The organism is Paraburkholderia sp. GAS38, assembly GCF_050434965.1.
In the GTDB taxonomy this organism is placed as follows: domain Bacteria; phylum Pseudomonadota; class Gammaproteobacteria; order Burkholderiales; family Burkholderiaceae; genus Paraburkholderia; species Paraburkholderia phenazinium_A.
Genome location: NZ_JBNDJO010000001.1, coordinates 171,654 through 286,996 on the forward strand (window position 1 = coordinate 171,654; position 115,343 = coordinate 286,996).

The following is a 115,343-nucleotide window of genomic DNA, read 5'->3' on the forward strand; positions in this document are numbered from 1 at the left end:
GCCGGCTGCGCGGCTCTGTCCTGAACAACCCGTCGATCAATGCGCGACGTAGACCGGCGGCGAGTACGTGCTGAGCGTCGTTTCAGCGCGCTGACCCGACTGCGACGTGCCGCTCGTGCCCGGACCGTAGCCGGTCGTCTCCGCTTGCGCGGTACCGTTTTGCGCAGCGACACGGGCTTCGGCAGCCTGGATATCCGACGGGTAATACGGATCGCGGCCACGGGCGGGCGAGTAGCCGGCCTTTTCGAGTTGCACCAGTTCCGCACGCACCTGGGCGCGGGTCACGGGTTGGTTCGACTGGGCGAACGACACCACCGGGGTAGCGAGCACAGCGGCGATAGCAACAGCTTGAATAAGGGACTTCATGATGATTGACCTCCGAAAATTATTTTGTCGACTGCCTGAAGCAAACTTCTAAAGCCGGTGAGGCCGAATCAATGGCCGAAGAACACCGAGCGCGGGCCCGTAACCGGTTCACGCACGCCGGATTGCGAAGCTTGTTCGCTTACGCCACCGTACGCGCTGTTGGTATTGGCGTTGGCATCCGCGTTGGCGCGTTCTGCCGCAACCGTTTGTGCGCTTTGGCCTTGTTGCGAGGCAGGGGCGCCGACAGCAGGGCGGTAGAACGGAGCCGGGCCGTAGCCGCTGGCAAATGCCGGGGCGGCGAGGGTGGCAGAAGCGGCAACCAGCAGGGCAGCAAGAATCTTGGTCTTCATGATGGACTCCATATACGTTTCGACTTCGGTTCAGGAAGGCGTCGCGACAGCGGCCTGAGCGGTGTGTCTGCAACGTCGATGGAGGCAGTGTATACCCCTACTATTGAATATTTGTATCGATAGGATGAAATGACTGTTTCGAATTGGCCGCCAATCCCGTCAGCCCCGTCGGATAAGGCTGAGCGGCGGGCGGCCAGGCGTGGTGGCGGCGAAAAAGGGCTCGCCCGCTATGCGACGACGATGTCCGTCCCCAGTTGATGCAGCAGGTCGCGCAACGCTTCGGCCTGGGCCATTCGCGCGTCGCCGCGCAGGTGAATCTGGACGGCGCGGCCGGCTATGCCGTCGACGGGATGCGCCAGCCATAACTCAACCGCGAGGCCGAGGCCCTCGGGCTGGTTGTCGGCCACCGGTTCGATGACACGCGGCTTGAAAGAGGCACGCTCGGACATGGCAAGTTTCCTTCTGATCGGATGTCGAGCCTCGATGCTAGTCAGCCCCGCGTGGGCCGACAAACGACAAATACGCGTTTGCAAATCATCCTGACGCTTAGCTGAAATCGCGCTTTCTACAGGAATATTTGTTGGTTCTGCGGGGCTGGCTGCGGCTGCTAAGGTAGCGTTCGTGCATCGTTGCAGCGATGCCGCTGCTTTAGCAACCTTGCCGGGGTTGCAACACAGGGTTGCAATACACGGCCGCCACACACAAGAAGGTCTCTATAAAAATGAAATCCAGCACTCTCGCCGCATGGCTCCTGGGGTTGATGGTCACGGTGTCGGGCGTCGCCCACGCCGATCGTCTCGACGACATCAAGAAAGCCGGCGTCCTGCGCGTCGCCACGTTCGACAGCAACCCGCCGTTCGGCTACGTCGATCCCGCCACGAACCACATCGTCGGACTGGATGTCGACTATGCGAAGGCGCTGGCCGACAAGCTCGGTGTGAAGCTCGAGCTGCAGCCGACCAATCCGGCCAACCGGATTCCGTTCCTCACGTCGGGCAAGGTCGATCTGGTGCTTGCCAACTTCACCATCACGGATGAACGCGCCAAGCAGGTCGATTTTAGTATTCCTTATTTTTCGTCGGGTCAGCAGTTTCTCGCCAAGAAGGGCGTGCTGAAGTCGCCGGACCAGATCAACAGCCTGCGCATCGGCGCGGACAAGGGCACCACCAACGAGATCGCGGTGCGCGAGAAATTCCCGCAGGCCACGGTCGTGGCGTATGACGACACGCCGTTCGCCTTTGCGGCCTTGCGCGCCGGCAATGTGCAGGCGATCACCCAGGACGGTCCGAAACTGGTCGGCCTGCTTGCCAACGTGCCGGACAAGCAGAACTACGAGATTCCGCCGTTCACGATCACGAACGACTACATGGGCGTCGGCATCCCGAAGGGCGAAGTGCGCCTGACGGCCTTCGTCAACGAGACCTTGAAGGGCCTCGAAGCAGACGGCTCGGCGGGCAAGATCTATAACCGCTGGTTCGGTCCGCAGACGAAGACGCCGCTCGTGCGCATCTTCAAGATCGGCGACAAGACCTGAACCCGAGGCGAGTTCGCTCGCGTCAAGAAAGTAGATGGGCACGCCACGGCGTGCCCATCGGTGTTTTAAAGCTCGATGAAATCCGGCAGGACAGACGATGCAGGCGTGGCTCGCTCCAAAATATCTGATGTGGTTATGGCAAGGCTTCGGCGTGACGCTCGGCCTCGCGTTGTCCGCGGCCGTCGCGGCGACGGCGCTGGGCTTCGTGCTGGCGCTGGCGCGCCATGCGCGCTATCGCGCGGCGCGGCACGCCGCGGGCGCGTATGTGGTCGCGTTTCGCAATACGCCTTTGCTGGTGCAGTTGCTGTTCTGGTATTTCGGCGTGGCGACCTTGCTGCCGGATGCCGTCATGCAATGGTTGAATACGGCGCACACGGTCCATGCGATGGGATGGGCCGTGCGTTGGCCGTCGTTCGAGTTCGTGGCCGGCTGGATCGGGCTCACGTGCTATACGGCGGCGTTTATCGCCGAGGAGTTTCAGGCGGGACTGCGCGGCGTGCGGGAGGGCCAGCACCACGCGGCCGCCGCGCTCGGACTCACGCCGTTGCAGGCGTTCCGCTACGTCGTCTTGCCGCAGGCGGTGCGTATCTCGCTGCCGCCGCTCTTTGGGCAATACATGAACCTCGTCAAGAACTCGTCGCTGACGATGGCAATCGGCCTCGCCGAACTGTCGTACGCGGCCCGTCAGGTGGAGACCGAAACCTTCCAGACCTTCGCGGCGTTTGGGGTGGCGACGCTGCTGTATATCGCGGCCGTGGCGGTGATCGAAGCGGTGTCTCTGGTTGTCGCGCATCGCCGTGACCTGTCGTTCGCGAGGCGCTGATATGCAATGGTCGCTGTTATTGAATAACTTGCCGTATCTGCTGGTCGGTGCGTTTCCCGACGGGCCGCTAGGCGGGGCCGCCTTGACGCTGGTGCTCGCGGTGACGTCGGCGCTCGCCTCGGCCGTGCTGGGCATGGCCGGCGGTATCGCGTTGGCCATGGCCGGCCGTATCGCGCGCGTGCCGCTCCTGCTCGTGATCGGTTTTTTCCGGGCCATCCCGGTGCTGATGCTGATTTTCTGGACCTTCTTCCTGTTGCCGGTGCTGTTCCACGTCAACGTGCCGGGGCTCGCGGCGGTGGTGTGCGCGCTGTCGCTGATCGGCGGTGCGTATCTCGCGCATTCGGTGCACGCGGGCATTCTGGCGGTCGGCGAGGGGCAATGGCAGGCCGGACTGTCGCTTGGGCTCACGCGCATGCAGGCCTTGCGCTACGTGCTGCTGCCGCAGGCGATCCGCATCATGACGCCGTCGTTCGTCAACCAGTGGGTCTCGCTGGTGAAAGACACCTCGCTGGCGTATATCGTGGGCGTCGGAGAACTGTCGTTCGTCGCCACCCAGGTGAATAACCGCCTGATGGTGTATCCGGTGCAGATCTTCCTGTTCGTGGGTTTCATCTACCTGGTGCTGTGCACGGCGCTCGACCGGGGCGCGACGTATTGGTTGACGCGCAGCGGACGCGACGCACGGGCTAGCGTGGCTCCTGTCGCACCGGCCGTTCCCTCTCGCGACTGATCGGCGTCACTTCACGACACCTCCTGCCGCTTCGTCGCAAATCGATGGTCCTTGACGGGCTGAGTCGCGAATATGAGCGTCACAGCAGCGAAACAGGAACAAAGATGAAACCGAAAGTCATCGTGGCTCTCCTTGTGACGGCGATACAGATTCAGGGTGCGCACGCGCAGAGCAGCGTCGGCAATTTCCTGACGGGTGGCGCGACGGTCGAAGTCGTCGAACACGATGGCGCGGCGCAGGTCGTGCCGAAGCCCGAGCGGGTCGTGATTCACGATTTCGCGGTTCGCATCGATGCCGTCACGCTGGATAACTCCATCGCCGGCCGCTTGCACCGGGACCGGTTGATGCGCCATGGAACCGACGAAGATTCGACGCCCGACGTGCTGGCTAAGCATGTTCGAAGCGTTTTCTCCAAGGCGCTCGCCGAACAGCTCGAGAAAGACCACGTTGCGTCGGCAAGTGCCGCTTCGGCCGCCGTGGCCGCGGCTGAAGGCGGCGGAGCGCGGCTGGTGGTGGACGGCGAGTTCACGGCAATCGACGAAGGCAGCAAGACCAAACGGAAGTTGATCGGCTTCGGCAGCGGTGCAAGCGACATCAAGACGCATGTCGCGGTGTCGTCGATGGTAGCGGGGCACTCAACCGTCGTACTGGCTATCGACCTGGATTCGAATAGCGGCAGGGCGCCCGGCAAGGTCGCGACCATGGGCATCAATTCGCAGGCAGTGGGCACGGCAGTCGGGGCGCTGGGAATGACGGGCACGACGGTGGACGCCGACGCCACCCGGATGGCGAAACTGGTCGCCATGCAGATCGAAAGCCTGATTAATGGTCCGAAGGCTGCGGCGAGTCCTGCTGGAAGTCCGGCTGCCGAAACGGGTGGGGCGCCGCAGGCAGGGCGTTCGGCGGGTTGAATGGCGGTCACTCGCGCGGCTTCGCGCCGCACGTCTGCGCATGCGACGCCACGCACGAGCCTCGAGCCTCCCCGGACGAGTCATGTCCCGAGGGGCCGCTGCATTTAACGACCTCAACTGACTGATGGCTCGCCTTCACCCGGCTTCTTGCCGGGCCGGTCGGCTGGCGACTGTTTGCGTGTTTCATCGTGGCGCTCGGGCAGTTTGCTCTTCTCGTTGTCGCTGTGCGTCACAGGCTGCGGATGCTCGAAATCCGGCGGCGTGGTGGGTTGGGGTTTGCTCATGACGGGCTCCTTGAGTGGATCTAAGGAAGGTGTAGCAACCGGCGGTCCCGCTGGCGGGATTGCCGATCTCGGCGCGTGGAACCACGTCGTGCCGGTAGAACGCGAAGCCTATTGAAGCGCCCTACGTTTGCACCCCCACGGTGCCACCACGCCTCGCCAACGTGCACACGCACCGCATAGCGGGGCGCGCCAGCCGCGCAACATCCGCACCCAAACCCCGCTTCCCCCCAATCCACCTGGCTTCCCCCCACCTGGCACGCAGTTCGCTTAGAACGCCTTCAGAGTAGAAGCGGCTAGCGACCGGCATATCTGTGCCGGCAACGTGGGGCATTGCTCTTGGGGCGCATCGTGCGCCCACGTCGACCTCGAGTCGGCGTTTGAACGGGACCGTCCGGTCCCGCCGACAAGGAGCGTGCGATGCAGTGGCCCCAGCTTTTCACACGAGCGATTAACCTCGGCGCATCGGCAATCTCGCCACGCGCTGCGCGTTCGTGCCCGCATCGCACGACTCCCATTGCTTCGCCATCCTCAGTTTCAAATCCACCCATATCCATCCCTCACACCTTGTGTGTTCTCACACGGAGCTTCGTCATGCGTGTTTTGCGCTTTCTTTCCCGCTTCGCCGCATCAGCCCCTTCGTTGCTCGCGCGTGCCGCATCCGCGTTCACGCTCGCCGGCAGTCTGTTTGCCGCATCGCTCGCTCACGCTGAAGATCACGTGACCTTGCTGACCAACTGGTACGCACAGGCCGAACACGGGGGCTTCTATCAGGCGGTGGCGACCGGCGTCTACAAGAAGTACGGTCTCGACGTCACGATCAAGATGGGCGGCCCGCAAGTCAACGGCATGCAGTTGCTCGCCGGCGGCCAGGCCGACTTCATGCTCGGCTACGACTTCCAGGTGCTCTCGGGCGTGGAGGCCGGCATTCCGGTGACGACCGTGGCCGCCTCGTTCCAGTACGACCCGCAGGGCATGCTCACGCATGCCGACGTGACCAGTCTTGCCGGACTCAAGGGCAAGACGATTCTGGTTGCCGGTTCGGGCCGCACGAGCTGGTGGCCGTGGCTGAAGGCCAGATACGGCTACACCGACGCGCAGTCGCGACCCTACACCTTCAACCTGCAACCGTTCTTCGCCGATCCGAACGTGGCGATGCAGGCCTATCCGTCATCGGAGACCTATCAGGCGGAGCAGGCCCATGCGAACGCGCACTTCTTCCTGTTCGCCGACGACGGTTATCCGCCGTACAACACGACAATCGTCACGATGCGCGACACGCTGAAGGACAAGCCGGATGTGGTGGCGCGCTTCGTGAAGGCGTCGATGGAAGGGTGGAAGAGCTATCTCAACGATCCCGCTCCCGGCAATGCGCTGATCAAGAAAGACAACCCGCAGATGAGCGATGCGCAACTCGCCTACGGCGTCGCGCAACTGAAGAAGCTGAAGCTTGTCACGGGCGGCGATGCAGCCACGCTCGGCATCGGCGCCATGACCGACGCACGCTGGAAGAAGACCTTCGATTACATGGTCGGCGCAAAGCTGCTCAAGCCCGCCACCGACTACCACAGCGCCTACACGCTGCAATACATCCAGGACGCCAAGGTGATGCCGTAACGAATGCACCGGCACTTGCCGTCACGCTTTCCCGCGCCGGCGCGCTTCGTCGCGCCGGCTGATACAGACATGTTGATTGAAGGAGGTTCACGATGCTGGTCACCCGTCAAAAGGTCTTGCGCCGCTTCTGGTACGCCATTATGCCGATGGCGCAACTCGATGCCGGTCCGCAGCCGTTCACGCTGCTCGGCGAGCCGATCGTCCTATGGAAGGGCGTGGGCGGCAAACCGCACGCCTTGCGCGATCGCTGCTGCCATCGCACCGCCAGGCTGTCCAAGGGCTTTGTCGACGGCGACGGCAACATCGCTTGCGGCTATCACGGCTGGACCTACGACTGCTCCGGCCAATGCGTGAAGATTCCGCAGAACGGCGGCAGTGCGATTCCCTCGCGGGCGGTGGTACAGGCCTATCGTTGCGAGGAGCGCTACGGCTACGCCTGGGTCGCGCTCGACGAGCCCTTGCAGCCCATCCCGACGTTTCCCGAGGAAGACGCAACGGGTTATCGCCGCATTCTTCAGTTCTACGAACGCTGGCAGACCAGCCCGCTGCGGATGATGGAAAACTCGTTCGACAACTCGCATTTCAGCTTCGTGCACAAATCGAACTTTGGCCTGTTCGATAACCCGAAGCCGTCGAAGTACGAATTCCGTCCCAACGACTGGGGCTTCGAGGCCGAAGCCCATGTGCCGGTGCGCAACCCGCCTGCCAGCTACCGCGTGACCGGCACGACCGAGGAGGTGACCGAGCGGCATCTCACCAACCGCTGGTTCATGCCGTTCGCGCGCCGCTTCGGCTGCGTGTATCCGGCGAGCGGCGTGCATCACATCATCTACAACTGCGCGACGCCCATCGACGATCGCACGCTGATGCTGTCGCAATGGCTCTATCGCAACGATACCGAGGAGGCGTGCTCGACTCAGGAGCTGATCGACTGGGACCGTCCGATCACCGACGAAGACCGCGACATTCTCGAAGCGACCGACTACGACGCCTGCATCGATGTGCGGCGCCAGCAGGAGTGCCACATGGAATCGGACCAGCCGGGCCTGCTGATGCGGCGGATGCTGCTGAAGCTGCTCGCGGATCACGGCGAAAGCGAGGTATTTCGCATCGAAACGGAGGTTTGAGCATGGACAGTACCACTCAGGTTTCTGCGCAGCCCGACACGCTGGCCGCCGCGCCGAGCCGCGACAACCCGCCGTTGCTGTCGGTGCAGCGCGTCGACAAGCGCTATCCGAACGGCACGATCGCACTCGAAGACGTACGCCTTGCGATTGCGCCCGGCGAGTTCGTTTCCTTGCTCGGGCCGTCGGGGTGCGGCAAGAGTACCTTGCTGAAGATGTTCGCCGGCATCGAGACACCCACCCATGGTCATGTGCGCTGGTGGGGTCAACCGTTCGAAACGGTGGGGTCGCCGGGCCGGCGCATGTCGATGGTGTTTCAGGAAGCCACGCTGATGCCATGGGCGACGGTGGCCGACAACGTGCGCCTGCCGCTCGATCTCGCTCGCGTGCCGCGCCGCGAGGCCGATGCGCGGGTGGCCGGGGCGCTTGCCGGCGTGGGGCTGGCAAAGTTCGCCAGGGTGTTGCCGCGCGAGTTGTCCGGCGGCATGCAGATGCGCGCGTCGCTGGCCCGCGCGCTCGTCACCGAACCCGACCTGCTGCTGCTCGACGAACCGTTCGGCGCGCTCGACGAGTTCACCCGCAACCGACTCGACAGCGATTTGCGCGCCTTATGGCAGCGGCGCGGCATGACGGTGGTGTTCGTCACGCACAGCATCTACGAAGCGGTGTATCTGTCGAGCCGGGTGGTGGTGATGCAGGCGCGGCCGGGGCGGATCATCACCGAGGTGCCGATCGACGGGCCGCTCGAGCGCGACGACGCCTATCGCGTATCCACGCCGTTTATACAGGATTGCAAAACGTTATCCGATCTGATCGTCGACGCGCATCGGGCATCCCATATGAACGAAGACGCGGAGGTGCAATCATGACAGGCGACGTGCTTCGGGCTCATTCCACGCGGCGCGCCAAAACCCTGCGCGATACCCAGCGCACGCCGCTGCTGCAACGGCCGGGCATGGCGAAAGCCATGGCTCCGTGGCTGGTCGGCGTTGTTTTTCTTGCGATCTGGCAGGGCTGGTGCGTGCTGTTCAAGGTGCCGTCGTACCTCGTGCCGGCGCCCAGTGCGATTCTAGGGCAGTTGATTCAGGACGCCCCGTTGTTATTCGGCAGCCTGCTGGAAACGTTGAAGATCACGCTGCTGGCGTTCGCGCTGGCCACGGTGCTGGGTGTGATCATTGCCTTGCTGTTCGTGCAGAGTCCGTTGATCGAGGCCAGCCTGTTTCCCTATGCGATCCTGTTGCAGGTGACGCCGGTTGTCGCCATTGCACCGCTGATCATCATCTGGGTGAAGGACATGACGGCTGCGCTGGTGCTGTGCGCCACACTGGTGGCGCTGTTTCCGATCATCTCGAACACGGCGCTCGGTTTGCGCAGCGTGAATCCGGGGCTCATCAACCTGTTCCGGATCAATCATGCGACGCGTTGGCAGACCCTCGTGCGACTGCGGATTCCCAGCGCGCTGCCGTATTTTTTCGGCGGCTTGCGGATTTCCAGCGGGCTCTCGCTGATCGGCGCGGTGGTGGCGGAGTTTGTCGCGGGCACCGGCGGCAGCGGCGCGGGCCTTGCCTATCAGATCCTGCAGGCGGGTTTCCAGTTGAACATTCCGCGGCTCTTTGCGGCCTTGCTGTTGATTACCGTCACCGGTGTCGTGCTGTTCGGCATCACCGTGTGGGTGTCGCGCATCGGCTTGCGCGGCTGGCATGACAGCCAGTTGTGATTGGCCGGCTGTGGTCTTCGTAGCAGGGCCGCGGCGGCGGAACGCAATCGGGTAGCCGCCCTCGTTTTCCGTGACTCAACTCAAGTCAACTCAAGCGCAATCTCAAGCTCAAGCATATGTCCATGCCGATCCAGACACACGAGACCCACGCAGACCGCACTACCGTTCTGATCCGCAACGCAGCCGCCATCATGACGGGCGGCCGCGGCGATGCGGACGACCCCGCACGCGTCAGCGGCCCCGATATCCGTCTTGCCGGCGACACCATCGAGGCGATTGGCGCCCTGAGCCCGCGTCCCGGAGAAACGATCGTCGACGCCACCGACTGCGTGATCTATCCGGCGTGGGTCAACACCCATCATCACCTGTTCCAGTCGCTGCTCAAAGGCGATACGGCGGGTCTCGACGCGTCGTTGACGCCGTGGCTCGCGGCGACACCGTATCGCTTTCGCGCGCTATTCGACGAGCAGCGCTTTCGCCTCGCCGCGCGCATTGGGCTGATCGAACTCGCGCGCTCGGGCTGCGCGACGGTCGCGGATCACAACTACGTCTACTACCCGAACATGCCGTTCGACAGTTCGGCGATCCTGTTCGAAGAGGCCGACAAACTTGGTCTGCGTTTCGTGCTGCTGCGCGGCGGCGCGACGCAAACGCGCCAGCTCGAAGCCGATTTGCCCACCGCGTTACGCCCGGAAACGCTGGAGGCTTTCGTGGCCGATATCGAACGTCTCGCTGCCGCTTATCACGACGCCGGGCCGCGTGCGATGCGGCGCGTGGTGATGGCGCCCACCACCGTGCTGTATTCGATCTCGCCGGCGCAGATGCGCGAAACCGCGGCGGTCGCGCGGCGTTTGGGATTGCGCCTGCACAGTCATTTGTCGGAGACGGTCGGCTATCAGGACAGCGCGCACGAGTTGTACCGCCGCTCGCCGGTGGCGTTCTGCGGCGAGCACGACTGGCTCGGCGACGATGTCTGGTACGCACATCTCGTGAAGGTCGACGCCGACGAAATCGCGCTGCTCGCCGAAACCGGCACCGGTGTCGCGCATTGCCCGCAAAGCAATGGACGTCTGGGAAGCGGCATCTGCCCGGTGCGCGAGATGGCGGAGGCGGGCGTGCCCATCTCGATCGGCGTCGACGGCGCGGCCTCCAACGAAGCCGCCGACATGATCTCCGAAGTGCACATGACCTGGCTCGCACAACGGGCGCGGCTCGGCATGGCGGCGACGCCGCGCTTTCGCGGCGGCAGCTTCGAAGGCGGCGCGCATGCGGCGAGCGTGGCCGACGTGATTCACTGGGGCACGGCAGGCGGAGCGCAGGTGCTGGGGCTGGCCGAAGTGGGGCGCCTCGCGCCGGGCTATTCCGCCGACCTCGCGATCTACCGGCTCGACGATCCGCGTTACTTCGGGCTGCACGATCCGGCCATCGGTCCGGTGGCCTCGGGCGGCAGGCCGAAGCTGGCGGCGCTGTTCTCGGCGGGACGGCGTGTCGTCAGCGACGATCGGATCGACGGCGTGGATCTCGCCGAACTGGGCCGCGAGGCGCGGGCAGCGGTGAAGGCCTTGCTTGCCGAGGTTGACGGCTGAGGCGCCCGAGCCGCTTCGCTTCAGGCAAACGCGGGGTGACGCTCAGACCCGTCAAACGCGCTTCGTTCGGGCTTGAGCGGATACGCAGGTGACAGCCCTCACGGGGAGCGCCCCTGGGTTCGCGCGAGCAGCCACGCGACGCCCGCCAGCAGCGTGGCGCTGACGAGTCCGGCGAGCAGCACGGTCATCGCGGCATAGTCGTTGCCGGCGGCCAGGTACCGCTCGCTGGTCGTGTATACCAGCGTGAGCGGTTCGCCGCCGAAGCGCAGCGTCTCGGCCCTGCGCACGACGGGGGACGAGTCGAAGGCCGCATCGCTGGCCGCCTCCGACGTATAGAGCGACGTAGAAGGGGCGCCCGCGAAGACCTGCAGGTCGACACCCCATTGATGGGCCATGCCGCGCTCGAACAGACGCCGCGGGTCTACCACGGCCACCAGCACGCCGGCGACCCGGGTTGGCGCGTCGTCGAGCGTGGCGGACGCGGGCGTGGTGGAGTCCGCGGGGGACGGGCCGCCTGATGGGCCGCCATACACCGGCAGATACAGCTCGAAATGCGGGTGAGCGGGCTGCTGCATGGTGCTCGCCTGCGCGGCGCGGGCATCGAGTGTCAGTTCACCGGTGTCGAGGGCACGCATCAGGGCCGCACGGCGCGTGGGGTCGCGGCCCAGATCGTAGCCGGCGGCCGGCGCGCCGGCCCGCACCGGCGTCATCAGCGTGACGGGGGCGAACGGCTGCGCTTGCTGCCCGGTGGCGATGGCTGCGCCGCCGGGCGCCGTCGCACCGGGTCCGAGTTCGGCATAGCCGAGCGCCCGCACGATGGACAGCGTGTCGTCCATATCGAGCCGTGTCACGTACTGTCGCCAGGCCTCCGGCGTCACCGTGGGCGACACCACGAACACGCCGCTGGCGCTGCGCAGCACATACTCGCAAGTCGCGAGTTCCTGTTGCAGATCGCTGGTGATATGGGCCGTGCGCTGCTCGAACTGGCTGCGCGCGGTTTGCAACGATTGTTCGCGCACCAGCCACCACGTGCCGAGCGCCGTCGCGAGAATGACGACAAAAGTGCCGGCGGCGGCAAAGGCGGGTTGCCGGATCAACGTGATGATACGCATACGCAGGGTCGACATGTCGTGGCCTGGCGTATCGCCGTTTCCGGTCGTACGCAGCTTGCTTGTTCGAAGACATGCACCCGCCCGAACTGCCGGGCGCGATGCGGATGGGAGGCGCGTGCGCCGTCGAAGCGCCGCTGACCGCGGTGATCGCGCGGACCGCAGCGGGGCACACCGGCGTGATTGTGCATGGGTCGCACGGATCGTGCCAGTCCGGTTCAACACCAGGCACGACACGCTGACGGCACGTTTGCGGCGGAGTCGTATAGAGTAATAAGGCAGCCGGATCTGAACGCCATGCCGTCCTCACCTTTTATGGGGCTGTCTTTCACATGAAATACAAGGACTATTACGCGACCCTCGGGTTGGAGCGCGGCGCAACCGAGGACGACATCAAGCGCGCCTATCGCAAGCTCGCCCGCAAGTATCACCCCGACGTCACCAAGGAAGCGGACGGCGAGGAGCGTTTCAAGGAAGTGGGCGAAGCGTACGAGGTGCTGAAAGACCCGGAGAAGCGGGCGGCCTACGACCGGATGGGCAGCGAGTGGCAGAACGGCCAGGAATTCCAGCCACCGCCGAACTGGGACGAGGGTTTCGAGTTCAGGGGCGCGGGCCACGAAGCGGCGGGCGAGGCCAATCTCGACGATTTCTTTGAAGCCATGTTCGGCCATGCGCGCGCAGCCCAGCAACGGCAGGCGGCGGCCGCGATGGCCGGCCAGGATCACCACGCCAAGGTGTTGATCGATCTGGAAGAGGCCTACCGCGGCGCGCAGCGCTCCATTTCGCTGCAGATGCCGGTACTCGACGCGCAGGGGCACGTGACGCTGCAATCGCGCACGCTGGACGTCGCCATCCCCAAGGGCATCCGCGCGGGCCAGCACCTGCGGCTCAACGGCCAGGGCGGTCCCGCGATGGGCGACGCGCCGCCCGGCGACCTGTATCTGGAGATCGCATTTCGCGAACATCCGCGTTTTCGCGTGGACGGCCGCGATGTCTCGCTCGACTTGCCGGTTGCCCCCTGGGAAGCCGCGCTCGGCGCCCAGATCAAGGTGCCCACGCCCGACGGTTCCGTCGAAATGACGGTGCCCAAGGGTTCGCAAGGCGGCCGGCGCTTGCGCCTCAAGGGCAAAGGCATTCCGGGAACGACTCCCGGCGATCTGTATGTAATCCTGACCATCGTCTTGCCGCCGGCCGATACCGAGCGCGCTGCCGCCGCATATGACGTGATGCGGCAAGCGTTCAACTTCGACCCACGTGCGCATTTTTATGGATGACCGCTCATCATGAAAGAGTCCGTGACGACTTATCTGGAAGGCCAGATTGTCAATGAAGAGATGGAGTTCACGCTTGTCGAGTTGTGCCAGGCAAGCGGCGCGTCGCAAGACGAGGTGACCTTGTGGGTTGCCGAAGGTGCCTTTACGCCGCGCGGGGAGGAACCGCAGGAGTGGCGTTTTAGTGGCGCATCGCTGCGCCGCGTGCGCACGGCGCGACGCCTCGCGCACGATCTCGAGATCAATCCGCCGGGCATTGCCCTGGTGCTCGATCTGCTGGACGAGATCGATGCGCTGCGCGCCCATCCGAGGCGCGCGCGGAGCACTTGAATCAGGCGCCGTCCGGATTTAACAATTGTCCCGCTCAGCCGCTCCAGGCAAGCCGCAGCGGGTGATCGGGCAAACCTGCAAATAGGCCCTTTCTCCCGCTCTTTTCTGCGGATCGAAATCCGCCCGTCCCCCCAATAATCCGTCCTGTGTGATGAGGTGAAGGTCGCTTCACGCTTCGTCACGCGACGAATCATACGGGGAGAATCAATGAGAACCAGCATGCTCTGCGCGGCAGCCGCCATGACGGCGCTTGTCGCCGGCATACCCGCGCACGCCGAACTCGGCGCTGCGCCGACCTGGCCGGCGAGCACGGCGGGCCGGGCGACGAGACTGGTCCAGCACGTCAGTTCGGCCGAGGTGCCGTACGTCGTCAACGAAACCACGCTGAATGGCGGCACCGTGGTGCGCGAATACCTTGCGCAGAGCGGAACGGTGTTCGCGGTGGTCTGGCGCGGCCCGCAGATGGCGCCGCTCAACACCTTGCTCGGCAGTTACTTTCCCGCCTATCTGCAGGGCGTGAGTGCCTTGCACGCGGCTCAGGGCGGCGGCCACGGGCCCGCTAACGTGCAGCAGCCCGGCTTGATCGTTCAGACGGGCGGCCATATGGGCAATTTCGCCGGCCGGGCGTATTTGCCGGCCTCGCTCCCGCAGGGCACCAGCCCCGACGACTTGCAATGAACAGGATCAACATGACCCGAACCATGGCCTGGGCGTTCGTCGCGGCGCTCATTACCGTTTTTGCCGCGTGCGGAGGCGGTGGCGGCGGTTCTTCGTCGGCCTCGCCGACGGGCAATTCGACCAACACGTCTACGTCTACCAGCAACACGCCTGTGACGACCAACACGCTCAGTTCGGCTAACCCCACCGCGAGCCCGACTTCGAGCACGGCGGCCAATACGGTGCCGGTGGTGGTCGCCGCCACCCAGTTCAACCGCGCCAATTCTCCGTTGACCAGCGTGACCGTGTGTGCGGCGGGCAGCCAGGCAAGCTCGCACTGCACGACCATCGACAATGTGCTGGTCGACACCGAATCGTTCGGCTTGCGCCTGTTTGCTTCGGCGATTCCGGCGTCCACACTCAACGCGTTGACGGCGCAAACGCAGACACCGGGCGGCGCCACGATTGCCGAATGCGCCATCTTCGGCAGCGGCTACGCGTGGGGCACCGTGCGCAACGCCGACATCAGGATGGCGGACGAAGTGGGGCAGAACGTACCGATCCAGGTGATGGCCGACACGGCGCTCACGGCGTCCGCGCCGGGCGACTGCCAGGTGCAGCCGGCCCTCGACACCCCGAGCGACCTGGGGGCGAACGGCATTCTCGGGGTGGGCGTGGCGCCGCAGGACTGCGGCAGCCAATGCGTGAGCAATAGCCCGGCAGGTTTTTACTATGCCTGCAGCGGCTCGACCTGCAGCGTCGCCAATCAGGCGCTCGCTGCACAGGTGGGCAATCCGGTCCAGTACTTCGCGACCGACAACAACGGCGTGGTGCTGGAGATGCAGCCGGTCGCCTCGACGGGGGCGTCGTCGGCGCTCGGCACACTGGTCTTCGGTATCGATACCCAGGCCAACAACGCGCTCGCGGGGAGCGGGGCGACCGTGCTGCAGACCAGTTCGAGCGGCGACTTCGACGCGACGTACAACGGCGTCACGTATAGCGGCAACTCCTACTTCGACTCGGGTTCGAGCGCGCTGTTTTTCGCGGACTCGACCATCGTGGCGAACGGCCTCAAGTACTACGTGCCCAGCACGACGCTGGCACGTTCCGTCTCGATTGCCATCAACAATCTGGCGACGGTGACCATCGATTTCAACGTGGCCAATGCGAACACGCTGTTTGCTTCGGGTAACTACGCGTTCAACGATATGGCGTCCTACATGACCGGCATCTTCGATATGGGCATGCCGTTCTTCTACGGGCGTCACGTGTATTACGGCATCTCGGGTGCGGCGTCGTCGGGCGGCGGCGCTGGGCCGTACGTCGCGTTCACGTCGAGCTGACGGGAGCGCAGGGTGGGGTGTGCGCGCCACGCAGGCGGCGCGCATCGCTCAACGCATTGCCAGCGCGTTCGCGAGCTTCGCTTGCGGCCGCGCCACGTGATAACCCTGCACGTAGACCTCCGGGCGTTGCCTGAGCCAGGTTAGCTGCGCCTCGCTTTCTACGCCCTCCACGACGACCCGCATATCCAGCTTGTCGAGCAGATCGAGCAGCCCTGTGATCACCACACAATCGCGCGCCGACCCCGGCACGCGAGCCATGAAGCCGCGCGCCAGCTTGACGGTATCGATCTGGGCCACGCCTAGCATCGCCAGCGGCGAATAACCCGACCCGAAGTCGTTGAGCGCGAGCCGCACGCCGAGCTGGCGCAGCGAGCGCGTGAACTCCTGCGTCGACAATAGCGTCGACGCATCTTCTGCTGCGACCAGTTCGAGTTCGAGCAGTAACGGGTCGACGCCGTGACGGCGCGTCGTGTCGCGAATGGTGGCGACGAGCGCTTCGTCGAGCAACTGCGACGGCTGGATATTGATCGCCGCGGCGGGCAAGCTCTGGCCGGCTCGCCGCATCTCGCCGAGTTGCAGGCAGACCGATTCCAGCATGAACGCCGTGACCTCGCGCGCGGTTTCCCGATCGTCGAAGGCGGACACGAAGCACTCGGGCAGCAGCAGACCGTACTCGGGATGCTGCCAGCGCAGCAGGCATTCCACGTTGAGCAGCTTGAGGGTTTGCGCGTGGACGACCGGCTGGAAGGCGACGCCGAATTCGCCCGCCTTCAAGCCTTTGCGAATCCGCTGCGCAAGCGTTTCGTCGCGGCTCGCCGACGCCGCCGCTTCGCGCATGGCGCCCGAGTTCGTCAGTTTTAATGCGGCATTTCCGATGCGATTCACGGCGCCTTCCTTTTCGATGTGAGCGATAAGCCTCCGACTTCACACTCGGCGGTCTGCGGGTCTGGCCGGTCGCGAGGACGACGCGGCGCTTTTACGGGTTTAAGGATAGAGCGGTGCGTTGCGGGAGACTGTCAAGAATAGACAGCTTGAAAGCCTGAATCTCTAAATACTGTCAGATCGAGCGATTTATATGGGGCGCATTGAGCGTGTCGTAGAGGGAATTTTACATGTTTAAAGAAAATTTGACGTCTCTTGAATATTTGCTGTTGTAACGGTTTTGGGTGGTCGGCAATGTGCGGAAGCGCACGCTACGCGTTTTGTCAGATTAATGTGATGATTATAAAATGACTGTAAATAAAACAACCGTATAAAACAGTATTCCGTTCGACAGCACGGCGACATATTCAGGTATCGCAATTTCTGGGATTGACTCATCCACCGCAGCGTTCTGTCCTCAGCCATGCTGCGGTGGGGTTCCAGGCGATCCATTTCATGCCGCTGCCGATGCGCTATAACCCACGAAAATCGGCTTTATTCTGCATCGGCTTAATCTTTATTATCCCGGAATTCGCCGTTTCTGCCTCGATTTGACAATTCCTGACAAACCCTGTCGGGTTAATTTGCATTGCTTGTCATTCTTTGAAAAGCGAAACCCATAGAATCCGGCCTATCCCATTTTTGCGCGTCGGGGTTCGGTTTTTAAAGGCCAGATAATTTCGTCTGCTAATGCCAGAAGGTCGGTTGGTGTCGCGCGTTACCTGAGAGGGCTTTGTCAATCATGAACAAGTCGTACAGAACCATTTGGAATGAGGCACTGGGTGCGTGGGTCGCCGCATCGGAAATTTCATCTGCGCGCGGCAAACCGAACAAATCTTCCGTGGCGAAGGCCATTGCCGTGGTCGTGCTGGCCGCGAGCGCGGGGGTGAATGTGGCCGAGGCGCAGTACGCCGTGGGGAACGGCACCGCGACGGGCGCGCAGGCGATCGCCATCGGCGGCTCGAGCGGCAGCACCACGACGGCCTCCGGGACGACGTCGATTGCGATCGGCGCCAATGCGAGCGCCTCGGGCAATTATTCGCAGGCCTTCGGGCAGGCGACGACGGCAACAGGCGCGAGCGCGATTGCGATGGGCTCGGGGGCCAAGGCGACCAGCCTGGGTTCGACCGCGGTCGGTAACGACACGACGGCGTCCGGCAGCAGCTCGGTCGCCATCGGCGGCGGCAACAGCAGCGGCACCGGCGGCTCGGCCGCGCTGGCGGCCAACTCGGTTGCGATCGGCCGCTTTTCGGTGGCGCAGAGCGCGGCGACTTCGGGCGTGGCGATCGGCTATGCCGCGACGGTTTCGTCAACGGGCGCCGTGGCATTGGGCCAGTCCGCGACGGCGGCCGGCGCTTCCTCGATCGCATTGGGGCAGAGCGCGATTGCTTCGGCGACCCAGGCGACCGCGCTTGGCTACAACTCGAACGCGGCGCAGCAGGCGGTAGCGGTCGGTAACGGCGCCAGCGCGACGGCGACTTTCTCCGCCGCCGTGGGCGGCAACGGCACGATCGCCAACGCTTCGGAGGCCTCAGCTTTCGGCGATGCGGCGACTGCCTCAGGCGTGGCCGCCACCGCACTCGGCACGTACGCGTCGGCTACCGGCGCGAGCGCGACGGCGATCGGCACGACTTCGACCGCGACGGGAACCGGGGCCACGGCGATCGGCACGTATGCCACGGCAAGCGCCAACAATTCAAGCGCGATCGGCGATGGCGCCACGGCAAGCGCGGTTTCGTCCGGCGCGATTGGCTATAACTCGATTGCTGCGGGCAACAACTCGCTCGCCCTCGGTGCTGGCAGCAGCGCCAGCTACGCCAATAGCGTGGCGCTTGGCGCCGGCAGCGTGACGGGTGCGGCTGCGCCGACGGGTACCGGCTACCTGACGGGCAGCGCGGCGCCGCTTTCGGAAGTGTCGGTGGGCAGCCCGACCGCGTTGCGGCGGATCACCAACGTCGCTGACGGTTCGGCGCCCCAGGACGCCGTCACGGTATCGCAGTTGAGCACCGGCATGAGCACCACGGCGAGCAACATCGCCAGTCTGTCGACTTCGACGTCGACGGGATTGAGCACGGTGACGAGCAGCGTGGCGTCGCTGTCGACTTCGACGTCCACCGGGATCAGTACCGCGCAGAGCGGCGTGAACTCGTTGTCGACGGGGTTGAATACGACCAATAGCAATGTGACGGCATTGTCGACTTCGACGTCGACCGGATTGAGCACGGCGGTGAGCCGTGACGCCAGTCTGTCGACCGGGTTGAATACGACCAACAGCACGGTGAGCGCATTGTCGACCTCCGCGTCGACCGGCATCAGCACGGCGCAAAGCGGTGTAGGTTCGCTGTCGACCGGGTTGAACGCGACCAACAGCAATGTGGCATCGTTGTCCACGGGCCTGAGCACGACGACCAGCAGCATCAGCTCGCTGTCGACCGGCCTCGGCACGACCAACAGCAGCCTCACTTCGCTGTCGACCTCGACCTCGACGGGCCTCGCGACGGCGAACAGCGGCATCGCCAGCCTGTCGACCGGCGTCAGCACGGTTCAAACCAATGTCAACGCACTGGGCACCAGCACGGCCTCGGCGTTGGGCGGCGGATCGACGTACAACGCGTCGACCGGCGCAATCAGCGCGCCGTCTTACACGACGTATAACGCGAACGGCACGACCAGCACGGTCAATAACGTGGGCGCGGCGCTGAACAACATCGACAGCCAGGGTATCAAGTACTTCCACGCCAACTCGACGCTGGCGGATTCGCGGGCGCTGGGAGCGAACAGCGTCGCGATCGGCCCGAACGCCGTCGCCAACAACGCAGGCGATGTCGCGCTGGGCAATGGTTCGGTGACGGCGAGCGCGAATCCGACCAGCAGCGCCACGGTCGGTTCGACGACCCTCAGCGGCTTCGCAGGCGCTACTCCGAGCAGCGTCGTGAGCGTGGGCGCAGTGGGCGCCGAGCGGCAAATCACGAACGTCGCTGCAGGGCGGATCACGGCCACCAGCACGGATGCGGTGAACGGCAGCGAGTTGTACGCCGTGGCGAGCCAGGTTAATTCCGTGGGCAATTCGGTGAGTTCGTTGTCGACGGGGTTGAGTTCGCTTTCGACGTCTACGTCGACGGGTATCAGTACGGCGCAGAGTGGTGTGGCTTCGTTGTCCACGGGTTTGAGCACAACGAACAGCAGCGTGGCTTCGTTGTCGACTTCGACGTCGACGGGTATCAGTACGGCGCAAAGCGGCGTGGGTTCGCTCTCGACCGGCTTGAGCACGACCAACAGCGGCCTGGCTTCGTTGTCGACTTCGACGTCGACCGGCATCAGCACAGCTCAAAGCGGCGTGACGTCGCTCTCGACGGGCTTGAGCACCACGAACAGCAACGTCGCCTCGCTGTCGTCGGGACTCAGCACGACCAACAGCAATGTGACCTCGCTGTCGACCTCGACCTCGACTGGCATCAGCACGGCGCAAAGCGGCGTGACGTCGCTGTCCACGGGGCTGAGCACGACGAACAGCAGCGTAGCTTCGCTGTCGACCTCAACCTCGACCGGCATCAGCACGGCCCAAAGCAGCGTTGCGTCGCTGTCCACCACGACATCGACGAGCGTCAGTTCCTTGTCGACCGGTGTGAGCACGGCGCAAAGCGGCGTTGCGTCGCTCTCGACGGGTCTGAGCACGACGAACAGCAATGTGACTTCGCTTTCGACTTCGACCTCGACAGGTATCAGCACGGCGCAAAGCGGCGTGACCTCACTGTCCACTGGCCTGAGCACGACCAACAGCGGCGTCGCTTCGCTGTCGACTTCGACCTCGACGGGTATCAGCACAGCTCAAAGCGGCGTGACGTCGCTGTCCACAGGCCTGAGCACGACGAACAGCAGCGTAGCCTCGCTGTCGACGTCAACCTCGACCGGCATCAGCACGGCCCAAAGCGGCGTGACCTCACTGTCGACTGGCCTCAGCACGACCAACAGCAGCGTAGCCTCGCTCTCGACCTCGACCTCGACGGGTATCAGCACAGCCCAAAGTGGCGTGACCTCACTGTCCACTGGCCTGAGCACCACGAACAGCAGCGTAGCCTCGCTTTCTACGTCAACCTCGACGGGCATCAGCACAGCGCAAAGCGGTGTGACCTCGCTGTCCACTGGCCTGAGCACGACCAACAGCAGCGTCGCCTCGCTCTCGACCTCAACCTCGACGGGCCTGAGTTCCTTGTCCACCGGCGTCAGCACGACCAACAGCACGGTAGCGAGCCTGTCCACCTCGACCTCGACCGGGCTGAACTCCCTGTCCACCGGCGTGAGCACGACGAACAGCACGGTAGCCAGCCTCTCCACCTCAACCTCGACGGGCATCGGCTCGCTGTCCACAGGCGTGAACTCGCTGTCGACGGGTCTCAGTACAACTAACAGCTCGGTAGCGAGTCTCTCGACGTCAACCTCGACAGGTATCAACTCGCTGTCGACAGGCCTCTCCACCACCAACAGCAATGTCGCCTCGCTGTCGACGGGGGTAGCCAACTCGGTCCAGTACGACGACGCGAGCCATACGAAGGTCACGCTGGGCGGAGCCGGTTCGACCACCCCGGTGACGCTGACCAACGTCGCCAACGGGGTGAACCCGACCGACGCCGTCAACTTCGGACAACTGACCTCGCTGTCCACCACAACGTCGACGAGCATCAGTTCGCTTTCGACCGGCGTGAGCACGGCGCAGAGCGGAGTAGCGTCACTGTCGACCGGTCTCACCACGACGAACAGCAACGTCGCGTCGCTGTCCACGGGGCTGAACACGACCAACAGTAACGTGACCTCGCTGTCGACGGGGCTGAACACAACGAACAGCAACGTCGCCTCGCTGTCGACCGGTTTGAACACGACGAACAGCAACGTCGCTTCGCTGTCGACAGGCCTGACCACGACCAACAGCAACGTCGCCTCGCTGTCCACCGGCCTCACGACGGCCACCAGCAGCGTGACCGCGTTGTCGACGGGCATTGCCAACGGCACCGTCGGCCTCGTGCAGCAGGTGGGCGGCGCGCCGGGCAACGGCGCGATTACGGTGGGGGCCAACACCGGCGGCACCAGCGTCGACTTTACCGGCACGGCGGGCGCACGCCAGCTCACCGGTGTCGCGGCCGGCACCGCGCCGACCGACGCCGTCAACGTCAGCCAGTTGCAGGCGGTGGCCTCGGTGGCCAGCGACGCGGTGCTGTACGACAACGCCTCGCACACCAGCGTGACGCTCGGCGGCGTCGGCGCCACCTCGGCGGTCGCGCTGACCAATATCGCGGCAGGCGCAATCACGGCGACCAGCACGGATGCGATCAACGGCAGCCAGTTGTTTGCGCTCGAAACGCAGATGGGGACGCTCGGCAGCCAGCTCACGCAGCTCTCGCAAACCACGACGACCAACACCGGCGCGTCGAACTCGAAGTACGTCGCAGTGAATTCGACCGGTAACGCCGCAAGCGCTACGGGCACGGAATCGGTAGCGGTGGGCGGCAATTCGACCGCGAGTTCGAGCAACACCGTAGCAGTGGGGTCGGGCGCGCAGGCAACCGGCTCCAGTTCGTCCGCGGTGGGCGCCAATGCGGTTGCGTCCGCACCGAACTCGGTGGCGATCGGCGCGGGCTCGGTGGCGAGCGAGGCGAACTCGGTGTCGGTGGGCTCGCCCGGCAATGAGCGGACCATCACCAACGTGGCGCCGGGCGTCAACCCGACCGATGCGGTAAACGTTGCGCAACTGCAGGGTGTTCAGCAGAATATCAACGACGTGGCCCGCGCGGCGTATTCGGGCGTGGCCATGGCCGGTGCGCTGGCCGGCTTGCCCCAGGTGGAACAGGGCAAGACCTTCCAGATCGCCGCTGGGGTGGGCAACTACGCGGGATACAGCGCAATCGCCATCGGCGCCAGTGCGCGGGTCACGCAAAACACCATTGTCAAGGTAGGGGCCAGCGCCACGGATGGGGCTCACGTGCTGGTCAACGCCGGTGTCGGGTATTCCTGGTAACGCAGTCTGGGGTCGATATGCGCATTGGCATCTCCGTCATCACCCATACCGGTCAGAACATCTGGCAGAACGGCCTGGGGCAGAACGTCGTCTTTCTGGCGGAGCTGTTTCAACGTCTGCCGTTTGTGGAGTCGGTGCTGCTGATCGACGTCGGCGACCAGGGCGCGATGCCCGCCCAGGTCGATCTGGCCTCGCGCAACCTGCGGCTGATGCGGGCGCACGAGGCCAGCGACGAGGTGGACGTGATCGTCGAAATGGGCGGTGCGCTCGACATCGAATGGCTCGACCTCATGCGCGCGCGCGGCAAAAAGGTGGTGTTCTATTGCTGCGGCCAGCCGTATGTCGGCCTCGCCGAACCGGCGATCTTCACGAAGCCCACGCATGCACCGCGGCCCGACCGCTGCGACGAGGTGTGGTACCTGCCGAAAGACGCCGCCTTCGCGCCGATGATGCGCCTGCTGCACCGCTGCGACGTGCACGAGGCGCCGTTCATCTGGCATCCTCAGTTTATCCAGCAGCGCATCCAGGAGGTCGAGGTGCTCGGCATGCGCTACGGTTTCGCGGTGCATGAGACGCCGGCCGACGGCGCCCGCCGCGGCCTGCGCGTGGCGATTTTCGAGCCGAACATTTCGGTCGTGAAGACCTCGAGCATTCCGATGCTGGTCTGCGACGAAGCCTACCGGGCCGACGCCGGCTCGGTGCACGCAATGCACGTGCTCAACACCTTGCACCTCAAAGATCACCCCACCATGCTGTACTTCGCCAATGCGCTGGACCTGGTGCGCCAGCATAAGGCCACCTTTCACGGCCGGCACGATATCGTCGGCTTCATGGTGCAGCATGCCGACGCCATCGTTTCGCATCAATGGCAGAACGAACAGAACTACAGCTACCTCGATGCGCTTTACGGTGACTATCCGCTGATCCACAACTCGCCGTGGCTCAAGGAAGCCGGCTACTACTATCACGGCTTCGACGCGCGTGAAGGGGCGGCGCAATTGCAGCGCGCAGCGGTGGATCATGCGAGCGGCCTCGACGATTACCGGACCCGCTCGCAACGCGTGTTCGCTGTGGTGGATCCGTTCAGTCAGCGCAATCTCGACGCTTATGCGGCCCGGCTCCTGCATCTGTGCCGCGACGCGCACTTCGCCAACACCGCGAGCCGCCCATGAACCTTGAACGAACCCCGCCATACCCGTCGGGCCAGCCGCGCAAGCTGCGCGTGGGTGTCTCGATCTACGTGCGCAAGGGCGAGCAATCGGTATGGGAGAACGGCATTTACCAGAACTGCATTTTCCTGGTGATGCTGCTAATGCGCTCGCCGCTCGTCGAAGCCACCTATCTGGTAGCGGGCGGCGGCGATGGGCGCCCGGAGGATGCGCGCAATTTTCTGGCCGATTCGCCGGTCCCGCTCATCGACATGGAAGCGGCGGCCACGACGCTCGACGTGATGATCGAGATGAGCGCGCAACTCGACCGCGAATGGGTGGTGGCGTTCCGCGAGCGCGGCGGCAAGATCGTCTCGATGCGGGTGGGCAACGATTACGTGATCGACATCGAGCGCATGATCTTCGATCAGTCGCATGGCCTGCTGATCACGGCCGCCCCGTATCACGAGGTCTGGACGCTGGCCGAGTACGAGCCTACCTGTGTGCCGTATTACGCGAGTACGTTCCGCTGTCCGGTGCGCGTGATGCCGCATCTGTGGAGCCCGCTGGTGCTCGAGCGCGAAGCGGCACGTTTGCCGGAAGGACTCAGCTTCGGCTACCGGCCGGGGCGGCGGCGCTGGCGCGCGGGCATCTTCGAACCCAATATCTGCATGGTGAAGACGAGCTTCGTGCCGTTGCTGTCCTGCGAGGCGGCGCATCGCGCCAATCCCGACCTGCTCGAACACGTGTGGGCGTACAACACCTTCCACCTGAAGGAACACGTGAGCTTCAACGGCTTCGCGCGCAGTCTGGACATCGTGAAGCACGGCCTGACCTCGTTCGAGGGACGCTTTCCGTTTTGCCGGGTGGTGGCTGGGGATGTCGACGCGGTCGTCAGCCATCATTGGGAAAACGCGCAGAACTATGTGTACTACGAAGCGCTATACGGCGGTTACCCGCTGATCCACAACTCGCATCTGATCGGCGAGTGCGGATATCGCTATCACGATTTCGATTGCGAGGAGGGCGGGCGTGCCCTGCAGCGGGCGTTCGCCGGGCACGACACGCATCTCGATGCCTACCGTCGCACCGCCAACGCGTTCCTGCGCGGACTCGATCCTGAGAATGAGGACAACGTGCGGATCTATAGCGATGCGCTTGCTGCGCTCTATGCGCCCGCCTAGGCACATAAAGGCACGCGCCGGCATGCCAGCGCGTGCCTGCTCCTTTCGTGTGGCGATGCCGAGCCTGCATGCCACGCCGATGTTCAACGTCCTGGCCTTCCACTGCATCATGAAACCACGTCTTTCGCTTAGCCGGCTTGTTCAACTGATCTACCCGTTAGCGTTGCGAACGCTAGCGGCCGCCTGCGTCATGGTGGGCTGCACGAACCTGGCCGCCGCGGAGCAGGGCACCTCGGCCGACGAACTGCTGAACGACGCGGGCCAGGTCCTGCAGCAACTCGACACGGACCGCTTCGCCGCGCTCTGGCAAGATGCGGCGCCGTTCGTCAAGGCGAGCGTGTCGGCGGACAAGTTCGCGAGCCAGATGCAGCAGGCGCGCCAGTCGGTGGGCAGCGTGTCGCGCCGCGGCTGGGCTTCGGTCACGCGCATCCAGTACAACGGCGCCAAAGGTGTGCCTGACGGCCTGTATGCGAACGTCGATTACGCCACCACCGTGACAAGCGGCCGGACCCTGTTCGAGTTGGTGAGCTTCCGGCTGGGCGAGGACGGCCATTGGCATTTAACCGGCTACGCGGCGCGCTCCACCCAGGACGCGGCAGCCACACAGACACAAATCGCCAAGCCATGAACGGACTGCGCGTCGGAATCACGATCGGGCTGCACCATGAAGCGGAAACGCTCTGGAATAACGGCATCAAGCAGAACGCCGCCTTTCTGGCGGAGGCGTTGCGGCATTGTCCGCAGGTGGCGCGGGTCGTCCTCGTGAACACCACGGCTGTGGCTGTCACGGATGCGCTGCCGTGGGACAGGGATCGCTATCCGACGCTGTCGTTCGATGCTGCCAAAGACGACCTCGATGTGCTGATCGAACTCGGCGGCCAGATCGACGCCGCGCAGACGGCATATCTGAAGCAGCTTAACGTTCGGCTCGTGTCGTATTGCTGCGGCTTCGAGTATGTCCACGCAATGGAGGCGGTGCTGTTCCGCAAGCCGATGTGGGGCGAGGCGCTGTTCGTCAATCAGCGTTACGACGATATCTGGATCATTCCGCAGGTCGCCCCTATCAGCCAATCGTACTTCGAGGTATTGCGCCGTCGACCCGGCCGCGTGGTGCCGTTTGTCTGGAGTCCGATGTTTCTGGACGAGCGCGTCAAGGGTTTGCCGAACGCAGGCGAATACAGGGCGCACGAAGGCGCGCGGCGCCTGAGCGTGATGGAGCCCAATCTCAACGTGGTGAAGTTCTGCCTGTATCCGGCGTTGATTGCCGAGCTGGCCTACCGCCGGCGTCCCGAGCGGATTGCGCTGCTGCAGGTCACGAACGCCGAGCAGATCGCAAAAGAGAGCGTCGACTTCATCGCCTTGATGAACCAGCTCGATATCGTCCGCGATCACAAGGCGGTTTTCCTCGGCCGGCATGAAACGCCGGTATTTCTCGCTGAAAACACCGATATCGTCATCTCGCACCAGCTCGAGAATCCGCTGAATTACTTCTACCTCGAAGTTTGCTGGCAGGGTTATCCGTTGATCCACAATGCGTCGCTCTGCCGCGATCTGGGTTATTACTACCAGGGCAACGATGCGGACGAAGGCGCGCGGCGCGTGCTTGAAGCGCTGGAAACGCACGATGCTCACGCATCCTGGTACCGTCAGGAACAGCGCAACCTGATCGCCCGCTATCTGCCGGATAACCGGCAACTGGTGGCGACGTATGCCGCGCTGCTCGACGATCTGCTGGCGCGGCCGGTTTGCTAGCCGGCGAGCAGAGCCGCCAGGATCGATGACCACAATGCGCGCGCCGTCCACTCCGTTCCTGCGTATTCAACGGCGCCTCGAACAAGGCGACCTGGTAAGCGCGGCGCGCGAGATCGACGCCTGGATGACCTTGCAGCCACCCGACGCCGGTGCCTTGACCGCCTGCGCGCACTTGCTGAGGCTGCGAGGCCGTTACGACGAAGCGCGCGCCGCGCTTGAACGGTCTCTGATAATCGCCCCTGAATTCGCGCCGACGCTGGTCGAGATGGCTCGCCTCGCCTATCGCGAAGGCCAGCTACAACAGGCGCACGAGTGGTACGAGCGCGCCTTCCGGGCCGCACCAGATGCCACAGTCTGGCTCGACGCGTGGATCGAACTGCTGCTGCAACTCAACCTTCTTCCGCGCGCAATCGAGGTCGCCACGGCCTGGTGTGCCACACAACCGGACTCGTCACGGACGTGGTTTCTGCTGGGACTCGCGCACCACAAAAGCCGTTCGTGGACCGCGGCGCTGGAGGCGTACCACCGCGCGCTCGCGCTCGATCCCGGTCTGTCGATGCTGCATAGCAATCTCTCGGCGCTGCACTATCAGTTAAAGGACGATCGCCTCGCGCTTGGCTTCGCGAAGCAGGCGGTGCAACGGGATGCGGACAATTACCTCGCGTGGGCCAATCAAAGCAATGCCTGGCTGCGACTGCACGAACCGGAACATGCGCTGATCGCGGCAGAGCGCGCCTGCGCACTGGCGCCGGACTACTTCGTCGGCCAGCAGGCACGCAGCAATGCCCTCAAGGAACTGCAACGCTGGGATGACGCGATGGCGGCCATCGTCAGGGCCGCACAGGCGGCGCCCAGCGAACCCAAAGTGAAATGGGCCGTGGCGATGCTGCAGTTATTGCACGGCGACTATGCCAACGGCTTCGTGAATCACGAGGCGAGATGGGCGGGCTCACCCGAGCTGGAGAGCGCCGTCTATCTGAGTCCCGACACGCAGTGGCAGGGTCAGGATCTGCGCGGCAAGACGTTGCTCATCTGGGGCGAACAGGGATTCGGCGACGCGATCCAGTTCATGCGCTTTATCCCGGCGATCGCCGCCATGGTCCAGCGAGCCGGCGGTACGCTGATCGTCTGCTGCTTCCGGAAACTCTTGCCGCTGTTTGAACGCAGCCTGGCGGCGCTTGCGATTCCCGTCGTGCCGCACGATGCGCCTGAATTACCTCGATTCGATTTCGATCTGGCGATCGGCAGCTTGCCGCTGGCGCTAGGTGTGACGCTCGAGACGCTGCCTGCGCCGCCGCGTTACCTCGAAGCCGACCCTGCGCGAGCCGCGCGCTGGCAGATGCGGCTCGCGGCATCGCCGCAGGGCGGCGCGCTCAAGGTGGGGATAGTGTGGAGCGGCAGTCGCACGCATCAGCGCAACCCACTGCGCGCGGTGGCGCCTTCGTTGTATGCGCAAGCATTGCGTGCGATTCCCGGAGCCGCTTTCTACAGCCTGCAGATCGACGGCACCGGGGACCTGAAGGAGATGTCCGCGCACGGCTTGCCTGTGATCGACCACACCGCTTCGCTAGACTCGTTCGACGAGTCCGCAGCGCTGATCCGCAATCTGGATCTGGTGATTACGGTCTGCACGTCGGTCGCGCATCTGTCGGGTGCGCTGGGCGTGCGGACCTGGCTGCTGCTGGACGTCAATCCGCACTGGATCTGGATGCGCGAGCGGCGCGACAGCCCGTGGTATCCATCGTTGACGCTCTACCGGCAACAGCACTATCGCGACTGGTCCACGGTCTTGCAGCAGGTGAGGGCGGATCTGCTCGCGCTCGCTGCGCGAAGCCTGCCCGCTTGAGCCATGCCAAACGGCGTTTTTGTTTAGAATCCGGTAATCGACAGCACGCGCGGGATTGTCCAGCGCCATTCGTGGCCGGCTTGACCCTGTGCGGCGCGTCGAATGCACGGTCGCGCCTGCTCCACGAATCCCATGCAGGTCGCCGGGACAGACCGGAGTCAAGCCAGCGGCGATGGTATTCCACAGGAGCGGTATGGTGTGGCATTTCCCGACAGCTATTCCGCCAGCGCTGTGTGCGTGGGCGGTTTTCATGAGCGTGCTGATCACGCAGCTCGGCGCACCCGTGCCGGCTGCGCCGATGCTGGTGCTCGCGGGCACCATGGCCGCGGTGGGCCAGGTCTCGTACTCCAGCGTGTTTATCGCCGCGGTCTGCGCAACCTTGCTCGCCGACACGCTCTGGTTCACTACCGGTCGTCTGCGCGGCCGGCGCATGTTGAATTCGCTGGTGCGCTTCTCCTTGTCGTTCGATGCCACGGTGCGGACCACTCGCAATCTGTTCGAACGCCATGGCGCGCCGATTCTCGCGGTGTCCAAATTCGTCCCCGGGCTCGGCCTGATTGCCGCGCCCTTGCTCGGCACCACCAGCATCGATCCGCGCATTTTCCTCGCGTGGGACCTGCTGGGCGCGTCGCTATGGGCCGGCGCCTGGCTGCTGGGCGGCGCCGCGCTGCACGACTGGATCGCGCAAGCCATGCTGCTGGTGCGGCACAACGGCGGCACGATCTTCGATCTGTTCGCCGTGCTGGCGGTGCTGTTCGTTGCTTATCGCTGGGTGCGGCGCGTGCAGTTTCGCCGCTGGCTCGCGAAGATCCGCATTAGCCCCGAGCAACTCGACGAACTGATGAAGTCGGATGCGCCGCCGCTCATCTTCGATGCGCGGCCGCCGGAAGTGCGCGCGAAGGAAGCGTATCGGATTCCGGGGGCGCGGGCGCTCGACCTGGAGTCGCCCGAGCAACTGGATCCGCAACTGCTGCAGCGCCCGATCGTCGTGTACTGCGTCTGTCCCAACGAAGCGACCGCCAAGCGGATCGTGGCCCAGCTTCACGGCAAGAATATTCATCACGTGCAGGCGCTCAAGGGTGGCCTCGACGCATGGGAGCGGCGCGGCTATCCTGTCGAGCCGCTATCAGCGGATTTCCATGCGCAGCACGACGAGGAAGGCGATTTCGATGCGGTGCTGGATAACGAATACACGGTACGGGCCCGCTTCTCGAAGTAGCCGTTCACAAACCGCGCTACCTATGTCACTATGCACGACATGAATCCACGTAACGTCCCGAACCGGTCGCATCATCATCACGGCAGCAGTCCGTTGCGCCGTGGTTCGTTACGTCTCATCGCACTGAAGCCAGGAACACACTGAGTTCCTGCTTCATGCAAAACGACCAGGGCGCCTAAAGGGCGCCTTTTTTTATTTCACCATCCCTGGAGTGCAAGCATGACCATGATTCGCGGCACACGTTTTATCGTCGGCAAGGAAGCGGCGCAAGCCCGCGCGTTGGAGAATCGTTTCCGGAGCTACCTTCATTGATGCCGGCGCGGAAGAAGCCATCGTCCCTGCGCTGTGGTCGCAGGACACCTTCATCGAAAAGGCCGGCGGCAGCGAAATCATCGGGCAGATGTGGGCCTTTCCGGACAAGAAGGGCCGGCCCTGTTGCCTGATTCCCGAGGTCACGGCGCTGTTTCAGGAGCGCTGCCAGGAACTGCTCGAGCGGCGCCGCGAACGCATGCTGTTTTACGTCGCACGCTGCTACCGGTATGAACGTCCACAAGCCGGCCGGTACCGCGAGTTCGTGCAACTCGGCTTCGAGTACCTGTGTCCGGACCCCGAACGCGCGCTGCTCGCCAGCCGTGAACTTGCCGCGGGCTTTCTCGATTCGCTCGGGCTGCGTTATGCGCTCGACCCCGCCGCGAAGCGCGGCCTCAGCTACTACCTCAACGGACAGGGCTTCGAGATTCGCTGCGCCGAACTCGGCGCGCAACAGCAGGTAGCAGGCGGCGGCGCGTATCGCGAGGGCGCGGGTTTTGGTCTCGGCGCAGAGCGGTTGCTGCTGGCGATGGGGCTGCAGGATCGGCTCACGGCCTGATGGCCCGCTAATACCCGGCTCATGCCTGTTTAACCGGGTGCGCTGCCGAAGAAACACACGGCAAGCTCATCGTGACCGCGACCACGGACAACACCGTGGCGCGCTCAAGCGCCCCGTCTTAGTGCAGTCCGGTGAAAAGGGATACAGAATTCGCCGCGCCGCGGGAGCACAGTTTGAAGAAACCGCGAAACAGGCCGTTTCAAGGGGTTTTGTTGATGAACAACGCGTTCTCTCGCCCTATCATATGCGCCAGATTGACGCACCCCCAGCGATGAAGAGGGGAGACCAACTCGTGGAGCCATGATGTACGCAGAGAGTATCGACAAATTCGCCAAGACCGGCGCGCATAAGGCAGAGTCTATCGTGCGCTCGCCGCTCGCCTTTCTGATTGGCGCAGCTATGGCTGGAGCCTATATCGGCTTTGGCGACATCCTGATGTTTTCGGTCGGCTCGCATGTCGATCCGGCCTACGTGCACCTGATCATGGGTGCGGTGTTCGCCTGCGCGCTGACTATCGTCGTGTTCGCCGGCTCGGATCTGTTCACCGGTACTGCCATGTACATGCCGTTCGCCGTGTTGCGTGGCGAGACGGGTGTGGGCGGCATGGTGCTGGTATGGGTGGTGTGCTGGATCGGCAACCTGATCGGCGCCGTGGTGCTCGCGGCGATTCTGCATGCGGCCGGCGGCGGCGTGCTGCTGACCGACGGTTCCGAGGTCTTCTTCAAGGCCGTCACGGCGAAGATGTCCGCGCCGGGTCTCGCACTGTTTTCGAAAGGACTGCTGTGCAACTGGCTCGTGTGTCTCGCGATCTGGATGGCGGCGCGCACCAATAACGACGGCGCCAAACTGGGCCTGATCTTCTGGCCGGTGTTCGCGTTCGTGGCAAGCGGCTTCGAACACAGCGTCGCCAACATGTTCGTGTTTGCGCTGGCGCTGATCGGCGAACACCCGGAGACGGTCACGCTTGCCGGTGCTGTGCACAACGAAATATTCGTCACGCTCGGCAATCTTGCCGGCGGCGCCATCTTCATGGGTCTGGGCTACTGGATGCAGGAAGGCGGCATCGGCCATCCGTCGAAGTCGCGTCTGCCTGCGACCGCCGGCGGCGCCCGTAGCAACTGATCTCAGCCTAATGCTTTTAGTCCGTCCGCCACTTCCTGGACCTCGGTAGGCCGCACCACCCGGGCGATTTCCACGCCGTCGCGCAGGAAGATCAGCGTGGGCCACAGCTTGACCTTGAACGAGCGTCCGAGCCGCCGGCCGGGTCCGTCCTCGATCTTCAGGCGCGGCACCTGCGGATAAGCGTCGAATGCCTGGCCGATCACCGGCTGGGCCGCCTTGCAGTAACCGCACCAGTCGGTGCCGAATTCGAGGACCGTTGCGCCCGCAAGCGCGTCGACTTCGGCACGCGTCGGCGCGGTGGTGGAATAGGCGGTGGAAGCGGCGGCGTGAGTCGTCATTTTTGCTCCGAAGTGGATGAGGCTGGCAGCGTAATTTACCGGACTTGAGGCCGTGCTGCGCGCAGCGGGACGGCTTCAATGTATCGGAAAACTGCACGCGCAGCATTGAGCGAACGCTGCCGCGAACCGGCCAGGCCTTCACTCAATACCGGTCTCGCCCGCCAGCTTGGGAAACAGGATGCCTTCCCTGACGATGCCCCCAGGCTTGACGCCTTCACCCCAAGGCCGATCCCAACCCGGCCCGGCTGACACGCCGAGCCACGCCTGCAGCTCTGTCATCTTGCCCGGCATCACGGGGCAGAGCAGGTTGGAGACGCTGTAAAGCGCTTCCAGCAAGATATAAAGCACGGTATCCAGCCGCCCGGCGGCATGCGGGTCTTTGGCCAGCGTCCACGGCGCGCTGCTCGCCACATAGACGTTGAGCTGCTTCACGAACTCCATCACCTGCTCGGCCGCGCGGCCGAGTTTCATCTCCTCGACGAGAGCAAGAACCACGGCCGGCAATTCGCGCGATCGTACGATCAGCGCCTGTTCCGCTGCTTCATAAACCTTGGGTGCAGGGACGACCCCGCCGCGATACTTCACGACCATCGACAGGCTGCGCGACGCCAGGTTGCCCAGATCGTCGGCCAGATCGCGATTCAGGCGCTGTTCGATCACGGCGTGACTGATGATGCCGTCGAAGCCGAAGCTGACCTCGCGGATCAGCGTATAACGCAGCGCATCGACACCATAGGTGTGCGCCGCGGCCAGCGGATCGACGCCGTTGCCGAGCGACTTGCTCATCTTGCGTCCGTCGGCGCCCAGCAGATGTCCCGACACATGCAGGCGCCGATACGGCGCGATGCCTAGCGCATGCGTCATGCTCAGCCAGAAGAGGGTATGCGTGCGCAAGATATCCTTGCCGATCACATGCCGCACCGAAGGCCAGAAGTGCGCGAAGGCCGGCTGATCGGGATAGCCGAGCGGCGACACGTAGCTCAGCAGGGCATCGAACCAGACGTACGTAACGTGCCGCGTGTCCCAGGGAATCGGGATGCCCCACTCGAGGCGCTCCACCGGCCGCGAGATGCTCAGGTCGCCTATCGGTTCTTCCAGCAGCTTGAGGACCTCGTTGCGGTACTGCGCGGGCTGGATCAGATCGGGGGTATCGAGCAGCAACTGGCGCATCCAGTCCCGGTGCGTCTCCATGCGGAAGAAGTAATTAGGCTCGCGCCGCACGACGGGCGGCTCCTTGTCCTCGGGCAGCTTGCCGTCGACCAGCTCCTTCTCCGTGACATAACGCTCCTGGCCGACCGAGTAGAGCCCTTCGTATTCCGCGAGATAAATCTCGCCGGCGTCGAACAGGCGCGTCAGGCACTCGGACACGACCCGCGCGTGGTCCGGCGCCGTGGTGCGAACAAACCGGTCCGGCTCGACCGCGAGACGCCGCCACGCTTCTTCGAACGACTTCGCATGCCGTTCGGCGAACGCGCCAGGCGCTTCGTTGGCCTCTTTGGCGGCCTTGGCGATTTTCTCGCCGTGCTCGTCGGCGCCGGTGAGCAGCATCACCTGATGGCCGGCCGCCCGCAGGTAGCGGGCCATGATGTCCGCGTGGACGCTGGCGTAGGCATGGCCCATATGGGGCCGGTCGTTCACGTAGTAAATCGGCGTGGTGATGTATCGGTACGTCATTGCCGCTCCAAAAAAGAAAAGGGACGCCAGCGGCGTCCCTTTTTAGAAGCAAAAAAGCCCTCAGCGCCTGGGGGGAGAACCTGCCAGGAACATACGCATCGAACGAGCGGGGGCTTGAATAGCTTGAATTTTCATCGAGAAATCGTCGAACACTATTGAGTGGTGAACCAGCGGCCCAAGCCGCAAGTTTTTAATCGTGCCAGCAAATCCGCTCACTGTCTAGCGCCGCGAGGCGGCCGCATGCAGACCCGGGTGCAGGCCAACTGAAGGCCAGGCGCGAGGCGGGCGGTAGCGCGCGTGGGGCGGCATCCGGCACACCCAGGAGGCACACATCCGGCCGTCGCTCGGACATAATGACGGCACCGGCGCCTACGATGCACCGTGGGCCGCGCGGCGCGCCACGCCGCACGGGCGAGCCGCGCCCACCCAACCCTTCAACAGCGATTGACGAGGATTACCCTGTATGGACCGCCTCCAGGCAATGGAAGTCTTCACCCGCGTGGTCGAGACCAACAGCTTTTCGAAGGCCGCAGAACTGCTGGATTTGCCGCGCGGCTCGGTGAGCAACCTGATTCAGGCGCTCGAGCAGCATGTCGGCGTGCGCCTGTTGAACCGCACCACACGCCAGGTCAGCGTCACTGAAGACGGTGCGCTGTACTACGAACGTTGCGTCGGCATCCTTGCGGAGATCTCGGACGCGGAGTCGTCGTTGTCGAACAAGCGGCAGAGTCCCGCGGGCACCATCCGCGTCGATACCTCCGGCACGCTGGCGAAGGCGCTGTTGCTGCCGGCGCTCGGCGATTTTTATCAGCAGTACCCAGAGATCGAGGTGCGTCTCGGCCTCGCGGACCGCAATATCGACCTGATCCAGGACGGCGTCGATTGCGTGATCCGCATGGGCTTTCTGGAAGAGTCGAGTCTTGTTGCACGGCGCATCGGCAATTCGCGCATCACAACGTGTGCGTCGCCCGCGTATCTCGCCGCACACGGCACGCCGACCACGCTCGAGGAGCTCCAGGGGCATCGCGCGGTCAATTACGTGTCCGCGCGCAGCGGCAAAGTGTTCCCCTTCGAATACCAGGTGAATGGCGAAGTGGTCAAGGTGACGCTGGACGGTGCGCTCGCGGTGAACGACGGCACCGTCTACATCACGGCGGGCGCACTGGGCTACGGCATCATCCAGCCCTCGCGCTTCATGGTCGCGGATATGATCGAGCGCGGTGAGTTGCAGGAAATACTGACCTCGTACGCCATCCCGTCTACGCCGCTGTCGATTCTCTATCCGCACCGGCGCATGAGTTCGCGCGTGCGCGCATTCACGGAATGGATCACGCAGCTCGCGACTCAGCATCCGGATCTCGGTCTTTGAGCCGCGTGCTGCGCGAGATATGCCGGAATTATTTTTTTACAACAAAGTATTTCGCACGCCAAAGCGGCATTTTTTTAAATTGTCGCGTGGCGCCTGCGCGGTTTTTTTCTCTTCCATGGCGTCCTATGATGGCCTGAGTGCGCCGGCCTGAGTGTGTCCCCTCCGGTTCGACTGGCGTACACCGATCCGGACGACGGCATTCATGGACAACAGGATTCGCGGTTTCGACGGACTACGCGCTATCGCCGTACTGATGGTGTTTCTACAGCATCGCGTGCTGAGCGGCCGCGACGAGACAGGGCACCTCGGCGTATGGATTTTCTTCGCGCTCAGCGGCTTTCTGATCACCGGCATCCTGAGCGCGCAACGCCGCACGATCGAGCGCGACGCGAGCGACTTTTTTACCGAGCTGAAGCGCTTTCTGTTTCGGCGGACGTTGCGCATTTTTCCGATCTACTACCTGCTGCTGATCGTGATGGCCGTGCTGATGATGTTTGGGCACGCCGCGCCGCAGCTGAAAAGCGGCTTGCCATTCCATTTCGCTTACCTGTCGAATATCTGGATCGGCGAAGTGTTGCGTTACTGGCCTGGCCCGTGGTCGCACCTGTGGAGCCTTTCGATCGAGGAGCAGTTCTATCTGTTCTTTGCGCCGCTGCTCCTGCTGGTACCGGTTCGCTGGCATCTGCTGGTGTGCTGTGCGGTGTTCGTGACCGGGGTGGCGTCGATGCTGTTGATGCGTTTTGCGGGTACGCCGGAAATCGTCGTCTACACCCATCCGTTGACGAACTTCTGGATGCTGGCGCTCGGCGGCATCGGCGGGGCGTGGTTGCGCGTGGAAGGCTCGACGCTGCGTGCGCTGCTGTCGCGGCAGTCGGGCTTCATTGCGGTGTTATTCGGCGTAACGGCGTTGTGCGTCACCGAGCCGAACTGGTCTGCGGTCGCGAATCCCGCCGTCTATACGCTCGTTTGCACGCTGTACGGCATGGGCATTGCGGCTCTGGTCTGTGCGGTTGCGTGCAGCGGTAGCACGGCGCTTGTGGGCGTGCTGGAGACGGGCTGGCTGGCGTCGTTGGGCCGCATCAGCTACGGTTTTTATCTGTATCACAACTTCGTGCCGGACCCGGCCCGGCTCAACCGCGTGAAGGCGCTGTTTCACGGCGCGGCCGAGCCCACCTGGGTACGGGTCGCGGGAATTGCGATTTCGTTTGGCGTCTCGTTGTGGTTGGCGAAACTGTCGTGGCGCTTCATCGAAGCGCCGATTCTGCGACGCAAGGCGGAGTGGACCCAGCGCGTGGTGAATACGACGGGGCGTCGCGCGGAGTTGTATAAGAGTTAGGGCGAAGCGCGCCGCAGCAGCTTACGCACTGGGCGGCACCGCGCCCGCCGGTTCCAGCCCATCCACGCTCGCATGAACGCGCCAGCCGGCAAAACGCACCTGCAGATTGCGATACTTCTTCAGATAGTGAAGACCGACCAGCGCCGCGGCGAAGCCGGAAGCGGCGCCGACGCCGAGCGCCCAGCGCGGTCCGAAATGATCGGCGACCCAGCCGACAATCGGCGCGCCCAAGGGCGTGCCGCCTAACGCGATAGCCAGCAGAATCGCAATCACCCGGCCGCGCATGGCCGGCTCGGTGGATAGCTGGACGAGGCTATTGGTCGACGTCGTGAAGGTCTGCGTGCATATGCCGATGACGACCAGCGTGAGTCCGAACAGCCCGTAGGTGGGCATGCATGCGGCGAGCGTGCAGCCGAATCCGAACAGGGCGGCGCTCACCAGCAACAGCGACAAACGGGGCTTTGCCCGCCGCGCAGCCAGCAGCGCGCCCGTGACGGATCCGATTGCCATCGTCGAGGTCAGGAGTCCGTATTGACCCGCACCGGCATGAAACGCCGTGACCGACATGGTGGAGATAAAGATCGGGAAGTTGAGCCCGAAGGTGCCGATCAAAAACAGCATCAGCAGCAGCGCCTTCAGATCGGGCCGTTTCCACACATAACGGAAGCCGTCGACAAAGCCCCCGCGTGCGCGGTGCGCCTTGAGTTTATGGTGCAGTTCGTGGACGCGCAGAATCTTCAGCGAGCCGAGCACCGCCGCAAACGAAGCCGCGTTGATGAGGAACACCCAGCCGGTGCCGACCGACGCGATCAGCACGCCGGCCACGGCCGGGCCGATCATGCGCCCGGCGTTGAACGAGGTGGAATTCAGCGCCACCGCGTTCGACAGATCCTCCTCGCCGACCAGTTCGGCGACGAAGGTCTGCCGTGCCGGCGAGTCGAATGCGGTGACGCAGCCAAGCAGAAACGCAAACAGGTACACCTCCCACAACTTCACGAGCCCGGTGACGGTGAGCAGGCCGAGCCCAAGGGCGAGGCCTCCCATCGCCGCCTGGGTCACGAACAGGAGCTTGCGGCGGTCGAGATGGTCGGCCGCATAACCGGTCAGCGGCAGCAGAAGCAGCATGGGCCCGAACTGCAGCGCCATCACGATGCCGACGGCGGTCGCGTTCTTGTGGGTCAGCTCGGTGAGGACGAGCCAGTCCTGCGCCGTCCGCTGCATCCAGCTGCCCACGTTCGAGACGAGTGCGCCGCCTGCCCAGACCCGGTAGTTGAAGCCGCTCAGCGAGCGGAAGGTGCCTTTCACCGGACTATCCTTGAAGCTTGCGTGAACCTGAAGCCGAGGTTGAAGCCGAAGCCGAACTCGGGCCCAGGCGTGCGTGCGTTTGCTGCGTGGCCGGGCCGCTCACGCGCCGGTCTTGCCGAGCAGCGCGACGATTTCGCCGACGGTGCCGGTTTCGCCGAGCCGCGGGAAAATCCGCGTGACCGCGTTGTGGTGGGTGTCGGCGTTGAGGTCGGTCATCGCATCGGTGGCGAGCGTGACGTTAAAGCCCAGTTCGTACGCCTGGCGCGCGGTCGATTCGACGCCGATCGAGGTCGCCACGCCGACGATCACCACCTGCGTGACGCCGAGACCCTTGAGGTGCTGTTCGAGGCCGGTGCCGACGAATGCGCCCCACGTGTGCTTGGTCACCAGGTGGTCTTCGGGCTGCTGGTTCAGTTGGGGGACGAGGTCGGTCCAGCCTGCGGGGAACGCGCCGCTGTGACGCGCCTGTTCCGTGCGGCCCGGCGCGCCGCCGGCCACGTTGACGAGCACGACCGGCAGCTTGCGGGCGCGGAACGCGTCGAGCAGCACGATGCTTTGCTTGACGATTTCATCGGTCGGGTGCGCGGTGGGAAGCGCGAGGATGCCGTTTTGCAGATCGATGACGATCAGTGCGGTCTTCGGGTCGAGCGTGGTGACTGCCATGATGGACTCCTTGAGGGGTGAGGCTGAGGCCGCTCCGAAATGGGGCGGCCGGAGGTTAGAGGATGGACGGATGCGGTTCGCATGGACCCGCAGGGGGTTCTCCGCCACTCGCGGCTGGGTAGCTTGACCACCGTCGCGCCGTGGGACAACGGACCTGCCGCCGCGGCGAGGCCACCAGCAAACAACAGGCTCAAGTCTCGACGAGCCGTTTGAGCAGTTCGACGGCGCCCGCCAGTTGCGCCTGCTCGGGCGGCGCGAGTTTCGCGCGAATGGCGCGGAACAGCCAGTCTTCGCGCGCGGCCCGGCCGCTGCGGATCGCCTCCGCACAGGACGGCGTGAGCGAGAGAACGGTTTGCCGCCCGTCGGCCGGATCGGGCGCGCCGCTCACGAAACCGGCCGCCTTCAGGGCGGTAACCGTTTCGCCCATCGACTGGGGGCGCATGCCTTCGGCCCGGGCCAGCGCGGTGACGGTGGCGGGCCCCTCGCGATCGAGACGGGAGAGGACGCGCACCTGCGTCCAGCTCAGATCGCCGAAGTTCGACTGCTCGCGCAGTTGCCGTTTCAACTGGCCGATGACGACGCGCAACTCGCCGGCCAGCGCCAGTGCGCGGGCGGCTTCGGGGTCAGCAGGGGAATCGCTCATGTCTGGCTGGTCCAGGAGAACGGGGAATGGGGGGGCACAATCGGCCAGGCGGAAATTAGGAAGGCCACCTGTTAAGGTTACCTTCATAGTTGGGCGCGAGTCAAGCATGAAGCCTGCGCCGGCCTTGCACCGGCACCTCGCGAGGGGCTACGCCCCGCTCACTGCACCGTGTCCGGGTTGCCCACGCCCGACCCCGGCTCGAGGCGGTCGGAGTCGTCGTCGCTGTCCGTTGGGCTGTCGCGCTCATCGGCGCCTGGCGAGCGCGCCGTGCGTCTGCGTGCCTCGAGCACGTCCTGGTAGTGCAGCCACGAAACGTGCTCGCCCGATTTGGCGGCGTACATGGCGGCATCGGCGTTGAGCAGCAGCGCTTCGGCCGAGGTGCCGTCGGCCGGGTAGTGGCTGATGCCGATACTCGCGCCGACCAGCATCGGCTGCCCATCGATCAGCAGCGTGTCGTTCAGGGCGCGGATGATGCTGGCGGCAATTCCCGGCGCCGCATCGGTCGAGCGGGCGCCCTTGACCAGCACGATGAATTCGTCGCCGCCGAGTCGCGCCACCATATCGCCCGCGGACTCGCCCTCGGCCAGCACCGCTTGCAGACGACGCGCCACGGTGGCCAGCACGCGGTCGCCGACGGCGTGGCCGTACTGGTCGTTGATCTGCTTGAAGCGGTCGAGGTCGACGAACAGCACCGCGAGCCGTTCGCCCGCCGCCGCTGCCTCGTGAATCGCGGCCTCCAGCCGGTCGGCGAACATCATCCGGTTGGGCAGGCCGGTCAAGGCATCGTGACTGGCGAGATGAACCAGCTCGTGTTGCCTGTGATGCAGGACGTCGAGTTGCGAGCGGATTTCCCGGCGCATCCGGTCGAAGCCACGCGCCAGCACGCCGATTTCGTCAGTACGCCTGAGCGGCAGGGCGCCCATCGTATGGTCTGCGAAGAAATGGGTGGCCGCATGCGCGAGCATGTGCAACGGCTGGGTCAGCGCCCGCGCGAACAGGATGGCCAGCAGGAACGCAAGCACGCTCGACACCAGCACCATGCGCACAATCCGGTCGCCGAGCAGCGTGGCGCCGGCCAGCACGTCCGAGAGCGGCTTGGCGAGACCGAGCACGACGAAACGGTTGCCGTCCGCCACGCCGAACGGCTTGCGGATGAACGCCAGCACATGCCCCGCGGCCTGCTGCGGCCGCACCAGACCGTTCATCAGCACATTGCTTTTCGACTGGTCGAAGAGCGGCACGGTTGCCGGAAAACTATCCTGCATCAGGATGCGCCGCCCCCGGTCGAAACCGAAGGTCTGCGCCGCATCCGGGTGGATCAGGAAATCGCCCCATTCGTTCGCGAGATACACCTGGTAGTCGCGCGGCAAGTCGACCTGCAACACCCTGAGCAGGCTCGCGAGGTCCACGTCGAGCACCACCACGCCGACCACGCTGCCGTCGGCGGCTATCACAGGCGTGCCGAGACGCAGCGTCGGCTTGCCCTCGGCGGAATGCGCGCCGTGCTCGTGATTGACCGTGATCGGCGAGATATAGATGCCGCGCGGCGGCAGCGCGAGCGTGTCGAACACGTAGGCAAACTGACCTTTTTCCTGCAGCGCCCTTGTCTCGACCCGTACCGCGCTCTGGGCGTTGCGGTCGAAACGGATCAACTCGAGTCCGTAGTGCTGACGTGTGATCAGGCGGATCTGCAGATACTCGGGGTGATTCGCCATGAAGCTGCCGAAGACCTTCGCCAGGCGCTCGCGGGAGGCATTGGTGCCCGAGCCGTCGTCGGATTGGGCGACCCGCGCGGCCGACGGCAAGGTGGCGAGCACCTCGGCATCGGCGGCCACGTCCTGGATCGCCACCGAAAAGCGCTGGCCGAGCAACTCGGTGGACGTCAGCAGATTCTGCTCGGCTTCGTTCACGAGCATCGTGCGGTTGGCGTGGTACGCGTAGAACCCCGTTGTGCCCGAGGCGATCACACCGATGCAGGCGAGCAGCAGCGACAGCTTGAAGGTCAGACCGGGACGCATCATTTGAAGGTCTCCGGCAGGTCGCCCGAAACGATCTTGCTCCACAGGGTTTCGCGACGCTGCACGTCGGCCACGGGACGGATCCAGACCAGATGCGCGTTGACGTTGCTCTCGGGCGAGGGCGTCAACGTATTGGCGAGGCCCTGGCGCTGGATCAGCAGCGCGCTGACCTCCGGTTCGAGCATGTAGTTGATCCACGCGAGCGCGAGCGGACGATGCGCGGTCGCACTCGTCATGGCCCAGCAGTCGAGCCAGGCGAGCGCGCCTTCGTTCGGGATCACGTAGCCCACATCCGCGCCCGCCCGACGCAACTGCGCGAGCTGCTGGGTGCCGTAGTTGCCGAACATCAGCGCGGCCTTGTGATGGACAAAGAACGCCGTCGCCTCCTCGGGCAAGGTGTAGTAGGTGAGCAGGTTGCGCCGCAGATCGACCAGCTTGAGGGCGATCGCGCGGGTTTGCGCGGGACTGAGCTGGAACGGATCGGGATAGCCGAGCGCAAGCGCCGCGAACGAGAAATTGTGCTGCGCGCTGTTGAAGTCGAGTACCTTGCCGCGATAGCGCGGATTCCATAGCTCGGTCATCGAGGTCGGCGCCACCGCGATCTGCTTGCGGTCGTAGATCAAACCCATCGACGAGTAGGTGAACGGAATCGCGTAGACCTTGCCGCCTGCGGTCAGGCCGTTGATTGACGAGAGCGCCTGGAAACGCGGTAATTGGCGTCGCGTATTCGGAATCTGCGCGAGGTCGAGCGGGGCCAGCATGTTCTCTTGCGTGTAGCGCTGGATTTCGGCCGTGTTGGCGGCGAGCACGTCGAACGGAGGCGTGTGGCCGGCATGCAGGTTGTCCCATAGCGCTTCATCGGAATCGACCAGCGTCACTTCCACCCTGGCATGAAAGCGCGCCTCGAAAGCCTTCACGACATCGGGATCGGCGTAGCCGGGCCACGCCAGCACGCGCAGGACGGTATCCTCCGCCATCGCCGGGGCGGTCGCGAACAGGCAGCCGCATACCAGCAGCGGGAGCTGCAACAAGACGCGATATGCGCGCCAGGTGATGCGCGGCGAATTCGCCGGTGTCCTAACGGATCGGGGCGTTCGCCGCGAGAAAAACCGGGGGCCCCAGTGCATGTCATCGGTCCTTTGGCAAGCGTGTACACGGGATCAGTGCCGCCCAGCATCATGCACCCGAATTCGAGCATTTGCATCGCGACGTCGCTCGCTTCGCCCTGCATTTGACAATGTCGAACCAGGCCCGGCTGAGATCACACTGATCTGCTGTTCGCTTTTTGCGAAGGTCGTTGCGCGCTCCGCTCATACTCGCAATCCGAATCCGGTCCGACATCGTTTCGCGGAACATCGGCGAGCGCGCCTCTCGTCTGCATATCGGCCCCTGTGACGATATCTTTAGTCGTGAAGGCGTGGTGGATGTTTCAGAAAGTAACTTCACGGCAAGCATCGCGCGGATGTCGGTGGACTAGCTGAGGTCACAGCGCGAAGACAAAAAAAAAGCGGCCCCGCGAGGGGCCGCCTGCACTTCCTGGCGGATGACGCTAACTGGATCTGCGGGCCGTTGCCGACCGTTAGGTCCGCTAACCCATCAGGACGACATCACCGTCACAGCCTTCGTCACCAGATACGCTTCCACGGCTTCAGGGCCGCCTTCGGAACCATAGCCCGAATCCTTGACGCCGCCGAACGGCATTTCCGGTGTCGGCGTGGCCGGTTGATTGATCCACAGCATGCCGACTTCAAGCTGCTGCGAGAGCAGATGCACGTTGGCGAACGACTTCGTGAAGGCGTAGCCGGCGAGACCGTACGGCAGGCGGTTAGCCTCGGCAATCGCGTCTTCGAGCGAGTCGAAGCCGCGAATCGCCGCGATCGGGCCGAACGGTTCGTTGTTGAACACGTCGGCTTCGAGCGACACGTTGGTCAGCACTGTCGGCGCAAAGAAGTTGCCTTCCGTGCCGACACGCTCGCCGCCGGTGGCGACCGTCGCGCCGGTGGCGCGGGCGTTGTCGAGCACCTTGGCCATGGCCGTGAGGCGGCGCGCGTTGGCGAGCGGCCCGAGCGTGGTGCCTTCGGCAAGGCCGTCACCGAGCTTGAGGCTCTCAGCGTGCTTGACGAGCGCCTGCGAGAACTCTTCGCGGATGCTGTTGTGGACCAGAAAGCGCGTCGGCGAAATGCAGACCTGGCCCGCGTTGCGGAACTTGGCGCCGCCGGCGGCCTTGACGGCCAGCGCGACATCCGCGTCCGCCGCGACGATCACCGGGGCGTGGCCGCCCAGTTCCATGGTGGCGCGCTTCATGTGCAGGCCCGCGAGGGCGGCCAGTTGCTTGCCGACCGGCGTCGAACCGGTGAAGGTGACCTTGCGGATGACCGGATGCGGAATCAGGTAGCTCGAGATCTCAGCGGGGTCGCCGAACACGAGACCCACCGTGCCGGGCGGCACGCCGGCTTCGACAAACGCCTGCAGCAGGGCAGCGGGCGATGCCGGGGTTTCTTCCGGCGCCTTGACGAGGAACGAGCAGCCGCTCGTCAGGGCCGCGCTCAGCTTGCGCACCACCTGGTTGACCGGGAAATTCCACGGCGTGAAGGCGGCGACCGGGCCGATCGGTTCCTTCAGCACCAGCGACTGGGCGGCCAGATTGCGCGACGGCACTACGCGGCCGTAAATGCGACGGCCTTCGTCGGCGAACCATTCGATGATGTCGGCGGCCGACAGCATTTCAACGCGGGCTTCGGCGAACGGCTTGCCTTGCTCCTGGGTCATCAGGCGCGCGATGTCCGAGGCGCGTTCGCGCACCAGGGCGGCGGCCTTGCGCATGACGGTGGCGCGCTCGTTGGCGGGGATCTTGCGCCAGGCTTCGAAGCCCTTTTGCGCGGCGGCGAGTGCGCGGTCCAGATCGGCGATGCCGGCGTGGGCCACCTTGCCGATCGGCTTGCCGGTGGCGGGGTTGATGACCTCGAGGGTTTTGCCGCTGGCGGCGTCGCACCACTCGTTATTGATCAGGAGTCGGGTATCGGTATAGCTCGATGTAGCCATGCTGGGTTCCTCTGATGGGTAGGGCGAGTGGCCGCGACAGTGTGCCGGCGGCCGGAGATGGGCTGCGGATTGTTCAATCTTAGCCGATTGTGGCCGGCGGCACAGGCTGCGGGGGCAGCCGCGGGCCGCCGCCGGGATGAGGCGAGGCGATCATTGCGCGGGCGACGGGGCGGTGTTCTGGTGGTTGGCGCAGTCGGCGGTCGCGATCATGCTGGCCTGGTCGGGTGTCATGCCCGGGCCTTGCTGGCTGTAAATCCGGTCGATGATGGCGTTGATAGCCTGGCGGTCGGCGTTGTCCTTGTAGTACTTGGCCGCCTGGTCGAGCGCCTGCGCTTTCGTCTTCTTGTGCGTGCGCCACGACGCGACCTGCCCGGCAATATCGCCGAGCGCAAAACATTGATCGCTGACGGTCTGCGCCATGGCTTCCATGGCCGGCTGCGCCAGGCAAACCGCCAGCGCGGCGGATACGACGACTCGCTTCATTCCGAAATCCTGTGGTGAGCGGAACGACGTTTCTGCGGCGGGCGAGCGTGTCGCCTGGCGCGGAAGCATCGAACCAAACCCCCTAGTTTACCGATAAGCGGGCCGAACCGGTTGTCAGACCGGCAGACGTGCGCGCCGGAGCCGCCGGTTCGCCGACCGGCCAGCCTGGCGCAACCGGTGTGCGTCAGTCGAAGTCGGTGGAGCGCGACACGGCCTCCCAGGCCGTGATTTCGTCACCCAGCGCGGCCAGTTTTTCCCGGACCAGGTTGAGCGCATCGTTGCCAAGCAGGAGGTGCACGGGTGGGTCCTCGGCTTCGACGAGCTTCAGCAGCGCCTGCGCGGCTTTGGCCGGGTCGCCGGACTGCTTGCCGCTCTTCGCCTCGCGCGCCGCGCGGATCGGGCTGAACAGCGCATCGTAGTCGGGGATGCTGCGGCCCGCGCGGACCATCGAGCGGCCGGCCCAGTCGGTCCGGAAGGAGCCCGGCGCAAGCGCCGTGACCTTGATGCCGAAACCGGCCACTTCTTTGGCGAGCGACTCGGAAATGCCTTCGAGCGCGAACTTGCTGCCGCAGTAGTAGGCGATGCCCGGCATGGTGATGAAGCCGCCCATCGACGTGACGTTGACGATGTGTCCCGCGCGGCGCGTGCGCATGGCGGGCAGCACCGCCTTGATCATCGCGACGGCGGCGAAGACGTTGACGTCGAACTGGTGGCGCAGATCGGCGAGCGGCGACTCTTCGAGCGTGCCTTCGTAGCCATAGCCCGCGTTATTGACGAGCACGTCGATCTGGCCGACTTGATCAGTGATCCTATCGATTGCCGGGGCGATCGCATCGAACTCGGTCAGCTCGAGCACGATGCCATGCGCGCGACCGGGGGCCAGCGCTTCGAAGGCTTGCCGCGCGGCGTCGCCGCGCACCGTGCCGACGACGCGATGGCCGTCGTTCAAGGCGGCCTCTGCGAAAGCGCGGCCAAAACCGGAGCTGACGCCGGTAATCAGGAAGGTTTTACGGGGAGTGTGGCTCATGGTGGGGTCGTCCTTTCGCTTGTCGATCATCATCGGTGGCGAGTCCGGCTCGGGGTGCCGCAGCGCGGCACGGTGCACAGGCAGGCAAGGCATACGCATGCCGCCGGCAAAGGCGTTGTCCAACCGGAACTCGCTTTGCATCTTAGGAGCCGCGCCGGCCGAAGCGAATGCCGGTTCTTCTGTCTTGCTTGCCTGATCCTATGAGCCGGTAGATTTCTGTCGGTGCAAATGGCACATTGCAGGCTGGCAGGAACGCGAAAAAACGCGCAAAAGGGCCCGCATGACTCTCGCAGACGACGACTGGACACGCACGCAGCGACGTATGGTGGCGTTGCTCGACGCGCTGACCCCGGTTGAGGGATACAACCTGACGGCGTTGCCCGACGTGCGTTTTCTACGCTCGAACCGGCCGCTCGCGCGCACGCCGGTGCTGTACGATCCGGGCATCGTGATCGTGTGTCAGGGCCGCAAGCGCGGCTTCCTCGGCGACGAGGTCTATCTGTATGACGCGCAGCACTATCTGGCCGTTGCGGTGCCCGTCCCGTTTTCGATGGAGACGGACGCCAGCGAGGCCGAGCCGATGCTGGCCATCTATTTCCGGCTCGATTTCAACCTCGCCGCCGACCTGATGCTGCAACTCGACGAACGGCACGATAGCGTGCCCGCCGGTCGTCCGAAGGGCATGATGTCGACCCCGCTCGACGCCAGACTCGGTGTGTCGGTACTGCGCTTTCTCGAAGCGATGAGTGTGCCGCTGGAGGCGGAGATGCTCGGCCCGGCGCTGGTGCGCGAAATCTACTTTCGCGTCCTGACCGGGGAGCAGGGGGCGTCGATGCGGGCCGCGCTGACGCGTCAGGGGCAATTCGGCAAGATTTCGAAAGCGCTGCGCAAGATCCACCAGTGCTTCGGCGAAGCGCTCAGCGTCGAACAACTGGCGATGGAGGCGAGCATGAGCGTGCCGTCGTTCCACGCGCACTTCAGGGCGGTGACCAACACTTCGCCGATGCAATATCTGAAGTCGACAAGGTTGCACCAGGCGCGTCTGCTGATGGTCAGAAACGATGTGACGGCGGCCGTCGCGTGCGTGCAGGTGGGCTATGAGAGCGCCTCGCAGTTCAGCCGCGAATTCAAACGCCTGTTCGGGCGCAGCCCCGTCGAAGAAGCCGACCGGATGAAGCAGAGTTTCGCGCTTCCCGAGGCTGCGCCCGGTTCCATCTACGTCTCGTCGCATTGAGCGACGAAACGCGATGGCTGCCGCGTGGTGCGCTTAACGCAAGCCGCCGCCCGCCAGCAGTTGCTCGCCCGTCAGCCAGCCGGCGTCGTCCGAGGCGAGGAACACCGCGACCTTCGCGATGTCTTCGGGTTGACCGACGCGTCCGAGCGGCGTCTGAGTCACGAGCGCGGTTTCCATATCGGACCCGATAAAGCCCGCGCTCGTCGCGCCTTCGGTTTCCACCATGCCGGGATTGATGCTGTTGACGCGAATCTTGCGCGGCCCGAGTTCGCGCGCCAGCACGCCGGTGATCGCATCCACCGCGCCCTTGGTGCCCGTGTACACGGCGCTGGCCGCAGGGGTGACGCGGCTGACGACCGAGCCGATGTTGATGACGCTGGCGCCTTCGCCGAGGTGTTTCGCGGCGGCCTGGGTGGTGAGCAGCAGCCCGAGCACGTTGACGTTGAACTGCTTGTGGAAATGCGCTTCGGTGATGCCTTCAATCGGCGCGAACTCGTAGACGCCCGAGTTGTTGACGAGCACGTCGAGGCGTCCATAGGTTTCGATGGCGGCATCGATGATGCCTTGTGCATCGGCGGCCTGCGAGACGTCGCCGCGTACCGCGACCGCCTTGCCGCCGGCCTGGGTAATGGTGGCGACGACTGCATCGGCGCCTGCCTGGCTGGAGGCGTAGTTGACGACAACCGACGCGCCTTCCGCGGCGAGCGCTTTAGCGATGGCTGCGCCAATCCCTTTCGATGCGCCGGTGACGACGGCGACTTTGCCGGTGAGCTTGCTCATGACTGAATCCTTTCAGGGGGAGTACATCGGAGCATCGGCGAGAGGTTTCCCGCAGGTGCAAAGAGAGTAGGGCTGAAAGGACTGTAGTCGATCGGCCGCGAGAGATCATTGCGCTCGCGGCGAATTCATTGGACGGAACTGGCGAACAATGACGTGGTGCGACGAGCCTCAGGGCTCAACCGGCTCCGTCTGCGATGCCGACGCGTCGCTTTGCGCGAGACGCCGCTCGAGCAGCGCTTTCGATTCCAGCACCGGTTTGCCTTGCAGCTTGTTCAGCGCCTGCTGCAGCATGAAGTCGTCGCTTGAACCGAATTCCACCGGCGCGCGGTCGCGATCCTTCTGACGCTGTTCCGGCGTCTCCTTGTCGCTGCGTTCTTCGAGCAGCCGCAATTGTTCGACGCGGTCCTGCTGGCGCGCCTGGAGTTCTTTCTTTTCGTTCGGATCCTGGATGTTCGCGAGGTGATTCGGATAATCGGCTTCGCGCGTCACGAGCGCGTCGTCGGGGTCGCCGTCGGCGTACTGGTCGACCGGAACGTCCGGACGGATGCCGATGTCCTGGATGGAACGGCCGCTCGGGGTGTAGTAGTACGCGGTCGTCAGGCGCAAGGCCGTGTTCGAGGTCAACGGCACCGAGGTCTGCACCGAGCCCTTGCCGAAGGTGGTCTTGCCGAGGATCACCGCACGATGCGCGTCCTGCAGCGCGCCCGCCACGATTTCCGATGCCGAGGCCGTATAGGCGTTGGTCAGCACGATCATCGGCACGGTCTTGAAGATGGCCGGCTCGTTGAGCAGCGGATCGCTGTTAAAGGACGACAGCCGGTAGTACGCGTAGGTGTCGCGATAGGCGCGCTTCGAATACTCGACCTGGCCGTTGGTGGTGACGACGATCGAATCGCGCGGCAGAAAAGCGCCCGCCACGCCGACCGCGCTTTCCACGAGGCCGCCGCCGTTATTGCGCAAGTCGAGAATCAGGCCCTTCAGATTCGGCTCCTGATGCGCGATGGTGTTGAGCCGCGCCGCCAGGTCGGGCGTCGTGTGCTCCTGAAAACTCGTAATGCGCACGTAAGCGTAGCCTGGCGCCGGCATGGCCGTTTTCACGCTCTGCAGTTTGATGACGGCGCGCGTGACGGTCAGCGGGAAGGTCCGGTCTTCGCGCTTGCGATAGAGGGTGAGCGTGACCTTGGTGCCCGGATTGCCGCGCATCAGCGCCGACGCCTGATCGGGCGTCATGCCGTTGACCGGTTTGTCGTCGATGCTCGTGATCAGGTCGCCGGGACGGATGCCGGCGCGAAACGCGGGCGTGTCGTCGATCGGCGCGATGACCTTGATGAGTCCGTCTTCCGCGCTGGTTTCGATGCCGATGCCGGCGAAGCGGCCGGTGATCTGTTCCTGCAAATCGCGAAAGTCTGTTTTGTCCAGATACGCTGAATGCGGATCGAGGCTCGACACCATGCCTTTGATCGCGGCGGTCAGCAGCTTGTCGTCGTCGACGGGTTCGACGTATTCCTGCTTGATCTGGCCGAACACTTCGGCAAAGAGTCTCAACTGGTCGAGCGGCAACGGAGCGGAGGGCGGCTGGGCGGCGGACGCGAACCCGGGCAGGATGGCGGCGGTGCCGAACGTCATGCTCAAGGCGAGGAGACAGGGCAATTTCCGCATGATGACGATCCGGTGTGCGTGACAGTTCTCCACAGTACCGCAGCTATTTTCGTTTCGCAATCGTGGGGCATGTTGGGGGCGCGTGTCGATCGGGCCCGCCGATAAAGATCACGCCGGGTGGCGAAGACGGAACCGCAGACCCATCGGACAACTGCACTAGACAAACACTCGAAAAAAAGCCGACCGGTTAACGCGGTCGGCTAAAGATTCTGGCTATTCCGAGGGCCGTGCCAGAACCTGAGAGAGCTCGCATTATCGCATGTCGCCTTTGCCCACAATATTTTCGCGCGTGGAACGTCTTCGTTCTCAGGGTGCAGCACGCTCCCGGTTGTTGGACCCGAGATTCATTTCCCTCTTCACCAGAAGGCTCAATCATGAATATCGACGAGATCGAGAAGTTTCTCCGCGAGACCCGCAATGCCAACGGCCCCAGTCCGCTTCAGGATGCCCAGGTCAACGAGGTGATCGATCGGGTGTGGGCGTCGCAACGCTATCCCGACGACGGCGGTCCACGTGCGAATCCGAGCTGCGATCCTGAAGATTATGCGGACTACGGATTTTCCATCTTCCCCGCCCAGGGCGATCTGATCTATCTGCTGTGCCGTGCGATACGCGCGACCCGGGTGGTGGAGTTCGCGACCTCGGTCGGACTCTCGACGCTCTATTTCGCAGCGGCGCTGCGCGACAACGGCGGCGGCACGGTGATCGGTTCGGAACTGGTTCATTCGAAGGTCGTCACCGCCAGACGTCACCTTGCCGAAGCCGGCCTTGCGTACTACGCCGAGATTCGCGAAGGCGATGGCCGCGAGACGCTCAAGGATCTTGGCGGCCCGGTTGATTTCGCGTTGATCGACGGCTGGCCGTCAGGATCGGGACCGTCGCTCGCGCGCCAGGTCATCGAGGTCGTGGCGCCGCAGATCCGCATAGGCGGCTTCCTGATGAACGACAACGGCGAGTCCGACTATGTCGACTTTGTCCGCGATCCGGCCAACGGCTTCGTGTCGATGAACGTGCCGATCAAAGGCGGTACGTTGCTGTCCGTCAAGGTGTTTTGAGTCGAGCCGAGGTGGGGCGGTCAGGACGCAACGTGCCTGATTTTCTTCGCCCGCAACGGCGGCGCTTCAGGACGCTCGAACGCCTCGACCAGATAGTCGATGAACACCCGCACCCGCATCGGTATTCGCCGGCCCGCCGGATAGACGAGATGGACCGGTAACCGCTCGGGTTGCAGTTCCGGCATCAGGACCTGCACCTCGCCGGAACGGATCTCATTGGCCAGCAGCCAGAACGGCGCCTGAGCAACGCCCAGACCGCACAGCACCGCCGCGCGAATATGTTCGGCGTCGCCGGTCAACACCGAACCGTGCGGCACGTAAGAGACCGTTTCCTGCCCGACCTTGAACGACCAGGGGCGGCGCTCACGGCCTTTCGCAAAGACGATGCAGGCGTGCCGGTCCAGTTCGGCAAGACGGGTCGGCACACCGCGCGCCGCCAGATAGCCAGGGCTTGCAGCCAGGATGAAATCGGTCTCGGACAATTTGCGCGCGGTGAGCGAGGAGTCCACCAGTTGCCCATGACGGATCGCGAGATCGACACCTTCTCCCACCATGTCGACCTGCCGCTCCGAGACCGACAGTTCGACCGCGACATCGGGATAGCGTCGCAAGAATTCGGGGAGCAGCGGCGTCACCCAAAGCCGACCGTGCGCCGGCGCGGTATTGATGCGGATCACGCCGCGTGGCGACTGCTGCCGCTCGCCTACGGAAGACTCCAGTGCGTCGAAGTCGTCCACCAGTTGCTTGGCCGACTCGTAGAAGGTTTGCCCCGTTTCCGTGATCACGACCTGGCGCGAGGTACGCAACACGAGCTGCGCGCCCAGGTGCCGCTCCAGAGCCACGATCTGCTTGCTGACGGCAGGCTGTCCAATCCCCGCCTCGCGTCCCACGGCAGAGAAACTGCCGCATTCGACAAGGCGCACAAACAGGCGAATCGCATCCAACCGGTCCATAGAGGCTCGCAGCATCAATTCCAGAGTGGAATGGATGGTATGTCCTGAAGCGGCGTTTCGGCAATGGATGAAGTTGCCTATCGTACGGGCTGCGCAATCACCGATACCGAAACCGAAGGAGCTGAATGATGAAAGCGATTTGTGTGACGCCTGAGCGCGAGCTGGAAGTTCGCGACATCCCGACCCCGCACGAGCCAGCGCCGGGCCATGTGCTGGTCGACATGGCGGCCTCGGCGATCAACCATGGCGACAGGACGTTCCTGAGAATGCCGAGGGCGGCGGGCAACCCGCTGGCGCTCGGTCAGTACGACGTGTGGGGCGCGTCGGGAGCGGGCCGGGTGGTCGCGGTGGGGGCGGGCGTCCCCGCGGACTATGCGGGCAGACAGGTGGCGATTTACCGCTCGCTTGCCAGAAGTCCCGAGAGTGTTGGGCTGTGGTGCGAGCGGGCGCATGTACCCTACACGAGTTGCCTGATTCTGCCGGAGCAGGTGGATGCGAGGGACTATTGCGGCTCGCTCGTCAACGTGATGACGGCCTATGCCTTTCTCGAAGAGATCGCTGAAGCCGGCCATAAAGGAGTGATCGTCACGGCCGGAAATTCGGCGACGGGACATGCTCTCGCCGCACTCGCGCGCCAACGCAACGTACCGGCGATTTTCCTCGTGCGCAACGAGGCGGCGCGCGAGGCGCTCTGTGCTTTGGGCGTAGAACATGTACTCGTGACAGACGAGGGTTTCACCGACACGCTCGGCGCGTTGGCCGCCGACCTGGGGACGACGGCGGTATTCGAGGGCGTGGGCGGCGAGCTGCTGGGAAAGATCGCCCCCAGCCTGCCGATGAACTCGACCGTCTATATCTACGGCTTTCTGGCGGGAAGCACGCCGATCTCCATCCCGTCCGTGCTCTTCATGATGAAGAACCTGACCATGAGGCGCTTCAGCAATTTCGAAACCAGGACGGTGAAGGAGCCGGCGCAGCTCGTGGCCGCGCTAAGAGTACTGGAAGGCGTGATCGACGATCCGATGTTTACGACGCGCATCGGCAAGACGTTCGGTTACGAGCAGATCGAAGCGGCCATGGTTTACGGGCCGCCTGACGGGACCAAGGCCGTCCTCGTCGCCTGAGTGCGGCGCCATCATCCCGACGCTTCCTTCTTGATAGACTTGCGATATCAGAAAGAACACGGGAAAACGCGTGAGCCTCGAGGAATACTACAGGCGCCTGGAACTGCCGGGCACGGCCTCAGCCGCCGACGTTAAACGCGCCTACCGGCGGCTGAGGGCGAAGTACCACCCGGACCGCAACAAGGGGCGCGAGACCAGCGTCGAGCCGGCGTTCAAGCGCATCCAGGAGGCGTTCGAGATCCTGACCGGCAAGCGCAAGCCGCCGGTCTTCGAGCCGGCGGCGTCGCGCGACGAGCGCGAGCACGAGGCGCGCTCGCGCGAGCAACGCAGCGGGCCGCGCATGCGCGGTGCGAACTGTCTCGTCGAACTGTTTGTGCCGCTCGAAGCGGCCATTCACGGCGGCGCGGTCGAAGTGAGCTACGCGGTGAACGGGCCATGCCGTCAATGTCAGGAACGCGCCACGGAGTGCACGCGCTGTTACGGCAGCGGCCAGTCGCTGTCGGGCGCGCGCTGCAGTGCGTGTGCGGGAACGGGGCGTCCGCTGGCCGGCGACGGGTGCCCGATCTGTCTCGGCTCGGGTATCGCGACCTACCGCAAGTCGGAGACCGTCATGGTTCCGGCCGGGGCGTGGGACGGTCAGCGTCTGGTCGTCGAAGGCGGCGGCCATCCCGGGGCGAATGGCGGTCCGTTCGGCGACGCGATCTTCTCGGTCGCGATTGTGTGCGGCGCGGGGTTTCGTCGCAACGGGCTGAATCTCGCCTGTGAGATTCAGGTCGATTTCGTCACGGCGACGCTTGGCGGCAGCTTCGAAGCGCAGATCCTGGGCCGTGCGCAGCAAGTGTCGATTCCGCCGAATGCGCACCCGGGCAGCACGATCCGTTTGTCCCGCCATGGGCTCACGGACCGCAACGGCTTGCGGGGCGACCTGACGCTGCAACTGGTGCTGGCGATGCCGGTTGCGGTGTCGCATTTGAGCGGCGACGAGCGGGAGCGGCTGCGCGCGATGTTTGCGGATGCGCAGCGGCGCGCCGTGCAGGAGAGCTAGCCGTCGGCGTGCTGCAGGTGCAGGCAAGTCGTGACTAAACACACACCGCATCACGGCCGCGAGGCTAACCATCCTGATCGGGCATCGAACATGTTGATTGCTTTCGCAGGACTGCCGGGCACCGGCAAGACTACGGTCGCGCGAGCGCTTGCTCGCCGGCTCGCTGCGGTGTATTTGCGCGTCGATACGCTGGAGCAGGCCTTCCTCGCGTCAGGGAGCAGCGGGGCCGATATCGGACCCGCCGGTTATCTGGCCGCGTATGCCGTTGCGGCCGACAATCTCCGTCTTGGGCTGACTGTCGTCGCGGACTCGGTCAACGCGTTGGAGATCACGCGCAGCGCCTGGCGAAACGTGGCGCGTGAGGCAGGTGCGCGGATCGTCGAGATTGATTTGATCTGTTCCGATGCAACGGCGCATCGTCAGCGAGTAGAAGGGCGGGGGGCCGATATCCCTGGCCACACGCTGCCGACATGGCAGAGCGTGCTCGAACGTCAATATGATCCGTGGGAATCGCAGCATCTCGTCGTGGACACCGGCAAGGTGTCGGTCGAGCAGGCCGTTGAAACGATTATCCGCGGGTTGTCGGTCTGATCTCCTGCGCTGGCTCGGTCGAATGCTTTGGCGTACGTAAGGATTCGTTTCTCTCGGGCACGCCTGAATCACACCGGTACCTTAGCGATCGCTTTGAACCAGCGCCTCGTCGGCGCATTGAAGCAGTCCCCTGATCAGATGCGCGCGCGGCGATCCGCGATGCCACACCACCCCGAAGCGGCGCGGCTCCGTTTTGACGGGCAACGTCAGCTTCGCGACCTCAAGCCCCGCGGTCAGCGGCGAGACGATATCGGGCACCAGCGACACACCGAGACCGCGATCGACCATCATGGCGATCGCCATCAGCGAATTCAGCTCGAACAATTCACGCGGGGCGATGCGCGCCGCCCGCAGGTAAGCATCCGCCTGTTTGCCGCCGCCGAGCGAGCGGTCGTAGCGGATGAACGGCTCGCGCCGCAGCAGTTCATGGGGATCGTCTGCGGCGAAGCGGGCAGGCGACAGCACTACCAGCGGCTCTTCCCGCAGCAGATGCCAGTCGTAGGCCTTCGGCAACGTGAACGCCGGGTGCAGGCAAACTGCGACATCGAGCTCGCCGCGCAGCAGCGTTTCGTAGAGTTCCATCGAGGTGCCGGCGCGAATCAGAACCTTTACCTGCGAAAACACCGCGGCAAAGCGCGCGAGCACATCCGGCATCAGGCTCAGCAAAGCCGTGGTGATGGTGCCGATACGCAATTCGCCGGCCGCTTCCCCCTTCAGCGCAAACGCCTTGAGGTCGGAAAACTCGCGAACCAGGCCGCGCGCCCGCTCGATCACGCGATGCCCCGCTTCAGTCGGAATGACCGTGCGCCCCGCCCGCACCAGCAGCGGTACGCCCAATTCCCGTTCTAGCGCCTGGACCTGCTGCGCGACGGCCGCCGCCGTCACGCCGACGCGGCGGGCCGCTTCGGCCATCGAGCCGCTGTCGACCACCAGCAGCAGATTGGCGAGGAATTCGATGTCCATAAAAGATAGATTTGCTATGGTTTGAAGATAGGTGCGAATAGTTTATCTAAATCTCACTCGCACGTAGACTGGTTTCAGGTAATCAGAACCAGGATTTGGAGACATGAGAAGCAAGCTGTTCGTGCCGGCGTCGCGGCCGGAGCTGTTCGCCAAGGCGCTCGCGAGCGCGGCGGACGCGTTGTCGTTCGATCTCGAAGATGCGGTCGCCGCCGAACGCAAGCCGCAGGCGCGGCTCGCTTTGCGTGAGCTGCTGCTGTCCGACGCCGTGGCCGATACCGGCAAGGTGCTGATCGTTCGCGTCAACGCGCTCGATACGCCGCATTTCGCGGCCGATCTCAACGCGGTTGTGCGCCCCGGTCTCGACCTCATCAATCTGCCGAAGCCCTCGAGCGTGGACGATGTCCGCGTCGCCGCCGCGGCCCTCGAGCGCGCCGAGCAGGCCAACGGCGTGACCACGCCGATCCGGCTGCTGCTCAATATCGAATCGCCCAAAGCCTTCCGCCATGCCGCGGAACTGGCCGGGGCGCATCCGCGGGTAGCCGGCCTGCAACTCGGCCTCGGCGATCTGTTCGAACCGCTCGGCATGGCGCGGCGCGATCTCTCGGCAATCCGTCAGGCGATGTTCGCGCTGCGGATCGCGGCAGGGGAAGCGGGTGTGTTCGCCTACGACTCCGCGTTCGCCAATATCAAGGACGAAGCCGGTTTTCGCGAGGAAGCAGAAATGGCGCGCGCCATGGGTTTTCTCGGCAAGAGCTGCATTCATCCGAGCCAGGTCGCGCTGGCCAACGAAGTGTTTCGTCCGTCGGACGACGAGATCGCGCACGCGGTGCGCGTCGTCGAAGCCGCGCGTGACGCCGACGAGAAGGGCGTGGGGGCCTATGTGGTCGACGGCAGGATGATCGACCCGCCGTTTGTCGAGCGGGCCCGGGTGCTGGTGGGCCAGGCGCGGCAAATGGGACTGCTCACCAGCGCCCAGCATGCCGCGCTCGATGCCGGACGCTGAAGCGCGCTTCGTTTCGCACTTCGTTTCGCGCCTCATTCCGGGCTTCATTCGCACATCACCCCACAGTTCACACGCCACACACTGGATCAATACGGAGACTCTCATGGAACGCTCGCCGCAGTCAGTGCGCTCCGACGCAACCGGCCCGCTCGCAGGCGTACGCGTGCTCGACCTGAGCGCCTACATCGCCGGCCCCTATGGATGCACGCTACTCGGCGACCAGGGCGCCGACGTCATCAAGATCGAACCGCCCTCGGGCGATAACCTGCGCAAATATCCGTCGACGCTCGAAGCCGAAAGCCGCGCGTTTCTCGGCATCAACCGCGGCAAGCGCGGCCTCGCGCTCGACCTGAAGCAACCCGAAGCGCTCGCGGTGCTGCTGCGCCTCGTCGAACAGGCGGACGTGCTGGTGCACAACTTCCGTCCGAGCGTGCCGGCCCGGCTCGGCATCGCCTACGAGCAACTGCGCGAAGTCAATCCGCGCCTGATCTATTGCGCGGTGACCGGCTACGGCGACACGGGGCCCAACAAGGACAAGGCCGGCTACGACCAGGTGCTGCAAACCATGACCGGCATGTGCGCGATGCAGGGCAAACACGGCGGGCCGCCGGAGATACTGTACGGCTCGGTGGTCGATTATTACGCGGCGGCGCTGGTGGCGGCGGGGGTGTCGTCGGCGCTGTTCGAGCGCGAGCGCACGGGGGCCGGGCAGTATGTCGGCGTGTCGTTGTTGCGCAGCGCGCTGACCATGCAGTCCGCGCGGATGATCTGGGCCGACGGCGAGCCGAAAGAGATCGGCCGCGACATGCGCTCGGGCGGCATCACCGGCATTCATCCGACGCGCGCAGGTTATCTCTACATCTCGGCCAACACGCCGCATTTCTGGCAGGCGCTGTGCGAGAAGACCGGACTGGATGCGCTCGCGCAGAACGAGCGCTATGACAGCGTGCGCAAACGCGCGCTGCATTGCGATGAGATCATTCCGCAACTCCACGCGGCGCTGCAGGCACGGACGGCGTTCGAATGGGAAGCGCATTTCGGCGATGCGGTGCCGTGCGCGGCCGCGCGCAGCGTCGAAGACATGTTCGACGACGCGCAAGTGCTCGCCGAGGACATGGTGAGCACCTTCGAGTATCCTGGGGTGGGCCGCTATCGCGGCTTCAGGCAGCCGATCCGCTTCGGCGCGACGCCTGCGCCTTTGCCGGCCGCGGCGCCGGGGTTCGGCCAGCATTCCGATGCGGTCCTGAAGGATGCGGGCCTGACGGACGCGCAGATCGAGGCGTTGCGTGCGCAACGCGCGGTGCTGTGACGGTGGCGTGTTGACGCTATAAGCCGACGGACGAAGTAGCCGGCATAGAGAAAAAAACGGAGACGATCGATGGACACTCGAGACGAGGCCAACAAAGTGGACGGTGTGGACGGCGTGAACGGTTCGACCCGTGCGCACGCGGCTGACGGCAAGCGCCCACGCATCGCCGCGCCCGCGGGCGCGTGCAATGCGCACATGCATATCTACGACCGGCGCTTTCTCGCTGCCGGCGATGGCGCGGGCTTCGTCGAAGGCGCCACGGTCGACGACTATCGTGCGGTTCAGACGCGTCTCGGCACCCAGCGCACGGTGATCGTCACGCCGCGCACTTACGTGACCGACAATCGCGTGACGCTCGATGCGATCCGGCAACTTGGCGCCGGGCATGCGCGCGGGGTCGCCGTCCTGCGGCCCGACGTCACCGACACCGAACTCGCCGCGCTGCACGCAGGCGGCATCCGCGGTATTCGCTTCACGTTGTACACCCCGGAGCACGCCGTGGTCAGCTTCGCGATGGTCGAGCCGCTCGCGCGCCGCGCCGCCGAACTGGGCTGGCATGTTCAACTGCACTGGACAGCGGCGCAGATCGTCGAGCATCGAGCCATGCTGGCGCGCCTGCCGTCGTCGCTCGTCTTCGATCATCTGGCGCGGCTGCCGTTGCCCGCCGCCAGCGCCGATCCCGCCTTCAACGTGGTACGCGGGCTGGCCGACAACGGCCGGGTGTGGGTCAAGCTGTCGGGCCCGTATCTGGATTCGGCGGTCGGTCTCGAAGGCGGCTATACGGATGTGACGCCGACGGCCCGCGCATGGATCGCCGCGTTGCCGGAGCGGGTCGTATGGGGCAGCGACTGGCCGCACACCACGGAAACGCGCAAGCCCGACGACGCGGACCTGTTCGATCTGCTGGCCGACTGGACCGATGACGACCTCGTGCGGCGCCGCATCCTCGTCGACAACGCGGCGCAACTGTACGGCTTCGCGGCCTGAGCGAACGGCTGCGGCGCCGGCATGGGTCACGAATAACCAGCCACGCGTCACAAGCCAAAAAACGGACACAAAAAAACCCATTGCAACCCTCACGCGCAGCGAACGCGTGGGCCACAACGAATCTCAGGAGACCGGACTACATGAAACCCAACACCGCGGCCACGCCGGTACGCAGACCGAGCTTTACCGAAGCGACGATCCGCCTGTTCGAGCGGACCATTCCCGACCCGTTCGTCCTCGCGATCCTGATCACGGTCCTGGTGGCCGCGATCTCGGCGGTGTTCGCGCCGCATGCGTCGGTGGGGCGGCTGGTCGGCGGCTGGTACAAGGGATTCTTCGATATCCTGACCTTCGCGTTTCAGATCACGCTGGTGCTCGTCACCGGCCACGCCTTCGCTCACGCGCCGCCCGTGCAGCGCGTCTTCAAGGCGCTGGTGTCGCTCGCGCGCACGCCGGCGCAGGCCGCCACCTTGACCTTCGTGCTGGTGGCCGTCGCATCGTTTTGCAACTGGGGACTCGGCCTCGTGGTGAGCGCCTTGCTCGCGCGCGAAGTGGCCAAGCGCATGCGCGTCGATTTCGCCTGGATCGTCGCGGCCGGTTTCTCGGGATGGGTGGTGTGGGCAAGCGGCATTTCGAGTTCGATTGCACTCGCACAATCGACGCCCGGCAGTTCCATGAACGTTGTGCAGAAGCTGACCGGCCAGGTGCTGCCGTTCAGCGCGACGGTGTTCACGCGTTTCAATCTGGTGCCGACCCTGGTGATGCTGGTCGCAATGCCGTTCGTGTTCGCGCTGCTCAAGCCGAACGATGCGGATGCGGTCGTGCTGGATACGGAAAAGCACCCCGACGCGCCCGTGCGTGAAAAGCCGCAGGGCAAGCTGAGCTTTGCGCGCTGGATCGAGTATTCGTGGTTGGGCAGCGCGTTTATCGGCGTGGCGGGCGTGGCGTTTTTCGTGCTGGCCTATGCGCAGCACCTGGCCTTCTCGGGCGTCAACGCGGTGATCTTCGTCATGTTCATTGCGGGCGTGATCCTGCACGGCTATCCGCTGGCCTATGCGGATGCCGTCAAGAACGCCGCAAAGCAGACCGGTTCGATGATGCTGCAGTACCCGCTGTACGGCGGCATCATGGGCATGATGGATGCGACCGGACTGCCCGATGTGATCTCGCACTTCTTCATTGCGATTTCGAATGCCCACACGCTGCCGTTCTGGAGCTATGTGTGTTCGCTGATCGTCACGTTCTTTATCCCGAGCGGCGGCGGGCACTGGGCCGTGCAGGGTCCGTTCGTGGTGCCGGCGGCGCTGGCCTTGCACGCGCCGGTGCCGGCCACGACGATGGCCGTCGCGATGGGCGAGCAGGTGTCGAACATGATGCAGCCGTTCTGGGCGGCGCCGGTGGTGGCGATGGCCGGAATCGGCGTGCAGCGCGTACTCGGCTTTACGGTGATGACGTTCGTAGTCGGCGCCATCGTGTACGGCGCAGCGTTGTTGCTGCTGGTCTGACGCGCACGATTGATCCATATAGAGAGATGAGGAGACCCAGGCAGATGAAATCAGCCGCGCATCACAGCACCGTATCCACGCCAGGCGGCGGCACCCAGGCAGCGCCATTGCCGGCGCACACCTTCAGGGACCGCTGGTGGGCGATTTTCGACCGGCGTGTCGGGGCGTTGCCCGTGCCGGTGTATCTGCTGCTGATTGCCGTGCTCGGCGCGATGACCCTCAAGGGCAAACTGGCTTCGGACCTGCCGACCGGCATCGCACTCGTCGCGGTCGGCGGTTTTACCTGCGCGGAACTGGCGAAGCGCATTCCGTGGATTCGCCACATCGGCGCAACCTCGATCTTCGCGGCCTTCATTCCGTCGATGCTGGTGTACTACAAGCTGATGCCGCTGCCCATCGTGAAGGCGGTGACGGACTTTACGAACCGCTCGAACTTCCTGTACCTGTTCATCGCGGCGATCATCGTCGGCAGTGTGCTCAGCATGGATCGGCAGACGCTGATCAAAGGCTTCGTGCGCATCTTCATTCCGGTGGCGAGCGGCTCGGTGGTGGCGGCGCTGGTCGGCACGGCTGTGGGCGGCGCGCTGGGACTCGGCTTCAAGCACGCGCTCTTTTTCGTCGTGGTGCCGATCATGGCGGGCGGCGTCGGCGAGGGTGCGCTGCCGCTCTCGGCGGGCTATGCCCAGATCATGGGCGTCGCGCAAGGGCCGCTGTTCGCTCAGGTGTTGTCGGCGGTGATGCTCGGCAATATCGCCGCGATCTGCTGTGCGGGCCTGCTGAGCTATCTCGGCGGCCGCCGGCCAAAGTGGACCGGCCACGGGCGGCTGACCGTGGCGGAAGCGGACGACGAGGCCGTGCAACCGGCGCCGCCGTCGTTCGAGTTCGACGTCAGTTCGGTTGCCGCAGCCGGAGCAACGGCGATCGCGTTATATCTGCTCGGCGTGCTGGCGCATCAATGGTTCGACTGGCCCGCACCGGTGGTGATGCTCGTGCTGGTGGTCGCCGCCCAGTTGTTCCAGGTGGTGTCGCCGCGCGTTCAGGGCGGTGCGCGCTTCATGTACGGGTTCTTTTCGAGCGCCGTCACCTATCCGCTGATGTTCGCCATCAGCGTCGCGATGACGCCCTGGGGCGAAATCGTCACCGCGTTCCACTGGGTGAATATCGTCACGGCGGTGTCGACGGTGCTGTCACTCGTCATGACGGGTTTTTTCGTCGGCAGGCTGGTGGGCATGTATCCGGTGGAAGCGGCGATCGTCAATGCGACGCATAGCGGCCTCGGCGGCACAGGCGACGTCGCGATCCTGACCGCCGCCAACCGGATGGAACTGATGCCGTTTGCACAGATCGCGACCCGCATCGGCGGCGCCATCACGGTGATGACGGCGCTGGCGGCGTTTGCGTTTCTGCGGTGAAGGCGGGCGGGTTTTGCGTTGTCGAATGGCTTGCCGCCCTTGCCGGAGGCCGAATTCCGGCTGCTGTGGGGCAAGGGCGATAAAACCCTGGCGGTGCAGGAGTTTGGCCGCCTCGTTCTGGATATGCCGGGTGAAGTGCCGTTCCGGTCGCCGCGCAAGGCAAGGCTGGCCTGACGCCGCTATCGAACATTCAATCGAAGCTTCGCTCCGCACCTTGCGATTGCCGGCGTATTTAAGTACGTTTTGTCTGCGGAATAATTTCCGGCTCGCTCGCAGCGATTGTCCAGCCCCGAAACGCTCAAGTCATGAGGGACGTATGTCTGAAGGCATGTTCGACCCGTCGGTACTCACAATTCCAGGCATCGATAAAGAGCGGCTGATCGCATCGATGGTGCGCATCCTCCCCAGAACGATTCTGGTCATCGACATCGCCTCCAGCAGCGAGGAGGCCCAGGCGCTTGCTCGCAACGAAGCCTTGCCCGACGGCTCGGAATGCTGGTATCGCTTCTTTACCGCAGAGGATATGGAAAAGATCGACGATCCGGTCTTCGCCATGGGCATGGTGCGCTACGAATTCGCGCAACTGGTGCGACGCAATGCGGTGTGGCCGGCCCGCATCGAGCTGGACGGCGGGGGTAGCGGCTTCGCGATTTCGCGCGATGGCTATGTGCTGACGAACTACCACCTGGTGACCTCCGAGGTGGCGAACCATCAGCGAGAGGACGGTGTGGAGGGTGTCGAAACGCCCTGCAAAACACTGCGGGCACAGATCGCGAACCGCGGCGCGAATGGCGAGTGGGAGTGGCGGGACGCGCAAGGTGTCTGGCTGGTATCGAACCCGCCCACGGCGCGCGCGGTGCGCAAGACGGGCCCGCATAGCGCCGAGTTACGCGAGGACACCGCCTTGCTTCGTATCGAGCCTGCGCCTCAGGCGTGGCTGGAACTCAGCGACCGGATCATGCCGCCGGGCGCCCCGGTATGGATGGCCGGCTTTCCGCTGCGTAGCGCACGCCACGAGCAGAAGCTGAGCGAGCTGAACTATACGGACGCTGACGGTTCGCTGCGGGTCTCCAGCGGCAAGGTCACGGCCGTCGAAGAGACCGATTACTTTACGACGGACCTCGACGGCTCGATGGGCAACAGCGGTTCGCCGGTGTTCGATGCGGACGGCCAGGTGGTGGGGATGTTTTCGCGTGCGACCGGAGACGGTCCGCGCAATGCCTTCGAATACGGTTATACCCCGCGCGTTCATGTGACGGCGAAGCTCGCCGCCAGCGGTCTGAAGCTTGCTGCGGTGCTGGATCAAGGCATCACGGGCAGCGAGGACGCCTCGATGCCCGTTAGCAACCTCAGACCTTAACGACCGAGGCCTGATAAATCTCGTCGATGCCCTCGGCCAGCGTCGCGTCGAACTCGCTATCGCTCATCGATACCTTGAGATCGTTGATCAAGGCCCGCGAGAAGCTGGCGATCATGCCGTGATTGGCAGCGAGCCGCCGGCAGGCATCGGTGCGCGTGTAGCCGCCTGAAAGCGCCACGACGCGTACGACGCGCGGATGATCGATCAGCGGACGATAAAAATCCGCCACATCGGGGATGGTCAGCTTGAGCATCACGCGGCTGCTGTCCGGCAGGGCGTCGAGTCCTTTGAGCAGCTCGGCGCGCAAGGTGGCCTCAGCGCCGGCCTTGTCCGGACTCTTGATCGACACCTCGGGTTCGAGGATCGGCACGAGGCCATGTGCGCCGATCTGCGCACCCAGCGCGAATTGTTGCTTCGCGATGGCCGCAATACCTTCCGGCGAATTCAGCTTGATGACCGAGCGCATCTTGGTGCCGAAGATGCCCAGCTTGACCGCCCGCGCGAGCAGGTCGTCGAGGCCGGGTATCGGCTTCATCAGCTGCACGCCGTCGGCTTCGTTTTCCAGTCCCTTGTCGACCTTCAGGAAGGGCACCACGCCGCGGTCTTCCCACAGGAAGGACGGCACCGGCTTACCCTCGGCCTGGCCGTCCATGGTGGCTTCGAACAGAATGGCGCCGATCACCTTGTCGCCGGTGAAGGCGGGCGCAGTGATGATGCGCACGCGCATCTCATGGATCAGTTTGAACATCTCGGCGTCGCCGTTGTAGGCGTCTTCCGGGATGCCGTAGAGCTTCAGGGCGCCAGGCGTCGAGCCGCCGCTCTGGTCCAGGGCCGCAAAAAAGCCCGGTTTTTCACTTACTTGTGCCAGCATCTTGTCATTTGCCACGGACATCTCCCTCGTTCGAAAACCGTATGCCGGACCAAAGCCTGTCTGGTCTGGGCCCAATGCGTTCAATCGTTCAATACGCCAAGTGTACTGCGACGAAAGCCGCGGGCGAATTGGGGTGCGACGGCGTCTATTGATGATCGCTTCGATCCGTGACAATTCAGAACGTTCAATGACTGTGCCGCTCGCCGGCCGGCGCGGGGCCTGGCCTTGTCTGCCGGCTCAGCATCAGGGTGACGATGGCGGATACCGCCAGGGTGGCGGCGACCACATACAGCCCGGCCGAATAACTGCCGGTGAGGTTCTTCAGCCAGCCGATCACGAACGGCCCGACGAAGCCGCCGAGATTGCCGACCGAGTTGATCATGGCAATGCCCGCCGCCGCGCCCGCGCCGGACAGAAACACGCTCGGCATGGCCCATAACGGTGCTTTCGCGGCGCTGATGCCAATATTCACCACGACCAGCGCGAGAATCACCATCAAGGCCGTGCTGGCCCCGCCGACCAGCACGAAACCCAGGCACGCCAGCACACACGGCAGCACCACGTGCCACGTGCGTTCCTCTGTGCGGTCCGAGTGCCTGGCCCACAGGACCATCGCGATCACGGCGAGCACACCCGGAATGCCGGCGATGAGGCCCGTCTCAAACGAGCCGAAACCGTATTGACGGATGATCAGCGGAGCCCACAAGCCGAGCGTGTACAGACCCGCCGAGGTGCCGAAGTAAATCAGCGCGAGCGCCAGCACCCGTGGGTCGCGCAAGGCGCCGAGCGCGCCGGCCGTATGACCCGCGTGCGACGCCCGGGCGTCGGCTTCGGTCTTCAGCTTCGCCATCAACCACGCGCGTTCCTCGGCCTGCAGCCAGTGCGCCTTCGACGGCGAGTCCGTCATGTACTTCAGGACCACGAAGCCAAGCAGGATGGCCGGTATGGCTTCAAGGATGTACAGCATTTGCCAGTCGGCGAGGCCTGCGAGCGGCGGGAGTTTCATGATCGCGCCGGAGAGGGGCGAGCCGATTGCCGTCGAGATGGGCGCCGCCGCCATGAACCAGGCCGCCGCCACGGCGCGCTGACGGACCGGGAACCACAGGCTCAGGTACAGGATGATGCCGGGAAAGAAGCCGGCCTCCGCGACACCGAGCACGAAGCGCAGCGCGTAGAAGCTGGTTGGCCCGACCACGAAAGCCGAGGCCGCCGAGACGATGCCCCACGTCACCATGACCCGTGCGATCCACAGGCGTGCGCCGACGCGATGAAGAATCAGGTTCGACGGCACCTCGAACAGGAAGTAGCCGATGAAGAACAGGCCGCCGCCGAGGCCGAACGCCGTCGGCGACAGGCCGATGGCCTTGTTCATCGTTATCGCGGCGAATCCCACGTTGACGCGGTCCAGGAAACTGACGAAATACAGCAGCATGACAAACGGAATGATCCGTAGCATGAGCTTGCGGGAAACCCGGGCTTCGAGATCGGCAATCATTGTCTCCTCCATGGAGGCGTGAGCAGTGCGCTATGACAGGCGGGATGCGCGTAGGCGCAGTCCGCTTGCCTGCTGCCCGATAGGTGCTGCTGACGGACGAGTTCGCGCGGCCGCGTGGCGCGGCGGCGAGCTTGTCGTGTCGGTGGGTGCGGGACGGTCGGTCCGCGCGCTTCTTCGAGCGCGTCCACCGTGCGCACCGTGCGACGCGGTGGGCGCACGGTGCGGGGTCTGACCGTGTGCGGACGGCCTCGCGGGCTTAGGCGGCGTCCCCCAGCGGGACTGGCTGTGCTGCGTTGGCGTGGGGCGCGGCCGCTTTCTCGAGCAGCGCGCAGACCGCGGCCGTGACTTGCGCCGTGGTGGCCGTGCCGCCCAGATCGCGCGTGTGAAGCGAGGTGTCCGCCGTCACCGCTTCGACCGCTTGCATGACGCGCTTCGCCGCGTCGAATTCGCCGAGGTGCTCGAGCAGCATCACGACCGACCAGAACGTGCCGACCGGATTGGCGAGGCCCTTGCCCATGATGTCGAACGCCGAGCCGTGGATCGGCTCGAACATGGACGGATAGCGGCGCTCGGGATCGATGTTGCCGGTCGGCGCAATGCCGAGGCTGCCGGCGAGTGCGGCGGCCAGATCGCTGAGAATGTCCGCGTGCAGATTGGTGGCGACGATCGTGTCGAGCGTCGCGGGGCGATTGACCATGCGTGCAGTCGCCGCGTCCACCAGTTCCTTGTCCCATGTGACGTCCGGGAATTCCTTGGCGATTTCGACGGCGATCTCGTCCCACATCACCATCGCATGACGTTGCGCGTTGCTCTTGGTGATCACGGTCAGCAATTTGCGCGGACGGGATTGCGCGAGGCGGAACGCGAAGCGCATGATCCGCTCGACGCCGGCGCGCGTCAGGATCGACACGTCGGTGGCCGTTTCGATCGGATGCCCCTGGTGGACGCGGCCACCTACGCCCGAGTATTCGCCCTCGGAGTTTTCGCGGACGATCACCCAGTTCAGGTCTTCCGGCCGGCAGCGCTTGAGCGGCCCGTCGATGCCCGGCAGGATGCGGGTCGGCCGTACGTTGGCATATTGATCGAGGCCCTGGCAGATCTTCAGGCGCAAGCCCCACAGCGTGATGTGATCCGGAATGTCCGGGTCGCCTGCGGAGCCGAACAGGATGGCGTCCTTGTTACGGAGCGCGTCGAGACCGTCCGCGGGCATCATCACGCCGTGTTGGCGGTAGTAGTCGCCGCCCCAGTCGAAGTTCTCGAACTCGAAGGCGAACGACTTCGTGGTGTTCGCGAGGGCCTGCAACACTTGCGCGCCAGCCGGAACGACCTCCTTGCCGATGCCGTCGCCGGGAATGGTTGCGATGCGATAGGTCTTCATGTCTCCGTCCTTCTGGGTTTTAGGGGGTGTCGATGCGAATGAACTCTACCGCGCGCCGGACGCAAAAACCGGTGCTAAACTCAAAGCATCCTTAACTTCAATTCACAAGTGAAGGCCATGCGCGAAGCGGTCCTACCGTCTGACTTAAGCTTCTTTTCGACGCTCGCGGCGTCCGGCAGCCTGAGCGCCGCCGCGCGCGAACTGGGGCTGACGGCGGCGGCCATCAGCAAGCATCTGACGCAGATGGAGCGGCGCGCCGGCGTGGCGCTCGTCAACCGGACGACGCGGCGCATGACGCTCACGCCGGAGGGCGAGTTGTATCTGGAGCACGCGCGGCGGATTCTCGATGAGATCGACGAACTGGCCGGCTTGCTTGGCAGCGCGAAGCAAAGCCCCAAAGGCTTGTTGCGCGTCAACGCAACGCTGGGTTTCGGTCGCAGCCATGTCGCGCCGGCGATTTCGCGGTTTGTCGCGAAGTATCCGCAGGTGTCGGTGCAACTGCAGTTGTCGGTGACGCCGCCGCCGCTGACCGACGACGTGTTCGACGTCTGCATCCGGTTCGGCGAACCGCCGGACACGCGGGTGGTCGCCCGTCGTCTTGCCGCGAATCGCCGGGTGCTGTGTGCGGCGCCCGCGTATCTCGCGTCGCGCGGCTTGCCCGTCACGGCGCATGACCTGACCCGGCATAACTGCATCGGCATCCGGCAGGGCGATGAGGCGTATGGTGTCTGGCGCCTGACGTCGGGGCGGGGCGCGGCGCGCAAGACGGAGGCCGTGCGGATCAACGGCAGTCTGACGACCAACGATGGCGAGATCGCCGTGAAGTGGGCGCTCGAAGGGCACGGCATCCTGATGCGGGCCGAGTGGGACATCAAGCCGTACCTGGCCGAAGGCTCGCTGGTGCGGGTGCTGCCCGATCACGAGACGCCGAACGCCGATATCTTCGCGGTCTATTCGCAGCGGCACCAGATGTCTAACCGGATTCGTGCGTTCGTCGATTTCATTGCGCTCGATCTTGGCGGTGGGGTGGGGGGATTCACGTAGGCGATGGGGGGGCGCCCGGCCGCTTCCCCGCGTCGCGATCATGCACTCAAGGTTACGCATCAAACGGCTGCTACGCCGATGAAGTAGCGGGCAACGCCACTGTCAGCCGTACCGTATACTTCGCACCGCGTCATGGCGTGGGCGCATGACCGCCCTGATCGTGGAGATACCCACTGCTAACGAGGAGACAGTTGCATGGTACGTACGAGAGAACATACGGCAAAACGGTTTGGCACCATCCTCCTTGCCGCCGCATTCGCCATCGGACTCGCCGCTTGCGCAGCGTCCCCACCCGATCGCGCCGCTGCGCTGTCCGGCCCCATGTCGATCGCAAAGCAGGGGAGCTTCTTCATCGGCGGACACGACGTGCATTCCGATACGCTCTCGACGTTGCCGAACTACGCCGCGTCGGGCACCGTGACCGTCGACCAGATGTATGTGCATTACCAGATCCCCTCGGGTGCGAAGCCGTTGTCGCTCACGCTCGTCCATGGCTGCTGCCTGACGGGCATGACATGGGAGACGACGCCGGATGGGCGCATGGGTTGGGAGGAATACTTCGTCCGCAAAGGCTATCCGACCTACGTGATCGATCAGTCCGACCGCGGCCGTTCGGCGACCGACATCAGCGCGATCAATGCGGTGCGCAGCGGTAAGGTGCCCATCTCGCAGTTGCCAACTGTCTTTGCGGCGTCGCATGAATCGGCGTGGACCATTTTCCGTTTCGGACCGCAATATCCGCAGACCTTTCCCGGCGAGCAGTTTCCAGTCGATGCGCAGGCAAGCCTCTGGCAACAGATGGTGCCCGACTGGAGTCCGTCGCTGGGCACACCCAATCCAACCGTTCCGGCGCTCTCGCAACTTGCGATCCGCCTCGGCCATACGGTGCTGATCAGTCATTCGCAAGCAGGCATCTATCCGTTCCAGACCGCGGCGATCAGCACGCAGGGCATTGCCGGCATCGTGTCCATCGAGCCGGGGGAGTGTCCGTCCGCGACAGGCGATCTCACGCCCTACACCAGGCTGCCGATTCTCGTGCTGTTCGGCGACTACGTCGATCTGTCGCCGCGTTGGGCGCCGCGGCTCAAAGCGTGCCGCGCTTTCGTCGACGCCGTGGACCATGCCGGTGGGCGCGCGCAACTCGTGCTATTGCCGGACGAAGGGATTCACGGCAACACGCACATGATGATGCAGGACCGCAATAACCTCGACGTCGCGGACTGGATCCTTAGATGGATCGATACGCACGTGGGCGCTGCGGGGGCGTAGCGACATCGCAGATGATGTTTTTGGCCCGACGTGATGCGGTGTCGGGTTACACCGTTTCTTCCGCCTGATTCGCTGCGCGCTGATCGACGCGCGGCGCTGCAGTTTCCAACGATCGTCCTTCATACGAATGCCTCTGCTGTTCCGGTTTTCGGGTCATATTGGCAAGCGCTCCTGTTCATGCATTTGTCGTTTCAGCCGACCCTTATTATCGATCGATTAATTTGGAGTCCATATTGATTGATTAAAAATTCCGATCTGTATTTATGTCGGTAAATTTATCGGTAGTTAACGATTTTGGCCTTGTTTTTACGGGTAAACCTATTCGCATCCAGATCATGCGTGTGGTGCCGAACAGTGAGCCTATAGCGGGTCAACTACTGTGGATTTGCGTCGGTGTCAGACGGGGTGAATCCCATTTGTGTCAGGTCGTAGAGTTGCACGTGCTGCGCGCACGGATCCCATTCCGTCATATCCCAGTCTGTTCGACGACCGGCTTTCGAGGCCGGCTTGGGCAGTACATGGTTCTGCCGTACACGGTCGCGAAGATCCGGATTCTGTAGATAGGGGGACTTCGAACGACCTATTAAAACATGACTGTGAATGAGTGATTAGGAGTACGTTATGAAAAGCTATAAGAATGCATCAAACGCAATCGGAATGTGCAGGGTGGCGATTGCAACCGCCGTGACCTTATATGCGGGAATGGCTTGTGCCCAGTCGAATCTGGAGACGATGCACACTGCGCCAATGGGGAAAGGAGAGGTAAGTTCCTCGCGTCTGCTGCTGGCGCAGAATCCCACGCAAGATTGTCCTGAAACCGCGACGCTGGGTTGCCGAAAGGACTTGGGTGGTCCACAGGCCTTGATCGGCAGTGGGCAGGATGCGGAGGGGTTCGGTGGGACGGTTGGTCCGCAGAGTGCATTCGGCGCCAGCACCGCGCCGGGCGGCACCAACGGCGCGGCCGCGGGAAGCCAGGGGTCAGGGAGTGGCGGAGCCGGCGATACGGGGGCCGGCAGTGCGGGCAACGGTGGCAAAGGGAGTGGTGGTTCCGGCACTGGCGGGTCGGGAAGTCATGGTTCGGGTAGTGGGGCTGCGGGTGGCGGGTCCGGCAGCGGTGGTTCTGGCAGCGGCGGTTCTGGCAGCGGCGGTTCTGGCAGTGGTGGTTCTGGCAGTGGTGGTTCTGGCAGTGGTGGTTCTGGCAGTGGCGGGTCCGGCAGTGGTGGTTCGGGCAGTGGTGGTTCTGGCAGTGGTGGTTCTGGCAGTGGTGGTTCTGGCAGTGGTGGTTCTGGCAGTGGTGGTTCTGGCAGTGGTGGTTCTGGCAGTGGCGGGTCCGGCAACGGTGGTTCTGGCAGCGGTGGTTCGGGCAGTGGCTGTGCCGGCGACGGCGGACATGGCGACGGCGGACATGGCGACGGCGGTCACGGCGACGGCGGACATGGCGACGGCGGTCACGGCGACGGCGGACATGGCGACGGCGGCCACGGCGACGGCGGACATGGTGACGGCGGTCACGGCGACGGCGGACATGGTGACGGCGGTCACGGCGACGGCGGACATGGTGACGGCGGTCACGGCGACGGCGGTCACGGTGACAGCGGTCACGGCGACGGCGGTCACGGCGACGGCGGTCACGGTGACAGCGGTCACGGCGACAGCGGCCATGGAGAAGGCGGCCACGGCACCGGCGGCCATGGTAACGGCGGCGGCGGCCACGGCTCAGGCGGCTCCGGCTCCGGTGGCTCCGGCGGCGGTTGCGGTGGCGGCCATGGCGGCCACTAAGTCATCAAACGGGCTCTAGAACGCCCGGGCAAAGCAGAAGCATCTTCGCGTTACGTTGTCGCGAAGATGCTTCATTCCATACACGTTAGCTATCCGAAGTGCATCTAACGAAGACCCAATCCAGCGCGGATCAAACCGCAGAATTTACGCTGGACACGCCCGCGTATTTCTCATTCCCATCGGAGCCGGCTCAATACAGTCCGCGAGTTTAAGACGGACGCTCACATCGCGCGTCCCAGATCGATCAGATCGTCCCGAACAGCGCTCTCGGACGGTCCTTGAGCGTGCCCGTCAACAACCGTAACGCGCTGACCAGTTGATCGCGGCTCGTCGCGCACGCGAGGTTGATGCGCACGCCGTGTTCGATCTCGGAGCGGTCCACGGCAAACGCCGACGACGGCATCACCACCACGCCGCGCGCCTTCGCGTTGGCGGCGAAATCGTCGGCGCGCCATGGCGGCGGCAACTTCAGCCACACGAACATGCAGGCCGGGTCGGTCTGCAGCCATTCCTGCGGCAGCAGTTCACGCGCGAGGTCCTGGCGTGCGCGAATCTCGGCGAGCTGCGCATCCATGATATGGCGCGCGGTGCCGTCTTCGATCCAGATGGAAGCGATCAGCATCGACATCGGCGCCGGCATCCACGCGGTCGTGCGAACCGCCTCCGCACACAAGGCCGAGCTGTCCGGCGGACTCAGCAGATAGCCCAGCCGCAGGCCGGGTGCGAGAATCTTCGAGGTCGCGGCAATGTGGAACGTCAGCTCCGGACACAGGCTCGCGAGGGTCGGCAGGCGCTGCGACACGAGCGGCCCGTAGACATCGTCTTCGATAATCGCGACGCCATGCCGGCGCGCAATATCGACGAGCGCCATCCGGCGTTCGAGACTCATGGTCGTGACGGTCGGGTTCTGCAGATTCGGCACCGTGAAGATCGCCTTCACCGGCATGCGCCGGCAGGCACGCTCGACTTCGTCGGTCAGCAAGCCGTCGCGGTCGCTAGGAATGCCAACGATTTCAAACTGGAACACCGGCGCGAGCGCTTTCAGTCCGTAGTAGGTGAGTTGATCGGCAAGGATCACGCCGTCCGTGCCGATCAGGCTGTTCAGCACGGCATACAGGCCGTGCTGCGCGCCGCTCGTGACCACCACATGATCGATGGACGGCTCGAAACCCGGCGCGGCCATCCAGCGGGCGCCGGCGGCGCGCGCCCAGGCCGGTCCTTGCGGCGGCTGGTATTCCTGCAATTGCGCGTAGCGCGGATCGTGCGGCAAGTCCGCCAGCGTGCGCGCGAGACAGGTCAGAAATTCGCCGGTGGCGGGCCGGTTCACGGTCAGATCGATCAGCGCATTGCTCGCGGCCTGGGCGGGTTCGACGCTCGGCATAGCGCCGCCTGTCACCAGCGAACCACGCCGCTTGCTGCCGATCACCAGCCCGCGCAGTTGCAACTCCTTGTACGCACGCGAAACCGTCGACACATTGATGCCCAGCTCGGTAGCGAGTTGCCGCTGGGGCGGCAGGCGGCTTCCCGGCGGATACACGCCGCTGCGGATCTCATTCTCGATCGAACTGGACACCTCGACATACGTCGAGCGCTTCGCCTGGGCCGGCGCGCCGTTGGCGGCGCGGCCTGCGTGTTTGCCAGAAGCCATAAGAACGAATGTCTCCATACAAAACCAGCTTTGTCCGCGATTGTGCGGAGTTTGGGCGATTCTATACCACGTCTGCCCTGCTGTAACGTCTTCCAGCACGCCGCCACATGGCCCGGCGGCTACACCGCACGCACCTGCCTCAAACCATCCAGGGAAAATGCCAGGACCACACAATGCACGTTTTAATTGCACACAAAAAAATATTGTGTGATTCTAGGTGTCATGGTTTGTCTGGTGGCGGACGTATCGGGACGCCGCTGGACGATCTCCTGGAATCTGTCAGCCGGAGTTTTTCATGCGCTTTCCGCCGCCCCTCGAGCCACGTGGCACGCCGCAGACGGGGCATCCGTGATGCCGGAGATCGCTATCGTGGGCGCGGGCTTCATCGGTCTTGCGAGCGCCGCGGCGCTGATGCGCGACGGTCATCGCGTCGTGCTGTTCGATCCGTCGGGTGTCGGGCAGGGGGCGTCGTTCGGCAACGCCGGGACCTTTGCGCATTACGCATGCATTCCGGTGAACAACCCTTCGGTGTTCCGCGATTTACCGCGCTTTCTGCTCTCGAACCAGAGTCCGTTTCGGTTGCGCTGGGGATATCTGCCGCAGCTTGCGCCGTGGCTCACGCGTTTCCTGATCAGCTCGCTGCCGCGCCGTTACGAGGCGAGCGCGGCTGCGCTGGCTGCTTTGCTGGGTCGTGCCCAGGACGGTTACGCGCCGCTGTTGGCACAGCCGGAACTGGCGCGTTTCGTACGGCCGCGCGAGTGCCTCTATCTGTACTCGAACGCAGCTTCGTTCGACGCCGCTCAGGCCGCGCTCGGTCTGCGATCGAAGCTAGGCGTCGCTTTCGATGTGCTGGCCGGCAACGATATTTGCGCGCTCGAACCGTCGCTCGCGCCGATTTTCGAGCGCGGCGTGCTGTTCAAGGACAGTTGGCATTTTTCCGATCCGCAGGGCTTCTTGCAGGCGCTGTATGAACGGCTCGCAGCGCAAGGGTTGAAGCTGGAGCGCTCAAGCGTCAGCGCGGTACAGCCGTCCGCGGACGGCGCCACGCTGACGGTCGACGGCGTCGCGAGGCGCTTCAGCCATGCCGTGATTGCCACCGGCGCGCGCTCCGCGCAGTTCGCCCGGCAATGCGGCGATGCCGTGCCGCTCGATACCGAGCGCGGTTATCACGTGCGCTATCCGGGCGCGCAGCAACTGATTTCGCGGCCGGTCGGCTGGGCCGAGCGCGGCTTTTACATGACGCCGATGAGCGATGGCCTGCGCGTCGCCGGCACGGTCGAACTGGGTGGCTTCAACGAGACGCGCAATCGTGCGCTGCTCGACCTGCTGACGTTCGCGTCGAAACGCGCATTGCCCACGCTCGCGACGCCCGACAACCACTGGCTCGGCTTTCGTCCGAGCCTGCCGGACGGCGTGCCGGTGCTGGGCCGCTCGAGCGCCGGCGCCCGCGTGATCTATGCATTCGGCCATCAGCATCTTGGACTCACGCTGGCGGGCATCAGCGGACGGATCGTGGCCGACCTCGTCGCGGGACGCGCGCCGCCGCTCGAGCTCGCGCCGTACGCGGCGACGCGGTTCTAAAACGTTTTAGGGCAAGCACCAGAGGACGGTCTCGAGGCGTCGCGCATCGAACCGGTTCACCGACATCACGCGCGACGTCATATCTCGCAAGGAGCGCATCATGAATCGCCGCTATTGGCTGTTGAGTTTGGCCGTCTGCGCGCTGGGCACGCAGGTGGCGCCGTCGTGGGCCGCCGATCCGGAAGTCGTCAAGATCGGTTTTGTCGGACCGTTGACCGGCCCGGTAGCCCGCGTCGGCAAGGATTTGCAGTACGGCGCGCAACTGGCGCTCGACGAGGAGAACGCCAGGCATCCGACGGTCGGCGGCAAGCCGGTCACCTTCGTGCTCGATGTGCAGGACGACCAGGCGGACCCGCACGTCGCGGTGCAAGTTGCGCAGAAACTGGTCGACGACGGCGTGGTCGGCGTGATTGGCCACTACAACTCAGGCTGCAGCATTCCGGCCTCCGCGGTCTACCACCAGGCTGACGTCGCGATGATCACGCCGGGTTCGACCAATCCGGATCTGACCAAACAAGGGTTCAAGAACGTGTTTCGTACGATGGGCCACGACGGCATCGGCGGCGTGGTGGCGGGTCACTTCGTGGTGGAGCAGATGAAGGCGAAGCGCATCGCCATCATCGACGATCGCACGGCGTTTGGCGAGGGCCTCGCCAACGCCTTCGAAAAAGGCGTCAAGGAAGCGAACGGCAACGTGGTCGATCGCGAGTTCACCAACGACAAGGCCGTCGATTTCCGCTCCATCCTGACCACCCTCAAGAGCAAGAACGTCGATCTGATTTTCTTTGGCGGACTGGACGAGCAGGGCGCGATGCTGGTCAAGCAGATGCGCTCGCTGGGCATGAACGCGCAACTGTTCGGCGCGGGCGCCTTGAAGAGCAACGCGTTCCTGCAGATCGCCGGTGCGGCGGGCGACGGTACGCAGGATCTGGAGCCGGGACCGGCCCTCGACAAGCTGCCCGCCGCGCTGGACTTCGGCAAGCGCTACAAGGCGCGCTTCAATCAGGATGTCGAACTGTATGCGCCGTTTGCCTATGACGCCGCGCTCGCGCTGATCAAGGCGATTCACAGCGCCGATTCGCTCGACCGCGCGAAGATCGTCGACAGTCTTGCGAAGGTCACGCTCACCGGCGTGACAGGCAAGATTACCTTCGACCCCTATGGCGACCTGATCAAGCCGCCGTACACGCTGTTCCAGGTCGAGCAGGGGCAGTGGAAGAGCATCAGGACGGTCGGCGGCAGCGGCGCCTAGCAAGCGCCCCGAGCGCCCCGAGCGCCCCAAGCTCCGCCGGCCGCGCGGCTAGCCCACACTGCCTAGTCGGCACTACCGGTCTGCGCGGCCGGCGCCGAAGCCCCGACCGCTGCGGACGCCGCCTGAGCCGTCGCCTTATCCGAATCGCGCGGGTTGCGCGGATCGTGCAATGCGCCGTCCGACCAGCCGCCGCCCAGATCTCCGATCAGCGAAGCCGCATCGGCGAGCCGCGATTCCTGCACGCTCAACGCGGTTTGCTGATTGCTCAACTGAGTGGCCTGGGCGGTCGCCACCGTGGTGTAGTCCACGGTGCCGGCCTGGTATTCGTTGAAGGCGATTTCGGTGCCGCGGGTCGCGTCGCGCACCGCGGCATCCAGTGCATCGGCCTGCTGGCTCAGGATGCGCAAGCCGGACAGATCGTTTTCGACATCTTCGAACGCGGTCAGCACGGTGCCGCGGTAGTTCGCGACCGCCGCGTCGTAGGCGGCTTTGGCCGCCGCCACTTCGCCGCTGCGCTCGCCGCCGTCGAAGATCGTTTCCGTGGCGCTGCCGCCCAGCGACCATACGTAGTTGGCGATATGCAGCAGGCCGCCCAGCGGCGACTGCGTGAAGCCGTCCAGCGCCGAGAGCGACACCGTCGGGTAATACGCGGCCACCGCTACGCCGATCGCCGCATTCTCCGACGCCATCTGGCGCTCGGCCGTGGCGATATCGGGGCGGCGCTGCAGCAGCGTGGACGGCACGCCCACCGGAACCGACGGCAAGCTGGGCATCGTGGGGTTGAACGGAATGTCCAGGTCTTCGGGGTTCTTGCCCACCAGCACGGCAATCGCATGCGCGTACTGCGCGCGCGCCACGCCGAGCGCGATCAGGCTGGACTGCGCGGTTTCGAGCTGGGTACGCGCGGTGATCAGGTCGGACGGCGCGATGGTGCCGTACTTGTCCTGATTCGAGACCACGTCCAGAAAGTGCTGATACGCTTTGACGGTGTCCTGCAGCAGCGCGATATTGGCGTCGCTGGTGCGCAACTGGATGATCGTGGTCGCGAGCGTCACCTGTTCGGAGAGCGTGGCGTTCGCCAGCGTCGCTTCGCTCGCCTGGGCGGTGGCGGAATTCTCTTCGATCGTGCGGCGCACCGAACCCCACAGGTCCGGCGCCCAGCTCACATTGCCTTCGAGCGAGCCCGAGTTGGTCGTGTAAGCCCGGCTCGCCGTCGAGGTTGTCGAGCTGGTGGCGCCGCGCGCGCGGGTGGCCGAGCCGGTCACGCCAACCGTCGGGAACAGCCCGGCACGCGCCACTTTCACTTCGGCCAGCGCTTCCTGATAGTTCGCGTAGTCCTGGCGCACGGTCTGGTTGGAGACCTCGACCAGCGGTTCGAGCTGGTCGATCAGCGGATCGTTGAAGCCGGTCCACCATGCGCCCTTGGGTCCGGCGGCGGCCGGCTCGGCCTGGGTCCAGCCCGGCAGCTCGCGGTAGGTCGCCGGTACGCTGACCTGCGGCCGGTGATAGTCCGGGCCGACCATGCAGCCACTCAGCAGCAGCGCGATGGAAGCGGCCAGCGGTTTGGCCAGCGGTTTGCAGTCAATCTTCATCATCATGCCTTCGTATCCGTTTGCCCCGATTGCCGCGGCGGCCCCATTTGTTCGGCCTGGCGGTTCCATGGCAGTCCCGAGGACCACCTGACGAGCCTGGAGCGCAAGCGGTCCAGGTACAGGTAAATCACCGGCGTCGTGTACAGCGTAAACACCTGGCTCAGGATCAGGCCGCCCATCACCGTGATACCGAGCGGCTGGCGCAGCGACGCGCCCTGGCCGATGCCGATCGCGAGCGGCACCGCGCCGAGCACGGCGGCGAAGGTGGTCATCATGATCGGCCGCAGACGCACGACGGCGGCGCCATGAATCGCTTCCTTGGCCGGCAGCCCTTCGTTGCGCTGCAACTGGATCGCCACGTCCACCATCATGATGCCGTTCTTCTTCACGATACCGATCAGAAGAATGATGCCGATCAGCGCGATCACCGAAAACGGCGTGCCGAAGATCAGCAAGGCAAGGGTGGCGCCGATGCCGGCCGAGGGCAGCGTCGAGAGGATCGTGAGCGGGTGGATCGAACTCTCATAGAGCACGCCGAGCACGATATACACCACCCCGAGCGCCGCGATGATCAGCAACGGGATGGTGCCCGTCGACTGCGCATAGGCCTGCGCCGCACCCGCAAACGCACCGTGGATGCTGGCCGGCATGCCGATCTCGCGGGAAGCGGTATCGATCGCCGCCTGGGCCGTGCTCAGCGAGCCGTTGGGCGGCAGGTTGAACGAGATCGTCGCGGCCACCAGCCCGCTCTGGTGGTTCACCTGAGTCGAGGTATGGTTGTTCACGTAGCTCGACATCGTGGGTAACGGCACCATCGTTTCGGCCGAGGTGCTGTCCGCGCTGCCGCTCGAACTGCCGCCCTTGCTGTTCGAGATGCTGTTGGTGGTCGCGTTGGCCTCCGCATTCGAGTTCAGCGAGTTGGTGCTCGACGAACTCGAGGCAGTGCTGACCGCGCTCGCCGCGACCACGCCGGACACGGTGCCGCCCGGCATTTGGGTCTGCGCGGTGCCGGTCGCATTGCCCGCCGCCGTGCTCAGGTAAATCTGGCTGAGCGTCTGCGGATATTGCCAGTACTCCGGCGCCACCTCCATCACCACGAAGTACTGATTGAGCGGGTTGTAGATGGTGGACACGGTGCGCTGGCCGAACGCGTCGTACAGCACGTTGTCGATCTGGTTCGGCGCAAAGCCGTAGCGCGCCGCCGTGGAGCGGTTGAACGTGAGGTAGGTCTGCAGGCCGTTTTGCTGCAGGTCTGAGTTCACGTCGAGCACCTCGCCGCGCATCTTGCCGAGCGCGGTCACGAGCTTGGGCGTCCAGGCGAACAGCGCGGCGGAGTCTTCGCTCGTCAGCGTGTACTGGTATTCGGCGGCCGATTGCCGTCCGCCGATCCGCAGATCCTGCTGCGCCTGCATGAAGAGCCGCGCGCCCGAGACCGCGTTCAGCTTGGGCCGCAGACGGTTGACCACGTCGGTGGCGGACGCATGGCGCTGCGCCAGCGGCTTGAGTTCGACGAACACGTTAGCGGTGTTCAGCGCACGGCCGCCGGTAAAGCCCGCCACCGACTGCACCGCCGGGTCCTTCTGCACGATCTCCTGCAACTGGGCCAGCTTCTTTTCCATCGCCGTGAACGAGATGCTCTGGTCGGCGATGATCTGGCCGATCAGAATGCCGGTGTCCTGCTCGGGGAAGAAGGTGCCGGGCAGCAGCTTGAGCAGGAACACGTTGGCGACGAGCAGGCCGATCAGCAGCAGGATCACCAGCAGCGCGTGGTCGAGCGCCGCCGTGAGCGAACGCGAGTAGGCGTTCTTGAAGCGCTCGAATTGCGCCTCGACCCACACCGCCCAGCGCGCCTGCGAGTGGCCGGCGCGGTCGCGGCTCAGCACATAGGCGCACATCGCCGGCGTGACTGTCAGCGAGATCACGAGCGAGATCAGGATGGCGACGGACAGCGTCACCGCGAACTCATGGAACAGCAGGCCGACGATGCCCGGCATCAGCAGGATCGGCAGGAACACCGCGATCAGCGAGAGGCTCATCGAGATCACGGTGAAGCCCACTTCGCCGCTGCCTTTGAGCGCGGCTTCCTTCGGACTCAGGCCCATTTCGAGGTGGCGCGTGATGTTTTCCAGCACCACCACCGCATCGTCCACCACGAAGCCGGTGCCGATGGTGAGCGCCATCAGCGACAGGTTGTCGATGCTGTAGCCGAGCAGGTACATCGGCCCGAAGGTGCCGACGATCGACAGCGGCAGCGCCACCGCCGGCACCAGCGTGGCGCGCGGCGACTGCAGGAAGACGAACACCACGCCCACGACGAGCAGCACGGCGATGAACAGCGTGCGTTCGGTGTCGGCCACCGAGGAGCGCACCGATTCCGAACGGTCCACCGCGACCTGCACATGGACGCTGTGCGGCAGCGTCGCCTCGATCGCCGGCAGCACGTTGCGGATCTGCGCGACGGTATTGACGACATTGCTGCCGGGCATCGGATAGACGATCACCAGCACCGCCGACTTGCCGTTGTAGAGCCCGGCGTTGCGGATGTTTTCGTTGGAGTCCCGGACCTGGGCGACGTCGCGCAGCAGCACTGGCGAGCCGTTGCGGTACGCCACCACAAGGTCGCGGTAGGGCGCCGCCTTGGTGATCTGGTCGTTGGACAACACTACGTAGCGCTGGTCGCCCTGGTCGAGGTGACCCTTCGCGCTATCGGCATTCGCCGCGGCGATCGCCGCGCGCACGTCTTCGAGGCCGATGCCGTAGCTATTCAGCTTGCCCGGCTGCAACTCGACCCGCACCGAAGGCAACGCACCGCCGCCCAGCGTGATCTGACCCACGCCGTTGACCTGCGAGAGCTGCTGCTGGATCACCGAATCCGCGGAGTCGTAGAGCTGCGCCTTGGTGAGCGTGTTCGAGGTCAGCGCCAGCACCATGATCGGCGAATCCGCCGGGTTGTACTGGCGATAGGTCGGATTGCTGCGCAAGGTGGTCGGCAGGTCGGCGCGTGCCGCCTGGATGGCCGCTTCGACGTCGCGCGCCGCGCCGTTGATGTCGCGGTTCAGCCCAAACTCGACCACGATCATCGACGAGCCGACATAGCTGATCGAAGTCAGCTCTTCGACGTCGGCAATCGTGCCGAGACGCCGTTCGAGCGGCTCGGCGACGGTCGAGGCCATGATGTCCGGGCTCGCGCCGGCCATGTTGGCCTGCACCACGATCACCGGGAAGGCGATGTTCGGCAATGGCGCGACCGGCAGCCGGAAATAGGCGAGCGCCCCCGAGATCAGGATCGCGACGGCCAGCAGCGTCGTCGCGACCGGGCGCCGGATGAATAACGCCGAGATGTTCAAGGCGTGTCCTCCGCCGTACCGGCAGGCGTACCTTCAGACGGATCCTGCGGCTTGTTGCGGTTGCGCCAGCGCCGCGTGCGCTCGGCCATGCGGTCGAAGAACAGATAGATGACCGGCGTGGTGAAGAGCGTGAGGACCTGGCTCAGGGCGAGACCGCCGATGATCGCAAGACCCAGCGGACGGCGCAGTTCGGAACCCGTGCCGGTGCCCACCAGCATCGGCAGGGCGCCGAGCATGGCGGCGAGCGTCGTCATCAGGATCGGCCGGAAGCGCAGCAGCGACGCCTCGAAAATCGCCTCGCGCGCCGGCTTGTGGTGATTGCGCTCGGCATCGAGCGCGAAGTCCACCATCATGATGGCGTTCTTCTTGACGATACCGATCAGCAGCACGATACCGATGATGCCGATCACGTCGAGGTCGCTGCCGGCGATCATCAGCGCCAGCAGCGCGCCGATCCCCGCCGAGGGCAGTGTGGAGAGAATCGTCACCGGATGGATGAAGCTCTCGTACAGCACGCCCAGCACGATATACACGGCCACCAGGGCGGCGATCAGCAGGTACACCTCGCTCGAGAGCGAGTCCTGGAACGCCTGGGCCGCGCCCTGCAGCGACGAGGTGATGGACGGCGGCAGATTGACCGCTGCTTCGGCCTCGTGAATCTGCTTCACCGCCGTGCTCAGCGACGCATCCTTCGCGAGGTTGAACGAGATGGTGACGGACGGGAACTGCGCCAGATGGCTGATGACGAGCGGCGACTTGACGATCTGGATCTTGGCGATCGCCGACAGCGGCACCTGGCCGGTGCTGCTGGTCTGGCTAGGCAGATACAGATTGCCGAGCGAGCCTACGTTAGGCAGCGACTCCGGCTTGGCGACGAGAATCACGCGGTACTGGTCCGACTGCTGGAAGATGGTCGAGACGATCCGTTGACCCAGCGCGTCGTAGAGGGCGTTGTCGATGGTCGCCGGGGTGATGCCGAAACGCGCGGCCAGTTGCCGGTTCACTTCGACGTTCACGCTCATGCCGTCGGTATTCATATCGCTTTGCACATCGGCGAGCGACGGAATCTTCTGCAGGCGCGCGATCAGTTCAGGCACGTACTTCTGGAAGGCCTGCTGGCTCGGTCCGCGCAGCACGAAACTGTACTGGTTCGGCGAGACCGTGGTGTCGAGCGTCAGATCCTGCTCCGGCTGCATATACAGCTTGATGCCGGGCACATTGGCGACTTCCGTCTGCAGGCGCCGCGCAATCTCCTGCGCGGTATCCGAACGCTTGTCGTGATCGCGCAGATTGATCAGGAAGCGGCCGTTGTTGAGCGTGGAGTTGGTGCCGTCGATCCCCACATAGGAGGTCAGGGAGACCACATCGGGATCTTTCAGGAGCTGATCGGCGAGCGCCCGCTGGCGCGTCACCATGGCCTTGTAGGACACCGAGTTGTCGGCCACGCTGATGCCTTCGATCACGCCGACGTCCTGCACCGGGAACAGGCCCTTCGGGATCACGATGTACAGGAAGCCGGTCAGCACGAGGGTAAGGACGAACACCACGAGCGTGAGCAACTGGTGATCGAGTACCCAGCGCAGGCCCTTTTCGTAGGCGGCGAGCGTCTTGTCGAAGAGCCCTTCGCTGATCCGCTCGAAGCGGCTCGGATGGCGTTCGGCCTGGGCGCGCAAGAGGCGCGCGCACAGCATCGGCACCACCGTTAGCGAAACCACCGCCGACAGCACGATGGTGACCGCGAGCGTGACCGCGAATTCGCTGAACAGACGCCCGATCACGCCGCCCATGAAGAGCAGCGGAATCAGCACGGCGATCAGCGAGATGGTCAGCGAGAGAATCGTGAAGCCGATCTGCCCGGCGCCTTCGAGCGCGGCCTCGAGCGGCGTTTTGCCCTCCTCGAGATAGCGCACGATGTTCTCGATCATCACGATCGAGTCGTCCACCACGAAGCCGGTGGCGATGATCAGCGCCATCAGCGAGAGGTTGTCGATCGAGTAGTTCAGCTGGTACATCACGGCCAGCGTACCGATCAGCGAAACCGGCACCGACACGCTCGGGATGATCGTGGCCGGCACGTTGCGCAGGAACACGAAGATCACCGCCACCACCAGCACGATGGCGAGCACCAGTTCGAGCGCCGCGTCGGACACCGACGAGCGGATCACGCCGGTGCTGTCCGACACCACCGTGACCTTCATGCCGGCCGGCAGCGTCGATTCGAGCTGCGGCAACTGCTTCATGATCTGGTTGACGGTGGCGATCACGTTCGCGCCCGGCTGGCGCTGCACGTTCAGCACGATGGCGGGCGTGCCGTTGTACCAGGCGCCGCGCTCGACGTCCTGGGCGGCCGAGGTCACCTTCGCGACGTCGCGCATGAACACCGGCGCGCCGTTCTGGTAGGCGACCACCGTATCCATATAGTCTTTCGGATCGGAGATCTGGTCGTTGCCGTTGATCGTGTAGTCGAGGTCCGGCCCGTCGAAGTTGCCCTTCGGCTGGCTCACGTTGACGTAGCTGAGCAGGGTGCGCAGATCGTCGATATTCAGGCCGTAGGCGGCGAGTTTTTGCGGATCGGCTTCGACGCGAATGGCGGGCACGTTGCCGCCGCTCGTCGTCACGACACCCACGCCCGACACTTCCGAAATCTTGGTGCCGAGGCGGTTGTTGGCGGCGTCCTCGAGCTGCGTGAGCGACATCGAGGTGGAGGTCACCGCGAGCGTCAGGATCGGCTGGTCGGCCGGGTTGACCTTGGCGTAGGTCGGCGGCGCGGGCAGGCCGCTCGGCAGGTAGCTGTTGGCCGCGTTGATGGCCTGCTGGACGTTCTGTTCGGCGACGTCGAGGTTCAGCGAGAGGTCGAACTGCAGCGTGATGACCGAGGCGCCGTCCGAACTATAGGACGTCATCTGTTGCAAGCCTGGGATCTCGCCCAGTTGCACCTCGAGCGGGGCGGTCACCGTGGTGGCCATCACATCCGGGCTCGCGCCCGGATAGAAGGTCTGCACCTGGATGGTCGGATAGTCGACGTTCGGTAGCGAGGAGACCGGCAGCACGCGTACCGCGACGAGGCCCACGAGCACGAGGGCGACCATCAGCAGCAGCGTCGCTACGGGTCTAAGAATAAACAGACGGGAGATATTCATCGGCGAATGGGTCCGCTTCTACGAAGCTGCGTCGGCTGAATCGGCAGAGGCCCCGGACGCCCCTGATGCGCCGCCCTGGGGCCGCTTGTGATGGGCATGGGCGCCGCTCGCGGCCCCCGCTTGCGCCGCCGATCCTGCCTCGGCGCCGGAAGCACCCGAGGCCGGCCGTGCAGCCGCTGCCTTGATCGGCGCGCCGTCGCTCAGGCGGTCGGTGCCGTCCGTCACCACGACGTCGCCGGCGGACAGGCCCGACGCAATCACGGTGTTCTTGCCGTCGCTCGGTCCCAGCGTGACCTTATGCACGGAGACGGTACTGTTGGCCGGGTTCACGAGGTACACATAGTCGCCCGGCGCGCCGGTCTGCACCGCCGGTGTCGGGACCAGCACGGCGTTCTGCAGCGTGTCGACCAGCAGCTTGACGTTGACGAACTCGTTCGGGAACAGCGCCTCGTCGTCGTTGGCGAAGGTGGCGCGCAAGGTCACCGTGCCGGTGGCCGTCGCCATCTGGTTGCTCACCGCGTACAGCGTGCCGGTGGCGATCTCCTTCGAGTTGTCGCTGCTGTAGGCCGTGACCGCCAGGTCGGCGCCGGTGCCCATGCGCTGCAGCACCTTGGCGAGCGAGTCCTGCGGCACGGTGAACTGCACCGTGGTCGGCTTCATTGTGGTGATCACCACGATGCCCGGCGAGGACGACGCCGTCACGTAGTTGCCCGGGTCGACCAGACGCAGGCCGACGCGTCCGGACACCGGCGCGGTGATCCGGCAATAGGTCAGATCGAGGTCGAACTGCGCAATGTTGGCGAGGTCCGACTTGACCGCGGCCTCGTCCTGCTGGACGAGAAACTGCTGGTCGACGAAGGTCTGCTCGGCGATCGACTTGTGCTCGTTCAACTGCGTATAGCGCGCGAGGTCTGAGCGGGCCTGGGCGAGCGAGGCCTGGTCCTTGGCGAGCGTGGCCTGGGCCTGCTGCTTGTCGATCTCATACTGGCGCGGATCGATCTGGGCGAGGAACTGGCCTTTCTGCACGTCCTGGCCTTCGTGATACCCGACGGCGGTCAGATAGCCGCTCAGTTGCGGCAATACCGTGACGGTCGCGGTCGGCGTTACCGTGCCGAGTTCGCTCAGCGTTTCCGGCATCGAGCCGAGTGTCGCGGCGGCCGTGGTCACCACTTGCGGCGGCGCGCCGCGCACCGGCTTCTTCTGGTGCAGCACGTGCAGGACCACGACTGCAATCAGCACCAGCACGATGACCGCGATCAGGACGAGCCTGAGGCGCGAGCGCTTCGGCTTCGTGGACACGGCTTCGCTCATATTCTTCTCCGAAAACTTTTATTGCTATTGAAGATTGGTTTGGTCCGGCCCAACCTGGCCGGACCGGCAAGAACTACTGGCACTGCCTGTGCGGACCGGTTCATGTGCCCGCTTCGGGGTAGCGGGCCGGAGCAGGAAAGCAGGATTTGTCGCAACTGCGCAAAGTGCCACGTTTACTGTCCGTTGTCACCATCGAGCCGCTCTTTGACAAAGGTTTGACGGAGTCGCAGCGTTGCGTGCGATGTTGCGGCGGCGTCATGACGACTCCTCCTGCGCGGTGCCCGCCGGGACGAACATATAGCCGCGGCCGCGCACGGTCTGGATGAAGCGCGGCGCGGACGGATCGGCTTCGAGGATGCGGCGCAGGCGCCACACCTGGACGTCGATGCCGCGGTCGGTGCCGTCGTATTGCGGACCGTGCAGCAATTCGAGCAGACGCTCCCGGTTAAGCGCATGCAGCGGATGGTCCACAAAGATGCGTAGCAAGGCGAACACGCTGTCCGGCAGCATGATCGGCCGGCCGCGCTGGCTTAGCGTGCGCGACTGGAAGTCGAGCATGAAGCCGCCGAAGCTGAACGGTTCGCGATGTTCCGGCGCGGCCGCCGACGGCGACGTGCGGCGCCGCAGCACCGCCTGGATGCGGGCCAGCAACTCGCGCGGATTGAAGGGCTTGGCGAGGAAGTCGTCCGCGCCCAGCTCGAGACCGATGATCCGGTCCACGTCGTCGGCTTTGGCGGTGAGGATGATAACCGGCAGGTCGTCGCCGGTGGCGCGCAATTTGCGCAGCGCGGTCAGGCCATCGATGTCCGACATCATCAGGTCGAGCACGATCAGATCGGGACGTTCGCGTTCGAGCCGGCGCTCCAGCGCGGCGGCATCGTGCAGCACGGAGACTTCGAAGCCCGCACCGCCCAGATAGTTGCGCAGCAGGTCGCGCAGATCGGCGTCGTCGTCGACAACCAGAATTTGGATAGCCATGCGTGGGAGTTTAATGTGCCGGGGCGGCCTCGCCGCACATCGCGAGCGTTGAAGAGATTGCGAGGAGTTACTACGAGGGCGCTGCGTAATCTACGGTAACGGTTCGGTCCGATCCGAAAGATACAGTGGCGTCATGTCGGTTAAACGTAATGCGACGAAAGCGATTAGTTAGAAATGCAAAAGGCCGCGCATCGAAGAGGCGCGGCCTGTCGCGAAGCTGGCAGCCGCGTCAGAATGCGGTGCCGATCTGGAACTGGAACTTCTGATACTGGTCGCCGGCGTGCCGGACGATCGGCAGACCGAAGTCGAGCTTGAGCGGGCCGATGGGCGAAATCCATTCGAGACCGGCGCCATAGCTGTAGCGCAAGCCGTTGGCGCCCGTGCTGCTGCCTTCCGAACCCCAGACGTTGCCGCCGTCGACGAAGGTGAAGACGCGCAGCGTGCGGTCGTAGCCGGTGCCCGGCAGCGGGAACGTCAGTTCGACGTTGCCGACCACCATCTTCGAGCCGCCGATCGGGTCGCCGGTGGTCGCGTCGCGCGGACCCAGCGAACTCGGCTCGTAGCCGCGCACCGAACCGATACCGCCGGCGTAGTAGTTCTTGAAGATCGGATACGGCTGTCCTTCGAGGCCGTTGCCGTAGCCGCCCTGGAAGTTCAGGCCCAGCACGAAGCCTTTCGAAAACGAGTAGTAATACTGCGCCTGGAGATCGGCCTTGTAGTACGTCGTAGTGGCGATCGGCGTGCCGTACTCGGCGTTGAACTGGGTGAAGTAACCGCGGCTCGGCACCAGCGCGCTGTCGCGATTGTCGCGCGACCAGCCTATCGTCAGCGGAATGTTGTTCGACACGCGGCCGAAGTCGTTCACGTAGTCGATATAGCTTTGCGGCGTGGTCGCATCGACGTCGAGCCGGTCCTGCTCGATGCCCGTGCCGAAGTAGACCATGTCCGACTCCGAGAACGGCACGCCGAACTTGAGGTCCGCGCCGAGCGTGATGATGCGGAAGCTCGTATCGGTCACGTTCGAGTAATAGAGCGGCTCGCTGGTCTTGTAGTAGACGTCGGTAATGCGCTTGATGCCGTCCACCGTGAAGTACGGGTCCACCTGGGTCACGGTCAGCGTGCGGAACGTGGTTGCCGTGTTGACGTTGAGCGCGAGGCTCGTGCCCGAGCCGAACACGTTGTCCTGCGAGATGCCCGCCGAAATGATCGGGCCTTCGCCGGAGCCGTAGCCGAGACCCAGCGTGAGGGAGCCGGTCGGCTTTTCCGTGACCTTCACGTCGATGTCGACTTCGTCGGCGGTGCCTTCCACCGGCACGGTGGTGACCTGGACATCGGTGAAGTAGCCAAGCCGGTTGATGCGGTCTTTCGACAGCGCGAGGCGGCTCGAGTCGAACCACGAGCTTTCGAGCTGGCGCATTTCGCGGCGGATCACTTCGTCGCGCGTGCGGGTGTTGCCGACGATGTTGATGGTCCGCACATACACCCGGCGGCTCGGATCCACCTGCAGCGTCAGGTCGACCGTGTGATGCTGCTGGTCGATCTGCGGCTGCGCGTTCACCGTGGCGAATGCGTAGCCGTACTCGCCGAGCTTGTCGACCATCGCCTTGGTGGCCGCCTTCAGTTTGGCGGCCGAGAAGCCGTCGCCCGGCTTGATCTTGACCAGCTTCTGCAGCTCGGCTTCGCGATCCAGCAGGTTGCCCGACAGGTGGATGCCTGAAATCGTGTACGGCTCGCCCTCGTGAATCGTGAGCGTGAGGTACATGTCCTTCTTGTCCGGCGATAGCGAGACCTGGGTCGAATCGATGTTGAACTCGAGGTAGCCGCGATCCAGATAGTACGAACGCAGGCTCTCGAGGTCGGTGGTCAGCTTGTCTTTCGAGTACAGGTCGTTCTTCGTGTACCACGAGAACCAGTTCGGCGTGGACAACTGCATTTCGTCGTGCAGCGTGCTGTCGCTGAACACCTTGTTGCCGATCAGGTTGACCTGGCGGATCTTCGCGCTCGGTCCTTCGATCACCGAGAACAGCAGGCCGACGCGGTCGCGGTCGATCGGCGTGATCGTGGTCGTGACTTCGGCGGCGTAGTAGCCGTGCGTCAGGTATTGGCGCTTCAGCTCCTGCTGGGCGCGGTCGACCAGCGACTTGTCGTAGTAACGGCCGAGCGAGAGCCCGACCGAGTTCAACGCCTTGGTCAGGTTGTCCTTGTCGAATTCGTGGAGGCCTGCGAAGTCGATCGTGCCGATCGCCGGGCGTTCCTGCACCTGCACGATGACGACGTCGCCTTCGTTCGAGATCTTGACGTCGTTGAAGAAGCCGGTCGCATAGAGCGCGCGGATGGCGTCGGAAGCCTTGTCGTCGGTGAAGGTGTCGCCCTGCTTGATGGGCAGGTACGAGAAAACGGTGTTCGGTTCGACGCGTTGCAAGCCTTCGAGCCGGATGTCCCGCACCACGAACGGCGTGGTGGCGAAGGCCGAGACCGAGGAGACGCTCAGGCCGACCAATGTCAGCGCACGGGCGCAGCGGGCCGATAGTGTTTCAAAGTTCATACAGGCTGACAGGAGAGACACACAATAGGAGGATCGCAGACGCATCTTTCGCGGATGTCTGATGTGCGACGGCAGTTTTGGACAGCTTGTTTTCGGGTCGTCGGGGAGCACGGCGGCGCTATTGCAGGCGTACGCCGGGCGCTTCGTTGACCTTGGCGAGACCCGTCACCAGCGAGAGCACCTCGGTCATATGGCGCGCGTCGGCGCGATGCATCCGGAACGACAGTTCAGCGCCGCCCGGCAAGCGAAACGTCAGCAGAAGGTGGCTCGCCTCGCCTTTGTCCTTGCCGACGGCCCACGCTTCGCACGGCATGGCGAACTTCACGTCGTCCTTCTTCTGGCGAACCCGCTCCGACCAGCCAATCGCGTTCGAGATGGCCGCCAGCAGCTCATGCATGACCGTGTAGTGCAACGCGATGCTGTCGGGCTGATTGCCTTTGAGCATCAGGTACTGACCGTCGCCGGTCAGCTCGAAGGAATGCAGGGAATGAATCGCCAGGGCAACCGGCTGTGACATGAGTGCGCTCCCGAACAACATTGGAGAGCGAGTCTAGGTGAGCGGGTGCCGCTCGTGGTTACCTACGGATTACCGATTCTTCCTTTCAGCGGAGGGAGATAGCGGAAGCGCTACGGGAAACGGCTCGCCCGCGAACGCGCGCGTAACACTGCGCGACGATCGCGGGCGGGTCGGGCCGGCTCGGGTCGGGCCTGCCGGCGGCTTTCAGCGGCTTTCGGTGGCTCTACCAGTGGCGATGGGCGTACCAGTCATGACGGGACCACCAGCGGCGTCCGTCCCAGTACTGACCGCCGTGCCAGCCGATCACGAAGGAAGTCGCGACCACCGGTTGATACGCGGCCACCGGCACCGGTTGATAGGCGACCACGGGCGGCGGAGGCGGCGGCGCGTAAACCGGCGCGGGTGCGACGTAGACAGGGGCAGGCGCGACGTAGACCGGCGGCACCGCGAGGTTGAGTCCGATCGAGACGCCCGCGTTGGCCATTTGCGACGCCCCGAGGATGAGTGCCCCGAGTCCGAGGCTAACTAACAGTTTGCTTTTCATGGTGACCTCCAGATGAGGGGGAAGACGGTTTTACTGTAGTCCTATGTTTTCCGTCTTGAGTTACGTAAGTGCAACAAGATTAACCGCTGAAATTTTCCGTATTCGCGCGCCTCGACCGATGTCGCGCGTGGCGCCTGCTGTTGAGGTGCAAGGTCGCCGGCCGGCCGCAACGGATGGTAATAAGCGTAAGCCGCTTGCAACGCGGCGCGAGCGCGGCGGCGGCGCGGCAAAACCGTTTGCGCGTGGCAGGCGTGCCTCGCGGTGGGGACGAACGGTGAAGGCGAACTGCAAGGGCGCGCCATCAATTCCGGCAATGATGGCCGTGCAGTTCGAGATGCAACTGCACGAGCCACGGTTGCGCGCAGTCGTCGGCAATCGATGCTTCCTCGAGGCCGTGTCGTTCGTGCAACTGAACCTTGCGCGCCCGTTCCGCGGCATCGAACGCGTGACGTGCGCGCCGGCGCAACACCAGCATGATCAGGACCGCGACGAGCAGCATGCCACCCAGATAGGTCGATGCCGGCGTGTCGACGTCGCCGATGCCGAGCAGCAGGATGAGGCCAAGACAAACGACGCCTGCGACCCCTGCCGACACCGAGAACAGCACGAAATGGGCACGCAGCGCGGTCGCAATACGAGGTTTCATGGGCAAGACCTTGCCGTGAGAGGGACAAGCCGTGCATGTTGCATGCGCGTGGCTTACCCGGCACTTACTGGCGCGTTCGCTGTCCGGCGATTTCTGCCGGCTGCTGCGACGAGCGCGGTAAATAAGCAGTAAGTAAGCGGTAAGTCAGCCGCCCCTAAAGTCGAGACCGTCTCATCCCATCACTTTAGGAACGACTGTGAAAAGAACTTTTTGTCGCGCGTATCCTGTGCTGCTGACGGCGGCGTCCGTCCTGCTGCATACGGCGAGCGCATGGGCCGACGGCGGCGCCGACGCGCAGGCCAGCGCGGACGATTCCGGCTTCACCGTCCTCAGCAACGCCACCAACGTGACGCACTGGGGCCTCGGGGTAGGCGCCGGCGTGGCGGCGTCGCCGTACAAGAGCGGCGATACGAAATTCACGCCGATTCCGCTGATCTCGTTCGACAATAAATGGATCCACGCGCTCGGCACGACCATCGACCTGAAGATCGGCAAGTGGGACAACGTGAGCGTCGCCTTGCGCGGCGATTACGCCGTCGGCGACGGCTACCGGAACGACGACGCGCCGATCCTGAACGGCATGCAGAACCGCAACGGCACGTTCTGGTACGGCCCGGCGCTCGCCTGGAAAAGCGCCTTCGGTACGCTCTCCGCCGACTATCTGCTGGGCGGCAACCGTGGCGAACGGGCCAAGCTCGATTTCAGCAAATCGTTCGATCTCGGCCGCTATTCCATCGAACCGTATGCCAGTGTCGAATGGCTGAGCAGCGACTACGTCGATTACTATTACGGCGTGCAGGCGTCGGAGGCGCGGGCAGGGCGTCCCGAGTACACGGGACGCGCGGCCTACGACACGTCGGTCGGCACGCGGGTCAACTACAGCATCACGCGCCGTCAGAAGGTGGTGCTGGACGTTGGCGTGTCGCATTTCACGAGCGGCGTCACCGACAGTCCGATCGTCGGACGCAGCTACCTTCCTGCAGCCCGGCTCGGCTACATTTATCAATTCAATTGAGCGCAGCGCCATGTCGCGAGTTGCCATTGTCGAAGACCACGAACGCCTCGCGGAGATGGTGCGGCAGGCGCTCGCGGGCGCGGGCATCGAAGCCGATCTGTTCCACACCGTCTCCGAGGCCCGCTACGGCGTGAGCCGGGCCGAGTACGCCGTGCTGATCGTCGATCGCGGCTTGCCGGACGGCGACGGCCTCGCGTTTCTGCGCAGCTTGCGCGCCGCGGGCCAGATGACGCCCTGTCTGATGCTGACCGCGCGCGACGCGCTGCACGACCGGGTGGACGGTCTCGAGAGCGGCGCCGACGACTACGTCACCAAGCCGTTCGCCATGAGCGAACTGGTGGCGCGCGTGCGCACGCTGATGCGGCGGCCGGCGGCGCTGACTGCGCTGGTGGCGGCATTCGCCGACCTCACCGTCGACCCGCAGCAGCACGCCATGCGGTGTGCCAGCCGCTCGGTGCCGCTCGCGCAGGCCGAACTGCAGATCATGCTGTGCCTCGTGAAGGCGGCCGGTCAGACCGTGCGCCATGCGACCCTCGAGCATGCCGCGTGGGGCCTCGGCGAAGCGGTGACGCCCAACGCGCTGGAAGTCACCGTGCATCGGCTGCGCAAGAAGTTGACGGCGCTGGGCACCACGATCCGTCTGGCCAACCTCCGTGGCGCGGGTTTCGCGCTGCAGGCGGGCGCCGGGTCGGGCGGCGCGCCGCCGTCCTGAGCCGCTCGTTTGCCACGCTCGTTTGCCATGCCTCTTTGTCACGCTCATTCGCCATGCTGAATCACTGGATCCGAAGCCTGTCCGCGCGCCTGTGGGTGACCAGCATCGTCGCGCTGGCGCTCACGCTGAGCGCGCTCGCCATGGTCGTGACTTACTCGTTCAATCACTTCCCGGAGCAGATGCTCGGGCGCCACGAACAGAAGGAACAGGCGCTGCAGGTCGCGAGCGGCGTCGGTTTTGACGGCGCCGGCCGGCCTGTGTCCGTCAATTTGCCCGAGAGGCTGGCCTGGATTTTCGCCGCGGCGCCCACGGAGATCCGCTACCGTGTCCTCGATGCAACGGGTCACGTGTTGCTCGCCTCGACCGGTGCGCAGGACGGGAGACCCTGGATTCAGGGCGACCCTGCCGCGATCGTCGAGACCAGCAAGCGGGTCGCGATTGCCGGCAGGCCGTTCGACATCATGACGCTGCCGGTCCAGCATGGATCGTCGCTCTTTTATGCCCAGACCGCGACCAGCGCGCGCCTCGTCGATGCGATGATCGGCTCGAAGGTGAAGCAGATTCCGGCCACGGTCAGGACCATCACCTTCATTGCGGCCATCATTTTCGGGCTCACCTTGACGGTCACCGTGCATCGGCTCCTGAAGCCGCTTAGGGAGGCTTCGAGCGCGGCCGCGCTGATCACGCCGCGCAACCTGAAGACGCGGCTGTCCCTGCAAGGCGTGCCGAGCGAGATCAAGCCGTTGATCCACGCCTTCAACGCGGCGCTCGGCAGACTGGAAAACGGCTTCACCGTGCAGCAGCAGTTTCTCGCCTCGGCGGCGCACGAACTGCAGACGCCGCTGACGCTGGTGCGCGGCCAGATCGAATTGCAGCCCGAAATCGCGGACAAGGAACTGCTGCTGCGCGAGATCGACCTGATGGCGCGCCAGGTCCGGCAGTTGTTGCATCTGGCCGAAGTCAGCGAAGCGCAGAATTTCACCTTTGCCGAAATCAGCACCGCCGAGGTGGCGCGCGACGTGCTGGCGTATCTCGAGCGCAAGGCCACGGCGAAGCAGGTCAAGCTCGAACTCGACACCGCCGACGCCCCCGCTACGCTGTGGGCCGACCGGAGCGCGCTGTTCATCCTGCTGAAGAATATCGTTGAAAACGCGCTCAACGTGTCCGCGCCGAACAGCGTGGTGCGGCTCGTCATCGGCGCTGTGTCGATCGAAGTGATCGACCAGGGGCCCGGCATCCGCGAGGAACATCTGCCCTACCTGTTCAAGCGGTTCTGGCGCGCGCCCGGTGCAAGGCACGATGGCGCCGGCCTCGGACTCGCCATCTGCAAGGAAATCGCCGTGGCCCACGAATGGCGGCTGACGGTCAGCAGTCTGGCTTCGGGGACGCGCTTTATCGTCTGGACCTAGGCGTCACAGTCCCAGCTCAGGTGAAGCGCGCCGCCGCCTAGTGCATGGCGGCCTGCATCAGCAGACGGAACGGCAGTGCAAGCAGCATCGCGCCCGTGACGCCCGCGCACCACAGCGCGACGAACCAGAGCACACGCTTGAGCCGGCCGTGAGCGGGCTGCGTCGCCGCCGCATCCGCTTGCGGCTGCTGCGTGGCCGACGTGTTTGACGTGTGTGGCGTCGAGCGCCAGGAGAGTCGCATGGCAACGCACCTCGACATACTTAGTGATACTTCGCACCGGGTGCGGACTTGCCGCGGAACACGTGATATCCAAGCGTCGTGTACACGAGGATCACCGGCAGAATGACGACCGCGCCCACCAGCGTGAAGAGCTGGCTCGAGCGCGGCGCAGCCGCTTCCTGGAGCGTCATGACGTTGGGGATCGCATACGGCCAGATGCTGACGAGCAGGCCGAGATAGCCGAGCAGGATCAGCAGCAGCGCCAGCAGAAACGGCGTGTTGTCGTGATGGCGCCGCAACGCGCGGAACATGAACAGCGCGGTGATCGCGACCAGAAACGGCACCGGCAGCAAGCGGTGCAGCAGGCCCGAATCGAACCAGCGCTGGGCGATTTTCGCGTCGGTGAGCGGCGTCCAGATCGAGACCACCACCATGAAGGCGAGCAGCACGATCGTCAGCGGCCGCACCACCTCGTGCAGGCGGCGCTGCAGGTCGCCTTGCGTTTTCATGATCAGCCAGCAGGCGCCCAGCAGCGCATAAGTAGCCATCAAGCCAAAGCCGGTCAGCAGGCTGAACGGCGTGAGCCAGAAGAACGACGGTCCGGCGAACACGCCGTTCGCCACCGGAATGCCCTGCAGGTAAGCGCCCAGAATCACGCCCTGAAAGAACGACGCGCCGGCCGATCCGGCAATGAACGCGAGGTTCCAGAGGTTCTTCGTGCGGGTCGCTTTCTCGCGAATCTCGAAGGAGACGCCGCGAAAGATCAGGCAGACGAGCATGGTGACGATCGGCAGATACAGCGCCGAGAGCACGATCGAATACACGTCCGGAAACGCCGCGAACAGGGCGGCGCCGCCCAGCACCAGCCAGGTTTCGTTGCCGTCCCACACCGGCGCAATGGTGCCGATCATCAGGTCGCGTTCGACGTCGTCCGGAAAGAATGGAAAGATCAGGCCGATGCCGAGATCGAAGCCGTCGAGTGCCACATACATGAAGAGCCCGAGTGCGATGATCGCGGCCCAGATAGTCGTCACGTCCATGCTGTGCTCCGGTTCAGGTGAGTGGAGTCCTGCTTGCCGCCGCTTGCCGCCTCTTGTATCCGCCCGCGTTACTCGACCGCGGCGAGCGGCCGGCGGCCGCTGCTGTTCGCATCGGCGCCCGGCGTTGGGCGTGGCGCCGCATCGTCGTACGGCGGTCCGATGCGCAGCAGTTTGAGGATGTAGTAGATGCCCGTGCAGAACACCAGGAAGTAGACGATCACGAAGATCATCAGCGACACGCTGACGTCCTGCTGGGTCACCGGCGACACCGCTTGCGCCGTGCGCAACACGCCGTACACCACCCACGGTTGGCGGCCCATTTCGGTCGTGACCCAGCCGGCCAGCAGCGTGATGAAGCCGGCCGGACCCATCGCCAGCATGCAGTACTGGAACAGGCGGCTTTCGTAGAGGCGGCCGCCGCGCCGCAGGATCAGACCGATCACGGCCAGCAGGATCATCAGCATGCCGAGGCCGGCCATGAGGCGGAAGGTCCAGAAGATGACCGACGAATCCGGCCGGTCTTCCTTGGGAAATTCCTTCAGCCCGCGAATTTCGCCGTCCCACGAATGCGTCAGGATGAGGCTGCCCAGATGCGGAATCTGGATCGCGTAGCGCGTCTCTTCAGCCTGCATGTCGGGAAAGCCGATCAGATTGAGCGCGGTGCCGCCGTGTTCCGTCTCCCACAGGCCCTCGATGGCGGCGATCTTCGCGGGCTGGTACTTGCGCGTGTTCAGGCCGTGCTGGTCGCCCACCAGCGCCTGGACTGGCGCGAGCACCAGCAGCAGCCACAGCGCCATCGAAAACATGGTCTTGACCGCCGGATCGCGCCGGCCGCGCAGCAGGTGCCAGGCGCCGGCGGCCGAGACGAGCAGCGCGCCGACGATAAAGGCGGCAATCGCCATATGCGCGAGCCGGTACGGAAACGAGGGGTTGAAGACGATCTTGAACCAGTCGAGCGGGACTACGTGGCCGTTCTCGACCGCGAAGCCCTGGGGCGTCTGCATCCAGCTATTCGAGGCGAGAATCCAGAAGGTCGAGATCAGCGTGCCGATGGCCACCAGCAGGGTGGCGCCGAAGTGCGCGCGACGCCCCACACGATCCCAGCCGAACAGCATGATGCCGAGGAAGCCGGCTTCCAGAAAAAACGCGGTCATCACCTCGTAAGTGAGCAGCGGACCGGTGATGGGGCCGGCGAATTTCGCAAAGCCCGCCCAGTTGGTGCCGAACTGATAGGCCATCACGACGCCCGACACCACGCCCATGCCGAAGCCGATCGCGAAGACTTTCGACCAGAACAGGCACAGTTCCTTGTAGTGCAGTTTGCCGGTCTTCAGCCAGGCCGCTTCGAGTACCGCGATGAAGCTGGCGAGGCCAATGCTCATCGCAGGGAAAATGATGTGAAACGACACCGTGAAAGCAAACTGCAGTCGCGAAAGATCCAGCGCGCTGAGGTTGATCATTGCGGTCTCCGGAAGACGAGGGCGGGTCGGGTTGGCGGAGCGATCCCCGTTGCACCTAGGCAACATACACGTTTTTTCGCCGCGCTGCCCTTAACCTGCGTTCGCTCACTGCTTACTGCTTGCTGTCGTGAGCGGTGAGAAGGCCCGTGACGCCGGCGCTTATGGATTGCCCTGGGCGAGGCGGGCGCGCACGAAGCCGACGTGCTCGCGTAATACGTAAAACGTGTCGGCGTAGGCGAGCGGCATGCGCAGGCTGTCGAGCGACTCTTCGATCTGATCCAGTTCACGGAACAGCGCCTCGCGTTGCGCTTCCGAGGGCGCCTTCAAGGCTTCCCGTTCAATCGCAATCAGCGAGCCGTAATAGCGATAGATGCGCGACCTCACGCGCCAGCGATACAGCGCGGGAATCAGACGCAAGGCTGGAAACAGCAGCACTGCGACCGGCAGCAGCAGGACCAGCGTGCGGTCGCCGACGCTTGCCAGCCAGAACGGCAAATTGCGGTAGAGAAAGCTCTTGCCGGTCTTGTAGTAGCGCTGCGCATCTTCGCTGATCGGGTATTCGCGCGCGACCGGACTGGGGAATTGTCCCGCGTGTTGCAGGAGTCCGGGCATGCCGTGAATCTCCTGGGCGGCTTCGATCAGCAGATCGGAGATGGCGGGGTGCAGGTTGGTGCGCGCGACGATTTCGACGGTCGGGCTGATCAGGTGGACCGTGTCGGCGGGGATCCGGTGGCGCAGGTCGAGCACGCCGGGCGGCAGGTCGATCTCATCCAGATAGGGAAAGAGGCGCGTATAGGCGCTGGCTTCCTCGAAGTCCATCACCGAGATGCCGGGCACGCGCAACAGCCGCAGCATCAAGGCGCGGGTGGCCGAATCGCCGTTCAGGATGGCGGCATCGACCTCGCCCGAGACCAGCTTGGTTGCGGCCTGCAGTCCGTCGTCGGGCAGGAGCGGCGTGTCGCCGCCCGGGGCGATGCCGTTCGCTCCCAGCAGCTTGAGCGCCAGCTCGCGGGTGCCGCTGCCTTCGCGGCCTATCGCGATCCGCTTGCCTTCGAGTTGCGCGAGGCGCGTGATGCCGGTGCCGCGATAGAACACCACGATGGGGTCATAGAACACGCTGCCGAGCGACATCAGGGAAGACGCGGCCAGGCCATCCGCGACGCCGCCTTGCACCAGCGCGATATCCACATGCTGTTTGGGGTCCAGCAGGCGCTGCAGGTTTTGCAGCGAGCCGTCCGATTCCAGCACCTTGAGCGTCACGCCGTTGCGGGCGAGGATCTTTTTGTATTCGTCGGCGGCGAGCAGGAACGAGCTGTCGTGCGGGCCGGCGCTCATCGTGATCGTATGCGGCGGCGCCGGATCCACCAGCCACACCACCAGCGTGATGACGACCACCACGAAGATCGCAATCGGCGCGAACGTCAAGGTCAGGTCGCGCAGATCGGCATGGGAATGCTCGCCGGGGAAGGTCGGAGGACGCGGGCGATGATGTCTCATGTGAGCTCGGTTCGGAGGGCGGCGCATGTCTTGCAGCCGGCCGGGCGGGGCGTGTCACGATTGACCGGCCCGAGATTATTATTCAGGATGGCTTAAAAAAGACGCAGACGATCCATAGCCGGCTACGTGAAAACCCTGGCGCGGCCGTCTTGCCGACAACGTCTCTCTTTGTGCTCAGTCCGCAATACGCTTGTCCGACAGCGCGTACTGGCAGTCGGCCAGCACCTGGGTGACGAGGCGCGCCTGAAAATTGAGGTCGTCGGTATCGAGAATTTCTTCGACGGCGTCGCGCGCCCACTCCGCTTCGACAAAGCGCGCGTGCCGCCCCGCAATCTCCAGCGCGAGGGCGGAGAGTTTGGCCACGCTTAGCCAGTCAGCTTCCCGTAAGTGCCGGTCAAGCCACTTGTGAGCCGCCTGCACGTGAAAGGCCGGTTCCGGCCAGGTCTCATTGAGGTAATAGGCGCCGAGGCTCCCGCAGGTGAGCCAGCACAGCAGTTCCACGCGATCGCGTGGGCTCAGATGGAGGCGTACATCACTCATGGCGACACTCGCTACGATGAGTTGCGTTCGGTTCCCGACGGTGCGTGAACCGTCCTTTGCTGCAACACAACGATAGCACGCGCTGAGCGGAATCAGGAACACCTTGTGCTTGCAGGGGCAAGCCGGCGTGCCGGCGCCGCAGCGGGGCGTGCGGCCGCGGCGATCAGAAGTTGTATTGCAGATAGACTTCGCTGAAGTTGGCGCCGGGGTTGGGATGTTCCAGACCGGCGTTCGACAGATGCTGGAAGCGGAACCCGGCCTGATACTGCTGACGCGCGCCGAACTGGGCGCCGACGCCGATTACGTCGGCAAACTGGAACGCCGACGAGAAGGTGCGGTCGTCCGTCTCCCGCACATGCGAGAGGAGGCGTACGCCCACGCCGCCTTCGATATACGGACGGAACCAGCCCGCACTCTTGATGAAGCGGAACATCGGGGTCAGGCCGAATTCCCAGATGTCCGGATGGGCCGCGTCGCTTTCGCGAATGTCCCAGTAGGCAACGTGCGCCTCTCCGACCACCGTAAAGTGATACCCGCCGATTTCCCACCAGCTTAAACCTGGATCCCAGACCAAGCCGATATCGGCCTTTTTTATATCATGATCGGCGACGCCGCCGGCAATCTGTACACCAAACTGGTCGGCATGAGCCGCGGCAGAGCCGGCTGTTAGCGCGCAAAGCGCGAGGGCGCGGATAAACTTTCTTTTCAGGAACCTGTTATTCGATCGCATGGGATTTCCGACCACTTGAGTGACTTGTTATTGCAGAAGCTTTTTTCTTAAGACACACATGCAAGCGCCATACATCGTTGCGTTGCAACCATTGCACGCGTTACCACGCTACGGGCCTTCGCTCGCATTAGCTGTGCAGCGGGACACACATGGAATGGATTGGGCGTTTGAATGACGAACGGCATTCAAACGCGATACGGGGGCGCGGAATATCGGCCTGAAGGCAAATGAGTGTGGGATATTCCGCAACGATCGGGATGGAGCTGTCTCGAGGTTCCATTCGCATATTTGTCAGAGAATTGAATTCAATGCGGGGCAATGGCTGGCGCGAGATGCGGTGGCGTGAATCGCCTCGCGCATCTTCAGGCCTCGTATTGCCCTTATGGTGTCGTTCTGTATTTGCAGTCTATCCGACCTGCGAAGATCGTGCAGTGAAGGTGCCGATGCGGATTGCCATTCACGACGACGCTTCAGTTTGCCGAGGCCGCCCGCGCCTGGCTTAGCTTGATGGCCGGGACGATCATCACCGAGACGACCGACAGGAACGAGATCACCAGGATCGATGCAAAGGTCAGGTGCAGCGATTGATGCAGGGCGAACCGCACGGCTGCGCCGCTCGCGGTATTGCCCGGCGCCGCGTCGAGAATTTGCCGGAGCTGGTCCGCGGTCACCGCGCCGACGGCGGACGAGTGAGCCAGCCCGTAGTTCAGCACCGCGCCGAACATGGCCGCGCCCAGCGTGCTGCCCAGATTGCGCGAGAACAGATTGGACGCGGTAGCGCTGCCGCGCTCGGACGGTTTGACGATCTCCTGAATCAGGATCAGCGAGCTGACGCTGACGATCCCCATGCCGAAGCCCATCACCAGCGAGCCGACACCGGCCAGCACCGGGCTGCTGTCCGGCGCGAGGATGGCGAAGCACACAGCGCCGATCGGCAGGAACAGACTGCCGCCGATCAGCGTGCGCCGCAGCCCGAGCAGATGGAACGAGCGGGCCGCGAGCGTCGCGCCGCTCGGCCAGCCGACCATCATCATCGTCAACGCGAGACCGGCCACCACCGGCGAGCGGCCCAGCACGCCCTGCACATACATGGGCAGAAAACTGGTCAGGCCCATCAGCGCCATGCCCGACAGCACGGTGGCGACGTTGCACGCGGCGATGGGCCGATGGCCCCACAGCGCAAACGAAATCATCGGATCGGCGGCGCGGCGTTCCTGCAACACGAACAGGACGCCGCAGGCGACGAACAGCGCGAACTCGAAGGCGACGAGCGCATTGCTGGAGGTGCCGGCGTCGGTGAGCCCCATCATGAGCGCGCCGATCGACACCGTGAAGAGGGTCGCGCCGGCGATATCGATAGACGGGCGCTCGTGCTTCTCGTGCTCGTGCAGGAATGCGATGAAGCCCGCGGCGGAAGCGAGGCCGATGGGAACGTTGATCCAGAAGATCCACGCCCACGACAGGTCGCGGATCAGCAGGCCGCCCGCCATGGGGCCGACCACGGCCGCGATGGCCCACACGCTCGCGAGATAGCCCTGGATCTTGCCGCGTTCGCGGGCCGGGTACAGGTCGCCGACGATGGTCAGCGTGACCGGCTGGATGGCGCCGGCGCCGATTCCCTGGATCAGCCGGAACACGATCATGGCCGGCATCGACCAGGCGAAGCCGGCCAGCACCGAGCCCACCAGAAAGATGGCAATGCCGATCAGGACGACGGGCTTGCGGCCATACAGGTCCGCGAGCTTGCCGAACACCACGGTCATCGCCGTCTGCGCGAGCAGGAAGGAGGAGAAAACCCAACTGTAGAGATGCAGGCCGCCGAGTTGCGTGACGATCTGCGGCATCGCAGTGGAGACGATGGTGGCTTCGATCGCGACCATCGCCATGGATGCCATGACCGACGCGATGACGAGGGGTCGAACTGTCTTGGGGTGCTGTGACATGCCGTCTTTATGGACTGGGACGCTACGCAGTGTTTGCTTAAGCGCGAGTACGGATGTTACCGCGTCGTCGCAGGAGCTGCTTGCCCGGTGACATGCCAGGTTGGGCATCCGCGCGGTGCCATATGATGGTGCGACGCACCACGACCTTGCACCAACTCAATTCATCCCGCGCCGCGAAGGCGCTCGCTGGTCCGGTGCCGCGCGCGCCGACGGCGTTGCGGAAACGCTGCTTTTGCCGGCTCAAAGTTCTTTCCGAAAGCACTCTCCGGTAAAGCGTCCGGCCTTGTGCGGCGGCGCTTTGCCTCAACGTCCGGGCGCCGCGTCGACGCGCTTATATCGTTGCCGGCGCAACCGCCCGCGGTCGCATGGCATGTCTATTGCATTGCAACGCACCGAGGTCAACGGCGGCCTCATCGTATTGACACTTGAGGGGTCGCCCGTTTGAGGCGGCCCGCAGGGACAACGGCGTCCCGGGTACCCAGAAGCACACCGAGCAATCGGCGCGCGTGCTGGGCACTCGGGGCGCTTTTTTTTTGCGCTTCGTTCGCGCACCACGTCTCACCGCGATTCCCGCAAGGGGCCGCGCGGCGAATGGATCCACGCTGCAGGGCTAGCCACGTTCACGATGAAACAGCAGACCAATTCAAGCCTCGACGCCGTCTCTGGACCGGTCATCGGCGAGCTTATCAACCTGTCGGGCCGGCAGCGCATGCTCTCGCAACGCATCGTGCTGCATGCCTTGCTCGCCGCGCTGGGCGACGCCGCCGCGCTGGCGGTGCTGAAGAGTTGCCTCGCCAGCTTCGCGCAAGCGCATGCCGAGCTCGTGCACGGCAACGAGCGCTTGCCCGGCGTGTTTTCCGAGGCGCTGCGCGAGGTCTACTTCGGCAAAGGCCGGGCCGACGAGCGCATCCGGCAGTTCGTCGCGCAGGCTGAACGCGCCGCCTTGAGCATTGCCGCGGGCGGTGACGACCGGCAGTCCCAGGTCGATGCACTGGTCGCCCAGGCGACTCCGCTGCTCGAATTGCTGCAGGAAATCACGCTTGCCTATCAGCACGAGATGCGCGGCGTCGAAGCCGCCGCCACCAAACGCCAGGTGGATATCGCCGAGCGGCTTGGCAACATTTCGATGCAGGCCAATATCGTCGCGCTCAATGCGCGCATCTCGGCCGCGCGCGCGGGGAAATTCGGCCGCGAATTCGCGGTGATCACGACCGTGCTCGCCGACATCATCAAAGAGATGGACGAGCTGATTCAAAGCGTCGTCGATACGAGCGGCGCGAGCGGGACCTCAGCGCGTCGCGCCGTGCCGTCTCAAGGTTGGCATGCCCGTGCCGACCGCGCCCTTCAATAGCCTTCACCCTGCGAGAGAGACCATGAAACATCTATTCAAATCGCTGGCAAGCGGCAACTGGCGCGCCTTGCTAGCCTGCTTTCTGTACTTCGATACCGGTTTTACCGTATGGGTGATGTTCGGCCCGCTGGCGCCGTTCATCCACAAGGACATCGCGATGTCGCCCGCCGAACTGGGCTTCCTCGTCGCGGTCCCGGTGCTGGGCGCGGCCATCCTGCGGGTGACGCTCGGCAATCTGTACCAGGCCTACGACGGCCGCCGCATTGCGTTGCTTGGCGTGGCTCTCTCGGCCATACCATCAGTTGTCCTGCTGTTATCGCCGACGCCGCCGTCCTATGTGATGCTGCTGGTGCTGGGCGTGTTCCTCGGCGTAGGCGGCGCGAGTTTTGCCGTGGCCCTGCCGATGGCCGGCAGCAACTATCCGCCGAAGGTGCAAGGGCTCGTGCTGGGTCTCGCCGCCGCCGGCAACATTGGCGCGGTGCTGGACGGTTTCCTGTTTCCGAGTCTCGCCGACCAGTTCGGCTGGGCCAAGGCTGCAGGAGCGGCGCTGCCGTTGCTGGCGCTCGCGGCGGTCGCACTGTTTTTCTGGGCGAAGGACCTCGGGCCCAAATCGGGCAGCGCGCCGCGCGCCTTGCGCAGCTTCTGCATCACGCTCGTCGGCTTGATCGTGCTGGTGCTGGCCGTGCATGCGGGTGTCTTCGGCGGCGGCAAAACGGGCGTGCTGCTCTTGCCCGTGCTGGGTGCGCTGCTCGCCATCGCGGTGTTGCCGAAGCACTACCGCAGCGTGCTGGCGGAGAGCGATACGTGGGTCGTGATGCTGGTCTATAGCATCACGTTCGGCGGTTTCGTCGGCATGTCGTCGTATGTGACGACCCTGCTGGTGTCGCTGTATCAGTTGCCCAAGCTCGAAGCGGGGCTGTTCATGTCGCTGCTCGCGTTCACCGGTGCGCTGGTGCGTCCGGTCGGCGGCCTGATCGCCGATCGTATCTCGGGCGTGCGGGCGCTGGTGCTGCTGCTTGCCGGCATCTCGCTGTGCGACTTCGCGTTCGCCGCGTGGATGCCGCCGCTGCCGGCCGGCATCGCGCTGCTAATCGCCACCTATCTGTGCTTCGGACTCGGCAACGGCGCCACCTTCCAGCTCGTGCCGCAGCGCTGGAAGGGCAAGACCGGTCTGATGTCGGGGATCATCGGCGCGGCCGGCGGCATCGGCGGCTTCTATCTGCCGGTGATCATGGGCATGGCCAAGGAAAGCACCGGCAGTTATCAGATGGGCTTCGCGACGTTCGGCGTGCTGTCGGCGCTCGCGTTTGCGCTCGTCGCACTGCATCGTGCGCGCTGGCTCAAATGGGCGCTGCCGGGCGAGAGTGTCGTCGTTGCGAGCCCGATTTCAGCGGCCGGTGTGACGGCGGATAGTGGAGTGTGAGGTGAGGCTCTGCTGCTACTCGGCAACGACACTGGGGCCGAGTTGCGCCAGAGCGAACGCCCGCACATGCGCGGCGAACGACTTCAGCAACAACGGGGCCGGCCGTTGCGACGGCGTCAGTAACGCAAAGTCGGTGGTGATGCTGGGTTCAAAGGGCTTGAAGACGACGCCTGTGCCCCGATAGCCCCAGGCACTCAGCGCATCCACCACCGAGACGCCGGCCCCCGCCTCGACGAACGCGCAGATCGCGTGAGACACCTGGGTCTCCATCTGCCGTTTCAGCTCGACCCCATGCGCGGCAAACAACGCATCGATCTGGATGCGCGATTCGACGCTGCGCGGATGGCCGACGAAACGCTCGCCGGCCAGATCCGCCGGCCGGATCGTTTCGAGCGCGCATAGCCGGTGTCCTGCCGGCAACGCGCACACCATCCGAGTGGAAATCAGCCGCTCGCCGTGCGCGCTCGGACGGCTCATCGACAGGATGGCGAAGCCGACGTCGCAGCGCTGGCCGATCACCATATCCACCACCGTACGGGACGAATGCACGGCGAGCGAGACGTGGGCTTCGGGCCGCGTTTTCAGATAGTCGGCAATCGCGTGCGGCAGGAACGACAACGCAATCGCCGGCGCCGCCGCGATCTGCAAGGTGCCACGACGCAGGTCCCTGATTTCATCCGCCGCCCGCGCGATCCGGTCGACTCCGGCCAGCGAGCGCTGCACTTCCTCATAGAGCGCTTGCGCCTCCACCGTCGGATAGAGCCGGCCCTTCACACGTTCGAACAGCGCAAAGCCGATGGACTCTTCGAGATCCGCCAGCAGGCGCGTGGTTGCCGGCTGGGAAATATGCAGCATCTCGCTGGCGCGCGTCACGGTCTGGCAAAGCATCACGGCGCGGAACGCCTCGAGCTGGCGAATTTTCACGGCGTCGACCCTATAACAAAATATTATCGTATTCGCAAAAAAAAGAATTTTCCATCCGCATTTTGACTTCCTATTGTTCGGGCATGCCTGATTTTTAAGGGCCTCAGCCGGCAAGACCAGTCCATAGCTTTTTATGTTCGGATGAGGGTTTGCGCTTATTTCATTACCAGGGCGTATCAACGCATGCATGAAGAAACCGTCTATCTACAGGAGCCGCCCATGGCTTGCATCGACAAGCAAGGCGAGCCCCCCGTCGATCTACGCATCCACGCTCGGCCGAAGCAATCCGACTGGCTCTGGTATGGCCTGTTCGGCATTGCGCTGGTTCTGTTCTACGAGTGGGTCATCGACAATCCGCGCTGGCAGTGGGACGTCGTCGCGCATTACTTCTTCAACAGGCGCGTGCTGGCGGGGCTGGCGAACACGCTGATCCTGACCGCTCTCGCGAGCGTGCTCGGCCTCGCGCTCGGCGTGGTGGTGGCGGCCTGCCGGATGGCGGACAACCCGGTGCTGCGCGGCGCGGCCTACGTCTATATCTGGATCATCCGGGCCACGCCGGCGCTCGCCATGCTGCTGTTCCTGTTCTTCCTCTCGGCGCTGATTCCACGCCTGTACCTGCCGCTGCCGTTCCTGCATGCGAACCTGTTCGACATCGACACGAACCACCTCATCTCGCGTTTCAGCGCCGCGACGCTCGGTCTGGCGTTGTATCTGGGCGGACATAGTGCGGAGATTTTTCGCGGTGGCCTGGGCGCCGTCGACAAAGGCCAGCGCGAAGCCTGCAAGGCGATGGGAATGAGCGACCTGCGCATGATGTGGCACGTCGTCATGCCGCAAGCGGTGCGCGTGATCATTCCGCCGCTCGCCAACGAACTCATCACCATGTTCAAGAATACGTCGCTTGCCTCGGTGATCGGCTATGTCGAACTGCTGACGACGGTGCAACTCATCTACTCGAGCAATTTCGAAACCATCCCGCTCCTGACCGTCGCCTGCCTCTGGTATCTGTTTCTCACGAGCCTCGCCATGTGCGGGCAGAGTCTTCTCGAACGCCGCTTCGGCAAGGGAGTCTAGTCATGGACATCGCCAGCGTTGCCGGCCATCCGGATCATCCGGATCATCCGGATAATCCGGGCCATCCAGGTCATCCAGGCGACGTGGGCCGCGCGCCGCTGCTGCAGATGCGCGCCGCCACCAAAACGTTCGGGACCTTCACCGCGCTGCACGCCATCGATTTCTCGCTGAACAAGGGCGACGTCGTGGCGATCATCGGACCGTCGGGGTCCGGCAAGAGCACGCTGCTACGCTGCATCAACATGCTCGAGCTGATCGATTCGGGCACGGTGTCCTTTAAGGGCGAAGTACTCGGAACCGAGATGCGCGGCGCTCGCCGCATCCGTTTGCCCAAGAAGGAGCTCGACCGCCAGCGCCGCTATTTCGGCATGGTTTTTCAGGGCTTCCACCTGTTTCCGCATTATTCGGCGCTCGACAACGTGCTCGCCGGACCGCGCATCGTCGGCGGCGCGGCGCGCAAGGACGTCGTCGAGCGCGGCCGCTATCTGCTGGCGCGCGTCGGCCTTGCCGACAAGATCGATCACTATCCCGCGCAGCTTTCGGGTGGCCAGAAGCAGCGTGTGGCGATTGCGCGGGCGCTTGCGATGGAACCCGAAGTCATGCTGTTCGACGAGCCGACCAGCGCGCTCGATCCCGAACTCGTCAACGAAGTGCTCGACGTCATGAAGGAACTGGCGATGTCCGGCACCACCATGATCGTCGTGACGCACGAAATGGAATTTGCCCGCAAGGTATCGAATCGTGTGGTGTTCATGGATGGCGGACGCATCGTCGATCAAGGCTCGCCCGCCCATATTTTCAACGGCGGCGGCACGGAGCGCAGCAGGCGCTTCATCTCGAACCTTCGCGATTGACGCCGTCTGCAGGATGGTTTGTTTTCAATAATCTGATCGACCAGGAGATGTGATGGACAAGGATGGAATGATGAGAATCGGCCTCTCGATGCGTTATCTGGGCTATCACATGGCGGCGTGGCGGCACCCGGAGGTGCCGGCGGACGGGGCGATCGATTTCCAGTACTTTCTCGACAGCGCCCGCAAGGCCGAAGCCGCGAAGCTCGATATGATCTTCTTCGCCGACGGCATCGGCGTTCGCGCTTCCGATACGCCCAAGGGTTCGCTGGCCCGCGACTCGAAGAACGCCGAACTCGAACCGCTCACGCTGCTCGCGGCCATCGGCGCGTGCACGTCGCGCATCGGCCTGGTGGCGACGGCATCCACCACCTATAACGAGCCGTTTCATATTGCCCGCAAGTACGCGTCGCTCGACCATATCAGCGGCGGCCGGGCCGGCTGGAACGTCGTCACCTCGTGGTCGCAGCAGGAAGCGTGGAATTTCAGCCGCGACGAACACCTCGGTTACGAAGAGCGCTACGAGCGTGCCGACGAATTCGTCGATGTGGTGAAGAAACTATGGGATAGCTGGGAAGACGACGCCTTCATCCGCAACAAGGAGACGGGGATCTTCTACGAGGAATCCAGGCTTCACGTGCCGCATCACAAAGGCAAGCATTTCAGCGTGCGAGGGCCGCTGAATTCCGCTCGCACGCCGCAAGGGCGTCCGGTCATCGTGCAGGCGGGGGCGGCTGAAGCCGGGCGTGAGATCGCCGCGAAAAGCGCGGACGTGGTGTACAGCGCCTCCTTCGATATCTTGTCGGCTCAGAAATATTACGCAGACCTAAAGGGTAGGCTGGAGAAATATGGAAGAACCGCTGATCAACTCCTGATCATGCCCGGACTCACCACTTATGTGGGCAGAACGAGACAGGAAGCCCAGGACAAGTTCGACCAGTTGCAGGAGTTGATCGATCCGTTGAGCGGTCTGGCGGTGCTCTACAGCACGCTCGGCGACCTGTCGGGCTACGACCTGGACGGGCCGGTGCCGGAGGTGGCCACAGGGCCGGTCAGCAGTATCGGCGAAGGCCTGCTCGACATGGCCCGGCGCGATCATCTGACGATCCGGCAGCTCTACAAGCTGAGAGCCTCGGGGGGGCGGCAACTCATCGGCACCGCAGCGGATATCGTCGACGACATGGAGACGTGGTTCAAGGAAGGCGCGGCGGACGGCTTCAATCTCTGCCCCGCAATCTTGCCGGGCGGCCTGGACGATTTTGTCGCACTCATTCTTCCGGAACTGCGCAAGCGCGGCCTGTTTCGCACCGAGTACGCGTCGAGTACCTTGCGCGGCAATCTTGGACTCCAGCCGTTACGGTTTGGCGATTGAGCCGGGCGCCGACACGGCACGCAGGACATTGATCAACTTCGAGTAAGAGCCATGCCCATTACCACCCATGTGAACCCCGACGCGTTCCGCCACGCCATGACCTGCTTTGCCAGCGGCATCACTGCTATCACGACGCGCGAGGCCGGCTTGCCGTGGGGGCTGATTGCAACCTCGGTGTGCAGCTTGTCCGTCGATCCCGCCACCATGCTGGTCTGCGTCAACAAGACGGCGTCCGCGCACGACGTTATCCTGCGCACGAAAAAATTCGCGGTGAATTTGCTCTCGGCGGATCAGATGCCTGTGGCGAAGCGCTTTACTTCGTCGCGCGGCGCGGAGCGTTTCGAAGCCGACCAGTGGGAGGAGGGCAGGACGGGGGTGCCCACCTTGATCGACGCCGTGGTCGTATTCGAATGCAGCCTGGTGGCGGTGCATAACGGCTTTACGCACAGCATCATGGTGGGGCAGATTGCCGACGCCACCGTCAACGAGGATGTCGCCACAGGCTGCCTCCTGTGGCATCACCGCGACTATGCCCAAAGCACGCTCAGGGCGACCTAGTCCGCTTGCCAGCAGGTTCCGCCATGTTTCATCATCGAGGTTTGACAAGCATGAGTCATCATCCTTTGTTCGGCAGGATCGCGAGGTCCCGAACAGTCGTCCCCGCGGGGGCATGTTTCATCGCGGCGCTCTTCTTCGCTCAGGCCGCGCGAGCGGAAGACGCACCGAAACTCCCGGCTATCCAGGCAGACGCCGCGCTCGCGGCGATGGTGCCGAAGTTTTACCGCGATCGCGGGACGCTCACGGCCGGCGTCAATCCCGACGTCGCGCCCATCAAGTTCGTCGACGATGACGGCGATATCGCCGGCTTCACGCCGGACCTGCTGGCGGCCGCCGCCGATGTGCTGAACCTGAAGCTGCGGCTCACCCAGTCTTCGTTCGATGCGCTGATTCCAGGCCTCAGTGCCAATCGTTTCGACGTACTGCTCTCCCTGGCCGATTTCACTTCGCGGCATCCGGTTGTGACCTTTGTCGATTACCTGAACATGGGCGAGACGATTGTCGTCTCACCGGCAAGGCCACTGTCGATGAAGTCCCTTGACGATCTGTGCGGCTTGCAGGTCGCGCTGCCGCGCGGCTCAGCCTCGATGCAGGAAAGTGCCGGCATCAGCGAGCGCTGCGCCAAGGCGGGGAAGAAGCCGCTTGTCGTGGCCACGTATCCCGACTCGAACATGGCGCTCCTGTCGCTTTCCACGGGAGCGAGCGAGGTGGCGTGGGTCGATTCGCCGGTCGGCGCTTACAACGCGAACAAATTCCCCTCGAAGTACAAGATCGTCTATTTCAATCCGGTGGCGCCGTACGGTATCGGTTTCGGTGTGGACGAAAAAGGCAGGCAGTTGGCCACTGCCGTGCAGCAGGCGCTGCTGAAGCTGCGCAGGGATGGCGTCTACGACATGCTGCTCAAGAAGTGGGGGCTGTCGCCGAAAGACGCCAAGCCGCTGTTTCCGATCAACGGTGCGCAGTTGTAACGTGGACGTTATGCGTAACGGCGCTCGTCATCGGACCCGGCAGGCGGCGCAGCGGGCACAGGCGCAGGCGAAGCCTGTTCAACGCTGAGCGCAGCCTCGCCGATCGCATCGCCAACCAGAATCACCGCAGGGCTGCCGAGGCCCGCTTCACGCGCAGCGGCGGCAATCGTCGCGAGCGTCGCCAGCACGCGGCGCTCGTCGGACGTGCCGGCGGATTGCACCACCGCAGCCGGCGTGCCGTCGGGCAGCGCCGCGAGCAACGCTGCGCAGATACTGTCGATGCGGCTCATGCCCATATAGACGGCAAGCGTCGTCCCGGTAGCGGCAAGCGCGGCCCAGTTCGGTTCGCTGCCGTCGCGCAGATGCGCCGTGACGAACGTCACGCCCTGGCAGTGATCGCGATGCGTGAGCGAAATGCCCAGTCCCGCCGCCGCTGCAAACCCCGACGAAATACCGTTGACGATCTCGAACGGAATCTGCGCACGCCGCAACTCGCTCAACTCTTCGCCGGCGCGGCCGAACAGCAGGGCCTCGCCGCCTTTCACCCGCACCACGTGCCGTCCGGCGCGTGCGTAGCGCAGGGTCAGCCGCTGGATGAATGCCTGCGGGGTCGACTTGCAGCCGCCGCGCTTGCCGACCCGGATGACGCGCGCCTGCGGCGCCAGCGTCACGATCTCGGGGTTGACGAGATCGTCGAGCAGCACGACGTCCGCGCTTGCCAGCAGCCGCGCGGCGCGCAGGGTGAGCAGATCGAGCTCGCCCGGGCCCGCGCTGAGTAAGGTGACCTTGCCGGTTGCCATGATGATGTCCTTGTTCCGCGTTGCCGCTGTTGCAGTCGCTGTTGCACTCGCGGCTGCAATGTCAGGGCTCGCGCTTCGCCAAATGCAAACGGCGTCCGCTCGTCATGTTAAACGAGGGGACGCCGTTGTCCTGAGCCTGTCTGATGAGTGCGACGCGTGGGCCTTGCAGCCCTCGGGTCGCGCGATTCGTTGCGTCGACATCGTTGCCGCGCATTCTATCAAAGGCAATATCCAGGCCAGATGATTACCGCGTACCTCTGGCTGGCGCAGCGCGTCGCATGAGCCTCAACACCCTGCACGGATGAAGTGCTGCACCGCACCAGCGTTGTGCCGGGCCGCATCAAAATGCGTCGTCAGGCAGCGCGCGGCCATGCACCGCGACAAGCCGGGACGCCCGCCGCAGCGGTCGCAGCACGGCATTCTCGCGCATGGCATGGCCTTTGCATAAGTTTGCCCGGCGGATCAACGATGGTCCGGCCAGCATGCAGCAAAAGTCACTCCATAGATCACGGGCTTTTGGACAACGGCGTCCCCCGAATTCAGTCGCTTCGACGATTGAATCCGCGGGACGCCTTTTTATTTGCCGGACGAAAATCATGTCGCGAATCGAGCTGGAAACCGGGTTGGGCAAGGATGAAGCCCCTGTCATGAACGTGGTGGTGATCGGCCACGGCATGGTGGGTCACAAGCTCCTCGAATGTCTGGTGGACGAGGCGAAGTCCGCGCTGCACATCACCGTGTTGTGCGAAGAGCCGCGTCCCGCTTACGACCGCGTGCATCTGTCCGAATTCTTTTCCGGCAAGTCCGCGGAGGACCTGTCGCTCGTCAAGCCCGGCTTCTTCGAGCGCGAGAACGTGCTGCTCAAGCTCAATGCGAAGGCGCTGTCGGTCGACCGCGCGGCGCGCACGGTGCGCATCTCGACCGGCGAGACGCTGTCGTACGACAAGCTGGTGCTGGCCACCGGCTCGTCGCCGTTCGTGCCGCCGATCGCAGGCAACGATCGTCAGGACTGCTTCGTCTACCGCACCATCGAAGACCTCGAAGCGATGCAGGCCTGCGGCGCGCGCGCGAAAACCGGCGTGGTGGTGGGCGGCGGACTGCTGGGGCTCGAATGCGCGAAGGCGCTGCGCGACATGGGACTGGCGGCGCACGTGGTCGAGTTTGCGCCGCGCCTGATGGCGGTGCAGGTCGATGAAGGCGGCGGGCGGGTCCTGCGCAGCAAGATCGAAGAACTGGGCGTGCAGGTGCATACGGCGAAGCAGACGCTCGAAATCGTCGACGGTGAAGCGGGTACGCACCGCATGAAGTTCGCCGACGGCACGCATCTCGACACCGACATGATCGTGTTTTCCGCGGGCATCCGGCCGCGCGACGAGATCGCGCGTGCCTGCGGACTCGAACTGGGTCCGCGCGGCGGCATTGCGATTGACGGCACCTGCCGCACGAGCGACCCCGACATCTACGCGATCGGCGAATGCGCGGCGTGGAACGGCATGGTGTATGGACTCGTCGCGCCGGGCTACGAGATGGCGCGCATCACGGCGAAGCAATTGCTCGGCGACGAGGCGGATTTTGCCGGCGCCGACATGAGCACCAAGCTCAAGCTGATGGGCGTGGACGTGGCGAGCATTGGCGACGCGCACGGCAAGACGCCAGGCAGCCGCTCGTACCAGTTCAGCGACGAGCGCAAACAGGTCTACAAGAAGCTGGTGGTCTCGGAGTGCGGCAAGCAGTTGCTCGGCGCGGTGATGGTGGGCGACGCCGCGGAATACGGCACGCTGCTGCAGATGATGCTGAACCGCATCGAGCTGCCCGACGCGCCGGAATTCCTGATCCTGCCGTCCAGCGACGGCAAGGCCAAGCCGGGTCTCGGCGTCGACGCGCTGCCGGAGGCCGCGCAGATCTGCTCGTGCAATAACGTCTCCAAGGGCGATATCTGCGCCGCGGTATGCGCGGGCGCGACCAGCATCGGCGCGCTGAAGACGGCCACCTGCGCCGGCACCTCGTGCGGCGGCTGCGTGCCGCTCGTCACCCAGGTGATGAAGGCCGAGATGAAGAAGCAGGGCATGGACGTCAACAATCACGTCTGCGAACACTTCCGGTACTCGCGCCAGGAACTGCATCACATCGTGCGCGTGGAAGGCATCAAGACCTTTGGCGCGCTGCTCGAAAAACATGGACAGGGTCTCGGCTGCGATATCTGCAAGCCCACCGTCGCCAGCATTCTTGCTTCGTGCTGGAACGAGTTCGTCCTGAAGAAGGAACACGCCGGCCTGCAGGACTCGAACGATTACTACCTCGCCAACATCCAGCGCGACGGCACCTATTCGGTGGTGCCGCGCATGCCCGGCGGCGAGGTGACGCCGGACGGGCTCATCGCCGTCGGCCAGGTGGCGAAGAAGTACGGCCTCTACACGAAGATCACCGGCGGCCAGCGGGTCGATCTGTTCGGCGCACGCGTCGACCAGTTGCCGCTGGTCTGGGAAGAACTGATCGCGGCCGGTTTCGAATCGGGCCACGCCTACGGCAAGGCGCTGCGCACCGTGAAGTCGTGTGTGGGCTCGACATGGTGCCGCTACGGCGTGGGCGACTCGGTCGGGCTCGCCGTCGGCCTCGAAAACCGCTACAAAGGCCTGCGCTCGCCGCACAAGATCAAGTTCGGCGTCTCGGGCTGCACCCGCGAATGCGCGGAAGCGCAAGGCAAGGATGTTGGCATCATCGCCACCGAAAAGGGCTGGAATCTCTACGTGTGCGGCAACGGCGGCATGAAGCCGCGTCACGCCGAACTGCTCGCGGCGGATCTGGACCGTGAGACGCTGGTGCGCTACATCGACCGCTTCCTGATGTTCTATGTGCGTACGGCCGACCGTCTGCAGCGCACCAGCGTGTGGCGCGACAACCTCGAGGGCGGCCTCGACTACCTGATCGACGTAGTCGTGCACGACAAGCTGGGACTCGCCGCGGAGCTGGAAGCGGAGATGCGCAACGTGGTCGACACCTACGAGTGCGAGTGGAAGAAGGCCGTGACCGACCCCGAGACCCGCAAGCGCTTCCGCCACTTCGTCAACAGCGAAAAGGTCGACGAGACCGTGACCTTCGTCGAGGAGCGCGGCCAGATTCGTCCCGCGACGCCGGCCGAACGCGAGGCTGCCAAGGCGTTCCCGATTCCGGTGATCGTCGAGACGGTTTGAGGCCGCCTTTGTTAAAGCCTTTGCCGCTCACTCATTTGTCCGTTCACTCAATCACGCCGGGAAACCCATCATGAGTCACGACCTGAATCCGCTTAACTGGGTGCCAGTCTGCGCGCTCGACGACATCGTGCCCAACACCGGTGTGTGCGCGCTCGTCGAGGGTAAGCAGGTGGCCGTGTTCAATGTCGCGCAAGGCGAGGGCGGCGTGTATGCCATCGACAATTACGACCCCTGCTCGCAGGCCGCCGTGCTGTCGCGCGGTTTGATCGGCAACCTCGGCGAGCGCATCGTAGTGGCCTCGCCGATCTACAAGCAGCACTTCGACCTGCGCACCGGCGAGTGTCTTGAAGCGCCTGAGCATTCCGTTAGCGCGTTTGCCGCGCAGGTCAAAGACGGCCAGGTCTGGGTCGCGGTATAAACGGGTCGAGCACGTGATGAGCCGCGCTAGCGTCAAGACGGTGTGCCCTTACTGCGGCGTCGGCTGCGGAATGGTCCTGCAGGTCGAGGACGGCCACGTCGTGAAGATTACCGGCGACAAGGAACACCCCGCCAACTTCGGCCGACTCTGCACCAAGGGCTCGTCGGCCCACGTCGCGCTGCGCAAGTCGGGACGTCTGGAAAACGCCTTTCAACGTGGCGACCGCAAGAGCGATCCGATTCCGCTGCCGCTCGAACAGGTGATCGCCGATACCGGCCGGCGCCTGCGCACGCTGCTCGACACGCATGGGCCCGACGCGCTGTCGTTCTATGTGTCGGGGCAGATGTCGATCGAGGCGCAGTACCTCGTGAACAAGCTCGCCAAGGGCTTTGTCGGCACCAACAACATCGAATCGAACTCGCGCCTGTGCATGGCGAGCGCCGGCAGCGGCTACAAGCTCTCGCTGGGCGCCGACGGTCCGCCGGGCTCGTACCAGGACTTCGACCAGGCCGATCTGTTCTTCGTGATCGGCGCCAACATGGCCGACTGTCACCCGATCCTGTATCTGCGCATGATGGAGCGCGTCAAGGCGGGTGCCAGACTGATCGTGGTGGATCCGCGCCGCAATACGACGGCGGACAAGGCGAGCCTGTTCCTGCAGATCAAGCCGGGCACCGACCTGGCACTCCTGAACGGTCTGCTGCATCTGCTGCACGAGAACGGTCAGACGAACCCGGATTTTATCGCCGCCTTCACGGAAGGCTGGGACGACATGCCGGCCTTCCTCGCCGACTACACGCCGGAGAAGGTGGCGGCCATTACCGGCATCCCCGAGGCGGATATCCGTACCGCCGCGCAATGGATCGGTACCGCGCCGGAGTGGATGAGCTGCTGGACCATGGGTCTGAACCAGAGCACGCACGGCACCTGGAACACCAACGCCATCTGCAACCTGCATCTTGCGACGGGCAAGCTCTGCCGTCCGGGCAGCGGGCCGTTTTCGCTGACGGGCCAGCCGAACGCGATGGGCGGCCGTGAAATGGGCTACATGGGACCGGGCCTGCCGGGTCAGCGTTCGGTGCTGGTGGAAGAGGACCGGGTCTTCGTCGAGGCGCTGTGGCAAGTGGCGCCGGGCACGCTCAGAACGGCGGTCGGGCAGGGCACGATCGATATGTTCTCGCGCATGGCGACCGGCGAGATCAAGGCATGCTGGATCATCTGCACCAATCCGGTGGCGAGCGTCGCCAACCGGCAGAACGTGATTGCCGGACTGCAGACGGCGGAACTGGTGATCGCGCAAGACGCCTTTCTCGACACCGAGACCAACCGCTATGCCGACGTGCTTCTACCGGGCGCGCTGTGGGCCGAAGCGGAAGGCGTGATGATCAACTCCGAGCGCAACCTGACGCTCATGCAAAAGGCCATTGACCCGCCGGGCGCGGCGCTGCCCGACTGGCAGATCATCGCGCGGGTGGCCTGCGAAATGGGCTTCGCGGAGGCGTTCACGTATGCATCGGCCGAGGAAGTCTTCGCGGAGATCACGCGTGCTTCGAATCCGAAGACCGGTTACGACCTGCGCGGCGCGAGCTACGCACGGCTGCGGGAAACGCCGCTGCAATGGCCGTGCGCGCCGGGGGCGTCGGTGGTGCCAGGCGCTCCGGTTGCAATGCGCGACCGCAATCCGCTGCGTTATCTGAACGACGGTATCAGTCAGACGTTGAAGGAACGGCCGGACGGCAGCCGGCCGGCGCTGGTTTTTCCGACTGCTAGCGGCAGGGCCGTGTTCTTCGCGCGGCCGCATACGGAGCCGGCCGAAATGCCGGTGCCGGAATATCCGATCGTACTGAACACGGGCCGCTTGCAGCATCAATGGCACACGATGACCAAGACCGGCAAGATCCCGATGCTGAACAAGCTGAACGCCAGGCCGTTCATCGAGATTCACCCGGAGGATGCAGCGGCGCTCGGCATCGCGGCGAAAGACCGCGTCGAAGTGCGTTCGCGGCGCGGCCGCGCGGTGCTGCCCGCTGTGGTGACCGAGCGCGTGCGCGCCGGTTCGTGCTTCGCGCCGATGCACTGGAACGACGTGTTCGGCGACGACCTCTGCATCAACGCGGTGACCCACGACGCGGTCGACCCGATCTCGCAGCAGCCGGAACTCAAGTTCTGCGCAGTGGCGCTGACAAGGGTCGCACCGGAACCGGCCGCCGACG

At 64.4% G+C, this 115,343-nt stretch carries 96 protein-coding genes and 1 pseudogene (1 of these 97 only partly in view); 55 read left to right on the top strand and 42 right to left on the bottom strand.

Annotation, left to right across the window (positions count from 1 at the left end):
• Positions 1-36: 36 nt before the first annotated feature.
• The 3 genes from P3T42_RS00750 to P3T42_RS00760 form a co-directional block, all read right to left on the bottom strand.
• Positions 37-366: a DUF4148 domain-containing protein gene (locus P3T42_RS00750; protein ID WP_074299366.1), complete on the bottom strand. Its 330-nt coding sequence runs from the start codon at positions 364-366 to the stop codon at positions 37-39.
• A gap of 68 nt (positions 367-434) precedes the next feature.
• Positions 435-716 carry a hypothetical protein gene (locus P3T42_RS00755; RefSeq protein ID WP_074299364.1) on the bottom strand — a complete coding sequence of 94 codons (282 nt, stop codon included), beginning with the start codon at positions 714-716 and terminating at the stop codon, positions 435-437.
• A 227-nt stretch (positions 717-943) separates the two neighbouring features.
• The gene (locus tag P3T42_RS00760) at positions 944-1,165 is read right to left on the bottom strand and encodes a hypothetical protein (protein ID WP_074299362.1); all 222 of its coding nucleotides are present in this window, start codon (positions 1,163-1,165) and stop codon (positions 944-946) included.
• A 272-nt stretch (positions 1,166-1,437) separates the two neighbouring features.
• On the opposite strand from P3T42_RS00760, the gene P3T42_RS00765 reads away from it, so the two are divergent.
• The 4 genes from P3T42_RS00765 to P3T42_RS00780 all read left to right on the top strand — a co-directional run bounded on the left by P3T42_RS00765 (position 1,438) and on the right by P3T42_RS00780 (position 4,714).
• Complete coding sequence (locus P3T42_RS00765) at positions 1,438-2,250, top strand: ABC transporter substrate-binding protein (protein WP_074299360.1); 813 nt, start codon at positions 1,438-1,440, stop codon at positions 2,248-2,250.
• 97 nt (positions 2,251-2,347) lie between these two features.
• Positions 2,348-3,073 (top strand): amino acid ABC transporter permease, encoded by a 726-nt coding sequence (locus tag P3T42_RS00770; RefSeq protein ID WP_074299358.1) that lies wholly within the window; start codon positions 2,348-2,350, stop codon positions 3,071-3,073.
• Between the two features lies 1 nt (position 3,074).
• On the top strand, positions 3,075-3,803 hold the full coding sequence (locus P3T42_RS00775; protein ID WP_429304888.1) for an amino acid ABC transporter permease: 729 nt from the start codon (positions 3,075-3,077) through the stop codon (positions 3,801-3,803).
• A 104-nt stretch (positions 3,804-3,907) separates the two neighbouring features.
• Positions 3,908-4,714: a DUF4410 domain-containing protein gene (locus P3T42_RS00780; RefSeq protein WP_429304889.1), complete on the top strand. Its 807-nt coding sequence runs from the start codon at positions 3,908-3,910 to the stop codon at positions 4,712-4,714.
• Between the two features lie 113 nt (positions 4,715-4,827).
• On the opposite strand, the gene P3T42_RS00785 is transcribed toward P3T42_RS00780, so the two are convergent.
• The gene (locus tag P3T42_RS00785) at positions 4,828-4,998 is read right to left on the bottom strand and encodes a hypothetical protein (RefSeq protein WP_171991702.1); all 171 of its coding nucleotides are present in this window, start codon (positions 4,996-4,998) and stop codon (positions 4,828-4,830) included.
• 591 nt (positions 4,999-5,589) lie between these two features.
• Here P3T42_RS00785 and P3T42_RS00790 point away from each other — a divergent pair.
• The 5 genes from P3T42_RS00790 to P3T42_RS00810 all read left to right on the top strand — a co-directional run bounded on the left by P3T42_RS00790 (position 5,590) and on the right by P3T42_RS00810 (position 11,039).
• Positions 5,590-6,612, top strand: a complete 1,023-nt coding sequence (locus P3T42_RS00790; protein WP_074299352.1) for an ABC transporter substrate-binding protein — start codon at positions 5,590-5,592, stop codon at positions 6,610-6,612.
• 92 nt (positions 6,613-6,704) lie between these two features.
• Positions 6,705-7,739, top strand: coding sequence for a Rieske 2Fe-2S domain-containing protein (locus P3T42_RS00795; RefSeq protein ID WP_429304890.1), 1,035 nt, complete (start codon positions 6,705-6,707; stop codon positions 7,737-7,739).
• Positions 7,740-7,741: 2 nt separating this feature from the next.
• A complete protein-coding gene (locus tag P3T42_RS00800) occupies positions 7,742-8,605 on the top strand; it encodes an ABC transporter ATP-binding protein (RefSeq protein ID WP_429304891.1) in 864 nt (287 codons plus the stop codon).
• An 86-nt stretch (positions 8,606-8,691) separates the two neighbouring features.
• Complete coding sequence (locus P3T42_RS00805; RefSeq protein ID WP_074301646.1) at positions 8,692-9,453, top strand: ABC transporter permease; 762 nt, start codon at positions 8,692-8,694, stop codon at positions 9,451-9,453.
• A 122-nt stretch (positions 9,454-9,575) separates the two neighbouring features.
• Positions 9,576-11,039, top strand: a complete 1,464-nt coding sequence (locus P3T42_RS00810; protein ID WP_429304892.1) for an amidohydrolase family protein — start codon at positions 9,576-9,578, stop codon at positions 11,037-11,039.
• A gap of 98 nt (positions 11,040-11,137) precedes the next feature.
• Here the strand turns inward: P3T42_RS00810 and P3T42_RS00815 are convergent, their stop codons facing one another.
• A complete protein-coding gene (locus P3T42_RS00815; RefSeq protein ID WP_429304893.1) occupies positions 11,138-12,166 on the bottom strand; it encodes a CHASE domain-containing protein in 1,029 nt (342 codons plus the stop codon).
• A 314-nt stretch (positions 12,167-12,480) separates the two neighbouring features.
• On the opposite strand from P3T42_RS00815, the gene P3T42_RS00820 reads away from it, so the two are divergent.
• The 4 genes from P3T42_RS00820 (at position 12,481) to P3T42_RS00835 (ending at position 15,749) form a co-directional block, all read left to right on the top strand.
• Positions 12,481-13,422, top strand: a complete 942-nt coding sequence (locus tag P3T42_RS00820; protein ID WP_429304894.1) for a DnaJ C-terminal domain-containing protein — start codon at positions 12,481-12,483, stop codon at positions 13,420-13,422.
• Between the two features lie 9 nt (positions 13,423-13,431).
• Entirely contained in the window at positions 13,432-13,749 is a 318-nt protein-coding gene (locus P3T42_RS00825; protein ID WP_074299342.1) for a chaperone modulator CbpM, read from the top strand.
• A 207-nt stretch (positions 13,750-13,956) separates the two neighbouring features.
• Complete coding sequence (locus P3T42_RS00830) at positions 13,957-14,427, top strand: DUF2844 domain-containing protein (RefSeq protein ID WP_074299340.1); 471 nt, start codon at positions 13,957-13,959, stop codon at positions 14,425-14,427.
• An 11-nt stretch (positions 14,428-14,438) separates the two neighbouring features.
• The gene (locus tag P3T42_RS00835; protein WP_429304895.1) at positions 14,439-15,749 is read left to right on the top strand and encodes a DUF3443 family protein; all 1,311 of its coding nucleotides are present in this window, start codon (positions 14,439-14,441) and stop codon (positions 15,747-15,749) included.
• Between the two features lie 48 nt (positions 15,750-15,797).
• On the opposite strand, the gene P3T42_RS00840 is transcribed toward P3T42_RS00835, so the two are convergent.
• Positions 15,798-16,634: an EAL domain-containing protein gene (locus P3T42_RS00840; RefSeq protein ID WP_074299337.1), complete on the bottom strand. Its 837-nt coding sequence runs from the start codon at positions 16,632-16,634 to the stop codon at positions 15,798-15,800.
• A 778-nt stretch (positions 16,635-17,412) separates the two neighbouring features.
• Between P3T42_RS00840 and P3T42_RS00845 the strand changes: the two are divergent.
• The 10 genes and pseudogenes from P3T42_RS00845 to P3T42_RS00890 all read left to right on the top strand — a co-directional run.
• A pseudogene (locus P3T42_RS00845) lies at positions 17,413-17,496 on the top strand (ESPR domain-containing protein); the annotation flags it as partial.
• 15 nt (positions 17,497-17,511) lie between these two features.
• Positions 17,512-22,680, top strand: a complete 5,169-nt coding sequence (locus tag P3T42_RS00850) for a YadA-like family protein (protein WP_429305240.1) — start codon at positions 17,512-17,514, stop codon at positions 22,678-22,680.
• A gap of 17 nt (positions 22,681-22,697) precedes the next feature.
• Positions 22,698-23,852 (top strand): DUF2827 domain-containing protein, encoded by a 1,155-nt coding sequence (locus P3T42_RS00855; RefSeq protein WP_429304896.1) that lies wholly within the window; start codon positions 22,698-22,700, stop codon positions 23,850-23,852.
• A complete protein-coding gene (locus tag P3T42_RS00860) occupies positions 23,849-25,012 on the top strand; it encodes a DUF2827 domain-containing protein (RefSeq protein ID WP_074299333.1) in 1,164 nt (387 codons plus the stop codon). The genes P3T42_RS00855 and P3T42_RS00860 overlap by 4 nt, the downstream gene beginning before the upstream one ends.
• 190 nt (positions 25,013-25,202) lie before the next feature.
• Positions 25,203-25,640, top strand: coding sequence for a DUF4019 domain-containing protein (locus P3T42_RS00865; RefSeq protein ID WP_143788541.1), 438 nt, complete (start codon positions 25,203-25,205; stop codon positions 25,638-25,640).
• Complete coding sequence (locus tag P3T42_RS00870; RefSeq protein ID WP_429304897.1) at positions 25,637-26,764, top strand: DUF2827 domain-containing protein; 1,128 nt, start codon at positions 25,637-25,639, stop codon at positions 26,762-26,764. The genes P3T42_RS00865 and P3T42_RS00870 overlap by 4 nt, the downstream gene beginning before the upstream one ends.
• A 25-nt stretch (positions 26,765-26,789) precedes the next feature.
• The gene (locus P3T42_RS00875; RefSeq protein WP_429304898.1) at positions 26,790-28,610 is read left to right on the top strand and encodes a tetratricopeptide repeat protein; all 1,821 of its coding nucleotides are present in this window, start codon (positions 26,790-26,792) and stop codon (positions 28,608-28,610) included.
• A 196-nt stretch (positions 28,611-28,806) separates the two neighbouring features.
• Positions 28,807-29,829 carry a VTT domain-containing protein gene (locus tag P3T42_RS00880; RefSeq protein WP_074301643.1) on the top strand — a complete coding sequence of 341 codons (1,023 nt, stop codon included), beginning with the start codon at positions 28,807-28,809 and terminating at the stop codon, positions 29,827-29,829.
• A 364-nt stretch (positions 29,830-30,193) separates the two neighbouring features.
• Positions 30,194-30,697: an ATP phosphoribosyltransferase regulatory subunit gene (locus P3T42_RS00885; RefSeq protein ID WP_429305241.1), complete on the top strand. Its 504-nt coding sequence runs from the start codon at positions 30,194-30,196 to the stop codon at positions 30,695-30,697.
• A 300-nt stretch (positions 30,698-30,997) separates the two neighbouring features.
• Entirely contained in the window at positions 30,998-31,819 is an 822-nt protein-coding gene (locus P3T42_RS00890) for a formate/nitrite transporter family protein (protein WP_253190187.1), read from the top strand.
• 2 nt (positions 31,820-31,821) lie between these two features.
• Here the strand turns inward: P3T42_RS00890 and P3T42_RS00895 are convergent, their stop codons facing one another.
• On the bottom strand, positions 31,822-32,157 hold the full coding sequence (locus tag P3T42_RS00895) for a thioredoxin family protein (RefSeq protein ID WP_429304899.1): 336 nt from the start codon (positions 32,155-32,157) through the stop codon (positions 31,822-31,824).
• Positions 32,158-32,295: 138 nt separating this feature from the next.
• Positions 32,296-33,831: a methionine--tRNA ligase gene (gene metG, locus P3T42_RS00900; protein ID WP_429304900.1), complete on the bottom strand. Its 1,536-nt coding sequence runs from the start codon at positions 33,829-33,831 to the stop codon at positions 32,296-32,298.
• A 463-nt stretch (positions 33,832-34,294) separates the two neighbouring features.
• On the opposite strand from metG, the gene P3T42_RS00905 reads away from it, so the two are divergent.
• Positions 34,295-35,200, top strand: a complete 906-nt coding sequence (locus P3T42_RS00905; RefSeq protein ID WP_429304901.1) for a LysR substrate-binding domain-containing protein — start codon at positions 34,295-34,297, stop codon at positions 35,198-35,200.
• A 202-nt stretch (positions 35,201-35,402) separates the two neighbouring features.
• Positions 35,403-36,536 carry an acyltransferase family protein gene (locus tag P3T42_RS00910; RefSeq protein WP_429304902.1) on the top strand — a complete coding sequence of 378 codons (1,134 nt, stop codon included), beginning with the start codon at positions 35,403-35,405 and terminating at the stop codon, positions 36,534-36,536.
• A 21-nt stretch (positions 36,537-36,557) separates the two neighbouring features.
• Here the strand turns inward: P3T42_RS00910 and P3T42_RS00915 are convergent, their stop codons facing one another.
• The 8 genes from P3T42_RS00915 to P3T42_RS00950 all read right to left on the bottom strand — a co-directional run bounded on the left by P3T42_RS00915 (position 36,558) and on the right by P3T42_RS00950 (position 45,717).
• A complete protein-coding gene (locus P3T42_RS00915; protein ID WP_429304903.1) occupies positions 36,558-37,841 on the bottom strand; it encodes an MFS transporter in 1,284 nt (427 codons plus the stop codon).
• A gap of 99 nt (positions 37,842-37,940) precedes the next feature.
• Positions 37,941-38,504: an isochorismatase family protein gene (locus tag P3T42_RS00920; protein WP_074299314.1), complete on the bottom strand. Its 564-nt coding sequence runs from the start codon at positions 38,502-38,504 to the stop codon at positions 37,941-37,943.
• A 190-nt stretch (positions 38,505-38,694) separates the two neighbouring features.
• Positions 38,695-39,147 (bottom strand): MarR family winged helix-turn-helix transcriptional regulator, encoded by a 453-nt coding sequence (locus P3T42_RS00925; RefSeq protein ID WP_074299312.1) that lies wholly within the window; start codon positions 39,145-39,147, stop codon positions 38,695-38,697.
• Between the two features lie 158 nt (positions 39,148-39,305).
• Positions 39,306-41,168, bottom strand: a complete 1,863-nt coding sequence (locus P3T42_RS00930) for a diguanylate cyclase domain-containing protein (protein ID WP_429304904.1) — start codon at positions 41,166-41,168, stop codon at positions 39,306-39,308.
• Complete coding sequence (locus P3T42_RS00935) at positions 41,165-42,142, bottom strand: extracellular solute-binding protein (protein WP_429305242.1); 978 nt, start codon at positions 42,140-42,142, stop codon at positions 41,165-41,167. Before P3T42_RS00935 ends, P3T42_RS00930 begins: the two co-directional genes overlap by 4 nt.
• A gap of 619 nt (positions 42,143-42,761) precedes the next feature.
• A complete protein-coding gene (locus tag P3T42_RS00940) occupies positions 42,762-44,207 on the bottom strand; it encodes an NAD-dependent succinate-semialdehyde dehydrogenase (RefSeq protein ID WP_074299308.1) in 1,446 nt (481 codons plus the stop codon).
• 150 nt (positions 44,208-44,357) lie between these two features.
• Positions 44,358-44,690, bottom strand: coding sequence for a hypothetical protein (locus P3T42_RS00945; RefSeq protein WP_074299306.1), 333 nt, complete (start codon positions 44,688-44,690; stop codon positions 44,358-44,360).
• Positions 44,691-44,874: 184 nt separating this feature from the next.
• A complete protein-coding gene (locus P3T42_RS00950; protein ID WP_429305243.1) occupies positions 44,875-45,717 on the bottom strand; it encodes an oxidoreductase in 843 nt (280 codons plus the stop codon).
• Between the two features lie 280 nt (positions 45,718-45,997).
• On the opposite strand from P3T42_RS00950, the gene P3T42_RS00955 reads away from it, so the two are divergent.
• Positions 45,998-46,951: an AraC family transcriptional regulator gene (locus P3T42_RS00955; protein ID WP_429304905.1), complete on the top strand. Its 954-nt coding sequence runs from the start codon at positions 45,998-46,000 to the stop codon at positions 46,949-46,951.
• 33 nt (positions 46,952-46,984) lie between these two features.
• Here P3T42_RS00955 and P3T42_RS00960 read toward each other — a convergent pair whose 3' ends face one another.
• Both P3T42_RS00960 and P3T42_RS00965 read right to left on the bottom strand, forming a co-directional pair.
• Complete coding sequence (locus P3T42_RS00960) at positions 46,985-47,731, bottom strand: glucose 1-dehydrogenase (protein ID WP_429304906.1); 747 nt, start codon at positions 47,729-47,731, stop codon at positions 46,985-46,987.
• Between the two features lie 168 nt (positions 47,732-47,899).
• Positions 47,900-49,390 (bottom strand): S41 family peptidase, encoded by a 1,491-nt coding sequence (locus P3T42_RS00965; RefSeq protein WP_429304907.1) that lies wholly within the window; start codon positions 49,388-49,390, stop codon positions 47,900-47,902.
• A 374-nt stretch (positions 49,391-49,764) separates the two neighbouring features.
• Here P3T42_RS00965 and P3T42_RS00970 point away from each other — a divergent pair, with 374 nt between their 5' ends.
• Complete coding sequence (locus P3T42_RS00970) at positions 49,765-50,445, top strand: O-methyltransferase (protein WP_074299298.1); 681 nt, start codon at positions 49,765-49,767, stop codon at positions 50,443-50,445.
• A 20-nt stretch (positions 50,446-50,465) separates the two neighbouring features.
• Here the strand turns inward: P3T42_RS00970 and P3T42_RS00975 are convergent, their stop codons facing one another.
• Complete coding sequence (locus P3T42_RS00975) at positions 50,466-51,413, bottom strand: LysR substrate-binding domain-containing protein (RefSeq protein WP_429304908.1); 948 nt, start codon at positions 51,411-51,413, stop codon at positions 50,466-50,468.
• Positions 51,414-51,523: 110 nt separating this feature from the next.
• On the opposite strand from P3T42_RS00975, the gene P3T42_RS00980 reads away from it, so the two are divergent.
• The 3 genes from P3T42_RS00980 (at position 51,524) to P3T42_RS00990 (ending at position 54,158) form a co-directional block, all read left to right on the top strand.
• Positions 51,524-52,522 (top strand): zinc-binding dehydrogenase, encoded by a 999-nt coding sequence (locus P3T42_RS00980; RefSeq protein ID WP_429304909.1) that lies wholly within the window; start codon positions 51,524-51,526, stop codon positions 52,520-52,522.
• A 70-nt stretch (positions 52,523-52,592) separates the two neighbouring features.
• The gene (locus tag P3T42_RS00985) at positions 52,593-53,567 is read left to right on the top strand and encodes a DnaJ C-terminal domain-containing protein (RefSeq protein WP_074299292.1); all 975 of its coding nucleotides are present in this window, start codon (positions 52,593-52,595) and stop codon (positions 53,565-53,567) included.
• Between the two features lie 90 nt (positions 53,568-53,657).
• Positions 53,658-54,158 (top strand): AAA family ATPase, encoded by a 501-nt coding sequence (locus P3T42_RS00990; protein ID WP_429304910.1) that lies wholly within the window; start codon positions 53,658-53,660, stop codon positions 54,156-54,158.
• 81 nt (positions 54,159-54,239) lie between these two features.
• On the opposite strand, the gene P3T42_RS00995 is transcribed toward P3T42_RS00990, so the two are convergent.
• Complete coding sequence (locus P3T42_RS00995) at positions 54,240-55,121, bottom strand: LysR substrate-binding domain-containing protein (RefSeq protein ID WP_429304911.1); 882 nt, start codon at positions 55,119-55,121, stop codon at positions 54,240-54,242.
• A gap of 103 nt (positions 55,122-55,224) precedes the next feature.
• Between P3T42_RS00995 and P3T42_RS01000 the strand changes: the two genes are divergently transcribed.
• From P3T42_RS01000 to P3T42_RS01030, 7 genes are all read left to right on the top strand, one after another.
• On the top strand, positions 55,225-56,124 hold the full coding sequence (locus P3T42_RS01000) for an HpcH/HpaI aldolase/citrate lyase family protein (RefSeq protein ID WP_074299286.1): 900 nt from the start codon (positions 55,225-55,227) through the stop codon (positions 56,122-56,124).
• A gap of 103 nt (positions 56,125-56,227) precedes the next feature.
• Positions 56,228-57,433 (top strand): CaiB/BaiF CoA transferase family protein, encoded by a 1,206-nt coding sequence (locus P3T42_RS01005; RefSeq protein ID WP_429304912.1) that lies wholly within the window; start codon positions 56,228-56,230, stop codon positions 57,431-57,433.
• 195 nt (positions 57,434-57,628) lie between these two features.
• Positions 57,629-58,420, top strand: a complete 792-nt coding sequence (locus tag P3T42_RS01010) for an amidohydrolase family protein (RefSeq protein WP_429305244.1) — start codon at positions 57,629-57,631, stop codon at positions 58,418-58,420.
• A 140-nt stretch (positions 58,421-58,560) separates the two neighbouring features.
• Complete coding sequence (locus P3T42_RS01015; protein WP_429304913.1) at positions 58,561-59,925, top strand: short-chain fatty acid transporter; 1,365 nt, start codon at positions 58,561-58,563, stop codon at positions 59,923-59,925.
• A gap of 44 nt (positions 59,926-59,969) precedes the next feature.
• Positions 59,970-61,337 (top strand): 2-hydroxycarboxylate transporter family protein, encoded by a 1,368-nt coding sequence (locus tag P3T42_RS01020; protein ID WP_429304914.1) that lies wholly within the window; start codon positions 59,970-59,972, stop codon positions 61,335-61,337.
• A gap of 39 nt (positions 61,338-61,376) precedes the next feature.
• The gene (locus P3T42_RS01025; protein WP_429304915.1) at positions 61,377-61,511 is read left to right on the top strand and encodes a hypothetical protein; all 135 of its coding nucleotides are present in this window, start codon (positions 61,377-61,379) and stop codon (positions 61,509-61,511) included.
• A 142-nt stretch (positions 61,512-61,653) separates the two neighbouring features.
• Entirely contained in the window at positions 61,654-62,697 is a 1,044-nt protein-coding gene (locus P3T42_RS01030; protein ID WP_429304916.1) for a S1 family peptidase, read from the top strand.
• Here P3T42_RS01030 and P3T42_RS01035 read toward each other — a convergent pair.
• The 3 genes from P3T42_RS01035 to P3T42_RS01045 form a co-directional block, all read right to left on the bottom strand.
• A complete protein-coding gene (locus P3T42_RS01035; protein ID WP_429305245.1) occupies positions 62,687-63,583 on the bottom strand; it encodes a fructose bisphosphate aldolase in 897 nt (298 codons plus the stop codon). The genes P3T42_RS01030 and P3T42_RS01035 overlap by 11 nt on opposite strands.
• Positions 63,584-63,752: 169 nt before the next feature.
• Positions 63,753-65,063, bottom strand: coding sequence for an MFS transporter (locus P3T42_RS01040; RefSeq protein WP_429304917.1), 1,311 nt, complete (start codon positions 65,061-65,063; stop codon positions 63,753-63,755).
• A gap of 256 nt (positions 65,064-65,319) precedes the next feature.
• Positions 65,320-66,441: a tartrate dehydrogenase gene (locus P3T42_RS01045; RefSeq protein ID WP_074299276.1), complete on the bottom strand. Its 1,122-nt coding sequence runs from the start codon at positions 66,439-66,441 to the stop codon at positions 65,320-65,322.
• A gap of 117 nt (positions 66,442-66,558) precedes the next feature.
• Here P3T42_RS01045 and P3T42_RS01050 point away from each other — a divergent pair, with 117 nt between their 5' ends.
• The 3 genes from P3T42_RS01050 (at position 66,559) to P3T42_RS01060 (ending at position 70,552) form a co-directional block, all read left to right on the top strand.
• Entirely contained in the window at positions 66,559-67,485 is a 927-nt protein-coding gene (locus tag P3T42_RS01050; RefSeq protein WP_429304918.1) for a LysR substrate-binding domain-containing protein, read from the top strand.
• A 195-nt stretch (positions 67,486-67,680) separates the two neighbouring features.
• A complete protein-coding gene (locus tag P3T42_RS01055; RefSeq protein ID WP_429304919.1) occupies positions 67,681-68,754 on the top strand; it encodes an esterase in 1,074 nt (357 codons plus the stop codon).
• Between the two features lie 1,072 nt (positions 68,755-69,826).
• Positions 69,827-70,552 (top strand): hypothetical protein, encoded by a 726-nt coding sequence (locus P3T42_RS01060; RefSeq protein WP_429304920.1) that lies wholly within the window; start codon positions 69,827-69,829, stop codon positions 70,550-70,552.
• Between the two features lie 225 nt (positions 70,553-70,777).
• Here the strand turns inward: P3T42_RS01060 and P3T42_RS01065 are convergent, their stop codons facing one another.
• On the bottom strand, positions 70,778-72,181 hold the full coding sequence (locus P3T42_RS01065) for a PLP-dependent aminotransferase family protein (RefSeq protein ID WP_429304921.1): 1,404 nt from the start codon (positions 72,179-72,181) through the stop codon (positions 70,778-70,780).
• 351 nt (positions 72,182-72,532) lie between these two features.
• On the opposite strand from P3T42_RS01065, the gene P3T42_RS01070 reads away from it, so the two are divergent.
• Positions 72,533-73,762 carry an NAD(P)/FAD-dependent oxidoreductase gene (locus P3T42_RS01070; RefSeq protein ID WP_429304922.1) on the top strand — a complete coding sequence of 410 codons (1,230 nt, stop codon included), beginning with the start codon at positions 72,533-72,535 and terminating at the stop codon, positions 73,760-73,762.
• A gap of 100 nt (positions 73,763-73,862) precedes the next feature.
• Positions 73,863-75,014 carry a branched-chain amino acid ABC transporter substrate-binding protein gene (locus P3T42_RS01075; protein ID WP_074299266.1) on the top strand — a complete coding sequence of 384 codons (1,152 nt, stop codon included), beginning with the start codon at positions 73,863-73,865 and terminating at the stop codon, positions 75,012-75,014.
• A gap of 62 nt (positions 75,015-75,076) precedes the next feature.
• On the opposite strand, the gene P3T42_RS01080 is transcribed toward P3T42_RS01075, so the two are convergent.
• The 9 genes from P3T42_RS01080 to P3T42_RS01120 form a co-directional block, all read right to left on the bottom strand.
• Complete coding sequence (locus P3T42_RS01080; protein WP_429304923.1) at positions 75,077-76,612, bottom strand: efflux transporter outer membrane subunit; 1,536 nt, start codon at positions 76,610-76,612, stop codon at positions 75,077-75,079.
• Entirely contained in the window at positions 76,609-79,953 is a 3,345-nt protein-coding gene (locus P3T42_RS01085) for an efflux RND transporter permease subunit (RefSeq protein ID WP_074299261.1), read from the bottom strand. Before P3T42_RS01085 ends, P3T42_RS01080 begins: the two co-directional genes overlap by 4 nt.
• Positions 79,950-83,093 carry an efflux RND transporter permease subunit gene (locus tag P3T42_RS01090; protein WP_074299259.1) on the bottom strand — a complete coding sequence of 1,048 codons (3,144 nt, stop codon included), beginning with the start codon at positions 83,091-83,093 and terminating at the stop codon, positions 79,950-79,952. Before P3T42_RS01090 ends, P3T42_RS01085 begins: the two co-directional genes overlap by 4 nt.
• A gap of 18 nt (positions 83,094-83,111) precedes the next feature.
• Entirely contained in the window at positions 83,112-84,404 is a 1,293-nt protein-coding gene (locus tag P3T42_RS01095) for an efflux RND transporter periplasmic adaptor subunit (protein ID WP_074299257.1), read from the bottom strand.
• Between the two features lie 255 nt (positions 84,405-84,659).
• Complete coding sequence (locus P3T42_RS01100; protein ID WP_074299255.1) at positions 84,660-85,382, bottom strand: response regulator; 723 nt, start codon at positions 85,380-85,382, stop codon at positions 84,660-84,662.
• Positions 85,383-85,611: 229 nt separating this feature from the next.
• Positions 85,612-87,927 (bottom strand): outer membrane protein assembly factor BamA, encoded by a 2,316-nt coding sequence (gene bamA, locus P3T42_RS01105; RefSeq protein WP_429304924.1) that lies wholly within the window; start codon positions 87,925-87,927, stop codon positions 85,612-85,614.
• Positions 87,928-88,045: 118 nt separating this feature from the next.
• Positions 88,046-88,444 (bottom strand): hypothetical protein, encoded by a 399-nt coding sequence (locus P3T42_RS01110; RefSeq protein ID WP_074301635.1) that lies wholly within the window; start codon positions 88,442-88,444, stop codon positions 88,046-88,048.
• Positions 88,445-88,667: 223 nt separating this feature from the next.
• The gene (locus tag P3T42_RS01115) at positions 88,668-88,988 is read right to left on the bottom strand and encodes a hypothetical protein (RefSeq protein WP_429304925.1); all 321 of its coding nucleotides are present in this window, start codon (positions 88,986-88,988) and stop codon (positions 88,668-88,670) included.
• Positions 88,989-89,289: 301 nt separating this feature from the next.
• Positions 89,290-89,634, bottom strand: a complete 345-nt coding sequence (locus P3T42_RS01120) for a hypothetical protein (protein ID WP_074299252.1) — start codon at positions 89,632-89,634, stop codon at positions 89,290-89,292.
• 196 nt (positions 89,635-89,830) lie between these two features.
• Here P3T42_RS01120 and P3T42_RS01125 point away from each other — a divergent pair, with 196 nt between their 5' ends.
• Genes P3T42_RS01125 through P3T42_RS01135 form a run of 3 tightly spaced genes read left to right on the top strand, consistent with a single transcriptional unit; the run spans position 89,831 to position 92,770 of the window.
• Positions 89,831-90,649, top strand: a complete 819-nt coding sequence (locus tag P3T42_RS01125) for a MipA/OmpV family protein (protein ID WP_429304926.1) — start codon at positions 89,831-89,833, stop codon at positions 90,647-90,649.
• A gap of 10 nt (positions 90,650-90,659) precedes the next feature.
• A complete protein-coding gene (locus tag P3T42_RS01130; protein ID WP_429304927.1) occupies positions 90,660-91,361 on the top strand; it encodes a response regulator transcription factor in 702 nt (233 codons plus the stop codon).
• Positions 91,362-91,414: 53 nt separating this feature from the next.
• Positions 91,415-92,770, top strand: a complete 1,356-nt coding sequence (locus P3T42_RS01135) for a sensor histidine kinase (RefSeq protein WP_074299245.1) — start codon at positions 91,415-91,417, stop codon at positions 92,768-92,770.
• A gap of 37 nt (positions 92,771-92,807) precedes the next feature.
• Here the strand turns inward: P3T42_RS01135 and P3T42_RS01140 are convergent, their stop codons facing one another.
• The 7 genes from P3T42_RS01140 to P3T42_RS01170 all read right to left on the bottom strand — a co-directional run bounded on the left by P3T42_RS01140 (position 92,808) and on the right by P3T42_RS01170 (position 100,200).
• Positions 92,808-93,011, bottom strand: a complete 204-nt coding sequence (locus P3T42_RS01140; RefSeq protein WP_429304928.1) for a hypothetical protein — start codon at positions 93,009-93,011, stop codon at positions 92,808-92,810.
• Positions 93,012-93,031: 20 nt separating this feature from the next.
• Positions 93,032-94,030, bottom strand: coding sequence for a cytochrome d ubiquinol oxidase subunit II (gene cydB / locus P3T42_RS01145; RefSeq protein WP_074299241.1), 999 nt, complete (start codon positions 94,028-94,030; stop codon positions 93,032-93,034).
• 68 nt (positions 94,031-94,098) lie between these two features.
• The gene (locus P3T42_RS01150; protein WP_216352731.1) at positions 94,099-95,490 is read right to left on the bottom strand and encodes a cytochrome ubiquinol oxidase subunit I; all 1,392 of its coding nucleotides are present in this window, start codon (positions 95,488-95,490) and stop codon (positions 94,099-94,101) included.
• A 159-nt stretch (positions 95,491-95,649) separates the two neighbouring features.
• Positions 95,650-96,987, bottom strand: coding sequence for a TAXI family TRAP transporter solute-binding subunit (locus P3T42_RS01155; protein WP_074299240.1), 1,338 nt, complete (start codon positions 96,985-96,987; stop codon positions 95,650-95,652).
• A 174-nt stretch (positions 96,988-97,161) separates the two neighbouring features.
• On the bottom strand, positions 97,162-97,527 hold the full coding sequence (locus tag P3T42_RS01160) for a hypothetical protein (protein ID WP_074299239.1): 366 nt from the start codon (positions 97,525-97,527) through the stop codon (positions 97,162-97,164).
• 163 nt (positions 97,528-97,690) lie between these two features.
• Positions 97,691-98,257 (bottom strand): acyloxyacyl hydrolase, encoded by a 567-nt coding sequence (locus P3T42_RS01165; RefSeq protein WP_074299238.1) that lies wholly within the window; start codon positions 98,255-98,257, stop codon positions 97,691-97,693.
• 470 nt (positions 98,258-98,727) lie between these two features.
• Positions 98,728-100,200, bottom strand: a complete 1,473-nt coding sequence (locus tag P3T42_RS01170; protein WP_074299237.1) for an MDR family MFS transporter — start codon at positions 100,198-100,200, stop codon at positions 98,728-98,730.
• Positions 100,201-100,825: 625 nt separating this feature from the next.
• Between P3T42_RS01170 and P3T42_RS01175 the strand changes: the two genes are divergently transcribed.
• Together P3T42_RS01175 and P3T42_RS01180 are read left to right on the top strand one after the other, a co-directional pair.
• Positions 100,826-101,551: a type IV pili methyl-accepting chemotaxis transducer N-terminal domain-containing protein gene (locus tag P3T42_RS01175; protein WP_429304929.1), complete on the top strand. Its 726-nt coding sequence runs from the start codon at positions 100,826-100,828 to the stop codon at positions 101,549-101,551.
• A gap of 22 nt (positions 101,552-101,573) precedes the next feature.
• The gene (locus P3T42_RS01180) at positions 101,574-102,974 is read left to right on the top strand and encodes an MFS transporter (protein ID WP_074299235.1); all 1,401 of its coding nucleotides are present in this window, start codon (positions 101,574-101,576) and stop codon (positions 102,972-102,974) included.
• 15 nt (positions 102,975-102,989) lie between these two features.
• On the opposite strand, the gene P3T42_RS01185 is transcribed toward P3T42_RS01180, so the two are convergent.
• A complete protein-coding gene (locus tag P3T42_RS01185) occupies positions 102,990-103,898 on the bottom strand; it encodes a LysR substrate-binding domain-containing protein (protein ID WP_074299234.1) in 909 nt (302 codons plus the stop codon).
• 219 nt (positions 103,899-104,117) lie between these two features.
• Here P3T42_RS01185 and P3T42_RS01190 point away from each other — a divergent pair, with 219 nt between their 5' ends.
• The 5 genes from P3T42_RS01190 to P3T42_RS01210 all read left to right on the top strand — a co-directional run bounded on the left by P3T42_RS01190 (position 104,118) and on the right by P3T42_RS01210 (position 108,721).
• A complete protein-coding gene (locus P3T42_RS01190) occupies positions 104,118-104,972 on the top strand; it encodes an amino acid ABC transporter permease (protein ID WP_253190185.1) in 855 nt (284 codons plus the stop codon).
• 107 nt (positions 104,973-105,079) lie between these two features.
• A complete protein-coding gene (locus P3T42_RS01195) occupies positions 105,080-105,826 on the top strand; it encodes an amino acid ABC transporter ATP-binding protein (RefSeq protein WP_074301633.1) in 747 nt (248 codons plus the stop codon).
• Between the two features lie 52 nt (positions 105,827-105,878).
• On the top strand, positions 105,879-107,195 hold the full coding sequence (locus P3T42_RS01200) for an LLM class flavin-dependent oxidoreductase (protein ID WP_074299232.1): 1,317 nt from the start codon (positions 105,879-105,881) through the stop codon (positions 107,193-107,195).
• Positions 107,196-107,246: 51 nt separating this feature from the next.
• Positions 107,247-107,753 (top strand): flavin reductase family protein, encoded by a 507-nt coding sequence (locus tag P3T42_RS01205; protein WP_143788427.1) that lies wholly within the window; start codon positions 107,247-107,249, stop codon positions 107,751-107,753.
• 50 nt (positions 107,754-107,803) lie between these two features.
• Positions 107,804-108,721, top strand: coding sequence for an ABC transporter substrate-binding protein (locus P3T42_RS01210; RefSeq protein WP_429304930.1), 918 nt, complete (start codon positions 107,804-107,806; stop codon positions 108,719-108,721).
• A gap of 8 nt (positions 108,722-108,729) precedes the next feature.
• Here the strand turns inward: P3T42_RS01210 and cobA are convergent, their stop codons facing one another.
• A complete protein-coding gene (gene cobA / locus P3T42_RS01215) occupies positions 108,730-109,521 on the bottom strand; it encodes a uroporphyrinogen-III C-methyltransferase (RefSeq protein WP_429304931.1) in 792 nt (263 codons plus the stop codon).
• 647 nt (positions 109,522-110,168) lie between these two features.
• On the opposite strand from cobA, the gene nirB reads away from it, so the two are divergent.
• From nirB to P3T42_RS01230, 3 genes are all read left to right on the top strand, one after another.
• Positions 110,169-112,712 (top strand): nitrite reductase large subunit NirB, encoded by a 2,544-nt coding sequence (nirB, locus tag P3T42_RS01220; protein ID WP_429305246.1) that lies wholly within the window; start codon positions 110,169-110,171, stop codon positions 112,710-112,712.
• Positions 112,713-112,782: 70 nt separating this feature from the next.
• Complete coding sequence (gene nirD / locus P3T42_RS01225) at positions 112,783-113,130, top strand: nitrite reductase small subunit NirD (RefSeq protein ID WP_074299228.1); 348 nt, start codon at positions 112,783-112,785, stop codon at positions 113,128-113,130.
• Positions 113,131-113,146: 16 nt separating this feature from the next.
• On the top strand, positions 113,147-115,343 hold the 5' portion of the coding sequence (locus tag P3T42_RS01230; RefSeq protein WP_429304932.1) for a molybdopterin-dependent oxidoreductase. 2,030 nt of this gene lie beyond the right edge of the window; 2,197 of the gene's 4,227 nt are visible here — the first part of the coding sequence; its start codon is at positions 113,147-113,149; its stop codon lies beyond the right edge, outside the window.

Coding starts and splice junctions, on each gene's coding strand:
- P3T42_RS00965 (WP_429304907.1), bottom strand. CDS start 49,390: ATGCGGAAATTGCCCTGTCTCCTCGCCTTGAGCATGACGTTCGGCACC.
- nirB (WP_429305246.1), top strand. CDS start 110,169: ATGAACGTGGTGGTGATCGGCCACGGCATGGTGGGTCACAAGCTCCTC.
- P3T42_RS00805 (WP_074301646.1), top strand. CDS start 8,692: ATGGCGAAAGCCATGGCTCCGTGGCTGGTCGGCGTTGTTTTTCTTGCG.
- P3T42_RS00830 (WP_074299340.1), top strand. CDS start 13,957: ATGAGAACCAGCATGCTCTGCGCGGCAGCCGCCATGACGGCGCTTGTC.
- cobA (WP_429304931.1), bottom strand. CDS start 109,521: ATGGCAACCGGCAAGGTCACCTTACTCAGCGCGGGCCCGGGCGAGCTC.
- P3T42_RS00765 (WP_074299360.1), top strand. CDS start 1,438: ATGAAATCCAGCACTCTCGCCGCATGGCTCCTGGGGTTGATGGTCACG.
- P3T42_RS00870 (WP_429304897.1), top strand. CDS start 25,637: ATGAACGGACTGCGCGTCGGAATCACGATCGGGCTGCACCATGAAGCG.
- P3T42_RS01175 (WP_429304929.1), top strand. CDS start 100,826: ATGAAACAGCAGACCAATTCAAGCCTCGACGCCGTCTCTGGACCGGTC.
- P3T42_RS00955 (WP_429304905.1), top strand. CDS start 45,998: ATGACTCTCGCAGACGACGACTGGACACGCACGCAGCGACGTATGGTG.
- P3T42_RS00990 (WP_429304910.1), top strand. CDS start 53,658: ATGTTGATTGCTTTCGCAGGACTGCCGGGCACCGGCAAGACTACGGTC.
- P3T42_RS01200 (WP_074299232.1), top strand. CDS start 105,879: ATGGACAAGGATGGAATGATGAGAATCGGCCTCTCGATGCGTTATCTG.
- P3T42_RS01195 (WP_074301633.1), top strand. CDS start 105,080: ATGCGCGCCGCCACCAAAACGTTCGGGACCTTCACCGCGCTGCACGCC.
- P3T42_RS00895 (WP_429304899.1), bottom strand. CDS start 32,157: ATGACGACTCACGCCGCCGCTTCCACCGCCTATTCCACCACCGCGCCG.
- P3T42_RS01020 (WP_429304914.1), top strand. CDS start 59,970: ATGAAATCAGCCGCGCATCACAGCACCGTATCCACGCCAGGCGGCGGC.
- P3T42_RS01010 (WP_429305244.1), top strand. CDS start 57,629: ATGCATATCTACGACCGGCGCTTTCTCGCTGCCGGCGATGGCGCGGGC.
- P3T42_RS01170 (WP_074299237.1), bottom strand. CDS start 100,200: ATGTCACAGCACCCCAAGACAGTTCGACCCCTCGTCATCGCGTCGGTC.
- P3T42_RS00950 (WP_429305243.1), bottom strand. CDS start 45,717: ATGAGCCACACTCCCCGTAAAACCTTCCTGATTACCGGCGTCAGCTCC.
- P3T42_RS01100 (WP_074299255.1), bottom strand. CDS start 85,382: ATGGCTATCCAAATTCTGGTTGTCGACGACGACGCCGATCTGCGCGAC.
- P3T42_RS00935 (WP_429305242.1), bottom strand. CDS start 42,142: ATGGCGGAGGATACCGTCCTGCGCGTGCTGGCGTGGCCCGGCTACGCC.
- nirD (WP_074299228.1), top strand. CDS start 112,783: ATGAGTCACGACCTGAATCCGCTTAACTGGGTGCCAGTCTGCGCGCTC.
- P3T42_RS01060 (WP_429304920.1), top strand. CDS start 69,827: ATGGTTCGGGTAGTGGGGCTGCGGGTGGCGGGTCCGGCAGCGGTGGTT.
- P3T42_RS01045 (WP_074299276.1), bottom strand. CDS start 66,441: ATGAAGACCTATCGCATCGCAACCATTCCCGGCGACGGCATCGGCAAG.
- P3T42_RS00940 (WP_074299308.1), bottom strand. CDS start 44,207: ATGGCTACATCGAGCTATACCGATACCCGACTCCTGATCAATAACGAG.
- P3T42_RS00750 (WP_074299366.1), bottom strand. CDS start 366: ATGAAGTCCCTTATTCAAGCTGTTGCTATCGCCGCTGTGCTCGCTACC.
- P3T42_RS00970 (WP_074299298.1), top strand. CDS start 49,765: ATGAATATCGACGAGATCGAGAAGTTTCTCCGCGAGACCCGCAATGCC.
- P3T42_RS00770 (WP_074299358.1), top strand. CDS start 2,348: ATGCAGGCGTGGCTCGCTCCAAAATATCTGATGTGGTTATGGCAAGGC.
- P3T42_RS01080 (WP_429304923.1), bottom strand. CDS start 76,612: ATGATGATGAAGATTGACTGCAAACCGCTGGCCAAACCGCTGGCCGCT.
- P3T42_RS00800 (WP_429304891.1), top strand. CDS start 7,742: ATGGACAGTACCACTCAGGTTTCTGCGCAGCCCGACACGCTGGCCGCC.
- P3T42_RS01140 (WP_429304928.1), bottom strand. CDS start 93,011: ATGCGACTCTCCTGGCGCTCGACGCCACACACGTCAAACACGTCGGCC.
- P3T42_RS00980 (WP_429304909.1), top strand. CDS start 51,524: ATGATGAAAGCGATTTGTGTGACGCCTGAGCGCGAGCTGGAAGTTCGC.
- P3T42_RS00780 (WP_429304889.1), top strand. CDS start 3,908: ATGAAACCGAAAGTCATCGTGGCTCTCCTTGTGACGGCGATACAGATT.
- P3T42_RS01075 (WP_074299266.1), top strand. CDS start 73,863: ATGAATCGCCGCTATTGGCTGTTGAGTTTGGCCGTCTGCGCGCTGGGC.
- P3T42_RS00815 (WP_429304893.1), bottom strand. CDS start 12,166: ATGTCGACCCTGCGTATGCGTATCATCACGTTGATCCGGCAACCCGCC.
- P3T42_RS01055 (WP_429304919.1), top strand. CDS start 67,681: ATGGTACGTACGAGAGAACATACGGCAAAACGGTTTGGCACCATCCTC.
- P3T42_RS00925 (WP_074299312.1), bottom strand. CDS start 39,147: ATGAGCGATTCCCCTGCTGACCCCGAAGCCGCCCGCGCACTGGCGCTG.
- P3T42_RS01115 (WP_429304925.1), bottom strand. CDS start 88,988: ATGAAAAGCAAACTGTTAGTTAGCCTCGGACTCGGGGCACTCATCCTC.
- P3T42_RS00855 (WP_429304896.1), top strand. CDS start 22,698: ATGCGCATTGGCATCTCCGTCATCACCCATACCGGTCAGAACATCTGG.
- metG (WP_429304900.1), bottom strand. CDS start 33,831: ATGACGTACCGATACATCACCACGCCGATTTACTACGTGAACGACCGG.
- P3T42_RS01205 (WP_143788427.1), top strand. CDS start 107,247: ATGCCCATTACCACCCATGTGAACCCCGACGCGTTCCGCCACGCCATG.
- P3T42_RS00875 (WP_429304898.1), top strand. CDS start 26,790: ATGACCACAATGCGCGCGCCGTCCACTCCGTTCCTGCGTATTCAACGG.
- P3T42_RS00820 (WP_429304894.1), top strand. CDS start 12,481: ATGAAATACAAGGACTATTACGCGACCCTCGGGTTGGAGCGCGGCGCA.
- P3T42_RS01210 (WP_429304930.1), top strand. CDS start 107,804: ATGAGTCATCATCCTTTGTTCGGCAGGATCGCGAGGTCCCGAACAGTC.
- P3T42_RS00860 (WP_074299333.1), top strand. CDS start 23,849: ATGAACCTTGAACGAACCCCGCCATACCCGTCGGGCCAGCCGCGCAAG.
- P3T42_RS00905 (WP_429304901.1), top strand. CDS start 34,295: ATGGACCGCCTCCAGGCAATGGAAGTCTTCACCCGCGTGGTCGAGACC.
- P3T42_RS01090 (WP_074299259.1), bottom strand. CDS start 83,093: ATGAATATCTCCCGTCTGTTTATTCTTAGACCCGTAGCGACGCTGCTG.
- P3T42_RS00755 (WP_074299364.1), bottom strand. CDS start 716: ATGAAGACCAAGATTCTTGCTGCCCTGCTGGTTGCCGCTTCTGCCACC.
- P3T42_RS01005 (WP_429304912.1), top strand. CDS start 56,228: ATGGAACGCTCGCCGCAGTCAGTGCGCTCCGACGCAACCGGCCCGCTC.
- P3T42_RS00790 (WP_074299352.1), top strand. CDS start 5,590: ATGCGTGTTTTGCGCTTTCTTTCCCGCTTCGCCGCATCAGCCCCTTCG.
- P3T42_RS00920 (WP_074299314.1), bottom strand. CDS start 38,504: ATGGCAGTCACCACGCTCGACCCGAAGACCGCACTGATCGTCATCGAT.
- P3T42_RS00865 (WP_143788541.1), top strand. CDS start 25,203: ATGGTGGGCTGCACGAACCTGGCCGCCGCGGAGCAGGGCACCTCGGCC.
- P3T42_RS01155 (WP_074299240.1), bottom strand. CDS start 96,987: ATGAGACATCATCGCCCGCGTCCTCCGACCTTCCCCGGCGAGCATTCC.
- bamA (WP_429304924.1), bottom strand. CDS start 87,927: ATGAACTTTGAAACACTATCGGCCCGCTGCGCCCGTGCGCTGACATTG.
- P3T42_RS01120 (WP_074299252.1), bottom strand. CDS start 89,634: ATGAAACCTCGTATTGCGACCGCGCTGCGTGCCCATTTCGTGCTGTTC.
- P3T42_RS01130 (WP_429304927.1), top strand. CDS start 90,660: ATGTCGCGAGTTGCCATTGTCGAAGACCACGAACGCCTCGCGGAGATG.
- P3T42_RS00760 (WP_074299362.1), bottom strand. CDS start 1,165: ATGTCCGAGCGTGCCTCTTTCAAGCCGCGTGTCATCGAACCGGTGGCC.
- P3T42_RS00835 (WP_429304895.1), top strand. CDS start 14,439: ATGACCCGAACCATGGCCTGGGCGTTCGTCGCGGCGCTCATTACCGTT.
- P3T42_RS01050 (WP_429304918.1), top strand. CDS start 66,559: ATGCGCGAAGCGGTCCTACCGTCTGACTTAAGCTTCTTTTCGACGCTC.
- P3T42_RS00975 (WP_429304908.1), bottom strand. CDS start 51,413: ATGCTGCGAGCCTCTATGGACCGGTTGGATGCGATTCGCCTGTTTGTG.
- P3T42_RS00825 (WP_074299342.1), top strand. CDS start 13,432: ATGAAAGAGTCCGTGACGACTTATCTGGAAGGCCAGATTGTCAATGAA.
- P3T42_RS01000 (WP_074299286.1), top strand. CDS start 55,225: ATGAGAAGCAAGCTGTTCGTGCCGGCGTCGCGGCCGGAGCTGTTCGCC.
- P3T42_RS00890 (WP_253190187.1), top strand. CDS start 30,998: ATGATGTACGCAGAGAGTATCGACAAATTCGCCAAGACCGGCGCGCAT.
- P3T42_RS00810 (WP_429304892.1), top strand. CDS start 9,576: ATGCCGATCCAGACACACGAGACCCACGCAGACCGCACTACCGTTCTG.
- P3T42_RS01135 (WP_074299245.1), top strand. CDS start 91,415: ATGCTGAATCACTGGATCCGAAGCCTGTCCGCGCGCCTGTGGGTGACC.
- P3T42_RS01015 (WP_429304913.1), top strand. CDS start 58,561: ATGAAACCCAACACCGCGGCCACGCCGGTACGCAGACCGAGCTTTACC.
- P3T42_RS00775 (WP_429304888.1), top strand. CDS start 3,075: ATGCAATGGTCGCTGTTATTGAATAACTTGCCGTATCTGCTGGTCGGT.
- P3T42_RS01160 (WP_074299239.1), bottom strand. CDS start 97,527: ATGAGTGATGTACGCCTCCATCTGAGCCCACGCGATCGCGTGGAACTG.
- P3T42_RS01180 (WP_074299235.1), top strand. CDS start 101,574: ATGAAACATCTATTCAAATCGCTGGCAAGCGGCAACTGGCGCGCCTTG.
- P3T42_RS01190 (WP_253190185.1), top strand. CDS start 104,118: ATGGCTTGCATCGACAAGCAAGGCGAGCCCCCCGTCGATCTACGCATC.
- P3T42_RS01110 (WP_074301635.1), bottom strand. CDS start 88,444: ATGTCACAGCCGGTTGCCCTGGCGATTCATTCCCTGCATTCCTTCGAG.
- P3T42_RS00930 (WP_429304904.1), bottom strand. CDS start 41,168: ATGATGCGTCCCGGTCTGACCTTCAAGCTGTCGCTGCTGCTCGCCTGC.
- P3T42_RS01070 (WP_429304922.1), top strand. CDS start 72,533: ATGCCGGAGATCGCTATCGTGGGCGCGGGCTTCATCGGTCTTGCGAGC.
- P3T42_RS00785 (WP_171991702.1), bottom strand. CDS start 4,998: ATGAGCAAACCCCAACCCACCACGCCGCCGGATTTCGAGCATCCGCAG.
- P3T42_RS01030 (WP_429304916.1), top strand. CDS start 61,654: ATGTCTGAAGGCATGTTCGACCCGTCGGTACTCACAATTCCAGGCATC.
- P3T42_RS00910 (WP_429304902.1), top strand. CDS start 35,403: ATGGACAACAGGATTCGCGGTTTCGACGGACTACGCGCTATCGCCGTA.
- P3T42_RS01095 (WP_074299257.1), bottom strand. CDS start 84,404: ATGAGCGAAGCCGTGTCCACGAAGCCGAAGCGCTCGCGCCTCAGGCTC.
- cydB (WP_074299241.1), bottom strand. CDS start 94,030: ATGGACGTGACGACTATCTGGGCCGCGATCATCGCACTCGGGCTCTTC.
- P3T42_RS01165 (WP_074299238.1), bottom strand. CDS start 98,257: ATGCGATCGAATAACAGGTTCCTGAAAAGAAAGTTTATCCGCGCCCTC.
- P3T42_RS01040 (WP_429304917.1), bottom strand. CDS start 65,063: ATGATTGCCGATCTCGAAGCCCGGGTTTCCCGCAAGCTCATGCTACGG.
- P3T42_RS00945 (WP_074299306.1), bottom strand. CDS start 44,690: ATGAAGCGAGTCGTCGTATCCGCCGCGCTGGCGGTTTGCCTGGCGCAG.
- P3T42_RS00795 (WP_429304890.1), top strand. CDS start 6,705: ATGCTGGTCACCCGTCAAAAGGTCTTGCGCCGCTTCTGGTACGCCATT.
- P3T42_RS01150 (WP_216352731.1), bottom strand. CDS start 95,490: ATGATCAACCTCAGCGCGCTGGATCTTTCGCGACTGCAGTTTGCTTTC.
- P3T42_RS00960 (WP_429304906.1), bottom strand. CDS start 47,731: ATGAGCAAGCTCACCGGCAAAGTCGCCGTCGTCACCGGCGCATCGAAA.
- P3T42_RS00995 (WP_429304911.1), bottom strand. CDS start 55,121: ATGGACATCGAATTCCTCGCCAATCTGCTGCTGGTGGTCGACAGCGGC.
- P3T42_RS01065 (WP_429304921.1), bottom strand. CDS start 72,181: ATGGCTTCTGGCAAACACGCAGGCCGCGCCGCCAACGGCGCGCCGGCC.